This is a genomic window from Acidovorax sp. DMC1 (genome assembly GCF_056314325.1).
In genome coordinates this window covers 785,770-898,305 of record NZ_JBQUYO010000001.1, presented here as the reverse complement: position 1 = coordinate 898,305, position 112,536 = coordinate 785,770, and the positions used below count along the sequence as shown (strand labels likewise).

106 protein-coding genes (2 of these 106 cut by a window edge) are annotated in these 112,536 nt (G+C 65.8%); 54 read left to right on the top strand and 52 right to left on the bottom strand.

What is annotated here, in order from left to right; translation table 11 throughout:
• The 5 genes from mnmE to rpmH all read right to left on the bottom strand — a co-directional run.
• Positions 1–362, bottom strand: partial view of a tRNA uridine-5-carboxymethylaminomethyl(34) synthesis GTPase MnmE gene (mnmE, locus tag ACT531_RS04195; protein ID WP_476016569.1) — the beginning only. 1,060 nt of this gene lie to the left of the window's left edge; the window shows 362 of its 1,422 coding nt (coding positions 1–362); it begins with the start codon at positions 360–362; its stop codon lies off the left edge, out of view.
• A gap of 89 nt (positions 363–451) precedes the next feature.
• A complete protein-coding gene (gene yidC / locus ACT531_RS04190; protein WP_476016568.1) occupies positions 452–2,164 on the bottom strand; it encodes a membrane protein insertase YidC in 1,713 nt (570 codons plus the stop codon).
• On the bottom strand, positions 2,161–2,454 hold the full coding sequence (yidD, locus tag ACT531_RS04185) for a membrane protein insertion efficiency factor YidD (protein ID WP_476016567.1): 294 nt from the start codon (positions 2,452–2,454) through the stop codon (positions 2,161–2,163). The genes yidC and yidD overlap by 4 nt, the downstream gene beginning before the upstream one ends.
• A complete protein-coding gene (locus ACT531_RS04180; protein ID WP_291441724.1) occupies positions 2,451–2,966 on the bottom strand; it encodes a ribonuclease P protein component in 516 nt (171 codons plus the stop codon). Before ACT531_RS04180 ends, yidD begins: the two co-directional genes overlap by 4 nt.
• A 73-nt stretch (positions 2,967–3,039) precedes the next feature.
• Positions 3,040–3,174: a 50S ribosomal protein L34 gene (rpmH, locus tag ACT531_RS04175; RefSeq protein WP_005798102.1), complete on the bottom strand. Its 135-nt coding sequence runs from the start codon at positions 3,172–3,174 to the stop codon at positions 3,040–3,042.
• Positions 3,175–3,560: 386 nt separating this feature from the next.
• On the opposite strand from rpmH, the gene dnaA reads away from it, so the two are divergent.
• From dnaA to ACT531_RS04150, 5 genes are all read left to right on the top strand, one after another.
• Positions 3,561–4,985 (top strand): chromosomal replication initiator protein DnaA, encoded by a 1,425-nt coding sequence (dnaA, locus tag ACT531_RS04170; protein WP_476016566.1) that lies wholly within the window; start codon positions 3,561–3,563, stop codon positions 4,983–4,985.
• A gap of 167 nt (positions 4,986–5,152) precedes the next feature.
• The gene (gene dnaN / locus ACT531_RS04165; RefSeq protein WP_015011829.1) at positions 5,153–6,271 is read left to right on the top strand and encodes a DNA polymerase III subunit beta; all 1,119 of its coding nucleotides are present in this window, start codon (positions 5,153–5,155) and stop codon (positions 6,269–6,271) included.
• A 155-nt stretch (positions 6,272–6,426) separates the two neighbouring features.
• On the top strand, positions 6,427–9,045 hold the full coding sequence (gene gyrB, locus ACT531_RS04160; protein ID WP_110960661.1) for a DNA topoisomerase (ATP-hydrolyzing) subunit B: 2,619 nt from the start codon (positions 6,427–6,429) through the stop codon (positions 9,043–9,045).
• A gap of 18 nt (positions 9,046–9,063) precedes the next feature.
• A complete protein-coding gene (locus ACT531_RS04155) occupies positions 9,064–9,921 on the top strand; it encodes a DUF3800 domain-containing protein (protein WP_476016565.1) in 858 nt (285 codons plus the stop codon).
• 208 nt (positions 9,922–10,129) lie between these two features.
• On the top strand, positions 10,130–10,543 hold the full coding sequence (locus ACT531_RS04150) for a YkgJ family cysteine cluster protein (RefSeq protein WP_015011832.1): 414 nt from the start codon (positions 10,130–10,132) through the stop codon (positions 10,541–10,543).
• 77 nt (positions 10,544–10,620) lie between these two features.
• Here ACT531_RS04150 and ACT531_RS04145 read toward each other — a convergent pair whose 3' ends face one another.
• The 5 genes from ACT531_RS04145 to ACT531_RS04125 form a co-directional block, all read right to left on the bottom strand.
• Positions 10,621–12,261, bottom strand: a complete 1,641-nt coding sequence (locus ACT531_RS04145; protein WP_476016564.1) for an AMP-binding protein — start codon at positions 12,259–12,261, stop codon at positions 10,621–10,623.
• A gap of 47 nt (positions 12,262–12,308) precedes the next feature.
• Complete coding sequence (locus tag ACT531_RS04140) at positions 12,309–13,631, bottom strand: serine hydrolase domain-containing protein (protein ID WP_476016563.1); 1,323 nt, start codon at positions 13,629–13,631, stop codon at positions 12,309–12,311.
• A gap of 69 nt (positions 13,632–13,700) precedes the next feature.
• Positions 13,701–14,273: a thioredoxin family protein gene (locus ACT531_RS04135; protein ID WP_476016562.1), complete on the bottom strand. Its 573-nt coding sequence runs from the start codon at positions 14,271–14,273 to the stop codon at positions 13,701–13,703.
• 37 nt (positions 14,274–14,310) lie between these two features.
• Positions 14,311–15,033 carry a cytochrome c biogenesis CcdA family protein gene (locus ACT531_RS04130; RefSeq protein ID WP_476016561.1) on the bottom strand — a complete coding sequence of 241 codons (723 nt, stop codon included), beginning with the start codon at positions 15,031–15,033 and terminating at the stop codon, positions 14,311–14,313.
• Entirely contained in the window at positions 15,030–15,542 is a 513-nt protein-coding gene (locus tag ACT531_RS04125) for a DUF2147 domain-containing protein (RefSeq protein WP_476016560.1), read from the bottom strand. The genes ACT531_RS04130 and ACT531_RS04125 overlap by 4 nt, the downstream gene beginning before the upstream one ends.
• A 179-nt stretch (positions 15,543–15,721) precedes the next feature.
• Between ACT531_RS04125 and ACT531_RS04120 the strand changes: the two genes are divergently transcribed.
• From ACT531_RS04120 to ACT531_RS04110, 3 genes are read left to right on the top strand one after another with little or no spacing between them, the layout of a single operon-like run.
• Positions 15,722–16,480: a response regulator gene (locus ACT531_RS04120; RefSeq protein WP_476016559.1), complete on the top strand. Its 759-nt coding sequence runs from the start codon at positions 15,722–15,724 to the stop codon at positions 16,478–16,480.
• Entirely contained in the window at positions 16,477–17,796 is a 1,320-nt protein-coding gene (locus ACT531_RS04115) for an ATP-binding protein (protein WP_476016558.1), read from the top strand. Before ACT531_RS04120 ends, ACT531_RS04115 begins: the two co-directional genes overlap by 4 nt.
• A gap of 60 nt (positions 17,797–17,856) precedes the next feature.
• Positions 17,857–18,669, top strand: a complete 813-nt coding sequence (locus ACT531_RS04110) for a DUF72 domain-containing protein (protein WP_476016557.1) — start codon at positions 17,857–17,859, stop codon at positions 18,667–18,669.
• Here ACT531_RS04110 and ACT531_RS04105 read toward each other — a convergent pair.
• Entirely contained in the window at positions 18,647–18,949 is a 303-nt protein-coding gene (locus tag ACT531_RS04105; protein ID WP_476016556.1) for an acylphosphatase, read from the bottom strand. The genes ACT531_RS04110 and ACT531_RS04105 overlap by 23 nt on opposite strands.
• A gap of 68 nt (positions 18,950–19,017) precedes the next feature.
• Here ACT531_RS04105 and ACT531_RS04100 point away from each other — a divergent pair, with 68 nt between their 5' ends.
• The 3 genes from ACT531_RS04100 (at position 19,018) to ACT531_RS04090 (ending at position 21,008) form a co-directional block, all read left to right on the top strand.
• Positions 19,018–19,263: an ATP-binding protein gene (locus ACT531_RS04100; protein ID WP_209816713.1), complete on the top strand. Its 246-nt coding sequence runs from the start codon at positions 19,018–19,020 to the stop codon at positions 19,261–19,263.
• A gap of 81 nt (positions 19,264–19,344) precedes the next feature.
• Positions 19,345–19,494, top strand: a complete 150-nt coding sequence (locus tag ACT531_RS04095) for a hypothetical protein (protein WP_343734062.1) — start codon at positions 19,345–19,347, stop codon at positions 19,492–19,494.
• Positions 19,495–19,616: 122 nt separating this feature from the next.
• A complete protein-coding gene (locus ACT531_RS04090; RefSeq protein ID WP_476016555.1) occupies positions 19,617–21,008 on the top strand; it encodes a homoserine dehydrogenase in 1,392 nt (463 codons plus the stop codon).
• 112 nt (positions 21,009–21,120) lie between these two features.
• On the opposite strand, the gene ACT531_RS04085 is transcribed toward ACT531_RS04090, so the two are convergent.
• Both ACT531_RS04085 and ACT531_RS04080 read right to left on the bottom strand, forming a co-directional pair.
• The gene (locus tag ACT531_RS04085) at positions 21,121–21,756 is read right to left on the bottom strand and encodes an FMN-binding negative transcriptional regulator (protein WP_476016554.1); all 636 of its coding nucleotides are present in this window, start codon (positions 21,754–21,756) and stop codon (positions 21,121–21,123) included.
• A 1-nt stretch (position 21,757) separates the two neighbouring features.
• Positions 21,758–22,237 (bottom strand): OsmC family protein, encoded by a 480-nt coding sequence (locus ACT531_RS04080; RefSeq protein ID WP_476016553.1) that lies wholly within the window; start codon positions 22,235–22,237, stop codon positions 21,758–21,760.
• A gap of 99 nt (positions 22,238–22,336) precedes the next feature.
• On the opposite strand from ACT531_RS04080, the gene pdxR reads away from it, so the two are divergent.
• The gene (gene pdxR / locus ACT531_RS04075) at positions 22,337–23,779 is read left to right on the top strand and encodes a MocR-like pyridoxine biosynthesis transcription factor PdxR (protein WP_476016552.1); all 1,443 of its coding nucleotides are present in this window, start codon (positions 22,337–22,339) and stop codon (positions 23,777–23,779) included.
• 16 nt (positions 23,780–23,795) lie between these two features.
• Here pdxR and ACT531_RS04070 read toward each other — a convergent pair whose 3' ends face one another.
• Positions 23,796–24,905, bottom strand: coding sequence for an MBL fold metallo-hydrolase (locus ACT531_RS04070; protein ID WP_476016551.1), 1,110 nt, complete (start codon positions 24,903–24,905; stop codon positions 23,796–23,798).
• Positions 24,906–25,057: 152 nt separating this feature from the next.
• On the opposite strand from ACT531_RS04070, the gene ACT531_RS04065 reads away from it, so the two are divergent.
• The 3 genes from ACT531_RS04065 (at position 25,058) to ACT531_RS04055 (ending at position 28,460) form a co-directional block, all read left to right on the top strand.
• Positions 25,058–25,795: a TetR/AcrR family transcriptional regulator gene (locus ACT531_RS04065; protein ID WP_343734067.1), complete on the top strand. Its 738-nt coding sequence runs from the start codon at positions 25,058–25,060 to the stop codon at positions 25,793–25,795.
• Positions 25,796–25,882: 87 nt separating this feature from the next.
• Entirely contained in the window at positions 25,883–26,461 is a 579-nt protein-coding gene (locus ACT531_RS04060; RefSeq protein WP_476016550.1) for a gamma carbonic anhydrase family protein, read from the top strand.
• 130 nt (positions 26,462–26,591) lie between these two features.
• Positions 26,592–28,460, top strand: a complete 1,869-nt coding sequence (locus ACT531_RS04055) for a B12-binding domain-containing radical SAM protein (RefSeq protein WP_476016625.1) — start codon at positions 26,592–26,594, stop codon at positions 28,458–28,460.
• Between the two features lie 101 nt (positions 28,461–28,561).
• Here the strand turns inward: ACT531_RS04055 and ACT531_RS04050 are convergent, their stop codons facing one another.
• Positions 28,562–28,861 carry a hypothetical protein gene (locus tag ACT531_RS04050; RefSeq protein WP_476016549.1) on the bottom strand — a complete coding sequence of 100 codons (300 nt, stop codon included), beginning with the start codon at positions 28,859–28,861 and terminating at the stop codon, positions 28,562–28,564.
• A 165-nt stretch (positions 28,862–29,026) separates the two neighbouring features.
• Between ACT531_RS04050 and dinG the strand changes: the two genes are divergently transcribed.
• The 3 genes from dinG to ACT531_RS04035 all read left to right on the top strand — a co-directional run bounded on the left by dinG (position 29,027) and on the right by ACT531_RS04035 (position 32,286).
• Entirely contained in the window at positions 29,027–31,189 is a 2,163-nt protein-coding gene (dinG, locus tag ACT531_RS04045; protein WP_476016548.1) for an ATP-dependent DNA helicase DinG, read from the top strand.
• A 62-nt stretch (positions 31,190–31,251) separates the two neighbouring features.
• Positions 31,252–31,620, top strand: a complete 369-nt coding sequence (locus ACT531_RS04040) for a zinc ribbon domain-containing protein YjdM (RefSeq protein WP_476016547.1) — start codon at positions 31,252–31,254, stop codon at positions 31,618–31,620.
• Between the two features lie 162 nt (positions 31,621–31,782).
• Complete coding sequence (locus tag ACT531_RS04035) at positions 31,783–32,286, top strand: pyridoxamine 5'-phosphate oxidase family protein (RefSeq protein ID WP_015011857.1); 504 nt, start codon at positions 31,783–31,785, stop codon at positions 32,284–32,286.
• 156 nt (positions 32,287–32,442) lie between these two features.
• Here ACT531_RS04035 and ACT531_RS04030 read toward each other — a convergent pair whose 3' ends face one another.
• A complete protein-coding gene (locus ACT531_RS04030) occupies positions 32,443–33,681 on the bottom strand; it encodes a serine hydrolase domain-containing protein (protein ID WP_476016546.1) in 1,239 nt (412 codons plus the stop codon).
• A gap of 255 nt (positions 33,682–33,936) precedes the next feature.
• Positions 33,937–34,119: a hypothetical protein gene (locus tag ACT531_RS04025; protein ID WP_476016545.1), complete on the bottom strand. Its 183-nt coding sequence runs from the start codon at positions 34,117–34,119 to the stop codon at positions 33,937–33,939.
• Between the two features lie 144 nt (positions 34,120–34,263).
• Between ACT531_RS04025 and ACT531_RS04020 the strand changes: the two genes are divergently transcribed.
• The 4 genes from ACT531_RS04020 (at position 34,264) to ACT531_RS04005 (ending at position 36,577) form a co-directional block, all read left to right on the top strand.
• On the top strand, positions 34,264–34,875 hold the full coding sequence (locus tag ACT531_RS04020) for a 3'-5' exonuclease (protein ID WP_060987377.1): 612 nt from the start codon (positions 34,264–34,266) through the stop codon (positions 34,873–34,875).
• 284 nt (positions 34,876–35,159) lie between these two features.
• A complete protein-coding gene (locus ACT531_RS04015; RefSeq protein ID WP_476016624.1) occupies positions 35,160–35,741 on the top strand; it encodes an NnrU family protein in 582 nt (193 codons plus the stop codon).
• A gap of 78 nt (positions 35,742–35,819) precedes the next feature.
• On the top strand, positions 35,820–36,083 hold the full coding sequence (locus ACT531_RS04010; protein WP_056742544.1) for a DUF3297 family protein: 264 nt from the start codon (positions 35,820–35,822) through the stop codon (positions 36,081–36,083).
• The gene (locus ACT531_RS04005; protein ID WP_476016544.1) at positions 36,080–36,577 is read left to right on the top strand and encodes a ribonuclease HI family protein; all 498 of its coding nucleotides are present in this window, start codon (positions 36,080–36,082) and stop codon (positions 36,575–36,577) included. Before ACT531_RS04010 ends, ACT531_RS04005 begins: the two co-directional genes overlap by 4 nt.
• Positions 36,578–36,598: 21 nt before the next feature.
• Here the strand turns inward: ACT531_RS04005 and ACT531_RS04000 are convergent, their stop codons facing one another.
• The 5 genes from ACT531_RS04000 to ACT531_RS03980 all read right to left on the bottom strand — a co-directional run bounded on the left by ACT531_RS04000 (position 36,599) and on the right by ACT531_RS03980 (position 39,933).
• Positions 36,599–37,126, bottom strand: coding sequence for a GFA family protein (locus ACT531_RS04000; protein WP_476016543.1), 528 nt, complete (start codon positions 37,124–37,126; stop codon positions 36,599–36,601).
• A 47-nt stretch (positions 37,127–37,173) separates the two neighbouring features.
• Positions 37,174–38,466, bottom strand: a complete 1,293-nt coding sequence (locus ACT531_RS03995) for an RNA polymerase sigma factor (protein ID WP_476016542.1) — start codon at positions 38,464–38,466, stop codon at positions 37,174–37,176.
• A gap of 6 nt (positions 38,467–38,472) precedes the next feature.
• Positions 38,473–38,880, bottom strand: a complete 408-nt coding sequence (locus tag ACT531_RS03990; RefSeq protein ID WP_015011867.1) for a VOC family protein — start codon at positions 38,878–38,880, stop codon at positions 38,473–38,475.
• Between the two features lie 76 nt (positions 38,881–38,956).
• Complete coding sequence (locus ACT531_RS03985; RefSeq protein WP_295940940.1) at positions 38,957–39,493, bottom strand: SRPBCC family protein; 537 nt, start codon at positions 39,491–39,493, stop codon at positions 38,957–38,959.
• A gap of 23 nt (positions 39,494–39,516) precedes the next feature.
• Positions 39,517–39,933: a YciI family protein gene (locus ACT531_RS03980; RefSeq protein ID WP_476016541.1), complete on the bottom strand. Its 417-nt coding sequence runs from the start codon at positions 39,931–39,933 to the stop codon at positions 39,517–39,519.
• Positions 39,934–40,342: 409 nt separating this feature from the next.
• On the opposite strand from ACT531_RS03980, the gene ACT531_RS03975 reads away from it, so the two are divergent.
• From ACT531_RS03975 to ACT531_RS03965, 3 genes are read left to right on the top strand one after another with little or no spacing between them, the layout of a single operon-like run.
• Entirely contained in the window at positions 40,343–42,295 is a 1,953-nt protein-coding gene (locus ACT531_RS03975; protein ID WP_476016540.1) for a TonB-dependent receptor plug domain-containing protein, read from the top strand.
• A 3-nt stretch (positions 42,296–42,298) separates the two neighbouring features.
• Positions 42,299–42,847, top strand: coding sequence for a YfiR family protein (locus tag ACT531_RS03970; protein ID WP_110960627.1), 549 nt, complete (start codon positions 42,299–42,301; stop codon positions 42,845–42,847).
• Positions 42,844–44,757 (top strand): putative bifunctional diguanylate cyclase/phosphodiesterase, encoded by a 1,914-nt coding sequence (locus ACT531_RS03965; RefSeq protein WP_476016539.1) that lies wholly within the window; start codon positions 42,844–42,846, stop codon positions 44,755–44,757. The genes ACT531_RS03970 and ACT531_RS03965 overlap by 4 nt, the downstream gene beginning before the upstream one ends.
• A 1-nt stretch (position 44,758) precedes the next feature.
• Here the strand turns inward: ACT531_RS03965 and ACT531_RS03960 are convergent, their stop codons facing one another.
• Positions 44,759–45,124, bottom strand: coding sequence for a YciI family protein (locus ACT531_RS03960; RefSeq protein WP_209816988.1), 366 nt, complete (start codon positions 45,122–45,124; stop codon positions 44,759–44,761).
• A 452-nt stretch (positions 45,125–45,576) separates the two neighbouring features.
• On the opposite strand from ACT531_RS03960, the gene leuA reads away from it, so the two are divergent.
• From leuA to ACT531_RS03945, 3 genes are all read left to right on the top strand, one after another.
• Positions 45,577–47,256: a 2-isopropylmalate synthase gene (leuA, locus tag ACT531_RS03955; RefSeq protein ID WP_476016538.1), complete on the top strand. Its 1,680-nt coding sequence runs from the start codon at positions 45,577–45,579 to the stop codon at positions 47,254–47,256.
• A 130-nt stretch (positions 47,257–47,386) separates the two neighbouring features.
• A complete protein-coding gene (locus ACT531_RS03950) occupies positions 47,387–47,902 on the top strand; it encodes a C40 family peptidase (protein WP_110960624.1) in 516 nt (171 codons plus the stop codon).
• Between the two features lie 189 nt (positions 47,903–48,091).
• A complete protein-coding gene (locus tag ACT531_RS03945; RefSeq protein ID WP_476016537.1) occupies positions 48,092–49,192 on the top strand; it encodes a 3-deoxy-7-phosphoheptulonate synthase in 1,101 nt (366 codons plus the stop codon).
• 18 nt (positions 49,193–49,210) lie between these two features.
• Here ACT531_RS03945 and ACT531_RS03940 read toward each other — a convergent pair whose 3' ends face one another.
• Positions 49,211–49,642, bottom strand: a complete 432-nt coding sequence (locus ACT531_RS03940; RefSeq protein ID WP_476016623.1) for a PaaI family thioesterase — start codon at positions 49,640–49,642, stop codon at positions 49,211–49,213.
• Positions 49,643–49,743: 101 nt separating this feature from the next.
• The gene (locus tag ACT531_RS03935; RefSeq protein WP_476016536.1) at positions 49,744–50,202 is read right to left on the bottom strand and encodes a MerR family DNA-binding transcriptional regulator; all 459 of its coding nucleotides are present in this window, start codon (positions 50,200–50,202) and stop codon (positions 49,744–49,746) included.
• Positions 50,203–50,511: 309 nt separating this feature from the next.
• Between ACT531_RS03935 and ACT531_RS03930 the strand changes: the two genes are divergently transcribed.
• Complete coding sequence (locus tag ACT531_RS03930) at positions 50,512–55,404, top strand: EAL domain-containing protein (protein ID WP_476016535.1); 4,893 nt, start codon at positions 50,512–50,514, stop codon at positions 55,402–55,404.
• Positions 55,405–56,717: 1,313 nt separating this feature from the next.
• Here ACT531_RS03930 and ACT531_RS03925 read toward each other — a convergent pair.
• The gene (locus tag ACT531_RS03925) at positions 56,718–57,299 is read right to left on the bottom strand and encodes a Spy/CpxP family protein refolding chaperone (RefSeq protein WP_476016534.1); all 582 of its coding nucleotides are present in this window, start codon (positions 57,297–57,299) and stop codon (positions 56,718–56,720) included.
• 334 nt (positions 57,300–57,633) lie between these two features.
• Between ACT531_RS03925 and ACT531_RS03920 the strand changes: the two genes are divergently transcribed.
• Complete coding sequence (locus ACT531_RS03920; protein ID WP_476016533.1) at positions 57,634–58,680, top strand: recombination-associated protein RdgC; 1,047 nt, start codon at positions 57,634–57,636, stop codon at positions 58,678–58,680.
• Between the two features lie 119 nt (positions 58,681–58,799).
• Here the strand turns inward: ACT531_RS03920 and ACT531_RS03915 are convergent, their stop codons facing one another.
• From ACT531_RS03915 to ACT531_RS03870, 10 genes are all read right to left on the bottom strand, one after another.
• Positions 58,800–60,668, bottom strand: coding sequence for a beta-galactosidase (locus ACT531_RS03915; protein WP_476016532.1), 1,869 nt, complete (start codon positions 60,666–60,668; stop codon positions 58,800–58,802).
• A 343-nt stretch (positions 60,669–61,011) separates the two neighbouring features.
• Positions 61,012–61,758, bottom strand: a complete 747-nt coding sequence (locus ACT531_RS03910; protein WP_476016531.1) for a pirin family protein — start codon at positions 61,756–61,758, stop codon at positions 61,012–61,014.
• Positions 61,759–61,881: 123 nt separating this feature from the next.
• On the bottom strand, positions 61,882–62,289 hold the full coding sequence (locus tag ACT531_RS03905) for a hypothetical protein (protein ID WP_476016530.1): 408 nt from the start codon (positions 62,287–62,289) through the stop codon (positions 61,882–61,884).
• Between the two features lie 83 nt (positions 62,290–62,372).
• A complete protein-coding gene (locus tag ACT531_RS03900; RefSeq protein WP_476016529.1) occupies positions 62,373–63,206 on the bottom strand; it encodes an enoyl-CoA hydratase/isomerase family protein in 834 nt (277 codons plus the stop codon).
• Between the two features lie 86 nt (positions 63,207–63,292).
• Positions 63,293–65,095, bottom strand: a complete 1,803-nt coding sequence (locus tag ACT531_RS03895) for an AMP-dependent synthetase/ligase (RefSeq protein WP_476016528.1) — start codon at positions 65,093–65,095, stop codon at positions 63,293–63,295.
• A gap of 171 nt (positions 65,096–65,266) precedes the next feature.
• The gene (locus ACT531_RS03890) at positions 65,267–66,085 is read right to left on the bottom strand and encodes an ABC transporter ATP-binding protein (protein WP_476016527.1); all 819 of its coding nucleotides are present in this window, start codon (positions 66,083–66,085) and stop codon (positions 65,267–65,269) included.
• 13 nt (positions 66,086–66,098) lie between these two features.
• Positions 66,099–67,280, bottom strand: a complete 1,182-nt coding sequence (locus tag ACT531_RS03885) for an ABC transporter substrate-binding protein (RefSeq protein ID WP_209816683.1) — start codon at positions 67,278–67,280, stop codon at positions 66,099–66,101.
• 17 nt (positions 67,281–67,297) lie between these two features.
• The gene (locus ACT531_RS03880; protein ID WP_476016526.1) at positions 67,298–68,335 is read right to left on the bottom strand and encodes a branched-chain amino acid ABC transporter permease; all 1,038 of its coding nucleotides are present in this window, start codon (positions 68,333–68,335) and stop codon (positions 67,298–67,300) included.
• Complete coding sequence (locus ACT531_RS03875) at positions 68,335–69,225, bottom strand: branched-chain amino acid ABC transporter permease (RefSeq protein ID WP_476016525.1); 891 nt, start codon at positions 69,223–69,225, stop codon at positions 68,335–68,337. Before ACT531_RS03875 ends, ACT531_RS03880 begins: the two co-directional genes overlap by 1 nt.
• The gene (locus tag ACT531_RS03870; protein ID WP_476016524.1) at positions 69,222–70,064 is read right to left on the bottom strand and encodes an ABC transporter ATP-binding protein; all 843 of its coding nucleotides are present in this window, start codon (positions 70,062–70,064) and stop codon (positions 69,222–69,224) included. Before ACT531_RS03870 ends, ACT531_RS03875 begins: the two co-directional genes overlap by 4 nt.
• Before the next feature lie 155 nt (positions 70,065–70,219).
• Here ACT531_RS03870 and ACT531_RS03865 point away from each other — a divergent pair, with 155 nt between their 5' ends.
• On the top strand, positions 70,220–71,065 hold the full coding sequence (locus ACT531_RS03865; RefSeq protein ID WP_476016523.1) for a TetR/AcrR family transcriptional regulator: 846 nt from the start codon (positions 70,220–70,222) through the stop codon (positions 71,063–71,065).
• Between the two features lie 108 nt (positions 71,066–71,173).
• Here the strand turns inward: ACT531_RS03865 and ACT531_RS03860 are convergent, their stop codons facing one another.
• Complete coding sequence (locus ACT531_RS03860; protein ID WP_476016522.1) at positions 71,174–74,653, bottom strand: DEAD/DEAH box helicase family protein; 3,480 nt, start codon at positions 74,651–74,653, stop codon at positions 71,174–71,176.
• Entirely contained in the window at positions 74,650–74,904 is a 255-nt protein-coding gene (locus ACT531_RS03855; RefSeq protein ID WP_476016521.1) for a helix-turn-helix domain-containing protein, read from the bottom strand. Before ACT531_RS03855 ends, ACT531_RS03860 begins: the two co-directional genes overlap by 4 nt.
• A gap of 204 nt (positions 74,905–75,108) precedes the next feature.
• On the opposite strand from ACT531_RS03855, the gene ACT531_RS03850 reads away from it, so the two are divergent.
• Entirely contained in the window at positions 75,109–76,611 is a 1,503-nt protein-coding gene (locus tag ACT531_RS03850) for an ATP-binding protein (protein WP_476016520.1), read from the top strand.
• Positions 76,612–76,894: 283 nt separating this feature from the next.
• Here ACT531_RS03850 and ACT531_RS03845 read toward each other — a convergent pair whose 3' ends face one another.
• The 4 genes from ACT531_RS03845 to ACT531_RS03830 all read right to left on the bottom strand — a co-directional run bounded on the left by ACT531_RS03845 (position 76,895) and on the right by ACT531_RS03830 (position 80,500).
• On the bottom strand, positions 76,895–78,031 hold the full coding sequence (locus tag ACT531_RS03845; protein WP_476016519.1) for a restriction endonuclease subunit S: 1,137 nt from the start codon (positions 78,029–78,031) through the stop codon (positions 76,895–76,897).
• Positions 78,028–79,590, bottom strand: coding sequence for a type I restriction-modification system subunit M (locus ACT531_RS03840; RefSeq protein ID WP_476016518.1), 1,563 nt, complete (start codon positions 79,588–79,590; stop codon positions 78,028–78,030). Before ACT531_RS03840 ends, ACT531_RS03845 begins: the two co-directional genes overlap by 4 nt.
• 122 nt (positions 79,591–79,712) lie before the next feature.
• Positions 79,713–80,231: a Cu(I)-responsive transcriptional regulator gene (gene cueR, locus ACT531_RS03835; protein ID WP_476016517.1), complete on the bottom strand. Its 519-nt coding sequence runs from the start codon at positions 80,229–80,231 to the stop codon at positions 79,713–79,715.
• A gap of 62 nt (positions 80,232–80,293) precedes the next feature.
• A complete protein-coding gene (locus ACT531_RS03830; protein ID WP_015011905.1) occupies positions 80,294–80,500 on the bottom strand; it encodes a heavy-metal-associated domain-containing protein in 207 nt (68 codons plus the stop codon).
• Positions 80,501–80,667: 167 nt separating this feature from the next.
• Between ACT531_RS03830 and ACT531_RS03825 the strand changes: the two genes are divergently transcribed.
• From ACT531_RS03825 to ACT531_RS03815, 3 genes are all read left to right on the top strand, one after another.
• The gene (locus ACT531_RS03825; RefSeq protein ID WP_476016516.1) at positions 80,668–83,010 is read left to right on the top strand and encodes a heavy metal translocating P-type ATPase; all 2,343 of its coding nucleotides are present in this window, start codon (positions 80,668–80,670) and stop codon (positions 83,008–83,010) included.
• Positions 83,011–83,128: 118 nt separating this feature from the next.
• On the top strand, positions 83,129–84,796 hold the full coding sequence (locus ACT531_RS03820) for a methyl-accepting chemotaxis protein (protein WP_110960609.1): 1,668 nt from the start codon (positions 83,129–83,131) through the stop codon (positions 84,794–84,796).
• 154 nt (positions 84,797–84,950) lie between these two features.
• Entirely contained in the window at positions 84,951–85,538 is a 588-nt protein-coding gene (locus ACT531_RS03815) for a hemerythrin domain-containing protein (RefSeq protein WP_146870404.1), read from the top strand.
• 24 nt (positions 85,539–85,562) lie between these two features.
• On the opposite strand, the gene ACT531_RS03810 is transcribed toward ACT531_RS03815, so the two are convergent.
• Complete coding sequence (locus ACT531_RS03810; RefSeq protein ID WP_110960607.1) at positions 85,563–86,666, bottom strand: alkene reductase; 1,104 nt, start codon at positions 86,664–86,666, stop codon at positions 85,563–85,565.
• A gap of 172 nt (positions 86,667–86,838) precedes the next feature.
• Here ACT531_RS03810 and ACT531_RS03805 point away from each other — a divergent pair, with 172 nt between their 5' ends.
• A complete protein-coding gene (locus ACT531_RS03805) occupies positions 86,839–88,065 on the top strand; it encodes a YbfB/YjiJ family MFS transporter (protein ID WP_476016515.1) in 1,227 nt (408 codons plus the stop codon).
• Between the two features lie 8 nt (positions 88,066–88,073).
• Here ACT531_RS03805 and gstA read toward each other — a convergent pair whose 3' ends face one another.
• From gstA to ACT531_RS03775, 6 genes are all read right to left on the bottom strand, one after another.
• Positions 88,074–88,682, bottom strand: a complete 609-nt coding sequence (gstA, locus tag ACT531_RS03800; RefSeq protein ID WP_015011911.1) for a glutathione transferase GstA — start codon at positions 88,680–88,682, stop codon at positions 88,074–88,076.
• Positions 88,683–88,798: 116 nt separating this feature from the next.
• Positions 88,799–89,572: a class II aldolase/adducin family protein gene (locus ACT531_RS03795; RefSeq protein ID WP_056742476.1), complete on the bottom strand. Its 774-nt coding sequence runs from the start codon at positions 89,570–89,572 to the stop codon at positions 88,799–88,801.
• A gap of 248 nt (positions 89,573–89,820) precedes the next feature.
• On the bottom strand, positions 89,821–90,276 hold the full coding sequence (locus ACT531_RS03790; RefSeq protein ID WP_056057668.1) for a carboxymuconolactone decarboxylase family protein: 456 nt from the start codon (positions 90,274–90,276) through the stop codon (positions 89,821–89,823).
• Positions 90,277–90,505: 229 nt separating this feature from the next.
• The gene (locus ACT531_RS03785) at positions 90,506–91,381 is read right to left on the bottom strand and encodes an RNA polymerase sigma-70 factor (protein ID WP_015011914.1); all 876 of its coding nucleotides are present in this window, start codon (positions 91,379–91,381) and stop codon (positions 90,506–90,508) included.
• 176 nt (positions 91,382–91,557) lie between these two features.
• Positions 91,558–91,824, bottom strand: a complete 267-nt coding sequence (locus ACT531_RS03780) for a YkgJ family cysteine cluster protein (RefSeq protein WP_476016514.1) — start codon at positions 91,822–91,824, stop codon at positions 91,558–91,560.
• A 12-nt stretch (positions 91,825–91,836) separates the two neighbouring features.
• Positions 91,837–92,433 (bottom strand): NADPH-dependent FMN reductase, encoded by a 597-nt coding sequence (locus tag ACT531_RS03775; RefSeq protein ID WP_015011916.1) that lies wholly within the window; start codon positions 92,431–92,433, stop codon positions 91,837–91,839.
• 329 nt (positions 92,434–92,762) lie between these two features.
• Between ACT531_RS03775 and mnmG the strand changes: the two genes are divergently transcribed.
• The 15 genes from mnmG (at position 92,763) to ACT531_RS03700 (ending at position 106,856) form a co-directional block, all read left to right on the top strand.
• Positions 92,763–94,748: a tRNA uridine-5-carboxymethylaminomethyl(34) synthesis enzyme MnmG gene (gene mnmG / locus ACT531_RS03770; RefSeq protein WP_060984347.1), complete on the top strand. Its 1,986-nt coding sequence runs from the start codon at positions 92,763–92,765 to the stop codon at positions 94,746–94,748.
• The gene (gene rsmG / locus ACT531_RS03765) at positions 94,745–95,431 is read left to right on the top strand and encodes a 16S rRNA (guanine(527)-N(7))-methyltransferase RsmG (RefSeq protein ID WP_296335357.1); all 687 of its coding nucleotides are present in this window, start codon (positions 94,745–94,747) and stop codon (positions 95,429–95,431) included. Before mnmG ends, rsmG begins: the two co-directional genes overlap by 4 nt.
• A 117-nt stretch (positions 95,432–95,548) precedes the next feature.
• A complete protein-coding gene (locus ACT531_RS03760; protein WP_343734108.1) occupies positions 95,549–96,163 on the top strand; it encodes a LysE family transporter in 615 nt (204 codons plus the stop codon).
• Between the two features lie 24 nt (positions 96,164–96,187).
• The gene (locus ACT531_RS03755) at positions 96,188–97,000 is read left to right on the top strand and encodes a ParA family protein (RefSeq protein WP_015011919.1); all 813 of its coding nucleotides are present in this window, start codon (positions 96,188–96,190) and stop codon (positions 96,998–97,000) included.
• 34 nt (positions 97,001–97,034) lie between these two features.
• Positions 97,035–97,577, top strand: a complete 543-nt coding sequence (locus ACT531_RS03750; RefSeq protein ID WP_343734109.1) for an RBBP9/YdeN family alpha/beta hydrolase — start codon at positions 97,035–97,037, stop codon at positions 97,575–97,577.
• Positions 97,574–97,843, top strand: a complete 270-nt coding sequence (locus tag ACT531_RS03745) for a hypothetical protein (RefSeq protein WP_110960595.1) — start codon at positions 97,574–97,576, stop codon at positions 97,841–97,843. Before ACT531_RS03750 ends, ACT531_RS03745 begins: the two co-directional genes overlap by 4 nt.
• Positions 97,844–97,868: 25 nt before the next feature.
• Positions 97,869–98,165, top strand: a complete 297-nt coding sequence (locus tag ACT531_RS03740) for a cupin domain-containing protein (protein ID WP_116748482.1) — start codon at positions 97,869–97,871, stop codon at positions 98,163–98,165.
• Positions 98,166–98,205: 40 nt separating this feature from the next.
• On the top strand, positions 98,206–99,123 hold the full coding sequence (locus tag ACT531_RS03735) for a ParB/RepB/Spo0J family partition protein (RefSeq protein WP_110960593.1): 918 nt from the start codon (positions 98,206–98,208) through the stop codon (positions 99,121–99,123).
• 237 nt (positions 99,124–99,360) lie between these two features.
• Complete coding sequence (locus tag ACT531_RS03730; RefSeq protein ID WP_476016513.1) at positions 99,361–100,716, top strand: hypothetical protein; 1,356 nt, start codon at positions 99,361–99,363, stop codon at positions 100,714–100,716.
• A 12-nt stretch (positions 100,717–100,728) separates the two neighbouring features.
• Complete coding sequence (locus ACT531_RS03725) at positions 100,729–101,472, top strand: class I SAM-dependent methyltransferase (protein ID WP_476016512.1); 744 nt, start codon at positions 100,729–100,731, stop codon at positions 101,470–101,472.
• A 333-nt stretch (positions 101,473–101,805) separates the two neighbouring features.
• A complete protein-coding gene (locus tag ACT531_RS03720; protein WP_060984338.1) occupies positions 101,806–103,347 on the top strand; it encodes a COG3014 family protein in 1,542 nt (513 codons plus the stop codon).
• 35 nt (positions 103,348–103,382) lie between these two features.
• Positions 103,383–103,790, top strand: coding sequence for a YcfL family putative periplasmic lipoprotein (locus ACT531_RS03715; RefSeq protein WP_015011927.1), 408 nt, complete (start codon positions 103,383–103,385; stop codon positions 103,788–103,790).
• 180 nt (positions 103,791–103,970) lie between these two features.
• On the top strand, positions 103,971–104,585 hold the full coding sequence (lpoB, locus tag ACT531_RS03710; RefSeq protein ID WP_476016511.1) for a penicillin-binding protein activator LpoB: 615 nt from the start codon (positions 103,971–103,973) through the stop codon (positions 104,583–104,585).
• A 192-nt stretch (positions 104,586–104,777) separates the two neighbouring features.
• On the top strand, positions 104,778–105,740 hold the full coding sequence (locus tag ACT531_RS03705; protein ID WP_056056992.1) for a hypothetical protein: 963 nt from the start codon (positions 104,778–104,780) through the stop codon (positions 105,738–105,740).
• A gap of 6 nt (positions 105,741–105,746) precedes the next feature.
• Positions 105,747–106,856, top strand: a complete 1,110-nt coding sequence (locus ACT531_RS03700) for an alpha/beta hydrolase (protein ID WP_476016510.1) — start codon at positions 105,747–105,749, stop codon at positions 106,854–106,856.
• On the opposite strand, the gene ACT531_RS03695 is transcribed toward ACT531_RS03700, so the two are convergent.
• The 3 genes from ACT531_RS03695 to ACT531_RS03685 all read right to left on the bottom strand — a co-directional run bounded on the left by ACT531_RS03695 (position 106,834) and on the right by ACT531_RS03685 (position 110,197).
• Positions 106,834–107,469: a flavin reductase family protein gene (locus ACT531_RS03695; RefSeq protein WP_476016509.1), complete on the bottom strand. Its 636-nt coding sequence runs from the start codon at positions 107,467–107,469 to the stop codon at positions 106,834–106,836. The two genes, ACT531_RS03700 and ACT531_RS03695, sit on opposite strands and share 23 nt — an antisense overlap.
• 157 nt (positions 107,470–107,626) lie before the next feature.
• Positions 107,627–109,171 carry a hypothetical protein gene (locus ACT531_RS03690; protein WP_476016508.1) on the bottom strand — a complete coding sequence of 515 codons (1,545 nt, stop codon included), beginning with the start codon at positions 109,169–109,171 and terminating at the stop codon, positions 107,627–107,629.
• 84 nt (positions 109,172–109,255) lie between these two features.
• Positions 109,256–110,197 carry an AraC family transcriptional regulator gene (locus tag ACT531_RS03685; RefSeq protein WP_476016507.1) on the bottom strand — a complete coding sequence of 314 codons (942 nt, stop codon included), beginning with the start codon at positions 110,195–110,197 and terminating at the stop codon, positions 109,256–109,258.
• Positions 110,198–110,262: 65 nt separating this feature from the next.
• Here ACT531_RS03685 and ACT531_RS03680 point away from each other — a divergent pair, with 65 nt between their 5' ends.
• The 3 genes from ACT531_RS03680 to ACT531_RS03670 all read left to right on the top strand — a co-directional run.
• The gene (locus ACT531_RS03680) at positions 110,263–111,540 is read left to right on the top strand and encodes an MFS transporter (RefSeq protein ID WP_476016506.1); all 1,278 of its coding nucleotides are present in this window, start codon (positions 110,263–110,265) and stop codon (positions 111,538–111,540) included.
• Positions 111,541–111,684: 144 nt separating this feature from the next.
• A complete protein-coding gene (locus tag ACT531_RS03675) occupies positions 111,685–112,197 on the top strand; it encodes a DUF1993 domain-containing protein (RefSeq protein ID WP_476016505.1) in 513 nt (170 codons plus the stop codon).
• Between the two features lie 177 nt (positions 112,198–112,374).
• A protein-coding gene (locus ACT531_RS03670) for a hypothetical protein (protein WP_476016504.1) crosses the window boundary here: on the top strand, positions 112,375–112,536 show its 5' portion. The gene runs 1,230 nt beyond the window's last position; the window shows 162 of its 1,392 coding nt (coding positions 1–162); its start codon is at positions 112,375–112,377; the stop codon falls past the right edge of the window.

Sequence of the window (112,536 nt, the reverse complement as noted above, 5' to 3'; positions counted from 1 at the left end):
GCCACGCGCAGGCCCGGCAGACAGGGCTGGCCGGTCGCCGGTTGGGTGGCAGCCCCCGCCTCCAGACAGCGAGCCAGCAGCAGCTGCAGCACCACCGGGCCCCCATGCGCCTGCAGCTCCAGCACGTCTTCGCCGGTGTAGCTGTGCGGACCGGGGAAGTACAGCGCGAGCCCCTGGTCGATGGCCTGGCCCTGTGCATCCCGAAAGGGCAGGTACGTCGCCTCGCGGGGCTTGAGGGTGCGGCCGCACAGCGCCTGCACCAGGGCCTCCAGCCCTTTGCCCGACACCCGTACGATGCCGACGGCCCCGCGCCCGGGGGCAGTGGCGATGGCAACGATGGGGTCGTGGTGGCGTGCAAGCATGGGCAGGGACTTTACAAGGTGACAGAAAAAAGGCCGCTTGCGCGGCCTTTGGGGGTCAGTTCGTGGATGTCAGCGTTGCCGCTGCCGCATCACTTGAACTTGGGCAGATTGAACTGCGGTGGCACGCCCATGCGGGTGTTGATGATCCACTGCTGCGCAATCGACAGGATGTTGTTTGTCAGCCAGTACAGCACGAGGCCGGCTGGGAAGAAGAAGAACATCACGCTGAAGATCAGCGGCATGAACCACATCATCTTGGCCTGCATCGGGTCTGGTGGCGCGGGGTTCAGGGCGGTCTGCAGCAGCGAGCTGGCCGTCATCAGCAAGGGCAGGATGAAGAATGGGTCAGGCGCGGAGAGGTCGTGGATCCAGCCGATCCAGGGCGCATTGCGCATCTCGACGCTGGACAGCAGCACCCAGTACAGCGCAATGAACACAGGGATCTGGATCATGATGGGGAAGCAGCCGCCCATCGGGTTGACCTTTTCCTCGCGGTAGATGCGCATCATCTCCTGCTGCATCTGCTGCGGCTTGTCCTTCAGGCGTTCGCGCATCTCCATGATCTTGGGATTGATGGCCTTCATCTTGGCCATGCTGGCGTAGGCCTTGGCATTGAGCCAGTAGAACGCGATCTTGAGCAGCAGCACCAGCGCAACGATGGACCAGCCCCAGTTGTTCAGGAGCTTGTGCAGGTTGTCGAGCAGCCAGTACAGCGGCTTGGACAGGATGGTCAGCCAGCCGTAGTCCTTGACCAGTTCCAGGCCGGGGTACAGCTTTTCCATCATGGTCTCGACCTGCGGGCCGGCGAAAAGGCGCGCGTCGATGGTCTTGGTGGCGCCCGGCTCGATGGTGCCGAGGGAGGTCAGCATGCCCACGGAGTACAGGTTGGTGTCCACCTTGCGGGTGAAGGGCTCGCGCTGCACGCCGTCGGCCAGCAGCCATGCAGTGGCGAAATAGTGCTGCACCATGGCGACGTAGCCATTGGCCGAGTCCTTGGGAATGTCGACTTTGCCGCTTTCGATGTCCTTGAACTCGATCTTCTGGTACTTCTTGGCTTCGGTGAAAACCGCCGGACCGGTGAAGGTGGAGTAGAACGACGACTCGCCTGGCGGCTTGTTGCCGTCGCGCACCAGTTGCAGGTACAGCTGGGGCGATACAGCGGCGCTGCCCGTGTTGACGATGTCGTGCTTGACGGCGATGTCATAAGCACCGCGTTTGATGGTCCAGGTCTTGACCAGCTTCACGCCGCCCTGGTCGGGCGACTCGAAGCGGATGCTCATGGAGTCTTCACCGTCCTTGAGTTCGCGCGGGCCGGGAACGGCCGTCATCACCGTCTTGTGCGTGGGGAAAGTGCCGCCCACCAGGCCGGTCTGCGCCACGTAGACGCGCTGCGCGCTTTCATCCAGCAACAGGAAGTTGCGGGCCTTGTCGGTCATGTCGGCGTGCTTGAGCAGCTCGGCCTGCGTGAGCGAGCCGCCTTCGCTGTCGAACACCAGGCGATACAGGTCGGTCTTGACCTCAATGCGTTCGCGTTTGGCAAGCGCAGCCGCTGCAGCAGGCTGCCCGGGCACGGCTGCCGCGCCTTGCGCGGCCGTTGTGGCTGCGGGCACGCTGGTGGCGGGCACGCTGGCAGCCCCGGTCGCGCCGGAGGCCGCGCCTGTGGCAGCAGCAGGGGCTGTCACTGCGGGCGTGGTCGGAAAAAAGGTGGCCTTGTTGCCATTGTGCAGCTGCCACTTGTCCCACAGCAGAACCATGGAAAAGCCAAAAATCACCCACAGGATGGTGCGGCGAATGTCGTTCATGAAGACTTCTTTGGTGAGGATGGGGGAGTGGTGGAAGGGGTGAGCCTGGAGAAAAGCCGCAGGCTGCGCGGCAGATCTTGCGGGACCGGATCATGGCCCCCCTCGCACCAGGGGTGGCAGCGTACCAGCCTGCGCACCGTCAGATAACTGCCTGCTGCGGCGCCGTGCTGCTCCAGCGCCTGCAGCGAATAGACCGAGCAGGTCGGCTCAAAGCGGCAGGTCGAGCCCAGCCAGGGGCTGAGGAACAGCCGGTAGCCTGTGACCACGCCGATCAGCAGGCGCTGCATCATGGGGCGGTCACCGGCTCTGCCACCGGAGGTGCAGGTACAGACACAGGTGCTGCAACTGCGGCGCCCGCATGCCGGGTGGCGTACCCGAACAGCTGCAGCAGCTCCGCGCGCACCGCCTGCTTGAGCTGGTCGGACGTTGCGCTCACAAACTGCTTGCGATCAAACGCCGAGCGCAGGCGCACCACATGGGCGGCCTGCGGCAAACGCGCCTCGAACGTGGCGCCCACGGTGTAGATCTGCCGCTTGATGGCGTTGCGCGTCACGGCACGGCGCGCCCAGCGCTTGGGCACCATGGCACCCAGCCAGACGCCAGGAACGACAAACAGGGCCTGCGGCCCTTGCGCGTGCGGCAAGGAGCCGGGCCCTGTGGGTGCAACAGTAGCTGCCTGGCTGGCCATTGCGGTGCTGCTGGCATCCAGTGCCAAACGGTGCAACGCGAAATGTGCTGTGCGGGAGACAGTGCCTCCCGCCATGGCAGCCTGGAACTGCGGCCGGGTTTTTAGCCTGTGCATGCAAGCGCCCCGTTTGGAACCTGGCGGTACAAACCGGGAACAGGCAGGGAGCAGGCCGTAGACCGTAACGGCCTTAGACGGCCAGGCGCTTGCGGCCCTTGGCGCGGCGTGCGTTGATAACGGCACGGCCGCCGCGGGTCTTCATGCGGACGAGGAAACCGTGGGTGCGCGCGCGGCGCGTCTTGGAGGGCTGGTAAGTACGTTTCATGGTGCTATTCCTTGAGGTTCAGTTCCGGACTGCTGCTCTTGAACCCCCTACAGTCTGCACACCACGCTGTGTATGAAACACCGCCTGGAGACAGACCCACGGGGCAGAAATAACGGCGCGCCGGGTCAAATCACCCTGAACACATTCAGGGAAACCCAAAATTATCGCAGGCTTGTGGCCGACTGGCAATGCCTTTCGGCAGGCAGGCCTTTATTGGCGCGCCGCAGAGGCTGCAGCGCCCCGCCGTTTCAGGCCCCATCGGCCGCCCCTGACAACCCCGGATTCCCCCGGATGACAGCCGCCGTCAAATTGTGGATAACTCCTTGACAAGCTACAATCCGCCGCCTCAGACCGTTCCTCCTATCCACAATAAGAATTCCCCCGCAATGATCGAGGAACCCACCCGCAGCTCCCCCCATTCGCCCGGCGCAGATGCCGGTCAGGGCCTGTGGCAAGCCTGCGTAGAGCAACTGGCACAAGACCTGCCAGAACAACAATTCAACACCTGGATCAAGCCCCTGGTGGCCCAAGTGGCCGAAGACTTCTCCAAAGTCACGCTGCTCGTGGGCAACCGCTTCAAGCTCGACTGGATCCGTGCCCAATACGCGGGCCGCATTGCCGCGCTGCTCGAAGGCCTGTACGGCCAGCCGGTCACGCTGGAGTTAGCGCTCGCTCAGCGCGAATCCGTTGCCCGTACTTATGTGCGGCCCACTGCGCAAGAACCCGCCAGCCCCGCAGCACCGGCCGAAGCCCTGTCCAGCAGCAGTGACGACGCCACGGCGGGCGCGTTCCGCAATCGGCTGAACGCCGCCCTCACGTTCGAGACCCTGGTGGAAGGCACGGCCAACCGCATGGCGCGCTCGGCCGCCATGCACGTGGCGGGCATGCCCGGCCACCTGTACAACCCGCTGTTCATCTACGGCGGCGTGGGCCTGGGCAAGACCCACTTGGTGCACGCTGTGGGCAACCGCCTGCTGCAGGACAAGCCCGACGCCAAAGTTCTCTACATCCACGCCGAACAGTTCGTGTCGGATGTGGTTAAGGCCTACCAGCGCCGCACCTTCGACGAGTTCAAGGAGCGCTACCACTCGCTCGATCTGCTGCTGATCGACGATGTGCAGTTCTTCGCCAACAAGGACCGCACGCAGGAAGAATTCTTCAACGCGTTCGAGGCCCTGCTGGCCAAGAAGTCGCACATCGTGATGACGTCGGACACGTATCCGAAGGGTCTGGCCAACATCCACGAGCGGCTGGTGTCGCGCTTTGATTCGGGCCTGACGGTGGCGATTGAGCCGCCCGAGCTGGAAATGCGCGTGGCCATCCTGATCAACAAGGCGCGCGTCGAAGGCACCGAGATGCCCGAGGAAGTGGCCTTCTTCGTGGCCAAGAACGTGCGCTCCAACGTGCGCGAGTTGGAAGGCGCGCTGCGCAAGATCCTGGCGTACTCGCGCTTCAACCAGAAAGAGATTTCGATCCAGCTGGCACGCGAAGCCCTCAGAGATCTGCTGTCCATCCAGAACCGGCAGATTTCTGTGGAAAACATCCAGAAGACGGTGGCCGACTATTACAAGATCAAGGTCGCCGACATGTACAGCAAGAAGCGCCCGGCCAGCATTGCCCGCCCGCGCCAGATTGCGATGTACCTGGCCAAGGAGCTGACGCAAAAGAGCCTTCCCGAGATCGGAGAATTGTTCGGCGGGCGCGACCACACCACCGTTTTGCATGCCGTGCGCAAGATTGCGGGCGAGCGCCAGCAGCTGACCGAGCTGAACCAGCAGCTGCACGTGCTGGAGCAGACGCTGAAAGGCTGATGCCCCATGCGCTCCCTGAGGCTGGTGTCTGTAAGAACTTGTTCATTGCGCACCCAAGAAGGTGAACAGCCGCTTACAGGGCAAAATGACGGATTGGGCAGCAGGGGGGGCACCACCCGTGCCGCTGCCGACGCACCGGTTTAGAAAATCCACAAGAGGTTGATGACATGATCGTCCTGAAGGCAACACAAGACAAGGTTCTCGCGGTTCTGCAGTCCGTGGCTGGCATCGTCGAGCGCCGCCACACGCTGCCCATCCTGGCCAATGTGCTGATCCGCAAGACGGGCAATGCCCTGCAGCTGACGACCAGCGACCTCGAAATCCAGATCCGCACCACCGCCGAACTGGGCGGCGACACCGGCGACTTCACCACCACCGTGGGCGCGCGCAAGCTCATCGACATCCTGCGCACCATGCCCGGTGACCAGACCGTGAGCCTCGAATCGGCCCAGTCCAAGCTCATCCTCAAGGGTGGTAAGAGCCGCTTCACGCTGCAAAGCCTGCCGGCAGAAGACTTCCCACTGGTGCAGGAATCCGCCGCTTTCGGCCCCGTTTTCGCCGTGCCGCAAAAGACCCTCAAGGACTTGCTGGGCCAAGTGTCGTTTGCGATGGCGGTGCAGGACATCCGCTACTACCTGAACGGCATCCTGTTCGTGGCCGAGGGCAAGACCCTGAGCCTCGTCGCCACCGATGGCCACCGCCTGGCATTTGCCAGCGCCACGCTGGATGTGGAAGTGCCCAAGCAGGAAGTCATCCTGCCGCGCAAGACCGTGATCGAGCTGCAGCGCCTGCTGAGTGACGCGGGTGGCGAGAACCAGCCGCACATCGAAATGCAGTTCGCCAACAACCAGGCGAAGTTCACGTTTGGCGGCATGGAGTTCGTCACCAAGCTGGTCGAGGGCAAGTTCCCCGACTACAACCGCGTGATCCCCAAGAACCACAAGAACAGCGTCACCCTGGGCCGCGCCCCGCTGCTGGCCAGCCTGCAGCGCACGGCCATTATGACCAGCGACAAGTTCAAGGGCGTGCGCCTGAACCTGGAGCCAGGCACCCTGCGCGTGGCGTCCAACAACGCCGAGCAGGAAGAAGCCGTGGACGAGCTCGATATCGACTACGGTGGCGACACCATCGAGATCGGCTTCAACGTGACCTACCTCATCGACGCCCTGGCCAACATGGGCCAGGACATGGTGAAGGTGGAGCTTTCGGATGGCAACAGCTCTGCGCTGCTGACCATCCCCGACAACGACAGCTTCAAGTACGTCGTGATGCCCATGCGCATCTGAGGCGGCGTGACACCCGCCCCGCTTCACAGTTGCATCGTCACACCGCAACCGCTACTGTATTGATAGCTGCAAGCGCATATTCAATATGCGCTTGCGCCCAATTTGACCATTGAACTTATTGGAAACCCCGGTTTCCACGGATCCCAAGGCCCACCATGACCGTTGACAACAACATTCCCTCCGAGCCCGAATCCTCCGGCGTCTCCGGCCATGTGGAGCCCACCGTCAACAAGATCGACACCAACCAGGCCGGCGCCAGCGAAAGCTACGGCGAAGGCGCCATCACCATCCTCGAAGGCCTGGAGGCCGTGCGCAAACGCCCTGGCATGTACATCGGCGACACGAGCGACGGCACCGGCCTGCACCACCTGGTGTTCGAGGTGGTCGACAACTCCATCGACGAAGCACTGGCCGGCCACTGCGACGACATCGTCGTCACCATCCACACCGACAACTCCATCAGCGTCACTGACAACGGCCGTGGCATCCCCACCGGCGTGAAGATGGACGACAAGCACGAGCCCAAGCGCTCGGCGGCAGAAATTGCCCTGACCGAACTGCACGCGGGCGGCAAGTTCAACCAGAACAGCTACAAGGTCTCGGGCGGCCTGCACGGCGTGGGCGTGAGCTGCGTGAACGCGCTGTCCAAATGGCTGCGCCTGACCGTGCGCCGCGAAGGCAAGGTGCACCAGATCGAATTTGCACGCGGCTTTGTGCAAGACCGCCTGCTGGCCACCGTGGACGGCTTTGAAGTCAGCCCCATGAAGGTGACCGGCGAAACCGAAAAGCGCGGCACCGAAGTGCACTTTTTGCCAGACACCGAGATCTTCAAAGAGAACAACGACTTCCACTACGAGATCCTGGCCAAGCGCCTGCGCGAACTCTCGTTCCTGAACAACGGCGTGCGCATCCGCCTGAAGGACGAGCGCAGCGGCAAGGAAGACGACTTCTCCGGCGCCGGTGGCGTGCGCGGCTTTGTCGAGTTCATCAACAAGGGCAAGACCGTTCTGCACCCCACCTCGTTCTACGCCGCAGGTGAGCGCCCGGCAGAGAGCTACGGCGGCATCCCCGGCACGCACATCGGCGTGGAAGTGGCCATGCAGTGGAACAGCGCGTACACCGAGCAGGTGCTGTGCTTTACCAACAACATCCCCCAGCGTGATGGCGGCACCCACCTCACCGGCCTGCGCGCCGCGATGACCCGTGTCATCAACAAGTACATCGAAGAAAACGAGCTGGCCAAAAAGGCCAAGGTCGAAGTCACCGGCGACGATATGCGCGAAGGCCTGTGCTGCGTCTTGAGCGTGAAGGTGCCCGAGCCCAAGTTCAGCAGCCAGACCAAGGACAAGCTGGTGTCGAGCGAAGTGCGCGCGCCGGTGGAAGACATCGTGGGCAAGCTGCTGACGGACTACCTGCAAGAAAAGCCCAACGACGCCAAGATCATCTGCGGCAAGATCGTCGAGGCCGCCAAGGCCCGCGAAGCCGCCCGCAAGGCCCGCGAAATGACGCGCCGCAAGGGCGTGCTCGACGGCATGGGCCTGCCTGGCAAACTGGCCGACTGCCAGGAAAAAGACCCCGCCCTGTGCGAGATCTACATCGTCGAGGGCGACTCCGCCGGCGGCTCTGCCAAGCAGGGCCGCGACCGCAAGTTCCAGGCCATCCTGCCCCTGCGCGGCAAGATCCTGAACGTGGAAAAAGCCCGCTACGAAAAGCTGCTCACCAGCAACGAAATCCTCACGCTGATCACCGCCCTGGGCACCGGCATCGGCAAGGCTGGGGGCACCACAGGTGGCGACGACTTTGATGTGGCCAAACTGCGCTACCACCGCATCATCATCATGACCGACGCCGACGTGGACGGCGCCCACATCCGCACCCTGCTGCTCACCTTCTTCTACCGCCAGATGCCCGAGCTGGTGGAGCGCGGCCACATCTACATCGCCCAGCCACCGCTGTACAAGGTCAAGGCCGGCAAGGAAGAGCTGTACCTGAAGGACGCCCCCGCGCTCGACGGCTTCTTGCTGCGCATTGCGCTGAACCACGCCAGCGTGACCACCGGCGGTGCCAACCCACAAACCCTGACCGGCGACACCCTGGCCGAACTGGCGCGCAAGCACCAGATCGCTGAAAGCGTCATCGCCCGCCTGGGCAACTTCATGGACGCTGAAGCCCTGCGCGCCATTGCCGACGGCGTGAGCCTCAAGCTCGACACCGTGGCCGATGCCGAGGCCAGCGCCGTGGCCCTGCAAGCCAAGCTGCGCGAGTTGAACACCACCGGCGCGCCCGCCGAAGTGGCCGGTGAATTCGACGCCCGCACCGACAAGCCCCTGCTGCGCATCAGCCGCCGCCACCACGGCAACATCAAGAGCAGCGTCATCACGCAAGACTTCGTGCACGGCGCCGACTACGCCGCCCTGGCCGAAGCCGCCGAAACCTTCCGTGGGCTGCTCAGCGAGGGCGCCAAGGCCATGCGTGGTGAAGGCGACAAGCAGAAGGAAGAAAAGGTCAGCGACTTCCGCCAGGCCATGAAGTGGCTGATTGCCGAAGCCGAACGCACCACCAGCCGCCAGCGCTACAAGGGCCTGGGCGAAATGAACCCAGAGCAGCTGTGGGAAACGACGATGGACCCCAACGTGCGCCGCCTGCTGCGGGTGCAGATTGATGACGCGATCGAAGCGGATCGCGTATTCACGATGCTGATGGGCGATGAGGTTGAGCCACGCCGGGATTTCATCGAAACGAATGCTTTGCGCGCGGGGAATATTGACGTTTGAGCATCAAGCTCAGCCTCCATGTCTCGTGAACTAATTCTTTATTGCGACGAGTCAGATTCTTCTGGAAGACATTTCGCCAATTTTTACGGCGGAGCTTTGGTTGAATCTGCTCACTTGGCCGAAGTCGTACAGCGCCTAGCTGCACGTAAAAACGCATTAAATCTGCTTGGTGAAGTCAAGTGGCAAAAAATCACGGAACCGTACGCGCAAAAGTACATGGACCTTGCCACCGAGATCTTTACTCTTGTGCGGGAGGGGAAGCTCAAGCTGCGGATCATGTTCACTCAGAACTATTTTTCTGCACATCGGCTAACTACTGCGCAACGAGAAAACGGTTTCTTCCTTTTGTACTATCAGTTCATCAAGCACGCTTTCGGACTGAAGTTTGCAGGGCTACCAGAGCTACCGCGAGCCGGAATCAGGGTGTACTTTGACAAGCTACCAGACACCGCAGAAAAGTGTTTAGCTTTTAAGGGTTTTGTCTCGGGGCTTAATCAAAATAGAGAATGGCGCCGCGCAGGAGTTTTCATCCGGCAAGATCAACTCGCAGAGATCGACTCCAAAGAGCACGACATTCTGCAGGCCTTGGACTTGGTGCTTGGAGCGATGCAGTTCCGCCTGAATGACAAGCACAAGGAAAAGCCTGAAGGTAGCTTACGTAGAGGAAAGCGGACAATTGCCAAAGAGCGCGTCTACAAGCACATCTTGGCTGAAATTCGCGAAACTTACGATGGCAAGGCCTTCAATATCGGAACGAACACCGGTAGACCTTCTGGCATGCATCATTTGTGGACAGACCCTTACAGGCATTGGCTGTTTAAGCCAGCAGATGGGGTCGTAAGGCCAGAGTTCGCCAAAAAACGAAGCCAAAAATAAAAAGGCCCCGCGTTCACTACATAGCGTCCCAAGTGGAACTTGGGCGTTCGTGAAACGAAGGGCCACCAGTATGTTAGCACAAGCTAACAAAATAAGTCGAGTGAGCGGTCATTGAACGCTGCCTGATCTATTGACGCCAACGACATTTCAGTCAAGCACTCGATGTGACGTCGAGTAGTGACACCAAGACTAAGTCTCAATTCTTCCCATGCGCTCCCCCATCGCCATCGTTGACGTAGACCGCCTCGACACCTGGACCCGCTACCGCGCTGGCCTGTGCGACACCTGCGCGGCCAACTGCTGCACCATGCCGCTGGAAGTGCAGCTCTCCGACCTGGTGCGGCTTGAACTGGTGGACCCGTTCGAGGCCGAGCATGAAGAAATCCGCCACATTGCCAAGCGGCTGCAAAAGGCGCGGCTGATCGACCACTTCAACCACAAGAACGCGATCTTCACGATGGCGCGGCGGGCGAGTGGGGACTGCAACTTTCTTGACCCCAAGACGCGGCTGTGCACGGTGTATGACAAGCGGCCCGAGACCTGCCGCCTGCACCCGCAGAAGAAGAGCCCCAAGCCGGGTTACTGCGCCTATGGGGCGCGGGATTTGCAGCGGCGGGGCTGATGACAGACAAGCGCTGAGGTGGCTCGCATCTCTCATCTGCGCAAGCCCGCCGTCTCAGAAACCGCCGCTCCCTGCGCTCACTCCATGTCGCGCAGTTCGCGGCGCAGGATCTTGCCAACGCTGGACTTGGGCAGGGCCTCCACAAACACGATCTGCCGGGGCACCTTGTAGGCGGTGAGCGCTGCGCGGCAATGGGCTGCGATGTGGTCTGCATCCACCGGTGGCGCAGTGCCCGCCGCGCGCACCACATACAGCCGCAGCGCCTCGCCCGTTTTCTCGTCCGGCACGCCGATGCAGGCGCATTCCAGCACGCCGGGGCAGGCGGTGGCCACGGCTTCGACTTCGTTGGGAAAGACGTTGAAGCCTGAGACGATGACAATGTCCTTTTTGCGGTCCACGATCTTGAGGAAGCCGCGCTCGTCGAGCTGGCCGATGTCGCCAGTGCGGAAGTAGCGGTCGGGCGTGAAGGCGGCGGCGTTGGCCTCGGGCTGTTGCCAGTAGCCGCTCATGACCTGGGGGCCTTTCACGCAGACCTCGCCGGGCTGGCCCAGGGGCACGGGGTGGCCCTGGTCGTCCAGCAGCAGCACGTCGGTGGACGGCAGGGGCAGGCCGGTGCTGCCGCTGAACGCGATGACCGACGCGGGGTTGAAGGTCACCACGGGGCTGGTCTCGCTCAGGCCGTAGCCTTCGCGGATGAACTGACCGGTGATGGCCTGCCAGCGGGCGGAGACCGAGGGCAGGATGGCGGCACCGCCGCCACCCGCCAGCCGCAGGTTGGAGAAGTCCACGCCCTGCGTGCCGGGGTGCGCCGCCAGCCCCGCGTACAGCGTGTTGACGCCCATGAACACGCTGGGGCGCGCAGCCTTCAACACATCGATCAACCCCTCCAGGTCACGTGGGTTGGGCACCAGCCAGTTGCGTGCGCCCACCGCAAAGTAGCTGATCAAGTTCACCATCAGCGCGAAGATGTGATACAGCGGAATGGCGGTAACGATGACCTCCTGCGCAGGGCGCAGGGCATCGGGTACGAAGGCCTTGAACTGCTCCACATTGGCCACCAGGTTGCGATGCGTGAGCATGGCGCCCTTGGACAGGCCGGTGGTGCCCCCGGTGTACTGCAGGAACAGCAGGTCGCTCCCCTCCAGCACGGGCGGCGCAAAGGGCAGGGTGGCGCCCTCGGCCAGGGCGCGCGCGAACGAGGTGGTGGTGTGCAGGTGGGCATCCACCGGGGGCCCGGGCAGGTCGGCTGCGGTGCCGTCGCCAGGCGCCACGGTGATGACGCTGTGCAGTTCCACCCGGTCCTGGATGGCGGCCAGGGTGGCGGTAGAACCGGCATAGATCACCATCACCCGGGCGCCTGCATCCAGCAGCTGGTGCTCCAGCTCGCGCGGGGTATAGAGCGGATTGACGTTGACCTGGACGCAGCCTGCGCGCGCAATGCCGAGCATGGCGATAGGGAACGCCATCAGGTTCGGGCACATCACCGCGATGCGGTCGCCCTTGCGCACGCGCAGCACGTTCTGCAGGTAGGCCGCAAACGCGCGGGATTGCTGGTCTACATGCGCATAGGTCAGCGTCTGGCCCAGGCAGGTGAATGCGGGCCGGTGCGCATAACGCTGCATGGCGGCACACAGCAGGTGCACGATGCTGGGATGGCTGTCGGGATCGATGTGGGCAGGGATGGCGCCATAGCTGGCCAGCCAGGGTTGGGGGGACATGGTGAAACGGTCCTCAATGAGGGTGGAGCAACAATGTGCAGGCAGGCTCAGCGCACGGCCTTGGCCAGTGCGGCGAAGGCTTGCCGGTCCAGCGCGTGGGTGAAGGCGGTGTTGGGCACGGGGTGTGTGGAGAACTTCACCACCACCAGCTCGGCTGCCGGGTTGATGTGGATGTGCTGGCCCATCAGGCCCTTGGCTTCAAAGGTGCCATCGGCATCGTGGGGTATCCACCACTGGTTGTGGTACGAGTAGCCCGCGCGCATGGCCGTGCCCGGGGCCTTGCTGAACTGAGCGGGGTCGGCCCCTTTGCGCAGCTCGGCAATGGTGGCGGGCGAGACGATCTGCTGACCGTTGAAGCGGCCGTTGGATCGCAGCATCTCGCCCAGGCGGCCCAGGTCGCGCAGGGTGGCGTTCACGCCCACGCTGGTAGCTTGGCCGCCGTTGGCGTCGGCAAACACATAGGCGTCCTCTTGCGTGCCCAGCTTGGACCAGATGCGCTCGGACAGCAGCGTGGCGTAGCTCTTGCCGGCGACGCGCTGCAGCAGCCAGCCAAGCACTTCCGTGTCCACCGACTTGTAGGCAAATGCGGTGCCGTGCTCGCCGTCCTTTTGCACAGTGGGCAGGTGCTCGGCCATGCTCTTGGCCCCATTGCTGCCGGGGCGCGCAGGCTGCAGGCCCGCAGCGGCCAGGTACTGAAAGACACCGGAGGTGGGGTCCGCAAAGTCTTCGGCGTATTTGACGCTGGTGGTCATGTCCAGGGTCTGCTGCACGGTGGCGTCGGCCCAGGCGCTGTTGGCCAGCTCGGGCAGGTAACGCACGATGCGCGCACCGGCGTCGATGGCGCCTTCCTGGATGAGCTCCGTCACCAACAGCCCCACCAGCGATTTGCTCATGGACCACAGCACATGCGGTTGCTGCGGCTGCATGCCGATGTGATAGCGCTCGTACACCACACGGCCCCGGTGCAACACCAGCAGGGCGTCGGTGTACGTGGCCTTCTGCCAGTCGGCCAGCGTGGTGGTGGCTCCCTTGTCGTCGGCAAACGCCAGGGTATCGGGCAAGGCGCGCGGCGCGGCGGGCAGTGCGCTGGGCGCTGCTGCACCCCGCCAGATGGTGGCCGTGGGCCCCAGTTCGCGCAGGTGCTGCGCGGCCCAGCGCACGTTGGGGTACTTGAGGATGTTGGCCAGCCGCACGATTTTGTCGGGCGCCGGGGGGAAGCCCTGCATCAGCTGCAGGGTCACGGGGTTGGTGGCGTCTGGCGGTGGCAGCTGCGGCGCTTGGGCCTGGCTGGCAGGTGCAGTTCCCAGCAGGGTGCAAGCCAGGGCAACAGCGGTGAGGGAGGAGGTGAGGTGGCGATGAAAAGAGCGCATGGTGAGAAGGCCTCGGTATAGAAACGTGGGGTTGGGAAGAACAAAAGGAAATGGATTCGGCCGGGCCGATCAGCCCCGCGCCGCCAGCAGCGTGCGGATCACGCCTTCGGTGCGCTCGTATTCGCCTTCGCCAAAGTGCTTGTAGCGAATGCGGCCTTGCGCATCGATGAGGTAGGTGGCGGGCCAGTACTGGTTGCTGTAGGCCTTCCAGGTGCCGTAGCGGTTGTCCTGTGCCACGGGGTGCTTGACGCCGTGGCGGCGCATGGCAGCTTCCACGTTGGCGGTCGGGCGCTCGAACGGAAACTCTGGCGTGTGCACACCCACCACGGTGAGCCCCTGGGGCGTGTATTGCTTGGCCCAGCGGTTCACATGGGGCAGGGTGCGGATGCAGTTGATGCAGGCGTACGTCCAGAAGTCCACCAGCACCACGCGGCCGCGCAACTGCGCCAGGCTCAGCGGTTCGGAATTGAGCCAGCGCTCGATGCCGGTGAACTCGGGCGCAGCGCCCAGGTCGGGCAACGCTGCGGCGGGGCTGGCGGGGCCCGCTGCATACGCCAAGCCAGGGGCCGCCACTGCAGCGGCGATCGACGCCAAAAAGGCGCGGCGCTCGGAAAAGCGCAGGGAAGAGGGGTGCAATGTCATGGTGAAAGCTCCTTGCAATCGGGTGGGGTGTCGCCCCTTACAGGCCGCCCCAGCCCGAGGGATAAAACTGCGTGAGCCAGGCGGTGATCTGCCCATCCACCTCCCACAGCATGGCCAGCGCGACAGCAATGACCACCACGCCAAACACCTGCTGCACCCGGTGCGCGTGGCGCGCAACGCGGCGCACATGGGTGGCAGCAGCCTGGCCGCCGTAGGCAATCGCCAGCATGGGCAGCGCGGCGCCGGTGGAATACGCGAGCAGCAGCACGGCGGTACCCACGCCCGCAGGCTCCGTGGCGATGAGGGTGAGGATGGAGGCGAGCACGGGCCCGGCGCAGGGTGTCCAGACCGCACCCAGGCTCAGGCCCAGCAGCAGCCCGCCCCAGTTGCCGCCCCCGCTGCCCATGCCCAGGCTGGCCAAGCGGTTGAGCACGCCGCCCGCATGTTGGCTGAGCCATTGGAACGGCCGGGGCCACACGGTGAGCACGCCAAACACCAGCAGCATCACGGCGGCAAAGCGGCGCAGGCCTTCTTGCGACACACCCAGCACCTGCGTGAAGCTGCTGAACAGCAGTGCCACGGCCGCGAACGACAGTGCAAAGCCCAGGGCAATGAACAGCGGGCGTGTGCGCTGCGCTGAGTCGGCACCGCTCACTGAGGCCCCCAGCACCACGGGCAGCATGGGCAACACGCAGGGCGCGCCCACCGTGAGCATGCCGGCGGCCACGGCCAGCCAGGGCGAGGTGGTGGCCATGGTCATTGCCCGCTCCCCTGCCCGGCCGCCGGGCGGCGCCACACCTGGGTCTTGCCGAACAGCGGAATGCCCACATACGCGTGCACCAGCAGTTGCTCCGGCTCGGCTGGCGTCAGGTTGACGCGGTAGGTCTTGGCGTTCTCGCGGTTATAGATTTCGCCCTGGTACTCGCTGCTGCCGCCCTCCGCCGGGCGCAGGCCCGACAGCAGCGTCATGCCCAGTGCAGGCCGCGCGTCGGCTGCCGCCATGTCAGCGCCCGGAGCGCTCATGGAACGGTTGGCCAGCACGCGCACCACCTTGCCGCACAGGGCGTTGCCACCGGCGGCGTTGCAGGGTGCGATGTTCACTTCCAGATTGCCGCTCTCGGTGATCCAGCGGCCCAAGGGGGCTTTGGGGTGGTTTGCACCCGGTGCAGGCGCCACAGCGGCTGGCGGCGCTGCCGCAGCCTCTTGCGCGCTGGCCGCCTGCGCCAGGCCCAGGGTCAGCAGGGCGGTCACGGCGATGAATGGTTTCATGGCAAGGTCCTCGTGAAGTTCAGGAAGACCGCATTGAAGCCAGCGCAGGTATCGGCGATTTGTCTCGCCAAGGGCTTTTGGTATGCGCGCTTGTCGGTGCACCGGGCAGACAAGTTCAGATACATACGGGCCCGAAGTCGCCCCACCGCACGCACGCCAAAGCCCGGACAATGACTGCCATGACGACGCCACCGCCCGACCACATCCTGATCGTCGATGACGACGCCGGCATACGCGAACTGGCCGCCGAATACCTGCAGCGCCAGGGCCTGCAAGTGAGCGTGGCCGCCGACGGGCGGCAGATGCGCGAGGTGCTGGCCACCCAGCGCATCGACCTGCTGGTGCTGGACCTGATGCTGCCGGGTACCGACGGCATCACCCTGTGCCGCGAGCTGCGCAGCCCCGGCGCGCCACCGCTGCCCATCATCATGCTCACCGCGCGCAGCGACGAGGCGGACCGCATCCTGGGCCTGGAGCTGGGTGCAGACGACTACCTGACCAAACCCTTTGCCGCGCGCGAGCTGCTGGCGCGCATCCACGCGGTGCTGCGGCGCACGCGCATGCTGCCGCCCAACCTGGCCGTGGCCGAGCCCGCGCGCCACCTTGCGTTTGGCGACTGGCGGCTGGACACCACGGCACGCCACCTGCTCGATGCCACGGGCGCGGTGGTGGCACTGTCGGGCGCCGAATACCGGCTGCTGCGCGTGCTGCTGGACCACCCGCAGCGCATCCTCACGCGCGACCAGCTGCTGCAGCTCACGCAGGGGCGCGATACCGATGTGTTCGACCGCTCCATCGACCTGCTGGTGAGCCGCGTCCGCCAGCGGCTGGGCGATGGCGCACGCGGCTCGCGCTACATCAAGACGGTGCGCAACGAGGGCTATGTGTTCTGCGCCGATGTGCAAGCTGTGGCAGCACCCGCAGGAGCTGCGCCATGACGCTGCGCTGGTGGCCGCGCTCTTTGTTTGGGCGCATCTTGCTGGTGATGGCACTGGGCCTGGCGCTGGCACATGCGCTGACGTTTGTGCTGGCGTTCACCGAACGCAGCATGACCATGCGGCGGGCCATGGTGTCGTATTTCGCCAGTGACGTGGCCAGCTCGGTTGCCATGCTGGAGCGCCTGCCCGCCACCGAGCGCGCGCAGTGGGTGGACCGGCTGGCGCGCCGTAACTACCGCTTTGCGCTGGTCGAACCGCTGGACGCCCCCGCAGACCCGTCCCAACTCGCACGCCTGGTCGCCAGCGCTATGGCAGCCACACTGCCTGCCGACCGGGCCGTGCAGGTGATCGACCCCCATGTGCCGGGCACCGAGCTGCGGCTGCAGCTGCGCCTGGCCGACGGTACGCCCCTGGCCGTGGACATGGACGAGCCCCGGCTGCAGATCTCGCCCTGGGTGCTGGGTGCACTGGCGCTGCAGCTGGCGCTGCTGGTGGGCCTGTGCGCCTGGGCCGTGCGCGCGGCCACGCGGCCCCTGCGCACGCTGGCCGATGCGGCCGATGCGCTGGGGGCCGACCGCCCCGCCGTGCCCTTGGCTGAAGACGGCCCGCGCGAGGTGCAACGCGCCGCCGTTGCCTTCAACCACATGCAGCAGCGCATCCAGACGCACCTGCAGGAGCGCATGCAGATCCTGGCCGCCGTCTCGCACGACCTGCAAACACCCATCACCCGGCTGCGCCTGCGCGCCGACCTGCTGGACGACACCACGCTGCGCGACAAGCTGCACGCCGACCTGGCCGAGATGCAGTCGCTGGTGGAAGAGGGCATTGCCTACGCACGCTCATCGCAGGCGGTGCGCGAGCCCCCGCAGCGCGTGGACCTGCGCGCGCTGGTGGAAAGCATTGCGCGCGACTACGCCGATGCCGGCCTGCCGGTACATGTGCTGCAGGCAGTGGATGTGACCTGCGACACCCGCCCCCAGGCCCTGCGCCGCCTGCTGTGCAACCTGGTGGACAACGCGCTCAAGTTTGCGGGTGCTGCCGAGCTGACGCTGGAGGTGGAGAGGCCGGGCCAGTGGCTGGTACGCGTGCTGGATCGCGGGCCCGGCATCCCTCCAGCAGACCTTGCCGCAGTGGTGCAGCCCTATGTGCGGCTGGAAGATTCGCGCAACCGGGGCACCGGTGGCACCGGCCTGGGCCTGGCCATTGCCAGCGAACTGGCCAAGGCCCTGGGCGGGCGGCTGGTGCTGGGGCCACGTGCAGATGGCGCGCAGGGGCTGGAGGCGCGGGTGGAACTGCCAGGGGCCCTCCCAGCATAGGCATGCGCACCAGCGCCGCTGCTACAGTGACCGCTCCGTGGACTCTCCAAGGGCAACGCCGTGGACACACCTGTCAGCACCCCGCAGAGCGAGATCAGCGCCAGCAAACCAGACGTCCGCGTCGGCATCGGCGGCTGGACCTTCGAGCCTTGGCGCGGCAGCTTCTACCCTGCGGGTCTGGCGCACAGCAAGGAGCTGCAGTACGCCAGCCGACAGCTGACCGCTATCGAGGTCAACGGCACCTACTACAGCACCTTCAAACCACCCACCTTTGCCAAATGGCGTGATGAAACGCCCGAAGGCTTCACTTTCTCGCTCAAGGCCAACCGCTTTGCGACCCACCGCCGTGTGCTGGCAGACGCTGGCGATTCCATCGCGCGGTTTGTCGACAGTGGCATCTCGGAACTAAAGGACAAGCTCGGGCCCATCGTGTGGCAGTTCATGCCGACCAAGGCGTTTGATCCGGGCGACTTCGAGGCCTTTCTGGCGCTGCTGCCGCAGCAGGTGGACGGCCGGCGGCTGCGCCACGCGCTGGATGTGCGCCACCCGAGTTTTGCGACGCCAGCGTTTGTGGCGCTGGCGCGCCGGTATGGCTGCGTGCCTGTGTACACCGACACCGATCAATTTCCGGCCATCGCAGATGCTGAAGCCGACTTTGCCTACCTGCGGCTGATGCGCAGCCAGGCCGACGTGCCCACGGGCTACACGCCCGAGGCGATTGCCCAGTGGGCGCAGGGAGTGCGCACCTGGACCAGCGGCGAGCGGCCGCGCGATGTGTTTATGTACTTCATCAACGGCGCCAAGGAGCGGGCGCCTGCCGGTGCAATGGAGTTGCTGCGGCAGCTAGGCGCTACACCGTCTCGCGCTGTATGAAACCCTGCGGCGCCTCGCCACCATCGGGCACATTGCCCACCACCACGCGCTCGACCCGCGCATGCTCCGGCCCCTGGTGCGCCCAGTCGATGAGGGCCAACACGGCGGGTTCCGGGCCCCAGGCGCAGGCCTCCACGCGGCCATCCTGGCGGTTGCGCACCCAGCCCGTCGCGCCCAGGCGCTCAGCGGCCTGCACCATGGACCAGCGATAGCCCACACCCTGCACATGGCCGGTGATCAACAGATGGCGGGTAACGGTGGGGTGAGGTTCTGCGTTCATGGGGACACTGTAGCGCGCGCCTTGTGGGGAGCCCGCTCCAGGGGCACACTGCCAGCACCCGACACCCCATGACCACCACAACCCCCAAGGCCTTGCCCACCATCGACCCCCAGCGCTGCACCGGCTGCGGCTGGTGTGTGGCGGTGTGCCCGCCGCATGTGCTGTCGCTGCAGGTGTTGGGCACCGGGCCCTGGGGCCCCAAGTGCTCCACCCTGCACGACGTGCCGGGCTGCACCGGGTGTGCGCTGTGCGCGGTGCGCTGCCCGTTCGATGCGATCCGCATGGTGCGCGTGGCGGCCACCCAGGCGCAGTGAGGCCGTTGCGCCACAGGCCAACAAAGGTGCGTACATGCGGGTTGACAGGCCCTGGCCCGCATCCGGTACACTGCGCCCTTCATGTCGTTCACCTCCCTCCCCATCACCGCCGCACGCGCCACTGCCTTCCAAGGCATGGGCATGATGCCGCCCGCCTCCACGCGGGCCAATGGTGAACAGCGGGCACTGGGTGCACGAATGATTACCACCATTACCACCGCGGCCACCTGAGCACGCGCAGGTGGCCGTTTCGGCAGCCACCTGGTGATCGCTCTCTTCTCCCCCAAGACGAATGCACGAAACCCAGCTCTGGCAGCTGGGTTTTTTTGTTTGTTCGTTAGCCGGAGAAGTCCATGTACCGCGATCCCGTCCAGTCCCTCGAAGCCCCATTGTTGCCGTCGTCTGCCACGGCCATGCGCCCCCTGCGCGTGGGCATGATTGGCATTGGTACCGTGGGCGCAGGCACCTTCCGCGTGCTGGCGCGCAACCAGGCGCTGATTGCCGCCCGCGCGGGCCGGGGCATCAAGCTGGTGGTGGTCTGCGCCCGCAGCCTGGCCCGCGCCATGAGTGTGGTGGGCAAGGACGTGGCGCTGACCAACGACCCGATGCAGGTCGCCACGCACCCCGACGTGGATGTGCTGGTGGAGGCCGCCGGCGGCACCGGCCCCGCGCGCGACTGGGTGCTGGCCGCCATCCGCGCGGGCAAGCATGTGGTCACCGCCAACAAGGCGCTGCTGGCCGAGCATGGCAACGAGATTTTTGCCACCGCGCGCCAGCACGGCGTGGCCGTGGCATACGAAGGCGCGGTAGCGGTGAGCATCCCCATCGTGAAGGCGCTGCGCGAGGGCCTCACGGCCAACCGTATCGAGTGGGTGGCGGGCATCATCAACGGCACCACCAACTTCATCCTGAGCAAGATGCGCGACGAGGGCGTGGGCTTTGCCGAAGCATTGGCCCAGGCCCAGGCACTGGGCTATGCCGAGGCCGACCCCACGTTTGACATCGAGGGCCTGGACGCGGCGCACAAAATCTCGCTGCTGGCAGCCAATGCGTTTGGCATGCCGGTGCGCTTTGCCGATGCGCAGGTGGAGGGCATCACCACGCTGCAAGGCCTGGATGTGGCCTGCGCCGAGCAACTGGGCTACCGCATCAAGCTGCTGGGCGTGGCCAAGCGTCGCAAGGAGGGTGACACCGAAGGGGTGGAGCTGCGCGTGCAGCCCGCGCTGGTGCCCGCCGCGCATTTGCTTGCGCATGTGAACGGGTCCATGAACGCGGTGATGGTCAAGGGCGATGCGTCGGGCGTGACGATGTATTACGGCGCGGGTGCGGGGTCGGAACAGACCGCGTCGGCCGTGATTGCCGACCTGGTGGATGTGGCGCGGCTCGATGGCACCCACGCGGCGCAGCGCGTGCCACACCTGGGCTTCCACCCCCACGCCGTGGACGAGCAACTGGCGGTGCTGCCGCGTGCAGCCGTGCACACACGCCACTACCTGCGCGTGCCGGTGCACAGCGCGCAGCAGATCGAGGCCGTGGGCGCCTGGCTGGCTGCGCAGCAGGTGCCGGTGCTGCAGGTGGCACTGGCGCATGACAAGGCCTTGCCGCTCGGCAGCGGCCCCCAGGTGCTGGTGCTGACCGATGCCGTCGCGCAAGCCACGGTAGATCTGGCAGTACACGCACTGGCCGCGCACCCGGCGGTGGCCGGCCCGGTGGTCACGCTGCGGGTGGAGACGCTGGAGGGGTGAGCACCGCCCGAAAACGCGTTGGTGCGATTTTTTTGGGCCAAATCGGGCGGTAGCGCTAGTGCATCATGCCTGAGTTGCTATTTATTTTGACAGCCCCTGCCGATGGCATCCCTCACCCCATCAACCGGCCCAGCACCAGCGCCGCCATGTCCTCGGCCGCACTGGTGCCCTCTGCCATCAGGCCCTGCACGACGCCGGCGCGGTCGGTGTCGGTGCGGTTCTGACTGACCTTCCAGATGCCTTCCCAGCGCTCCACCGCCAGCTCGATGCCCACGATGGCGCGCAGCAGCTTGTCGATGTAGTCGGGCGGTGCGTCGTCGATGCGCCAGGGGTCGGCGCGGTGGGCCTCGTGCTGCTCGCTCAGGGTGTGCAGGATGGCGCGCAGGCGTGCGGGGTCGTCGAACGCACTCAAAGCACCGTGGGCGTGCACGGTGGCGTAGTTCCACGTGGGCACCTGCTTGCCGTTCAGGGCCTTGGACGGATACCACGAGGGCGACACATAGGCCTGCGGGCCGTGGAACACCGCCACCGCCTGCTGGGGCAACAGCGGCCACAGCGCGTTGGCGCGCGCCACATGGCCGATGAGCGTGCCCTGCGGGCCGCGCGTTGGGTCCAGGTACAGCGGGATGTGATTGACGTGCAACGCGCCTTCTTGCGCGATGACCAGCGTGGCCAACGGCTGGGCCCGCACCAGGGCTTGCTGGGCAGCGGCATCGGCCACCTGAAACTGCCGGTTGGGGTTGGCCATGTCAGCCCCCTTCCACTTCCAGCACGGGGGCGCAGTCGATCTGTGTCTTGACCGAGTTGGCCAGAAAACACGATGTATGGGCGCGGTGGTGCAGGTCGTCCAGCTGCGCAGCGCTGGGCGCGTGCGCCGCATCAAAGCGCGTGACGGGTCTCAGCTGCACATGGGTGACCACCAGCTGGCCCTCTGCGTTCTTGGCCATGGTGCCCACGGCCGCGTCGGTGTAGTGGTTGAGCCGGTAGCCCGCGCGGCTGGCAAAGTCCATGAACCACAGCATGTGACAGCTCGACAGCGCGGCGACATAGGCTTCTTCCGGGTCCACCGCCGCCGCGTCGGAGTACGGCAGCGGCACCACGTGGGGCGACGACGACGCGGCCACGGTGGTGCCGCCGTCAAACTGCCAAGTGTGGGCACGGTGGTAGCGCTTGTCCAGAAAGTCGTCGTTGCCACGGGACCAGGTGATGGTGGCGGTGTGCTCGGCCATGGGGTGCTTTCAACAAGAGCAGGCCGGCAAGCTGCGGCCCGGGTTTTTACAATGGTTCTTCAGTTTATGAGTGCAACGCCCCATTGAAAGGGCCAATTCGTGCCCAGCCCCGGAGCCAATCGAACCACCGCCACCCTGCGCCAGCAGGTGTACGCACAACTGCGCCGCGCCATCGAGCAGGGGAGCCTGCGCGCGGGCACGCGCCTGCCGCCCTCGCGCGAACATGCGGCCAGCCTGGGCGTGTCGCGCAACACCGTGCTGTGGGCCGTGCAGCGCCTGCAGGCCGAGGGCTATGTGGAAGCCCGGGTGGGCGACGGCACCTATGTGTCGCAGGCCGTGGCCGCCACACTGCCCGCTGCGCAAGGCCTAGTGGCCCCGCCCCGGGGCCTGTCGCGCCGGGGGCAATTGATCGCCGACACGGCAGCGCGCTGGCGCCCGCCCCTGGCGGCCGCCAAGGCGTTTCGCATTGGCGCGCCCGAGGTCGCCACCTTTCCGTTTGCGCTGTGGGACCGCCTGACACGGCAGGCCAGCACCAGCCAGCGCAGCCACCGCGCGCAGTACCTGGACCCGGCCGGCGACCCCGACCTGCGCCAGGCCGTGGCGCAGTGGCTGTGGGCGTCGCGCGGCATCCGCTGCGATGCGGCGCAGGTGGTGGTGTGCTCGGGCTCGCAGCAGGGCATTGACCTGATTGCGCGGCTGCTGCTGGACGTGGGCGACGAGGTGCTGGTGGAAGACCCCGGCTACCCTGGCATCCGCGCCAGCCTGCTGGGCCACGGCGCGCTGGCGCGGCCGGTGGACATGGATGGAGACGGCCTGCGCATCGACACCGCTGCGGCGCAATGGCCAGACGCGCGCATGGCCGTCGTCACGCCCACGCACCAGTTCCCCACCGGCGTGTGCATGGGGCTGGCGCGGCGGCAGGCGCTGCTGCAGTGGTCGCGCACGCACGACGCCTGGGTGGTCGAAGACGACTACGACGGCGAGTTCCAGTACGGCGGTGCTGCGCAGCGGGTCCCCGCGCTGTGCAGCCTGCCGGGCTCGGAGCGCGTGTTGTACGTAGGCACCTTCAGCAAGACGCTGCACCCCGGCCTGCGGCTGGGCTTTGTGGTGGTGCCACCCGCACTGGTGGAGGCCTTTGCCATGGCCCGCGCCATCACCGACCGGCATGCACCGGGCGACGCGCAAGCGGTGCTGGCACGTTTCATTGCCGAAGGCCACTTGCTGCGCCACCTGCGGCAGATGCGCGAGCTGTACCTGCAGCGGCAGCACACGCTGCGCACCGCACTGGCCGAGGCCAGCAACGGCGCCTGGCAGGTGGCCGCCAGTGATCGCGGCATGCACCTGCTGCATGAGGTGGCACCCGGCACCGACGACGAAACCCTGAGCCGCCAGGCGCTGGCGGCGGGCGTAATGCTGGCGCCGCTGTCGCGCTATGCGATGCAGTCGGCGCGCCGAGGCTGGCTGCTGGGGTATGCGGGGTTTGACGATGCGGAGATCCGCGCGGCGGCCCGCGTGGTGGGGGGCCTCGTGCGTCAGCGGTGATGCAGACGCTGGTGCGTCACCACGCGCCAGGCTGCGGGGCCAGGGCCGCGCCAAGGCCCTCCGTCTGAACCACTGCCTGCGGCTCCACCTTGCGCCACCAGTGCGTGGACAGCGCGGGCGCGCGGATGTCCAGCCGCTCGCCCATGATGGGCGCCACCAGCGGCACCTGCGCTGCCGCCGCCAGCGCAGTGATGCGTTCGAACGGCTCCACCCAAGGGTGCAGCGACAGGTCGAAGGTGCCGTTGTGGATGGGGAACAGATGGCGCCCCTGCACATCCAGATGGGCCTGCAGGCTCTCCTCGGGGTGCATGTGGATGTCGGGCCAGTCGGCGTTGTAGGCGCCCGTTTCGATCAGCGTCAGATCGAACGGGCCGAACCGCTCGCCAATGGCCTTGAAGCCGTCGAAGTAGCCCGTGTCACCACTGAAGAAGATACGCACCTGGTCAGCGCCTTGGCCCGCGATCAGCACCCACGAGGCCCACAGCGTGCTATTGCCGTCCGACAGGCCCCGGCCCGAGAAATGCTGCGCAGGCGTGGCCACCAGCTGCAGCCCACCAATGGTAGTGCCCTGCCACCAGTCGAACTGCTGCACCTTGGCCGCAGGCACGCCCCAGGCCATGAGCCGGTCGCCCACGCCCAGGGGCGTGATGAAGTGCTCCACCTTGGGTGCGAGCTTCTGGATGGCTGCGTAGTCCAGGTGGTCGTAATGGTCGTGCGACAGGATCACGCCGGTGATGGGCGGCAACTCGTCGATGGTGATGGGCGGCGCATGAAAGCGCTTGGGCCCCATGAACTGGAAGGGCGAGGCGCGCTCGGAAAACACGGGGTCCGTCAGCCAGAACTGGCCGTTGATCTTGAACAGCAGCGTGGAATGCCCCAGGCGCCACAGGCTCAGGTCGGGCGCGGCGAGCAAATCCGACCGCATCACGGCATACACCGGCACGGGCTCTCGCGGCACGGAGTCGTCAGGCTTGCCGGTGGCAAAGCGCCACATCACCTGCAGCGTCTTGAGGGCGCCCAGCGCATGGCGGGGTGCCGCGTTGCGAAACTTGCCACCCGCGAACTGCGGCGACTGTTCATAGGCGGCCACCGGCTGGGCGGCGCGGGAAAAGAGGCTGTAGGCCATGGCGATCAGTACAACGAGGGCGACACAAAATGCCGGGAGCAGACGGCGGCGATGGGCGAAAGGGAAGGACACCGGATCTGCGACATAGAAATTACACTGCACAGTGTAGTTCACTTTTTAGAAAAGTAAACTACCCGGTGTAAAATTTGCGCATGACCGCCCCCCAGCCCACCCCTCGCCTGACCGACCGCAAGCGCGATGCCATCGTGCAGGCCGCCATCGGCGAGTTCCGCGAACACGGCTTCAACGGCACCAGCATGGACCGCGTGGCGGCAGCGGCGGATGTGTCCAAGCGCACGGTCTACAACCACTTCCCCAGCAAGGAAGAGCTGTTCGAGGCCATCCTGCTGCTGATGTGGGAGCGCAGCCAGTCGCCGGACGAACTGGCCTACACGCCCGCGCGCCCGCTGCGCGACCAGCTGCTGGAGCTGCTGGCGCAAAAGATGCGCCTGCTCAACGACGCGAGTTTCATCGACCTGAGCCGCGTGGCCATGGCCGACATGATGCACACCCCCGAGCGAGCGCGCGGCATCACCGCCAAGCTCTCGGCCAAGGAGGAGGGCCTGCCGCGCTGGCTGCGCGCCGCCCAGCAGGACGGCCGCCTGCGCGCCGCCATGGACGTGCCCTATGCCGCGCAGCAATTGCAGGGCATGGTCAAGGCCTTTGCGTTCTGGCCCCAGCTGGCCATGGGCCAGCCCCCCCTCAGCGCAGCGCAGCAGCAGCAGGTGCTGGGCGATGCGGTGGACATGTTTCTGGGGTTCTACGCTGCGCCCACTCAAGAGGCACACCCCCCCGCAAAAAAGGCCAAGGCTGGTAGCACCGGCAAGGCAGCGGCAGCCCGGGGCGCAACACCTGCCAAGCCCACCGCGCGCCGCGCGCCCGCGCGCTGATCACCGCCACCACTCTGGCCAGATCGCCGGCACACGGGGCGATTTGCACTACGCTCGCCCGTTCTTTCCACGCAGCCTGACACCACGATGCCCATCGCCCCTTACCTCGACACCGCCCCGGTTCTGGACACCGGCGTTTTCATCCACGACTCTGCCCAGGTCATCGGTGACGTCACCCTGGGCCGTGACAGCTCGGTGTGGTGCAACGCCGTGCTGCGCGGCGACGTGAACCGCATCACCGTGGGCGTGTGCAGCAATGTGCAGGACCTGACGATGGGCCACGTATCGCACCGCAACGCCAGCAAGCCAGAGGGCTCGCCACTGGTGATTGGCGACTACGTCACGGTGGGCCACTCGGTGATCCTGCACGGCTGCCGTATCGGCAACGAATGCCTCATCGGCATGGGCTCCATCGTGATGGACGACGCAGTGATCGAAGACCGCGTGATGCTGGGCGCAGGCAGCCTGGTCTCGCCGGGCAAGGTGCTGGAAAGCGGCTACCTCTACATCGGCCGCCCCGCAGTGCGGCAGCGCACGCTGACGGAGGCGGAGATGGCCTACCTAAAGTACTCGGCCGAGCACTATGTGCGGGTGAAGAACAACTACCTGGCGGGCACGCCCCAAGCGGCTGCAGTACCACCTGCGCCCCCAGCCCACCAGGGATAAAGCAGGGCCGGGATAATCGGGGGTTCCACGACCCTTGCGGCGGCACCGCATCGCCCCATTGCCTGTTTCCACCATGTCTGCCGTCGCCCCCTCCTCCACTGCCCAGCGCGTGCTCTCCGTCATCCCCCCGATGACGCAGCTGAACACGCCGTACCCCTCCACCGCCTACCTCACGGGCTTTCTGCGCTCGCGCGGCATGACGGCGGTCCAGGAAGACCTGGCGCTGGCCCTGGTGCTGCGCTTGCTCTCGCCCGGAGGGCTGCGCGCCGTGGCCGCCAAGGTGGACGCACTGCCCGCCAAAAAGCAGAGCCCCGCCGTGCAAAGTTTTGCGGCGCAAAAGGACCGCTACCTCGCCACCATCGGCCCGGCCATTGCCTTCTTGCAGGGCCGCGACAGCACGCTGGCCCACCGCATCGTGGGCCGCAACTACCTGCCCGAAGGGCCGCGTTTTGCCACGCTGGATGTGTACGTGGATGACGAAGGCGGCGACCCGCTGGGCTGGGCCTTTGGCGCTTTGGGCCTGACCGACAAAGCCAAGCACCTGGCCACGCTGTACCTGAACGACCTGGCCGACGTGCTGCGCGACGCGGTGGACGAGCGCTTTGAGTTTGTGCGCTATGCCGAATCACTGGCGGGTAGCCAGCCCACGTTCGACCCATTGGCCAACGCACTCGCTGCGCCGCCCACGCTGGTCGATGAAATGCTGGAGCAGCTCACGCACGAGGCCATTGCCAAGCACCAACCCACCGTGGTGCTGCTGTCGGTACCCTTCCCTGGCTCGGTGTACGCCGCGTTTCGCATCGCCCAGGCCATCAAGGCGCGGCACCCGCACATTGCCACCGTGCTGGGCGGCGGCTTTGTGAACACCGAACTGCGCGAACTGGCCGACCCGCGTGTGTTCGACTTCTTTGACTACGTGACGCTGGACGCGGGCGAGCGCCCGCTGCTGGCGCTGCTGGAACACCTGCGCGGTGAACGCGGCCGCCAGCGGCTGGTGCGCACCTTTGTCCGAAGCGATGAGGGGCAGGTGCAGTACATCAACATGATGGAAGCCGACATCGCCTTCGCCGAGGTGGGCACCCCCACCTGGGACGGCCTGCCACTGGACCGCTACCTGTCGCTGCTGGACATGCTCAACCCCATGCACCGGCTGTGGAGCGACGGGCGCTGGAACAAGCTGACCGTGGCGCATGGCTGCTATTGGAAGAAGTGCAGCTTCTGCGACGTGAGCCTGGACTACATCAGCCGCTACGAAGGCGCGAGCGCTGCCGTGCTGGCCGACCGCATCGAAGCCATCGTGCGCGAGACGGGGCAGACCGGCTTTCACTTTGTAGACGAGGCCGCACCGCCCAAGGCGCTCAAGGCCCTGGCCACCGAACTGATTGCGCGCAACGCCGGCATCAGCTGGTGGGGCAACGTGCGGTTTGAAAAAACCTTCACCCCCGACCTGGCCGAGCAGCTGGCCGACAGCGGCTGCATCGCCATCTCGGGCGGGCTGGAAGTCGCGTCAGACCGGCTGCTCAACCTGATGAAAAAAGGTGTGTCGGTGGACCAGGTGGCCCGCGTGACCAAGGCCTTCACCGACGCCGGCATCCTGGTGCATGCGTACCTCATGTACGGCTTCCCGACCCAGACGGTGCAGGACACGGTGGACGCGCTCGAATACGTGCGCCAGCTGTTTGCCAATGGCTGCATCCAGAGTGGTTTCTTCCACCGCTTTGCCTGCACCGTGCATTCACCCGTGGGCCAAAACCCCGAGGAATACGGCGTGACGCTGGCGCCCCTGCCACCGGGCGACTTTGCCAAGAACGACGTGGCCTTCATCGACCCCACGGGCGTGGACCACGACGCGCTGGGCGCGGGCCTGAAGAAGGCCATCTACAACTACATGCACGGCATCGGGCTGGAAGAAGACGTGCGCATGTGGTTCCCGTTCAAGGTGCCCAAGACGACGGTGCGGCGGGACCGGATCGAGCGCGCACTGCGCGAGCGGGGATGAACACAACGGGCGATGCAGCGGCTGCTTTCAAGCAAAAATAGCCGGTAGCGCCGGTTAAATATGCGCCGTCAGCTATCAAAAGTGAAGCAGCCAGAATCCGATCAACGCTTTTGCTTCTGGTAAGCCTTGTCGGCCGGCGGCCCCCGGTCGGTGTCTTGCAACCCCCGCTGCACATCGCGGTAGGCCTGCTCGATTTGAGCGTCGGGTTTGCCATGGGTCATGTCCACCGACTCGTCACGCTCATGGGGCAGCTTGGGCTTTTCTTCCTTGGCGGCCACAGGGCCCGCTTTCAACGGCCCCTGCGTGTGGGGGCCGGGGGCCTGGCGCTTGGTGGTGTCGACCGAAGGTTCGGGTCCGGTAGGGGCCGAAGTGGGCTCGTCGGGGTTTGTGTTGCGGGGCATGGAGGTCTCCTTGGGTTGGGACCACAGCGGGTCACATTCCGTGGATCGTAAAAACGGCCCCGTCACCGTCTTGTAGGCCCACAGGCCATCTACCCGACGGGCGATGGAGATTGCGTGCACAAGCCCTTGACGCGATGGGCCCTCCAAGCCATGCGACACTACTGTATGTCTCAACAGGTGTGGGCCGCGCAGGCCCTTGAATCTTTCGATGCGGTGGTGCAGGCCACCGAGGGGTTTCGCAGCCGCGCAGGCCAGCGGCTGATGGCGCAGCAGGTGGCGCGCACGTTCAGCAGTGCCACGCTGGGAAAGGTGGATGAGGAAAGCGGTGAGGCCGCGCCCACGCGCTCCATCGCTGTCATTCAGGCGGGTACAGGCGTGGGCAAGTCGCTGGCGTATTGCGCACCCGCCATTGCACTGGCGCTGTCGCGCGGCACGCGGGTGCTGATCTCCACCGCCACGGTGGCATTGCAGGAGCAGCTGGTCAACAAAGACCTGCCCGCGCTGGCCGCGCTGATGCCCCAGCCCTTCAAATTTGCGCTGGCCAAAGGGCGTGGGCGCTATGTGTGCAAGCTCAAGCTCGACCGCCTGGCGGGCACGGGTGAGGCCGAGGAAGAGGCCGACGACGACCTGTTTGCCGAAGAAGAAGCCGCCGCCCGCGCCAAGCGCCCCCGGCATGAGACCGAGGCGCGCATCCAGTTCTATTCCACGATGGCGCAGACGCTGTCGAAAGGCGCGTGGGATGGCGACCGCGACAGCCTGGACACGCCGCCCGAGCCCGAGGTGTGGAGCCCCGTGGCGGCCGAGGGCGCGTCGTGCACCGGCAAGCACTGCCCGGCGTTCAGCCAGTGCACCTACTACGACAAGCGCAAGGAGCTGGTGGGTGCGCAGGTGATCGTGGCCAACCACGATCTGCTGCTGTCGTCCCTGGGCGCGCGCGTGCTGCCCGAGCTGGACAACTGCCTGCTGGTGCTGGACGAAGCCCACCACCTGCCATCAACCGCTCTGGATCAATTCGCGTGCAGCATGGACCTGTCGCGCATCACCTGGATCGAGCGCCTTGCCAGCCGGGGTCTGCGCATTGGTGCGCTGCTGGAGGTGGAAGAGATTGCCGACATCCCCAAGCACTCGGCCCAGCTGCGGCAAACGCTGCAGGACCTGGCGCGCATCGTGATGGACGTGTACGGCGCCCAACTCAAGAGCCAGCCCAGCGCCTGGGGCCCGGCGCGCGTTCGCGTGCCCCGGGGCGAATTGCCCGAGCCGCTGATTGCGCCGCTGGGCCTGCTGGCCGCCAGTGCCGAAGGCTTCCTCGACGCGCTGCGCGCCATCAGCAAAGCCCTGCGTGCCGAGATGCGCGACAAGCCCGATGAGGCCAAGCGCCTGTCCACGCTGTACGCGCAGATCGGCATGCTGGCCCCGCGCCTGGAAGAGCTGCACGCCACGGCCCAGTTGCTGCTGCAAGACGCGCCTGAGGGCGCCGTGCCGGCTGCCAAATGGTTCACGCTGGAGGTGGATGGTGACTTCATCGTGGTCAAGGCGCACGCCAGCCCCATCCTGCCCGGCACCACGCTGCGCAACCACCTGTGGAGCGCGGTGCGCGGCGCGGTGCTCACATCGGCCACGCTCACCAGCTGCGGGCACTTTGATTTCTTCTTGCGCGAGGCGGGCCTGCATGGCGACGAGGCCACCACCACGCTGGAAGTGCCCAGCCCCTTCAACTACGCCGCACAGGGCACGCTGATTGCCGCCGAGACGCGCGCCGACCCCAAGAACGCCGCGCAGTTCACGACCGAAATGGTCGAAGCGCTGCTGCACGACATTGCCCGCGTGGAATACGGCGCGCTGGTGTTGTTCACCTCGCGCGAGCAGATGCGCCAGGCCGTGGACGCGCTGCCCACCGCCATGCGCAGCGTGGTGCTGGTGCAGAACGCGCTGCCGCGCACGCAGCTGCTCAAGCGCCACCGCGAGCGGGTGGAGAACGGCGAGCCCTCGGTCATCTTCGGCATGCAGTCGTTTGGCGAGGGGCTGGATTTGCCAGGGCGGCTGTGCGAATCGGTCTTCATCACCAAGCTACCCTTTGCCCCGCCCGACGACCCCGTGGGCGAGGCCCGCGCCGAATGGCTGCGCGCCGTGGGGCGCGACCCCTTCAGCGAACTGGTGGTGCCCGCCACCGCCATCCGCCTCGCGCAATGGGTGGGCCGCGCGATCCGCACCGAGGAAGACATGGCGCATGTGTACTGCTACGACAAGCGCCTGACGCGCACCAGCTACGGGCAGCGCCTGCTCAAAGGGCTGCCGCCGTTTGCGCTGGAGCAACGTGCGCCGCTGTGAAGCGGTGATACTTTGCCCCCTTCGATTCCATAACCACTACAACAACCCCAGGGAGGACCCCCATGCCCCACACCGTACCTGCCTGCCCCCAATGTGGCCTGGAGAACACCTACCCCGATGGCAGCAACTACGTGTGCCCCGACTGCGCGTTTGAATGGCCGCAAGTGGCCGATGCAGCAGAAGCCGACGCCGATGCAGGCGACGGCATCGTGCGCGATGCCGTACGTGATGCGAATGGCAATCCGCTGGCCGATGGCGATGCGGTGATTTTGGTGAAAGACCTCAAGGTCAAGGGCTCGTCGTCCACCCTCAAAAAGGGCACCAAGATCAAGAGCATTCGCCTGGTCGATGGCGCCGACGGCCACAACGTGGACTGCAAGACGGACCTGGGCAGCATGCTGCTCAAGTCAGAGTTTCTCAAGAAGGCCTGATCGGCGCGGGGCGCAGCACCCCGTGTCAGACAAGCACCCACAGGCATCGGCGCTGCACGCCGACGCCAGGGTGCAGCGAGGGTGCCTAGAGTGCATGGATGGCCGCGCGAACACCCAAATGGCGCGGACCCTTTCGACTCCCCACCCCCTGCTGGAGGCCCCATGCACACTGAATCCCCCGCCCACGAGACCCTGTGGAAGCTCATCAAGGACATCCGCTTTGGCATGCTCACGCACCGCACGTCCACAGGCATGCTGCACGCGCACCCGCTGACCACCCAGAACCGGCAGCTGGATGAGCAGGCCGAGCTGTACTTCTTCATCTCGCAGTCGGGCGAGCTGTACGAGCGCCTGTTGACCGACGGCGAAGTGAACGTGTCGTACGCCGACCCGGACGAAGACAGCTATGTGTCCGTGTCCGGCCAGGCGCGGTTTGTGGAGGACCGCGCGCTGAAGGAAGCCCTGTGGTCGCCCATGGCCAAGGCCTGGTTTCCGGGCGGTGTGTCCGACCCGGACCTGGCGCTGCTCGCAGTGCGCATCCGCCATGCCGAGTACTGGAATGTGGACGAAAGCAAGATGGTGCAACTGTTCCAGATGGCCAAGGCCGCGATCACCGGGGAGCCCCCGCGCCACCTGGGCGAGCACAAGGAACTGACCTTGTCCTGAGCGGCGCAGAGCGACAGTGTGGGACCTGGTACGCCGGGCCCCCGCACCGGTTCCCGCACAGGATTTATCAGCCAAATCGGCCCGTAGCGCTAGTGCATCATGCCCTTGCAGCTACACAATCAGTAGCAACCCATTGACCAAAAGGCGCAATCAGCGTCATCGCGGCGCATCGCGCGCCTTGCGATAGCGCCGGGTGGCCTCGGCCAGCATCGCGTCCTTGGGCAACAGCTGGGTGCCGCCCACCCACAGCTCGGTCGGCGTGCCGCTGGCATCGCGCACGCGGCGCGCCGGCTGGCCCGGGCTGGCGTAGGCCGAGGCTTTGTGCACCACACCGGTGTCGCGCCCGGTGACGACCAGCTCGGTGGTGGCCGCGTTGAAGGGCACGAACATGGCGGGCGCCACCTGGCACACCACCTTGCCCATGGGCACCAGGTCGCTCGCGCCCCACAGGCTCCACCAGCGCCCCGCCCAGGCGGCTTCCTTTTTGCCCGGCGCACCATGCTGCTGGAACGCAAACAGGATGCTGGCAATGCCCTCCACCCACTCTGTGGACAGGCCGTCCTGCGCGTTGGTGAGCACCGTCACCGTCAGATCCAGTGCGGGGTAGCGCGCGGTGCGTGACAGGAACCCTTGCAAGCTGCCGGTATGGCCCATCCATTCACGCGGGCCCGGCGCGCTGAGCATGGTGCCCAGGCCGTAGTGGGACTCGAACAGGTTGCAGGGGTCGCGCCAGCGGCGCTGCGCCATCTCGCGGCGGCTGGCGGGCGACAGGATGCTGCGCTGGCTGTCGGGCGCCAGCTGCGAAAAGAAGCGGGCCACATCCGACGCGGTGGACACAAACCCGGCCGCCGGGGCCATGGCATCGCACGGGTTGTCGCTCGGCACGATCAGCCGCTGGCCGAACGGAAACTCGCTGCTGTGGCCCACGGCCAGGGGCGCGCGCCGGGGCAGATGGGGCATGTCGGGCGCGGTCTCTTGCAGGCCTGCGGCGGCGATTACGTGGCGCTGCATCCAGCGGGCGTAGTCCGTGCCCGTGACCTGCTCCATCATCAGCCCCAGCAGGCCATAGCCGTGGTTGGAATACTTGAGCTGTACCCCTGCCTCCAGCGGCGGCTTGGCGCGCAAGTCCGCCAGCAGCTCGGCGCGGGAGAGATATGGCCGCCGGTCCAGAAACTGACCGGCATCAGGGCCGTCGCGCGTCACGCCCGCGCTGTGCGAGAGCAGCTCGCCAATGCGGGCGCGGGCCAGGTCCTTGTGCAGGCCATCGACATAGCGGCCGATGGGGTCCTCCAGCCCGACTTGGCCCTGCTCGCGCAGCAGCATGACGCCCGCTGCCGTAAAGCTCTTGGAGTGCGATGCAATGCGCAGGCGGTGCCGGGGCAAGAACCTGTTCAAGGTCTTTTTGGAGATTGCATTGAAGTGCAATCGGGATGAGTGGATGCTTCGGATGCGCCGCATGGGCTCGTGCCCATGCAAGCAGCCGGGGCGTCCGATCGCCCGATTTCACTCCAACCCTGCGGGCAAGTGCCTTGCCGGGCGGTCTGCGGCGTTGCGGCGCTTGCCAATAGCCAAGCTATTGGCTGCGCACCGCGCCTGGCATCCCATCCCGGCAAGGTACTTGTGCAACTCCAAAATGACCTTGAACAGGTTCTAGTGTTTGTGGGTGCGCATGTCGGCCACCCCCAGCGCCAGCTCCGCCACCGTTTCGCCGCCGCGCGCAAGGGCCACGGAACACCCGGGCTGGCGGTAGCGCTCCAGTTGCAGGTCCAGCCATTGCGGCAGGTAGTCCAACGCGGCGCAGAGCCAGGCGGGTTGGGTGGCGTTTTTCTTCATGGTGTGCTCGGCTACATGCATCCAGAAAAGGAGTGGGGCAGTGTAGGCCACGCACTGGATAGGCACGGTGACACACAGACACCCTGGGCGCACAACATGGCCTGCGGGGCGGCGGCACAATCCTTCCTTTTCGCACGCAAGCCCATGTCCCCCATCGCCGTCATCGACTTTGAAACCACCGGCGTCTCGCCCGGCCAGGGCGCGCGTGCGACCGAGGTGGCCATCGTGCTGCTGGAGCGGGGCCAGGTGGTGGACCGGTTCCAGAGTCTGATGAAGACTGGGGTGTGGATTCCGTCCTTCATCACCCAGCTCACCGGCATCACCAACGCAATGGTCAACGCCGCACCCGACGCGGCACAGGTGATGCAGGACGCCGCGCGTTTTGTGGGCGATGCGCCCATGGTGGCGCACAACGCGTCGTTCGACAGCAAGTTCTGGCAGGCCGAACTGGCCCTGGCTGGGCTGCCCGCACCGCAGCCGTTTGCGTGCACGGTGCTGCTGTCGCGGCGCCTGTACCCCGAGGCGCCCAGCCACCAACTGGGCACGCTGGTGGACTACCACGGCCTGCCGCGCACGGGCCAGGCCCACCGGGCGCTGGCCGACGCCGAGATGGCGGCCGCGCTGCTGGCGCGCATGCAGCACGACCTGCGTACCCGCTGGCGGGTGGCTGAGCCCAGCTACACGCTGCTGCAAACGCTGCAGCGCTGCGCCAAGCCCAAGGTGGGGGCGCTGCTGGCGCAGCATGCGGGCGCCTGATCCGACCTGCCCGCTGGGAATGCCACCGCAATTTACTATTGAATTGATAGCTGCCAGCGCATAATTCACTGGCGCTTGCGGCACTTTCGACTTGAATCCAGGGCTGACGACCGTTCTCCAGAGCATGCGTCTGCAGGGGCCGCGCAAGTCCCTCCGCAACGGGTGCAATCGCCTGCTCTGCCGATAATCGATCAGGACTTGCACGACGGAGCTTTGCCACCGATGGCGCAGACCCGCCTTCGTCCTCATAACCTGTTCACGACGACAACATGAAAGGCTTGGCCATGGGGTATCTGGTACTGGGACTGGTGCTGTTTCTGGGCGTGCACTCGGTGCGCATCGTGGCCGATGGCTGGCGCAAGCAAACGCTGGCACGCATGGGGGAGATGCCGTGGAAAGGGCTGTATTCGCTGGTGTCGGCCGTGGGCCTGGCGCTCATCGTCTGGGGCTATGGCCTGGCGCGGCAGCAGCCCGTGGTGCTGTGGGTGCCGCCCATCGGCATGCGGCACGCGGCGGCGCTGCTGACGCTGATCGCCTTTGTGCTGCTGGCCGCCACCTATGTGCCGCGCAATGCGATCAAGGCCCGGCTGCACCACCCCATGGTGCTGGGCGTGAAGGTGTGGGCGCTGGCGCATTTGCTATCCAACGGCAACCTGGCCGATGTGCTGCTGTTTGGCAGCTTTTTGCTGTGGGCCGTGCTGAGCTTTCGCGCCGCGCGCCAGCGCGACCGGGCGCAGGGCACCGTGTACGCGGCGGGCAGCGCTGCGGGCACGGCAGCGGCAGTGGTGGTGGGCGCCGTGGCCTGGGTGGGCTTTGCCTTCTGGGGCCATGCGTGGCTGATCGGCGTGGCGCCGCTGGGGCGATGATCGAACGCTAGGGAGACCCGCACCGCAAATGCCGGAGAATCCGCGCTTTGCGTTTTTTCCTTTCTCGCTGAGACCTCTATGACCGAAGCCACCACCCCCAACACCCCCGCCCAGCCGCCCCTGCCCGATCACCTGTCGGTCAACCCCCGCAGCCCGCACCACGTGGCCGCCGTGTTCGAGCACGACATCGGCATCCGCCTGAACGGCAAGGAGCGTTTTGATGTGGAGGAATACTGCATCAGCGAAGGCTGGGTGAAGGTGCCCGCCGGCAAGACGGTGGACCGCAAGGGCCAGCCGCTGCTCATCAAGATCAAGGGCACGGTCGAAGCGTTCTACAAGTGACCGCTGCAAGGGCGGCCGCGCCGCTTGCCCCTGGTGCCTGGGTGATTCACTGCGATGGCAGTGCCTGGCCCAACCCCGGGCGCATGGGCCTGGGGGCGGTGCTGACGGGCCCCGACAGCACCGTGCAGCACCAGATCTCTGACGCCACCACCTTCACCGGCTGCAACAACGAGGCCGAGTTGCGCGCGCTGATGTTGGCGCTGCAGTGGCTGGCGCAGCAGGACATCGCCGCATCGAGCCCGGTGCACGTGTTCAGCGACAACAGTGTGCTGGTGGAGCAGCTGGGCAACCACCCCAAGGCACCCATCGCGCGGCTGGCAACGCTGTTTGACGAAGCACGCCAGGCACTGCAGCAGTTCCCACAAGCCCAGGTCCTGTGGATTCCCCGCCACCGCAATGGCGCGGCCGATACGCTGGCGCGTGCCGCGTTGGGGCTGGCACCCAAGGCCCCCACTCCGCAGGGGCAGACATTCAAAAAACGCCGCAGGCGGTGAGCCCCCGCTCTGCACACGCCATCAGGCCGGGTCGAGCCCCGCCGCCGCACGGTAGGCCTGGATGCGCGGCAACACCGCCTGGCGACGGGCGATGCTTTGCGCGGGCCACAACCCCTCGCGTTCGTAGTATTCCGCCACGGCGGGTGTCCCCGGCGGCAGCACCACCCAGGGCTGTTTGGAGGCCGTGAAGATGTGGATGTCGGGCGGCAGGTGGTCCGGCACATCCAGCGTGCCCACGCGCAAAAAGGCCATCACCGGGCCCGCACCTGCGTAGTGGCTCCAGACCGCCACCTGGCAGTGCGGGCAACGCGCAATCTTTTGGCCCAGGCCACTTTCTGACGGGGTGTGCACCATCGCCAGCGCACCAGCGAGCAACTCCACGCGGTCGGCCTCGATCATCGCGTTCAGCGCAAAGGCTGCGCCGCTTTCGCGCTGGCACCAGCGGCAGTGGCAGCAGTGCACAAACAGCGGAGGCGTGAGCAGGCGGTAGCGCACCTGGCGGCAGGTGCAGCCGCCGTCCAGCGGGTATTCAGGGGCAGCGTGCAGCATGGGGAGGTGTCCTTGAAACGTGGGGAGGGTGGGCGCAACACCGGCCTTCAGCCGCAGGCACGGGCCAGCAGCAGCGCCTTTTCCTGCGCGTTGCGGGTGAGGCTGGCCGCGCGCTCGAACTCGGCACGCGCCTCGGCCCCCCGGTCCAGCTTGGCCAGCAGGTCGCCGCGCACGCTGGGCAGCCAGTGGTAGTGGCGCAGCAGGGGGTCGCCCGCCAGCGCATCGACCAGCGCCAGCGCGGCTGCGGGCCCTTCGGCCATGCCCACGGCCACGGCGCGGTTGAGCGCTACGACGGGCGAGGGCGCCACCTGCAGCAGTGCGTCGTACAACGCCACGATGTGGGGCCAGTCCGTGTCTTGCGCCTGCCTGGCGCGTGCGTGGCAGGCGGCGATGGCGCCCTGCAGCGCATACGGCCCCCAGGGCTTACCGGCGCGCGCCAGCTGCTCGGCCTTGTCCAGCGCCGCCAGGCCCCGGCGTACCAGCAGGTGGTCCCAGCGTGCGCGGTCCTGGTCCATGAGCAGCACGGGCTGGCCTTGTGCATCGGTGCGCGCGGGCAGGCGCGATGCCTGGATTTCGAGCAGCGCCACCAGGCCTTGCACTTCGGGCTCGTCGGGCGCCAGGCTGGCCAGCACCCGCACCAGACGCTGGGCCTCGCCGCACAGCGCGGGGCGCATCCAGTCGTCGCCTGCGGTGGCGGCATAGCCTTCGTTAAAGATGAGGTAGATCACCTCCAGCACCGAGGCCAGGCGCGGCGCGCGCTCGGCCGCGCCGGGCACTTCAAACGGCACCTGCGCGGCCGTGAGGCTGCGCTTGGCGCGCACGATGCGCTGGGCCACGGTGGGCTCAGGCACCAGAAAGGCGCGCGCGATCTCGGCCGTGGTGAGGCCGCCCAGCAGCCGCAAGGTGAGGGCCACGCGCGCCTCAGTGGGCAGCACGGGGTGGCACGCGGTGAAGATGAGGCGCAGCAGGTCGTCGCCGATGTCGTCCTGCTCGGCATGCATCAGGGTGTCCACCACATCGGGCGCGTACTGCGCCTCGAGCGCTTCGAGGTCGTGGCCCAGGGCCTCGTGCTCGCGCTGGTGCAGGGCCTGCTGGCGCAGGTGGTCGATGGCGCGGCGCTTGGCGGTGGTCATGAGCCAGGCGGCCGGGTTGGCGGGCAGGCCGTCTTGGGGCCAATGCTCCAGCGCGGCCACCAGGGCGTCTTGCGCCAGCTCCTCAGCCCGGCCCACGTCGCGGGTCATGCGCGCCACGCTGGCAATGATGCGTGCAGCCTCGATGCGCCACACCGAGTCAATGCTGCGGTGCAGGGCATCGCGGTCGGGCAGGGCGGGCGCGCTCACCGGCCGTCAGCCCAGGGCTTGGCTGGCGTCCACCATGTGCACAAACTCCCAGGTGTGGCCGTCCAGGTCGTCAAAGCTGCGCGAGTACATGAAGCCCAGGTCCTGCGCCGGGCGCGGCGTGGTGGCGCCTGCGGCCACGGCCTTGTCCACCAGGGCATCAACCTCTTCCCGGCTGCTGCACGAGAAGCACACCAGCACCTCCGACGTGGTGCGTGCGTCGGCAATCGTTTTGTCGGTGAAGGTTTGGTAGAAGCTCTTGACGAGCAGCATCACGAAGAGGTTCTCGCCCACCACCAGGCAGGCGCCCTGGTCGTTGGTGAACTGGGGGTTGAACTCGTAGCCCAGCGCGCGAAAGAACGCCTGCGAGCGGGCCATGTTGTCGATGGGCAGGTTCACGAAAATCTGTGCATGCATGACGACTCTCCAGAAGGGTGATGACGGTAAAGGGAAACGACGGGTTTGGCAAAGGTGAAGCAGCGGTGGCACGCGTTCATGGGGCGGGCTTCTGCGCCACGGCCTGCAGGTTGGCCAGGCCCTCCTCAAAGTCCTGCCCCACCATGCGGTCCATGTTGAACACGAGGTGGGAGATCTTGGCCAGGTAGGGCACAGGGCCCTGCATGGCCCAGGTCACGCGCGTGGCCCCTGCACCTTCGGGCTGCAGGGTGAATTCCACCTGGTTGTGGGCTTCAAAGGGCTTCACAAAGTCGAGCTTCATGCCCACGCGGCGGGGCGCTGTGGCCTCGACGATCTCCATGCTGCCCACGCCCACCTTGTCGCTCTGCCAAGCGTAGCGTGCGCCAGGGCCGCGGGTGGCGGCGCTGTACTGGCCCTGGATGGCCGGGTCCTTGCGTTCGTAGGGGTTCCAGGTGTTGAACTGGCGCAGGTCGTGGATGAGGCCGAATACGCGCTCGGGCGGGGCCGAAATGACGCGGCTGCGTTCCACGCGGAAGGTGTCGGGGCGGGTGGCTGCAAACGCCAGCAGCAGCGCCAGGGCCGCCAGCAACACAAGGGCGATGGTTTTGACCATGGGGATGTCCTTCACGCCGCGCATCAGCCGCGCAGGGTTTCGAGGTCGCGGAACTGCTCGACGCCATCCACGCCGGCAAAGTCTTCCATTTCGTAGAGTTGTCGCACCTCGATCTCGGCCTCCAGGCCCTCGCCGCGCGGATTGGGAAAGCGGCGGGTCCATTCCAGCGCCTCGTCACGGCTGCGCACCTGGATGAGTGTGTAGCCCGCGATCAGCTCCTTGGTCTCGGTGAACGGGCCGTCGGTGACGGTGCGGGTGCCCCTGGCGCTGTAGCCCACGCGCCAGCCTTTGGCGGACGGCTGCAGGCCGCTGGCGTCCAGCAGGACGCCGGCGCGTGCCAGTTCTTCGTGGTAGCGGGCCATCGCGGTCATCAGGGCTGCGGTCGGCATGCAGCCTTGTTCGGATTCGGTGGTGGCCTGGATGATGATCATGAAGCGCATGCGGTTCTCCTCGGGGTAGTTAAAAATTCGGAAGCGCCGACGGTCCTTGCCAGGTGCTTCACAGTGACGACGAATGGGAGCGCCGGAAATCGACATCCGGATGTGCAAGCCCGGGCGAAACGAGGGTTAACACCTATCCCGACCGGTTGGCGCGCGGGGTGGGCGAGGGGCCGCCATAGGGAGACTACTGAGCGCCCGCACTGGGTTTTGCAACCCCTGGTCGATACAATTTGTAAAGACTGATTCATCGATCCCGGGACTTCGCCCCGCATCCTTCCGCCCGCCCGCCAGCGAGGTCCCCACGGGGGGACCACCGCCAGCCACACGCAGTGCCTTTGCCATGAAACGAGGATCGACCTATCGACAGCGGCCATACCGCCCATGGGTGGTATTGGGGCTGTGCGCTGGCATGGCGGCAGCCCACGCGCAGTCCGACATCGCCGCCATGGCCGACCTGCCGCTGGAGCAGCTCATGCAGATGCAGGTCACCACGGCCAGCCGGTATGCACAGACGGCCCTGGAGGCCCCGGCGGCCGTGAGCGTGGTGACCGCCGATGACATCCAGCTGTTTGGCTACCGCACGCTGGCCGATGTGCTGGCCAGCATGCGCGGGCTGTACGTGTCCTACGACCGCAGCTACCACTATCTGGGCACACGGGGTTTTGCCACGCCGGGCGACTACAACACGCGGGTGCTGCTGCTGGTCAATGGCGTGCGCTTCAACGACAACCTCTACGACCAGGCGAGCATCGGCACGGACTTTCCCATCGACCTGGACCTGGTGGAACGGGTGGAATTTGTGCCTGGCCCCGGGTCGGCGGTGTATGGGGCCAATGCGTTTTTTGGCGTGGTCAATGTCATCACCCGCGACGGTCGCCAGCTGGGCGGGCCCCAGGTGAGCACCGAGGCCGGCAGCCATGGCTACGCCAAGCTGCGGTTTTCCGTAGGCGCCGTCGATGCGCAGGGAGGCGACTGGCTGATCGCGGCCACGCGCTCCACCGCACGCGGGGCCGACCAGTACTACCCCGCGTTCGATGCGCCCGCCAGCCACCAGGGCGTGGCGCACGGGCTGGACTATGACCGCAGCACCCAGCTGTTCGCCCGCATGCGACGCGATGGGCTGACGCTGACCCTTGCCCACGGCGAGCGCACCAAGGGCATCCCGACCGCAGCGTTTTCGCAGGTTTTCAACGACCCGCGCTCGCGGTACATCGACACCAGCACGCGCGTGGCCGCCGAATACACCGCGCAATGGCAGCCGACGCTGGCCTTCACGGCACGCCTGCACGCAGGGCGCTACCAATACGTGGGCGACTACGTGTACGACTACCCGCCCGTGACGGTGAACCGCGACGTCGGCACCGGCCAGTGGTGGGGCACCGAGTGGCAGTGGGTGAGCACGGCCCTCGCGCAGCACAAGCTGTCCTGGGGGCTGGACTACCGGCGCGATACCCGCATTGCACAGCGCAATGACGACCTGGACCCACCGGCGCAGTACCTCGACACACGCCGCAACGGCAATGTGCTGGGGGTCTATCTGCAGGATGAGTTTGCGCTGCGCCCCAACCTCACGCTGCACACCGGCCTGCGCTGGGGACAGCAGTCGGGCAGCGCAGGCGCCTTGCACCCCCGCCTGGGACTGGTGTACTGGTGGGACGCTGCCACCGCCGTCAAGCTGCTGCACGGCACCGCCTACCGCCCGGCCAATGCCTACGAGCGCGACTACCGCGTGAACCTGCCCGGCGGTGTGGTGGACACCACCAGCATCCGGTCCGAGCGTGTGCGCACCACCGAACTGGCCGTGGAGCATGCACCGACCGGGGCCACGCGCCTGCTGCTGACGGCGTTCCGGTCGGGGGTGAGCGACCTGATCTCGCTGGACAGCCTGGGCCACTCAGACCGCCTCACTTTCAACAACACCCGCACCGTCAAAGTGCACGGCCTGGAGGCCGAGGCCGAACAACGCTGGGCGGGCGGGCGGCGCCTGCGTGTGGCCTACGGATGGCAAAAGGCACGGGACCCGTCAATGGACGCAGCGCTGACCAACTCGCCCCGGCACCTGCTCAAGCTGCAATGGTCCGACGTGCTGCACGCGCCTGCGGGCTGGGGCTGGAACCCGGGCCGCTACGCCTTCGAGGCCATCGGCATCGGCCCGCGCAACACCGTGCTCAACGCCCGCCTGCCCGGGTATGTACTGACCCATGTGACCTATTCCACGCGGATCGCGGACGTGGATGTATCGCTGGGGGTGTACAACTTGTTCAACCGCCGATATTCCGACCCCGCTTCGTTTGAGGTGCGGGAAGACGCGCTCCGGCAGGACGGGCGCACGTATCGCGTCAAGCTGACCTACGCGTTCTGAGCCATGGCCAACACCCAGCGATGGCATGCACTGCTGGCGATCTGCCTGTGGTGGGTGTGCGGGTTGGGCACCAGTGCAGCGCATGCCAATGAGCCCGTGGCCGACCTGGACCTCAAGGCCGCCTATATCTTCAACTTCATCCAGTTCATCGACTGGCCCGATAGCGATGGTGCGCCCGGCAATGACGTCACGGTGTGTGTGTCTGCGTTCAGCCCGCTCAAGCGCGCCTTGACCGCCCTTGATGGCAAACAGGCCACCAAGGGCCGCACCGTCCGCGTGCGCTTGCTGGATCTGCCGGCGATTCGTGGCTGCCGCGTGCTCATCGTCCACAACGCGGAAGTGGAACCTGTTCTGCGGCTGCTGCGGACCCTGCCTCCATCCCACGGCATCCTCACGGTGTCGGACGAAATCACCTTTGTGAATCCCGAAATCGTCATCGCCCTGGCCCAGCAGGAAGGACGTGTGGTGTTCGGCATCAGCCCCGACGCCGCCAACAAGGCCGGCCTCATCATCAGCTCACGGCTGCTGCGGCTGGCCAGGGGAGGCCGGTGAAAACACGCCCCTCTGAAGCCGGCACCGCAGCGCCCGCAAGCCCGGCGACACATCGCCTGCTGTCATCGCGCCTGGTAGTCACCGGCATCCTGGCCGCAGGCATGGCGCTACTGACCGTGGTGCTGGCGCTCACCGGCGTGGACTACTGGAGCACCCGCGCGTCCATGCTGCAAGACAGCCGGGTGGAAGCCGCCATCGTGGCCGACAACATCTCGGCGGCCGTGGTGTTCCGCGACACCAGCACCGCCAACGAAATGCTGGGTGCGCTGCGGTCATCGTCCATGGTGATCAGCGCCACGGTGTACGACAAGGATGGCGTGCTGTTCGCCCACTACGCGCGCGACCGCGACCCGGACTTTCCCACCACGCTGCGTGCCACGGGCTTGGACGGCGCCGCAGAGCGCGCAGGCTGGCACATGCTGGAGATCGCCAGGCCCATCGAGGCGTCTGGCAACACCTGGGGCACGCTGTACATCCGAAAGTCGATGGCGGCCTTGTACATGCGCCTGGGCATCCGGTTTGGCACTGCCTTGCTGATCGCCATCTGCGTGATGGCCATGGCCACCGCCATGGTGCTGCGCAGCCGCGCCGCAGTGCGCGATGCCGAAAACCGCCTGCATGAGCTGGCCCACACCGACGCGGTCACCGGCATGGGCAACCGGCATGCATTCAACGAGAAACTGGCCGCCGAGCTGCAGGGCGCACGTGGCGCAGGCTACCGGGTGGCGCTGGTGTACATCGACCTGGACAACTTCAAAACAGTCAACGACACCTTCGGCCATGCGGCGGGAGACGGGCTGCTGCGCCAGGTGGCCAAGCGCCTGCAATCTGTGGTGCGCAGCACCGACACCATCTCGCGCCTGGGCGGGGACGAATTTGCGCTCATCCTGCGGCTGGACATGGATGATGCAGCGCTGGAGAAATACGCACAACGCATCGTCAGCGTTTTCCAGGCCGCTTACACCGAGGTCGGCCAGCAGGTGAATGTGACCTGCAGCGCAGGCATTGCCACGTTTCCGGACGATGCGATGGACATGGACGCGCTGGTGAGCAATGCCGACACCGCCATGTACCGCGCCAAGGAGATGGGCAAGAACCGCTGCGTACGGTTTGATGCGTCGATGAACCTGGCCGTGGTGCGGCGCCAGGCCATTGAACAGGCGCTGCGTGCCGAGCTGGAGCAGGGCACCGGTTTGGCGCTGCACTACCAGCCCCTGTTTGCCGCCAGCGACCGGGCCCTGGTCGGCGCCGAGGCCTTGCTGCGGTGGACGCACGCGGAGCTGGGCTCCGTGTCGCCGCTCGAGGCCGTGTCGGTGGCCGAAGACTGCGGCCTCATTGCCCCGCTGGGCTACTGGGTGATGCGCACCGCCTGCCGCGACGCCGCGCAGTGGAAGGGCGGCAAGTCTCTGCGCGTGGCCGTGAACATCTCGGCACGGCAGCTGGGCGACCCGCAGTTTCTGGAACGCGTGATGGACATCCTGCGTGAAGAAGGCCTGCCCGCGCACCTGCTGGAGATCGAGCTGACCGAAACCGTGCTGATGGAAAACATGGAGGCCGGCGCCCACACGCTGCACCGGTTGAGCCAGCTGGGTATTCACCTGGCCATCGATGACTTCGGCACCGGCTACTCGTCACTGGCGTACCTGCGCCAGTTGCCCATGCGGCGCTTGAAGATCGACCGCAGCTTTGTCAAAGATTTGCCAGGGCAGGAGCACAGCCGCGCCATCGTCACAGCCATCGTCGCACTGGCACACAGCCTGGGTCTGCAGGTGACCGCCGAGGGCGTGGAAACGCAGGAGCAGGCCGACTACCTGGTGCGGCAAGGCTGCGATGTGCTGCAGGGCTATGTGTTTGCACGCCCCATGCCTGCGCCGCAGTTTCTGGCGCTGCAGGCGAGTGCATCGGCTTGATTCAGTCCACAGCGCCGTGGTAGCAGGGCGCCAGCTCGCGCACCTCTACCGTAGCCCACTCGGCGGCTGGGCATTCGCGGGCGATGGCAACGGCTTCTTCGCGCGTGGCGCAGTCGATGAGAAAGAAGCCGCCCACCATTTCCTTGGTCTCGGCAAACGGCCCGTCGGTCAGGCGGGTCTGCCCATCGCGCACCTGCAGCCTCACGGCCTGTTCGGTCGAGGCCAGTGACTCGCTGGCGCGCAACAGGCCACGGGCCTGCAATCCTGCCCCAAAACGCTGCATGCGGGCATAGGCCTCCTGACCACCGGCCAGGCCCCGCTCGGCACGCTGGCCGTGGGGTTCCATGATGAGCAACAGGTAAGGCATGGGGTCTCCTGAATCGGGGCCGGTCGTGCCCACCCGCACGGACTACGCCATCGGTGGGGACTGCAAGGGCGCCATGCTAACAGCCCTGTTTGCTATGTTTTCAATAGCTAATAGGGCATGTTCGACCAGCGCCATCGGCAGATTTCATGCAAAGGGTTGCGCGCGGCGGCAGCGCTGTGCTATCTTCGACCCCCTATGCAACGCAGCATGCTTCTATCCACCCTATCGCTAGGTCTAGTGCCTGGCCGGGGTCTGCCTGCGTTCGCCTCCCTCGTTGCCTGATTCGCTCAGCGCAACACCTGATCTCCCCCTGACCCCGGCCCGCGAACCAGCCTTTGCATACGCAAAGGGCTGCAGGGGATGTCATTCGTTTTGATTTCTTTCGATTCCGATTGACCCGTGCACCGTGCTGCTTGTTTTGCACACCGCACACACCGTTCGTGGAGCCTCTCATGATTGCCAAGCCCGCCACCAAGTACCAGCCCATCGCCCCCATTGCGCTCGCCGACCGCCAATGGCCCACCCGCAGCATCACCCGCGCCCCCGTGTGGCTCTCCACCGACCTGCGCGACGGCAACCAGGCCTTGTTCGAGCCCATGAACGGCGAGCGCAAGATGAAGCTCTTTCACGAGCTGGTGCGCATCGGCTTCAAGGAGATCGAGGTCGGCTTTCCGGCCGCTTCGCAAATCGACTTTGACTTTGTGCGCCGCCTCATCGACGAGAACCTGATCCCCGACGACGTGACCATCATGGTCATGACCCAGTCGCGCGAGGACCTGATTGCCCGCACGGTAGAAGCCGTGAAGGGCGCACCCCGCGCCATCGTGCACCTGTACAACGCCACCGCGCCCGCCTGGCGGCGCATCGTGTTCGGCATGAACGTGACGCAGGTGATGCAGCTCATCAGCCACCACGTGGGCTACCTCAAGCAGCTCACCGACGCGCAGCCCGAAACGCAGTGGACCTTGCAGTACTCGCCCGAGACCTTCAGCGCCACCGAGCTCAGCGTGTCGCTCAAGGCCTGCCAGACCGCCATCGCCACCTGGGGTGCAGGCCCCGGCCGCCCCATCATCATCAACCTGCCCACCACGGTGGAGAACGCCACGCCCAACGTGTTTGCCGACCAGATCGAGTGGATGGACCGGCACCTCAGCCCCCGCGAGCACATCGTGCTGTCGGTGCACCCGCACAACGACCGGGGCACGGGCGTGGCGGCGGCAGAACTCGCGATGATGGCCGGTGCCGACCGCGTGGAAGGCTGCCTCTTCGGCAACGGCGAGCGCTGCGGCAATGTGGACATCGTGACGCTGGCGCTCAACATGTACACGCAGGGCGTACACCCGGGCCTCGACTTCTCGGACATCACCTCGGTCGCGCGCATTGCCGAGGAATGCACGGCCTTGCCCGTGCACCCTCGCCACCCCTACGCAGGCGACCTGGTGTTCACCGCGTTCTCAGGCTCGCACCAGGACGCGATCAAGAAAGGCTTTGCGGCGCAAGACCCGAACGCCTTATGGGAAGTGCCGTACCTGCCCATCGACCCCGCCGACCTCGGCCGCACCTACGACAGCGTGATCCGCGTGAACAGCCAGTCCGGCAAGGGCGGCATCGCCTTCTTGCTCGAACGCGAACACGGCGTGGTGATGCCGCGCCGCATGCAGGTGGAGTTCAGCGCCGTGGTGCAGCGCCAGACCGACGCGAGCGAAGGCGAGATGACGGGCGATGCGCTGTGGGCACTTTTCCAGGGCACTTATCTGCAGGCCCCAGCACAGGCCGCCATCACCTGCCACAGCCACCGCATCGATGAAGACGGCCAGGGTATCGAGCTGGACGTGACCATCGACGGCACGCGCCAGACCCTGCGCGGCCAGGGCAACGGGCCGATTGCCGCGACGGTGGACGCCCTCGGCCTGCCACTGCGCGTAGACCACTACGAAGAACGCGCCACCGGAACGGGCGCCAATGCCCAGGCGCTGGCGATTGTGGAAGCGGCCATGGACGGCGTGGCGGGCTCCACCTTTGGCGCAGGCGCCAGCCACAACATCGTGACCGCCTCGGTGAACGCCATCGTGAGCGTGGCCAACCGGCTGATGGCACGGCGCATGGCGGCCCAAGCCGTGGCGATGGCATAAGCGGCTGCGGTATCAAAACGATAGCTGCTGGCGCTTGAAGGACAAGCGCTGGCGGCACTTTGGGCCAATATCCCCTGGCGGCCGGTGGGGTAGGGTGCTGCGCGCCGCCCTATCCGTTACCCTTCGGCCCATGCGCTCTTTTCACCCCCTGGGCCTTGCCGCCGTCTGCACTGCCGCCCTGCTGGTGCTGGCCGGTTGCGGCACATCGCGGCCTCCGTCACCTTCTTTCCCTCCATCGGCCTCGGCCCCTTCCCGCACCACGCCACCGCTCACCCCCGAGCAGGCGCACGACATCGCCATCCACGCGCTGGGCCTGGTGGGCACGCCGTACCGCTACGGCGGCAATACGCCGGATTCGGGTTTTGATTGCAGCGGGTTGATCGGCTACGTGTACCGCAACCAGGTGGGCACACCACCGCCGCGCACGGTAGCCCAGCTCAACACCTGGGGCTATCCCATCGACGGCAGCGAGCTGCGCGCGGGCGACCTGGTGGTGTTTGGCACCGGCCGCCAGCCCAGCCATGCGGGCATCTATGTGGGCGAAGGACGGTTTGTGCATGCGCCGTCTACGGGCGGCACGGTGCGCATGGACCACCTGCAGTCGCGCCATTGGGCGCGGCAGAATGCGGCGTTCCGCAGACCTTGAATTCGGACACTCCCCCTGAGCGGCTACGCCGCTTCCCCCCGCTCTCCCACCGCTGCGCGCTGCGGGCAGGGGGACGACGCACTCGCTGCGGGGCGGCCCTTACTCTGCGTCTCTGGCCTGGGCCGCGCCGGTATCTGGCAGGTGGCCCAATTCGGCCTGTGACCGGGCTCCGCGACAATCGGGGCCACCATGACCCACGCACACCGCTCCGCTACCCCCATCTCCACCCACGACACGACGCGCATCGATGACACGCGCATCAAGGCCGTGCGCCCGCTGATCACGCCTGCGCTGCTGCAGGAATGGCTGCCCACGCCCGATGCGGCGCAGAACCTGGTCGAGACCAGCCGCGTCGCCATTTCGCGCATCCTGCACGGGCAGGACGACCGGCTGATCGTGGTGGTGGGGCCTTGCTCCATCCACGACCATGGCCAGGCCATGGACTACGCGCGCCAGCTCAAGCAGCAGGCGGACGCGCTGCAGAACGACCTGCTCATCGTGATGCGCGTGTACTTCGAAAAGCCGCGCACCACGGTGGGCTGGAAGGGCTACATCAACGATCCGCACCTCGATGGCAGCTTTGCGATCAACGAAGGGCTGGAGATGGCGCGTGCGCTGCTGCTGGATGTGCTGGCGCTGGGGCTGCCGGTGGGCACCGAATTTCTGGACCTGCTCTCGCCGCAGTTCATCAGCGACCTGGTGAGCTGGGGCGCGATTGGCGCGCGCACCACCGAGAGCCAGAGCCACCGGCAGCTCGCCAGCGGGTTGAGCTGCCCCGTGGGGTTCAAGAACGGCACCGATGGCGGCGTGAAGGTGGCGAGCGACGCCATCCTGGCGGCCAGCGCCGCGCACGCGTTCATGGGCATGACCAAAATGGGCCAGGCCGCGATTTTTGAAACGCGCGGCAACCAGGACTGCCACGTGATCCTGCGCGGTGGCAAGCAGCCCAACTACAGCGCCGCCGATGTGGATGCGACCTGCGCCGTGCTCAAGGCCGCGGGCCTGCGCGAGCAGGTGATGATCGACGTGAGCCACGCCAACAGCAGCAAGCAGCACCAGCGCCAGATCACCGTGGCGGCAGAAGTGGCGCAGCAGATTGCCGCAGGCGACACACGCATCACCGGCCTGATGATCGAGAGCCACCTGCAGGAAGGCCGCCAGGACATCGTGCCCGGCCAGCCGCTGGCGCAAGGCGTGTCAGTGACCGATGCCTGCATCAGCATGGCGCAGACCGTGCCAGTGCTCGAAGGGCTGGCGGCGGCCGTGCGGGCACGGCGCCAGAAAGCCTGACGGGCACCGCAGCAGCGGTCAGCCCCGGGGCGGGCGAGGGGCGCCGGTGTCGATGTTGCGCGCTGTGGCGAGCAGCGTGGCGCACAGCCGCTCCTGCCCAGCGGCATCCACCGCCCACACATCGGCAGCACAGACGGTGAGCAGGCGCCCCGCATCCACCACACGGCCGCGCGCACGCAGGCATTCGCCCTGCGCGGGGGCCACAATTTTCAGGGTGGTGTCCACGGTGGCATTGGTCCAGCCGGGCGGCAACACACTGCCTGCCGCGGCCACCGCCGCAAAGTCGGCCACCGCAAACACGGCCGTCGCCTGCAACTGACCGGGGCGAAAGCTGAAGGCCTCGCTCACCGGTATCTCCACCTCCACCCGCCCGAGCTCGGCATGCACAAAGCCCAGCCCCAGCGTGCGGGCCATGGGCATGGCCAGCACCATGCCTTTCAAGGCTTCCATCGTGGCTTGGGGTGGGTGGGACTCGGTATCGCTGGACTGGGGTGTCGGTGGAACAGTCATGGTGGTTGTCTCCTGGTGAGGGGGTTGTGCGGTCCCGAGGGCTAGGGCTTGCGGGCTGCCGGGCCACGCACACGCGGCCAGGGTCTGGCGGGCGTGGTGGCTGTGCCCGGGCGGGTTTGCCGTGCCGCAGATGGCGACCGCTGCGGCTGCTGGCGCAACGGGTTGCGCAACCAGGCCTGGTGCGCCTGCACCGTGGATTTTTGGAACTGCAGCGCAGCGATCTGCTGGTCAATGGCCTCCACACGCTCCTGCAAGGCCTGCACCATGTCATCAATGCCCAGGGTGCCGGCGCGGTATTCGTCCAGGCGCAGCGCTATCTGCGGCAGGCTGAAGCCCAACTGCCGCGACATGGCAATGAACACCACCTCGCGCCGCATGCGGGCCGGGTAGTCGCGATAGCCGTTGGCCCGGCGGTCCGGGCGGATGAGGCCCAGCCGTTCGTAGTGGCGCAACGCGTGGACGGACACCGAGGCCTGTTGAGCGAGTTCGGAAATCTGCATGGGGCCACGTTAGCAAGCCTCGCGCTGCGCGAAGGTTGCCTGGGTGACTGCGCAAGGTCAGAACACTGTGTTTTTTGGGGCAAACCCCCATGGGCGCAGGTCGCCAGCAAGGGCGGTGCGGTGTAGCATTCACACTCTTTGCCACAGTGCCTGTGGCGCTGTGAACCTGAGCGCGCGGTGCAGCCGCATTGCACGCTCCCTCTACTGCCCGATTGCCTTGCCGACGCTACTCCGCCCCACCACCCATGACCTGGTCGCACTGACCAGGCTGGGCAGCTGCGTGCGTAGCGGCGCCACGGTGGACTGACCATGCCACCAGCGCAAGCCACCGCAGAGGCCGCACGGCTCCAGGCGCTGCAGTCTTACGCGATCCTCGACACCCCAACGGAAGACAGCTTTGACCAGCTGGCCACACTGGCCGCGCGCGTGTGCCAGTGCCCCATGGCGGTAGTCAACTTCGTGGACAGCGACCGGCAGTGGTTCAAAGCCGCAGTCGGTGTGCCGTTCAGGGAGACCGAGCGCGCGATAGCGTTCTGCGCACATGCGCTGAGCGGCAGTCGCGAGCCGATGGTGGTCAACGACACGCACAAGCACCCGGTTTTTGCCCACAACCCGCTGGTCACGCAGGACCCCCATGTACGCTTTTACGCCTGCGTGCCGCTGGTCACGCCCGAAGGGCAGGCGCTGGGCACGCTGGCGGTGCTGGACTCCATCCCCCGGCACATCGAGGCCGAGCAACTAGAGGGCCTGCGCATCCTGGCCGAGCAGGCGATGGTGCAGCTGGAACTGCGCCGCCAAAAGCAGGTGCTGGCCGACCTGGTGCAGCAACGCGACAAGATGCACGCCGAGCTGCTGGCCCAGAGCGAAACCCTGCGCGTGGCCGGGCAGATGGCCCGTATTGGCGGCTGGATCGTGGAGCTGCCCAGCCTGCAGCTGAACTGGTCGCAGGAGATTGCCGCTGCCTTCGGCATTGCGGGGCGTGTGGGATCAGTGGAACAGGTTCTGGCGCTGTACCCGCCCCCCTACCGGAAGGCCATGCAGACAGCGTTTGAGAGCTGCATCCACCACGGCACACCGTTTGACCTGGAAGCCGAACTCGTCACACCGGCAGGGCGGCATTTCTGGGTGCGCACTACCGGGCAGGCGGTGCGCGATGCCGAAGGCCGCATCGTGCGGGTTCAGGGGGCGTTTCAGGACATCTCGGCCCAGCACCAGGCCCGGCAGGCCCGCCGTGAAAGCGAAGAGCGCTTTCACCTGGTCTCACGCGCCACGGCCGACGCGGTGTGGGACTGGAACCTGCACACCGATGCCATGTGGTGGAACGAGGGCATGCAAACCCTGTTCGGCGTCCCGCTCGACCAGTTGCCGCCGGACAGCACCTCGTGGACCTTGCGGCTGCACCCCGATGACAGCGGAGAAGTGCTCGAAGGCATTCATGCCGTCATCGACGGCACGGCCAACCACTGGTCGGACGAGTACCGCTTTCGCCGCCAGGATGGCAGCTATGCCTGGGTGCTGGACCGGGGCTTCCTGATCCGTGACTTGCAGGGTAAGGCCGTGCGCATGGTGGGCGGTATGACCGACATCAGCGCGCAAAAGCTGGCCGACCTGGCCGCCCAGCGCGATGCACAGAACCATGCCGAGCTGCTGCAGGTGCAGCAACGCATCTCGTCGCTGGACATGCCGCTGCCTGAGGTGCTGCAGTTGGTGGCCAGCACCGTGCTGCGCCAGACCGAAGCGCGCGGCGCCATGGTGGAGCTGCTGCAAGGCCGCCAGCTGGTGGCGCAGGCGTCGGCCGGTGACCACGTGCGCCCGGTGGGCAACCTGCTGGCGGTGGACCAGAGCCTGCTCTGGCCCGCGCTCAGCAGGGGCCAGACCGTGGTGTGCAACGACACCGAAGCCGAGGGCTGGGACATGGCGTCGATGCCCCACCGCCACGGCGTGCGGTCGGTGATGGCAGTGCCGCTGCGCAGTGGCGACGCCATCGTCGGGTCGCTCAAGGTCACATCGGACAAGGTCAATGCGTTTTCACGCCGCGATGTGGCGCACCTGGAAATCCTGACCGAGTCGCTGGGTGCCATGGTGCAGTTGCGGCATGTGGCGGGGCAACTGCATGCGTCCGAGCAGCAATACCGCATGCTGTTTGACGAGCACCCGCACCCCATGTGGGTGTACGACCGCGAAACCCTGCAGCTGCAGGCCGTGAACCGATCGATGGAGCGCCACTACGGCTACACCGAGTCCGAACTGCTGACCATGTCGATGCTGGACCTGTGGCCCGCCGACCGGCGCCCCAACGTCGAGGCCAACATCCGCGCCGTTCCGATGGACCAGCGCAACAAGCCCGTCATCAGCCGCCACATCAAGAAGGACGGCAGCTTCATGGATGTGGAGATCACGGCGGGCAGCATCAGCTTCAACGGGCGCCCGGCCCGCCAGGTGCTGGCCACCGACGTGACCGAACGCCTGCGCACCGAGCGCGAGCTGGCGCGCATGGGCCGTGCCCAGCGCCTGCTGAGCGCATGCAATGAAACCCTGGTGCGCGCCACGTCCGAGACCGCACTGCTGCAGGCCATCTGCCAGATTGCGGTGGACATCGGTGGCTACCGCATGGGCTGGGTGGGGTTTGCCATGGACGACGAGCGCAAGTCCATCCGCCCGGTGGCCCATGCGGGCTACAACCAGAACTACCTGGAAAACCTGCACCTGAGCTGGTCGGCCGACGATCCCTATGGCCGGGGCCCGGCGGGCATTGCGGTGCGCACCGGCCAGCCGGTGATCGTGCAGGACATCCGCACCGAAGGGGACTTTGCCGACTGGACCGAGCGCATGCTGGAGCATGGCTTTCACGGGGTGATCTGCCTGCCGCTGCGCGAGCATGCGCGGGACCATGCACAAGAGCGCAGCTTTGGCCTGTTGTACCTGTACGCTCCCGACGTGCTACAGATCAGCCCCGAAGAGGCCGCGCTGCTGCAGGAGCTGTCCAACGACCTCGCCATCGGCATCACCAGCCTGCGCGCGCACAAGGCGCAGCAGCGGCTGCAGGCCTCAGTGCTCAAGGTGGCGGCCGCCGTGTCGGCCAGCACGGGCACCGAATTTTTTGTGCAGCTGGTGCGCAACATGGCCGATGCGCTGGATGCGCAAGGCGGCTGCGTGGTGCGGCTGCTGCCGCAGTCCCAGGGCCAGGCGCCCCGGGTGGTCACGCTGGCCGCCGTGCTCGACGGCCAGATGCTGCCCAACGACGAATACAGCCTGGACGGCACACCGAGCCTGTTGCTGATGTCGCAACGCACCCATGTGGTGACCGACAAGGTGCAGCAGCTGTACCCCGAAGCCCCCGTGCTGCGCGCGGTGGGTGCCCAGGCCTATGTGGGCCAGCAGCTGTGCAATGCCGACGGCGAGGTAGTGGGCATCGTCTTCGTGCTGTTCCGCCACGCGATTGCGGACACGGACTTCATCACCTCCACGCTGCAAATCTTTGCCTCGCGTGCGTCGGCCGAGATCGAGCGGCAGCTGGCCGACATCCGCATCCGCCACCAGGCCTCGCTGCTGGACAAGGCGCAGGACGCCATCCTGGTGCGCGACCTGGACCACCGCATCATCTTCTGGAACAAGAGCGCGGAGCGCCTGTACGGCTGGTCGCAGCTGCAGGCGCTGGGGCAGTCCATCGAGACGCTGCTGTACGAAGACCCCACGCACTTCCGGCACGCCACGCAGACGGTGCTGGAGCAGGGCGAGTGGACGGGCGAGATCGTGCAGCGCCACCGCGATGGCAGCACCATCGAGGTGGAAGGCCGCTGGACGCTGGTGCGGGGCGACGACGGCCAGCCTCAGTCCATCCTGGCCATCAACACCGATATCCGCCAGCGCAAAGCCAGCGAGCGCGAGATCCAGCGCCTGGCGTTCTACGACGCGCTCACCGGCCTGCCCAACCGCATGCTGCTCATGGACCGCATGCACCAGGCCCTGGCCACCGCGCAGCGGCGCCAGCAGGGCGGGGCGCTGCTGTTCATCGACCTCGACAACTTCAAGACCCTGAACGACACCCTGGGCCACGACCAGGGCGACCTGCTGCTGCAACAGGTAGCGCAGCGCCTGAACACCTGCGTGCGCAGCGTGGACACGGTGGCCCGGCTGGGGGGCGACGAGTTTGTGGTCATGTTGGAAGAACTCAGCCCCAAACCGCACGAGTTGGCGCTGCACGCCCGGGGCGTGGGTGAAAAGATCCTGGCCATGCTGGCCGTGCCCTATGCGCTGCAGGGCTACCAGTACCGCAGCACGCCCAGCATCGGCATTGCGCCCTTCACCGGTGAGCACACCACGGTGGGCGAGCTGCTCAAGCAGGCGGACCTGGCCATGTACCAGGCCAAGACGGCGGGCCGCAACACGCTGCGCTTTTTTGACCCCGACATGCAGGCCGTGGTCACGGCGCGCGCGGGGCTGGAAACCGACCTGCGCTCGGCGCTGATGCAGGAAGAGTTTTTGCTGCACTTCCAGCCGCAGATCCACCAGTCGGGCCGCTGCGTGGGGGTGGAGGCACTGGTGCGCTGGGCCCACCCGCAGCGCGGCATGGTGTCGCCCGCACAGTTCATCCCGCTGGCCGAAGAAACGGGTCTGATCCTGCCACTGGGCCGCTGGGTGCTGCACACCGCGTGCAAGCTGCTGGCCAGCTGGCAGAGCGACCCGGCCCTGTCGCACCTGACCATGGCCGTCAATGTGAGTTCGCGCCAGTTCCGCCATGCCAGCTTTGTGGACGACGTGGCCCGCGTGCTGGCCATCACCGGCGCACCCTCGGCCCAGCTCAAGCTGGAGCTGACCGAAAGCCTGCTGGTGGAAGACATGGAAACCACCATCGCCACCATGACCGCGCTGCGGTCGTACGGGGTGGGCTTCTCGCTGGACGACTTTGGCACGGGTTACTCCAGCCTGAGCTACCTCAAGCGCATGCCGCTCGACCAGCTCAAGATCGACCAAAGCTTTGTGCGTGACCTCCTGACCGACCCCAACGACGCCGCCATTGTGGACACCATCATCGGCCTGTCGCGCAGCCTGGGGCTGGAAGTGATCGCCGAAGGCGTGGAAACGCCCGAGCAATGCGCGCTGCTGGCCCGCGCAGGATGCCAGCTCTACCAGGGCTACCTGTTCAGCAAGGCGCTGTCGGTGGACGTTCTGGACAGCTTCCTGCGCACCTCGCAGGCATAAGCGGCACCCGCCGGGTGTTCCCGGCGCTTGTCCACCCCTTAATCCCTCCCACCCTAACTCCCTTCTGAGGGCCCCAGAACGTCCGTGAAGGGCCTGGGGATCCTTTTAGGCCCCCCGGTCCTGCTTCTGCGTCCAAGGCCTTCCACGGCGTTCTGAGGGCCTCCAGATCCCATCGTTCATCCCGGGTGGGTTGGGTACGCCCGGCATGTAGGTGCCGCGTTCATCCATTCACACCCGCTGTGGGTGTGGCTCCAGTTGTCCTCTGTCTTCTTCTTATGTCTTTTATAAATACATAGTCGTAGTAGTAGAGGGCGGCCTGGCGTGCGGACAACTGCATTTTTGCCAGCGCTGGCGCGCACTTAGCCCGCTGCCAACCCTGTGCACTCCGCCCTGCTCCCGTTGTCTCCCGAGCGGGGACAAAAGCGGTGCCACGCAGTTTTCTGTGGATAAGCACCCGGTTGTGCCAAAACTATCCCCAGTTTTACGCACCGAGCGCATCGGCGGCAGTAAATGGGCCCAAAACGAAGGGGAGCGCTACAGCTTCATGCCCTAATTGCTCATTAATTGATAGCAAATAAGTGGAAACCATGCTCCTTCTCCTTGGCTGCAAGGATTCGGGCGAAGCCGGTGGGGCAGAGCCATTCCCTCTGGCTGAAGCTGGATGGGGTGCCCTAGGTGGCGGAAGCATTGCATCCGCTGGTGCGGCGTGAAAGGCATCGGACCCCCCAGCCACTTCTTTTGCAGCCTCTCAAGGGTGTGAGCGATCCACCGGACAGGACCGCCGTGCCGAGCCGGTACTTCCCCATTCCGGCATCAATCGCCTGTCTGTCAGGTTGTCCAGTCGGTCGATGGACCCGTCACCGGCGGTGGATAGGTGCCCGGATTGGGGGTTCTGGTTATTCTTTAAAGGCTTTATATATAAATAGCAGTAGTAGTAGAGAACGCCTGTTTGTGTGGACAAGCGCTTTTTCTTCAACGTTGACGCGCACTTGCGTCGCTGTAAAGTATGTGGGGCGGCGCGCGCAAAGTGCGGGGCTCGCCGACAACAACTTTCGGGCGGCGGCGTTTTGTGTGGATAACTGCCCGGTTGTGCCAAAAATGTGCCCAGGGTTATCCACAGCGGCGTAGAGTTGCGTTCCCTGGCTCGTCTCATGGCCTTGTACGGCACCCTCCGGGGCGTGACCGTCCAAGAAAAAACCCGGCGTTCTTTGTAGAACGCCGGGTTGGCAGGGTGGGGAATTGCGGAAGGGCTTGAAACAGTCCCTTTGTGACGACAGGCTTCAGCGCCTGTCGCCCCAGTTCATAGCAACGCCTTACTTGGCGGGCGCAGGCGTGGGGGCAGGGCCCGGACGGCCTTCACCCCCGCGCATGCCGCCATGGTGGTCGCCATGCCCGTGGCGGCCCTCACCACCCCGCATGCCACCCATGGGGCGGCCGCGGTGGGCCTGGGCATCAAAGGTCTTTTGCTGCTCGGGCGTCAGCGTGGCATAGAAGGCCTTGGTGGCCTCGCCGCGGCGGTCGGCTTCGGCGGCATGCTGGGCGCGCATTGCGCGCATGCGGTCGATGCGTTCCGGCGTGGTCAGCTTGTCCATGTCCTGGCGGTCCAGGCGGGCGGGGCGTTCGCCTGGCTGCATGGCCGAGGTGAAGGTGGTCCAGGCCGATTCCTGGGCAGGGGTCAGCTTGAGCTGGGCTTTCAGGTCTGCCAGGCGCTTGGCGTGGCGCTGCGCCATGTCGCCGTGGTGGCGTTCATGGCGGCCTTCGGCGGCCTTGGCGGGCGCGGTGGGTGCTGCAGGCGCTGCAGGGGGTTGCTGGGCCAGCACAGGCAAGGCCATGGCGGCGAGCAGGGCAGTGGCGGCAATACGGTGAGAGATGGGGTGAGAGAAACGGGAGGCCATGGTGGAAGTCCTTTCGCGGTGGTGAGCTCGCTGCAACGACCGTTTCAGCGATTGGAGTCCAGTGTCTGCCGCCCACGTATCGCCACCGTGCGCGTTGGGTGAGGCTGTGTAAAGTTGCGGCGAACGCTTGCAAAGCAGCCTCCAGGCTCATTTTGAGCAAATAGCGGGCGATGTGCTGGTGCCATATGCCCTGATTGCTATTGATTGTGTAGCGTTTTCAGTCCTCCAAGTGCTGTCCGTGTCCCGGTGGCCCGGCGCCAGGGTGGCGACCGCCGACAATGGCGGGTTCCGTGTCCGTGTCGTTGTTCGCAGCGACCCCAACCAAAGGTTTTCCGTGTTCAAGAACATGATCGTGTACCGCATTGCTCCGCAATGGCAGGTCGAGTTGACGCAAGTGGAAGAAGCGCTGGCCAAGGCCCCTTTCCAGGAATGTGGCGCCACGCAGGAGAAGTCGCTGGGCTGGGTGCCCCCCCGGGGTGAATTGCATGGCCCCCTGGTCGAATCGGTGGGCGGGCAGTGGATCCTGCGCTTCATGGTCGAGACCAAGGTGCTGCCCGGCAGCGTGCTGGCGCGCAAGGTCAAGGAGAAGGCCGAACGCATCGAAAAGGAAACCGGCCGCAAGCCCGGCAAGAAGGAAAGCAAGGAGCTCAAAGACGAGGCCAAGCTGGACCTGCTGCCCATGGCCTTCACCAAGCAAGGCTCGATGTGGATCTGGATCGACACGGCCTCGCGCCTCTTGGTGCTGGACACGTCCAGCCAGGGCCGCGCCGATGAAGTGGTGACCCTGCTGGTCGAATCGCTGCCCGGCCTGTCGGTGTCGCTGCTCGACACCCAGACCAGCCCCCAGGCCGCCATGGCCCACTGGCTCAAGGAGCAGGAGCCGCCCGTGGGCTTCACGGTGGACCGTGAGTGCGAATTGAAAAGCGCCAACGAAGAAAAAGCCGTGGTGCGCTACGCCCGCCACCCGCTCGACATCGAAGAGGTGCAGGCCCACATCGACGCGGGCAAGCTGCCCACTAAGCTGGCACTCACCTGGGACGACCGCGTGAGCTTCATGCTCACCGAAGGCCTGCAGATCAAGAAAGTGTCGTTTCTCGACACCGTGTTTGAAGGCACCAAGGCGGACGACGGCGGGTTTGACACCGACGTGGCGATCGCCACCGGCGAACTGGTCAAGCTGATTCCGGACCTGATCGAGGCGCTGGGAGGGGAGTCGGAGAGTGGGGTGGCGAGTGCGGCCGATGCGGTGACTACTGCAAGCGTTGCACTCGCAGCCACCGCACCGGCACCCTCCACGCCCTCACGCAAGACGGCCGGTGGTGTGGTAACGGGGCCCAAGGAGGCGCCGGTGGACACGGACCCGGAAGCGGCGCCGTTTTGAGCTGATCAAGCCCCTGGGGAATCACCCTCCATGAGCCAGCCACCGCAGGGTGCTATGGCGCTTTGTCTGGTTGACAAAGACTGTGGCCTGCCTAGGGGGCGGACGGTAAGTTCGACATTTCATCGACACATGTTAGCGGACTGGCGCTTGCTGTTTTGCGCGACGTTCCTGATTTCCTGCACGAAAATTTTTCTCCAGAAAGACTGTGTCTGGTCTTCGACCAACTGCGGCATCAGGCCAAAGGCCAGTGTGCGTTCGCCCCGCACCATGATTCCGCTGTCGCGCTGCACGATGTCGGTGGCCAATAGGCGGTAGCCAGCGCGTGGAGTGAGGGATGCATAGCTCGTGTAGAGGCGGCGTGACGGCTTGAGACGATAAACCTCGTTGCCCATCAGGAAAATACCGCCCCGCTTCCTCCAGCTGATTTTCTCGATACCAAATACTTCGTGCATCCAGTCGAAGGTGGGTTTTCCATTCTCATCAAATTCTCCCAACCGCATATCCTGGATCAGTGCCCCACCATTTTTCCAGTAGGTGGCGAGTTTGGATTTGACACTCGCAGGCAATGCGATCTGGTGCGGTACAAGGATGGCATCAAAACTGCTGATGATCGGGTCGTCGTCTAGCAGGTTCTTTTCCCCGATGAGGCGAACATCCATGTCGGTCTGGTTGTTCAGGATTTTGAAGGATTCAAAAAGGGCATCGCGATGGATGTTTCTGCCAGCGCTTCGGTCTCCATGCCAGACATAGAAGTTGGTGGCAGAACCCAGGATTCCAATTTTGAATTTCTTTTCTTTTTGGGTTGGCTGCGGTCTGGATACTTTGGAGACGATCGCATCCAGATTTTTGGTTTCAATCGCTGCTGACTGATTTTTTGCAGCTTGCTGCTGGAGTCCACCAATCTCGAAACCAATCACATGGCTCTGCGCGAGTGATTCTTTGATGGTCTGCTTGATCACGGGGACCAAGTCCAGTGTTTTTCCTTTTCTTTCCCAGATTTCTGCATAGGCACCCACCAGAACCTGTTTGTAGCCCAGGGAGCCCATGTAGTTTGCGAGCGTTGGCAATACGCTTGCATCGGGGACAAGCTGGTAGCCGTCGTAAAAGTTGTAGTCAATGACGGCGATGTCAATGCAAGAGGCAAGCTTCTCAACAATGCCTGTGGCATAGATTCCGTCGTGGGACGTGAACGTTTCTGCAAAATACCCCATGGCCAAGGCACCTTGTGCCCGGATGGCTTTTGCGTAATAGCATGTGGCTTCTTTGAGTCGATTCTCTCTGTATTCTTTGTAGGTATACAGCATGGGCTCGATATTGGCCATGCCATTTTTTACTTCATTGTTGTAGTTAATTACAGGTTGCTTGCTTCCGTACCGGCTTTTAAAATCAATCTCTGTACGGTCGTTATGGTCACGCCATTGGTAACCTGTCTGACCATACTTGATTTCGTGCTCTTCCTGAAGGCCAATTGCGAAACCGAGAATTTTTCCTGGGTAGCGTTTAGAGAAATGAGCGACTGTTTGCGAGATGAAGTCTGCAGAGTATTTTCTGATCGGGCTTTCTGAGAAGTCAGCCTGTTTTTGGTAATTTCCAGAAAAATTCTTCATCAAGTGGTCTGGGTAATTTTCATAGACCCATGCAGGCATAGTGTATTCATCTTTGATGACCTTACCGCTTTCGTCAAGGTACTGACGCCCCCCCATGTCCAATACCAGGATAAGTGACATTCCGCTATTGACGATGTTATCAAGATAGTCATGATAGTGAGAGAATATGTATTGGGATTTTTCTTTTTCAATATCATTCCAATTGAGATAAAAGGTAATGTGAGTAAATCCCTTTTTTTTCAAATCCCCAGGAAGATTGTTATTGTTTGAAATGTCCCATGGCATCAAAATGATGCTTGAAACAGCGCTCTGTGCGGGGGGAATGCTGGCGAAGGCGACAGAGGAGAACAGAAAAGCTGCGATACAAAATAGCTTTTTCATTGGACGGGCGGAGTATTGAAACTAGGGCGTTAATTCAATCGTCTGGCAGCATGCAAAGTGGCCCGAGTGGGTGAGTACCGCAGGTGACAGATGGAACTTTTTTGCCATCATTGTTTCATGGACTTACAGTAAGCAACCCCCTGAGCGCGTGGGCCCTTTGACAATCCATCAGGGTAAGGGGGTTCAGATCGGTCGGTAGACCGCTGTCGCCTCAGGCGCAGAGCCTGTTCTTGCTCGGCCTAGACCTGCGCAAACACTAGCGCTGGCACGGGGTGCAATGCGCTTTATGCTGTGACTGTTTATGCATGGCGCCGGTGCTGCTCCGAGAAGCATGGGCGGGTTTTTACCTGTGGGCCAGATCGAACACCAGTACCTCGGCGTCTGCGCCATGGGCCAGGGTTAGTTGTTGTTCGTTTTCCAGCAAGGCTCCATCGCCAGCGGCCAATGGCACGCCGTTGACTTGCACGGTGCCCCGCGCCAGGTGCACATACGCTAGGCGTTGGGTGTCGAGCGGCTGGGTGGCGCTCTCTGCGTCGCCGTCGAACAGGCCTGCCCACAGGGAGGCGTCGGCATTCATGCTGACCGAGCCCTCCAGCCCCTTGCGCGAGGCCATGCGCACCAGGCGGCCCCGGCGGTCTGCGGCTGGGAAGTGTTTTTGTTCGTAGCTGGGGCGGATGCCTGTGAACAGGGGCTTGAACCAGATCTGCAGGAAGCGGGTGTCCTGGTCCTGCAGCGCGTTGAACTCGCTGTGCTGCACGCCCCAACCCGCACTCATCCGCTGCACATCGCCGGGGCGCAGGATGCCGGTTGGTGCGGGCGGAGGGGTGGCGCTGTCTGTGTGGCTGCGTTGCGCCACGTTGTCTTGGTGGGCCAGCGCGCCGCTGAGCACGTAGCTCACGATCTCCATGTCGCGGTGCCCGTGGCTGCCAAAGCCCTGGCCGGGGGCCACGGTGTCGTCATTGAGCACCAGCAGGTTGCCGTGGCCCTGGTGGCGCAGGTCGAAGTAGCTGCCAAACGAAAAACTGTGGGCGCTGTGCAGCCAGCCGGTGGAGGAGCGGCCCCGTTCGGAGGCGGCGCGGACGGTTATCATGGCCCGAACTCTAGATGACGGCTTCCCGGCCATCAATGGCTGGCCGTCGAACTCACTGTCCTGAGTCCCAGACCAATGTCCGGTGCCTTTGCACTGGCCCGCCGATGTAATCCGGTCTGGTGGTCAGAGAAGAAGGAGCGCGGCCAGGGCCAATACACCGCCCACCAGCACCAATGTCCAGGACGAGGTCTGCTTCACGAACACGAAGTTGCTCGGGTCGTTCGGCAGGTAGGCGATTTCCACGGGGCGGTTGGCCTTGAATTCGGCCAGCACCTCTTCAGGGAAGCTGTGTTTGACGACCATCTGCTGTCCGCTCTCCGTCTTGAAATGGAACTCGGCGGTGTAGGTGGAAGAGCCACTTTTCTTGAACTCGGTGTACTGCGTGATGGGCTCCACCACGGCGTGTTTGCCGATCTTCAGTGTTCGGGACAGCTCGGACCGTTCCTGCATTCCAAAAGCGATGAACACGATCCCGGCGAGGACGCCCAGGATTTTGAACAGCAGTTTGCCTTGTTGACGCGATGGCTTCATGCGCTCTCTCCCTCCGTTTTGGCTGGAGTGTACGGGCGTGGAATCATCGGCGCTATGGAAGCGGGCAGCTCACCCGCAGGCATTTACCTGCCCGTAAACGATGGACTCTGGCGCTGGTGAAACGCCTCCACCCCTGCGCGGAAGTCTTCGGTGCCCGCGCAGTGGACAAAGGCGTCTTTTTCAGCGGCCAGTTGTTCGGGCAGCGTGTGGTCCATCGACGCGCGCATCAGGCGCTTCATGGCGCCGTAGGCCAGCGTGGGGCCGTTGGCCAGGCGCTGGGCGAGGGCGGCGGTGGCGCTGTCCAGCTCGGCGCTGGGCACCACGCGGTTGACAAGGCCCAGGCGTAGCGCGTCGTCGGCCGTGAAGGCCTCGCCCAGCAGCGCAATCTCCAGCGCCTGGCGCACCCCAACGATGCGTGGCAGCGCCCACGATGCGCCGACGTCGCAGCTGGTGCCCAGGTTGATGTAGGCCAGGTTGAAGCGCGTGCCTTCGGCAGCGATCACGTAGTCGGCCATCAGCACCAGGCTCAGGCCGGCACCGGCAGCGGCGCCATGCACCTGGGCAATGACCGGCGCGTTCATCTGCGCGAGCAACTGCAGCGCGGCATTGAGTGGCGTGAGGATGTCGATGGCGCCCTGCACCGGGTCGGCGCGCAGCGTGGCCAGGTCGCCCCCGGCCATGAAGCCCCGTCCGTTGCCACACAGCACCACGGCGCGCACACCGGGGTCGGCAGCGAGGGACTGTACGGCGGTGAGGAAGGCGTTGGCCATGGGCACGTCGATGGCGTTGAGCGCGTCGGGCCGGTTGAAGCGCAGCGTGGCGATGGCGCCGTTGCGCTCCAGCAGCAGGGGCTGCTGTGGGGCGGGCGCGGACGGTGCATTGGAGGATGCTGCAGGGTCTGTGGCGGTATTCTTCATGTCCAATCCGCTTCAAGCGCTTGTGGATATTGCGCTATCAGCTCCTGTTTTGATAGTGAATAGGTCCCCATGCGCTGAGCCCTGGGCTATTGGTACAGCGCCTCGATCTCGGCCGCGTAGGTCTTGTAGATGCTTGCGCGGCGCACCTTCATGGTGGCGGTCACTTCGCCGTCGTCGTGGTCCAGCTCCTTGGTGAGCAGGTGGAACTTGCGGATCTGCGAGACTTGCGCGAGGCGCTGGTTGCCCTGGTTGATTTCGGCGTCAATGAGGCCACGCACCTCGGGGTGCTCCACCAGCGAGCGAAAGTGCGTGAACGGAATGCGCCGCGCCTCAGCCCACTTGCCCACGGTCTCGTAGTCGATCATCACCAGCGCGCCGACAAACTTGCGCGCCTCGGCCACGATGATGCATTCCTTGATGAAGGGGCTGCCCTTCATGGTGTTCTCGATTTCGGACGGCGTGAGGTTTTTGCCGCCGGCCGTGATCATGATGTCCTTGAGGCGGTCCACGATCTTGATCTGGCCTTGCTCTTCGCGCACCACGTCGCCCGTGTGCAACCAGCCGTCCACGATGCTGCTGGCCGTGGCTTCGGGGTTCTTGTAGTAGCCCGCAAACACCATGTCGCCTTTGAGTTGCAGCTCACCGTTGTCGGCAATGCGGTGCTCCACGCCCAGTGTGGGCACGCCCACGGTGCCCACCACCACGTGGTCAAACCGGTGGCCCGTGACCATGCCAGTCGATTCGGTCAGGCCATACACCTCGATGAGCGGCACGCCCAGCACGCGGAAAAAGCGCACCACGTCGGGCGGAATCGGCGCCGCGCCGGTGAGTGCCACATGGGCATTGCGCAGGCCAATGAAGTTTTGCAGCGCACGGAACACCAGCCAGTAGCTCGCGGCAAAGGTGAGCTTGTCGGCAGCGTTCCAGGCGCTGCGCGGCTTTTCGGCCAGGGGCCTGCAGGCGTTGTAGGCCTTGTGGAACAGCGCGCGGCGCAGGCCACCGGTTTCTTGCAGCTTGATGTGGATGGCGGCGTGCAGCTTTTCCCAGATGCGCGGCACGCCCAGGAACATGCTGGGCGCGACTTCGCGCAGGTCTTCTTGCACGGTGCGGATGGATTCGCCAAAGTTCACCTGCGAGCCGATGTACACGGGCACAAAGCTGGTCAGCATCTGCTCGGCCACATGGCACAGCGGCAGGTACGACAGGTGGGTGGTCTCGCGCGACAGCTCCAGCCGGTCCACGATGCCAGGCACCACGCCCCGTATGTTGCGGTACGAAATCATCGCGCCCTTGGGCTTGCCGGTGGAGCCCGAGGTGTAGATCATCAGGCCCACGTCATCCAGCCGCTGGCGTGCCAGGGCATCGTCGATGATGGCCTGGTGGCCCGACGCCGCGCCCAGCTGCTCCACTTCGTCAAACGTGGTGATGAACTGCCGCACCTCGGGCGCAAAGCTGCGCAGGCCCTTGGTCTCCATGACCACGATCTTTTTCAGGCGCGGCAACTCGGGCAGCGCGGCCAGCAGCTTGTCGGTCTGCTCCTGGTCTTCGCAGACCATGATCTCGATGTCGGCATGGCCCACCACATAGGCCACCTCGTTGGTGGGGCTGGTGGGGTACACGCCGACCGTCACGGCGCCCACCAGGCCCGCGCCCATCTGGGCCAGCACCCACTCGATGCGGTTCTCGGAGATCACGCCCACATGCCCGCCTGCAGGCAGGCCTAGCGCCCGCAGGCCCAGGCCGAAGTGGCTGGCGCGCTGGTGGTACTGCGCCCAGGTGAAGGGCTTCCAGATGCCGAAGTCCTTTTGCCGGATGGCGACGCGCTGCGCGTCGGTGCGCGCGCGCTCGCGCAGCATTTGCGGCAGGGTGAGTTCGGGGAGTTTCATCATGTCAACGGTCCGATGCGCGTTACGTCAACAGTGGCTTGTGATACTGGCGCGGCGCAGGCCAGGGCAGCCGTGCAAGGGCCGCCCCGCCGCACTGGCTGCGTCCACCTTCCCGAATGGCGCAGCCATTCGAGAGAAGGGGGAAGGCGCGAAGCGCCTCAGGGGGATGTACTCTTATGACAGCCATCTTTTGCGGCGCTTGTAGTGCTTGATCTCTTTGAAGCTCTTGGCCTCGCCACCACCACCCATGCCCAGGTAGAACTCGCGCACATCGGGGTCGTTGGCCAGGTGCTCGGCCGTGCCGTCGATCACGATCTTGCCGTTCTCCATGATGTAGCCCCGGTGCGCTACGGCCAGGGCTACGGTGGCGTTCTGCTCCACCAGCAGCATGCTGGTGCCACGCTCGGCGTTGATGCGCGCGATGATGGTGAAGATGTCTTCGACCAGCTTTGGCGACAGGCCCAGCGAGGGCTCGTCGAGCAGGATGAGCTGGGGCTGCGCGATGAGCGCGCGGCCAATGGCCAGCATCTGCTGCTCGCCGCCCGACAGATAACCGGCCAAGCCCTTGCGTCGCTCGTGCAGGCGCGGGAAGTAGCTGTAGACCAGATCAAAGTCCGGCGTCGCATCCTTGCGCCCCGTGAGCGCATAGGTCGCTGCCACCAGGTTCTCTTCGACCGTGAGGTCTTCGAACACGCGGCGGCCTTCCATCACATGGCTCAGGCCGTTGCGCACCAGCTGCTGCGGGGCCACGGCGGCCGTGGGCTGGCCGTTGAAGTGGATGCTGCCGCTTTCGACCACACCATCCTCCAGCGCCAACAGGCCCGAGATGGCCTTGAGCGTGGTGCTCTTGCCCGCCCCGTTGCTGCCTAGCAGTGCCACGATCTGCCCCCGTGGCACGGCCAGCGACAGGCCGCGCAGGGCCTGCACCACCTTGTTGTAGATGACCTCGATGTTATTGACTTCGAGGACGTGGGCCGGGGTTGGCTGGGTCATGGCAACAGCACGGTCAGAGCTTGATCCAGTCGGAGGCGGCGACCATCTTCTGGGCCTTCATATCGGCGCGGTACACGCGGCCCACGGGGATGGAGTTGCCGCTGATGGTGATCGGCACACCAATCAGGCCACCCGTGTCGAAGTCCTTGATGGAGTTGAGCGCAGCCTTGAGGTTGGTACCGGTGAGCGGCTTGCCCGCATCCAGGCAGCGCTTGGCCGATTCGGTGAACAGCATGGCCGCCAGGAAGCCCTGGATGTAGGCCGTGCTCTGGTACTCGGGGCGCATGGCACGGATCTTCTCCAGCATGGGCGCCTTCTCGGTGTCGTAGTAGTAGCGGTAGGGCATCACGCCCATGAAGCCGTCGGCGGCCTCGCCCATCTTCATGACGGTGGAGCTGTCCATGGTCCAGAAGGTGCCCATCCATTTGCTGGTCATGCCCTGTTGCTTGCCCTGGGTGATGAACTCGGGGATGGGGGCGAGGATGTAGCCGTGGAAGATGGTGTAGTCGGGCGCTGCGCGGCGCAGCTTGATGACCTCGCCCGACACGTCCACGCTGCCGGCGGGCGTCATGATCTTGATCGGTACCGACAGCCCGAGCTTCTTGGCCTCGGCCTCGCTTTTCTCGATGGGGTCTCGGCCGAATTCCGAATCGGAATAGACGAACGCCACCTTGGCGCCAGGCTTTTCCTTGGCAATGTGCTTGAGCAGGATGCCGAACATCTCGGTGTAGTCGGGGCCCACGAGGAACTGGTTGGGGTACTTTTTGGGGTCGTTGAGTTCGGTGGCAAACGATGCGCCCGCCATCAGGATGTTGCCGTTGCGGTCCAGCTCGGGGTTGATGGTCTTGGAGAAGCCCGTGGAGTCGCCGTAGTACAGGTTCACCTTGTTCTGGCTGGTGATCTTCTTGAACGCCGCCACCGACACATCGACCTTGTAGCCCGTGTCTTCGGGCACGTACTTGACCTTGCGGCCCTTGATGCCGCCCGCGTCGTTGAGCATCTTCACGTAGTCGCCCATGCCCGCGTTGATGCCGACCCCCGCAAACGCGAACACGCCGGTGAGCGGGATGGAGCCGCCGATCACGATCTCTTCAGCGCCTTGGGCCAGCACCGACAGCGGGCTAGTGAGGGCTGCGGCGCCTGCGGCTCCGAGCAAGAGTTGGCGGCGCTGGATGGAAGTGCGTAGTGTGTCCATAGTTGTCTCCATTTGATTTAGTTGCGGAAGGGCCAGAGATGGAAGAAACGGCGGACGCGCCGCCACACTTCGGCCAGGCCATGGGGCTCGAAGACGAGAAAACCGATGATGAGCAGACCAAAGATGACCGTGCGCACGGGCGAGAGGAATACCGTGAGTTCGCTGCCGCCGGGCATCAGGTCCACCACGAGCTTGAGCAGCTCGGGCACCATGGTCATGAACACGGCGCCCAGGATGCCGCCCAGGATGGAGCCCATGCCGCCGACGATGATGGCCGCGAGGAAAAAGATGGACATCAGCAGCGGAAAGCTCTCGGGCGTGACCACGCGAAAGAAGTACGCCCACAGCCCGCCCGCCACGCCTGCGTAGAACGACGACAGGCCAAATGACAGCAGCTTGTAGCGCAGCAGCGGAATGCCCAGCACCTCGGCCGAGATGTCGCGGTCGCGGATGGCGATGAAGGCACGGCCCACGCGGGTGCGGAACAGGTTGGCCGCGCCCAGCAGCATGAGGAGGGTGACCGGCACGATGAGCCAGTACAGGCGGAATGAGGTGTCGAGCGCCATGCCGAACATCTTGGCGGGCGGCACGCTCAGGCCACCTGTGCCGCCAGTGAACTTCCAGTTGGCAAAGATGAAGTGCGCGATGAACGATGCGGCAATGGTGGCAATCGCCAGGTACAGCCCCTTCACGCGCAGCGAAGGGATGCCCACCACGATGCCACCCAGCATCGCGACAAAGCCACCGGCCAGCAGGTTGAGCACAAAGGGCGTGCCCACCTTGGTTTCCAGCACGGCCACGGTGTAGGCGCCCAGGCCCATGAAGGCCGCCTGCCCCAGGCTGACCAGCCCCGTGTAGCCCGTGAGGATGTTGAGCCCCGTGGCGCTGGCCACGTTGATGCTGACCAGGCAGGCCAGGTACAGCCAGTAGTCGCTGGCCATGAACGGGAACAGCGCCAGCAGCCCGGCGCCCACGGCCAGCCACACTTTTTGCGTGCGCGAGTCGAACAGCGCCGCATCGGCGATGTAGGTTTCCTTGAGGGTTCCGATGCGCATCAGAGTCTCTCTATCTCGTGGGTGCCGAACAGGCCATAGGGCCGCACCAGCAACACGGCGACCAGCACGATGAAGGTGGCCAGCAGCTTGTATTCGCCGCCCAGGTAGGCCCCGGCCAGCGCTTCGATCAAACCGATGAGCACGCCCCCGATGAGTGCGCCCAGCACGCTGTCGAGTCCGCCCACGATGACCACCACCAGCACCGACAGCCCGAACACGCCCATGCTGGACGAGATGCCGCCGATGGAGCCGACGATGATCCCGGAGATGGCAGCCAGCATGGCCGAGGCCACCCAGGCCAGCGAGAACACGCGGGGCACGTTGATGCCCACCGAGTACGCCGCGGCCTGGTCGCTGGCCGTGGCGCGCAGGGCCACGCCGCCGCGCCAGAAGCGGAACACCACCAGCACCGCTGCAATGAACACGATGGCAATCACGGCACCCCAGAACACTTTGGGCGCGAGGAAGGCATCACCCACCATGATGGGCTGCGTGGGCATGAAGTCGGGCAGACGGCGTTGGTCGGCAGTCCAGATCATTTCCACCAAGCCCACCAGCACCGAGGCCAGGCCCACGGTGACCATGAAGACGGAAATCGGCGGCTCGCCCAGCAGCGGGCGGATCATGGTGCGCTCGATCACTGCGCCCAGCAAGCCTGTGCCCAGCACCGCAGCCGGGATGGCGAGCCACAGCGGCAGTGCGAACATCGATGCAAAGGTGAAGAACAGGTAGGCCCCCACCATCAGCAACTCGCCAATGGCGATGTTGACCACGCGCGTGGCCTTGTAGACCATCACAAAGGCCAGCGCCGCCAGCGCATACAGCCCGCCCCCGGCAACGCCCGTGAGGCTGATCTCAAACAGGTAGGCCCAGTCGAAGTTGCCGGTCATGCGGTGGTCACCCCCTGCAGCTTGGCGCGCAGGTCGCCCACGTCGCCTGCGCCCAGGTAGGCGCGGATAACCTCGGGGTTGGCTTGCACGGCGGCGGGCGTGCCCTGTGCGATGACCTGGCCGAAGTTGAGCACCACCACGTGGTCCGACAAGTCCATCACCATGCCCATGTCGTGTTCGACCATCAGCACCGTCACGCCCCACTCCTCGCGCACGTCAAGGATGAAGCGCGCCATGTCTTCGGTCTCTTCGCGGTTCATGCCGGCCACGGGCTCGTCCAGCATCAGGATCTGCGGCTGCATGGCGAGCGCGCGGGCCATCTCCACGCGCTTTTGCAGGCCGTAGGGCAGGGCCGACACGGGTGCGTGGCGAATGTGGTCGATTTCGAGAAAGTCGATGATGCGCTCCTCGATGTCGCGACGCAGTTCGGCCTCTTCGCGTCGGGCGCGGCCAAAGTACAGCAGCGCGTCGAGCACATTGGTCTTGAGGTGCGCATGGCGGCCGAGCTTGATGTTGTCGAGCACTGTCATGCCGCGAAACAGCGCAATGTTCTGAAAGCTGCGGCCCAGGCCCAGCTTGGCGCGCTGCGGCGCGGGCACGCGGGTGATGTCCTGCCCCTGAAAGCGGATGGAGCCCTGGCTGGGCCGGTAAAAGCCCGAGATGGTGTTGAACAGCGAGGTCTTGCCCGCACCGTTGGGGCCGATGACGGCGGTGATGGAGCCGGGCTGCACATCAAACCCCACGCCGGTCAGCGCCTTCACGCCACCGAACGCAAGGGTCACGCCCTGCACCTGCAGCAGGGGCGTGGCAGCAGCGGGGCCGGAAGGGGTTGTCTCCATTGGCTTTCTAATACGGGTTGACTGCAGCTTTTGACAGAAATTTCGATGGAACCCAGCGCAAATTTCCTACTTGTGCGTAAACTGTTTACTCGCAAGTAGATTCTGGAAGCCGCGACCCTCATCAGCATCCGTACTTTCCCGAGGAACTGCCATCCATGCCCCACGCCAAAGTGGCAACCCGCCGCCGCAGCGCCACCGCCACCGCCGCAGCCCCGTCTTCGCCACCCGCCGCCAAGCGAGTCACGCCGGTCAAAGCGGCCAAGCAGGCCAAGGCCACGCCCGCCCAGGCCGCAGCCACTTCTCCCTGGCCCCCGGTGTCGCACCGCGAGCGCCAGCGCGAGGCCAAGCGCAATGCCGTGCTGCAGGCAGCGGCCCAGTTGTTCAACGAACGCGGCTTTCACGCCACCTCGCTCGACGACATCGCCGCGCGCCTGAACGTGACCAAGCCCACGCTGTACTACTACGTGAAGAACAAGGACGAGATCCTGCTGCAGTGTGTGAGCAAGGGCCTCACGATGATGCTGGAGGGGATTGATGCCTCGCGCGCTGCGGGCGGCAAGGCCATTGACCAGCTCATGACCTGCATGCAGGTGTATGCGCGCATCGTCACCATGGACTTCGGCATGTGCCTGATCCGCGTGGGCGACGAGCAACTGCCCCCTGAAAGCCGCAAGGAGCTGCGCCGCCTGAAATCCGCCATCGACCAGGAGTTCCGCCGCCTCGTGGCCGAGGGCGTGGCCGAAGGATCGCTGCAGCCCTGCGATCCGAAGATGACGGCCTTTGTGATTGCCGGAGCGCTCAGCTGGATCGGCCGCTGGTACCAGCCCGATGGCGAATACACGCCCGAGCAGGTGGCGCAGCAGTGCATTGCGACGCTGTGCGATGGGGTGTTGCGGCGGCCTGCGGACAGCACTGCGCTGGATGCCGCTGCCGTGCCCGCCCCCAAGCCCAGGGCGGCGAGAGGCACAGCCAAGGCCGCCGTCCGGCCTGCGGGGGGCTGATATTTCGCCCCGGGCGTGAACTGGAGTGAAACGGGCTGCTAGCGCAAATTGAGTAAGCGCTAGCAGCTATTGATTTGATAGTGATTTATGGCAGGTGGTTCGCTGCTCTTACGCCGCAGCCTGCTGCAGTTCCAGACCCTGCAGAGCCTGGAACAGTTGCTCTATCTTGTTGCCATCAAACACGCCATCCGGCCCTTGGGCATGGATATCGGTGAACGGAGACTCATACAGCCGCGCAGCGGGCATGGCGCCGTGCTCGGTCAGGTGCTGCACGATTTCTTCGATGAACTGCAACTGGCTGGCGCTGGCCTGGCCCGCGCCAATCAGAGTCGAGAACGCGGCCATGGCCGCCTCGCGGTCCAGCCCGACCAGCGAGCGCACAAACACCGGCAGGCTGGTGTGCAGCGTGCGCGCACGCTCGATGTCGCCGTCGGTGCCGCCCGCCTCGTGCAGCAGGGCTTCCAGCTCTTGCAGGTCAGCCGCCGTCAGGGGCTGGTTGCGGCGCAGCTTGTGCAGCGCCAGCCGGTCTTCGTGGGCGCGCAAAAAGACCTTGGCCTTCGCGCGAAAGCGGTCAAAGTCCACCGCGCTGGCCACCAGGGGCAAATCTACTTCGCCGGTCTCGCCAATGGCATCTTCAAAGTCGGTGTAGACCACTTTGCGGCTGCTTTTCTCGATGAGCTTGATGAGGCTGCGCAGCTTGCGCCGTGCCTGCTCCAGCATGGGCAAGGTCACGTCCTGCCACCACTCATCGCCCGCCACGGCCTCGATCAGCAGCAGGTGTTCGCGCACGCTGGGCACGTTAGCCAGTTCCAGCAAGCCATTGGTTACCTGCTGCACCTTGATTTGCAACCGCGCCAGGGCCGGTTCGCTGCGCAGCAGGGCCAACTGGGTGTTCAGCAGCAGGGCGTCGAAGCGCTTGGCGTCTTCGTCGTCATCACGCACTGCGGTGGGCAGGCCCGACAGGTGGGCTGCCACCTCGGCCAGTTGCTCTGGCGTGGGGCGCTTCCATGCATCCGGCTGCGCCCAGGCCTCTACCCAGCGGCGCTCCGGGCGCACCACAAAGTTATCCAGCGACATGCCCGCCACCATGCTGTGCAGCAGACCAGCGGTGTCGCGGCGAATGGCGGCCTCGGTCAGCACGGGCGATTGCTGTGCCTCATCGGCCGCGCCGTTGCTGCTCAAACGTTTGTCCAGCACTTCAATCAACTCCAACCGCGCGTTGAACAGCCGCTGTGACAGTGGCTGAGCCACCGCGCCTTCACTACCCTCCAGCTCCTGGCTGAAAAACTCCAGGTTCTGGCAGAAGTCGAAGATGAAAAAGTCTTTCTTGTCCTGCCCCGGCCCGTACAGCTCAGGGCACAACCGCGTGCCGCGTCCCACCATCTGCCAGAACTTGGCCTTGGAACGCACGATCTTGAAGAACACCAGATTCACCACCTCGGGTACGTCAATGCCGGTGTCCAGCATGTCCACCGAGATGGCGATGTGCGGGGCATCGTTCTTTTTGGAGAAGTCATCGATGAGCGACTGCACGTACTCCGTCTTGAAGGTGATGGTGCGCGCGAACAGGCCTTTGTATTCGGGGTAGTTCGCGTCAAAGCGCTGCTGGATGAACTCGGCGTGCCGCTGGTTCTTGGCAAAGATGATGGTCTTGCCCAGCCGGTCGCCGCCCGCCACCTTGTGGCCGCGTTCCATCAGCAGGGCCAGCATCTTGTCCACCGTGTCGGTATTGAACAGCCACTGGTTCACCGCCTCGGCGCTCACCTCGTCGGGGGCTTCACCGCCTTCTTCGTCCCACTCCAGCGCGTCCCATTGGTCTTTTTCGTCGTCACTCAGCTCGTCGTAGCGAATGCCTTGGCGTTGGAATTTCAGCGGTACTGACACTGCGCGTGGCGGGGCCAGGAAGCCCTCTGCAATCGCGTCATCCAGGCCGTAGGCATCGGTGGGCACACCGCTTTCCAGGCCAAACAGGCTGTAGGTGTTGCGGTCGATCTCGTCCTTGGGTGTGGCTGTCAGGCCCACCAGCAGCGCGTCAAAGTAGCTGAAGATGGCGCGGTACTTTTGGTAGATGGAGCGGTGCGCCTCGTCCACCACGATCAGGTCAAAGTGCCCCACTCCAAAGCGGCGCTGGCCGCCGGTACCTGCATTGGCGCTTTCGTTGATGAGCCCCATCATCGTGGGGTAGGTCGATACATACACACGCCCTTCGGTGGCGCGGTCGGTCACCAGGTTCACCGGTGCCGCATCGGGCAAGTGGGCCTTGAAGGCGTTGACGGCCTGGTTCACCAGTGCCACGCGGTCGGCCAGAAACAGCACGCGCTTGGCCCAGCCCGCGCGCATGAGCAAGTCCACCAGCGCAATCACCGTGCGGGTTTTGCCCGCGCCTGTGGCCATCACCACCAGGGCCTTGCGGTGCTGGTCGCGCTCAAAGGTTTCGGCAATGCGGCGGATGGCGCGGTGCTGGTAATGACGCTCCACAATGCCCGCCGCAATCGGCAAGTCGGCCAGCGGCTTGCGCGTGGTGCGGCGCTGGGCCATCAGCTCCAACTCGTCTTTGGTGTGGAAGCCTTGTACCGGGCGCGGCGGGCTGGTGGTGTCGTCCCACATCCAGTGCTCGTAGCCATTGGTGCCGTAGATCACGGGGCGGTGGCCGGTGCTCTTTTCCAGGCAGTCGGCATACAGGCGAGCCTGCTGTTGGCCCTCTTGGGCGCTGCGGCGGCTGCGCTTGGCTTCGACGATGGCCAGGGGGATTTCTCCGCTCCACAGCACGTAATCGACAAAGCCCTGGCCTTGGCCGTTGGGCATGCCCTGCACTTCAAACTCGCGGTCACGTGACTGGTCCAGCGCCCAGCCGGCTTCTTTGAGCAGCAGGTCGATGAACAGGTCGCGCGTGGCGGCCTCGTTGTAGTCGTGTGCGGTGGCGGGCTGCGCGGCGTTGGCGGCCTTGGCGGCGGCAATCTCGGCGCGGTAGCGGGCCAGTTCCGCATCCAGTTCTGCATTGCGGGCAGCGGCCTCGCGCAGGGCTGCGTCGCGCTCTGCCAGGGCTTGGGCTTGTTTGGCGAGTGCCCCTTGCGCGGCGGCCTGGGCGGCGCGGCTGGCCGCTTGTTCTTGTGCAGAGTCGATAGCGGCAGGCCGGGGCAAAAGGTCCACGCGAAACTGCAGCCCCGCCGCAGGCCGGTCGCCCACGCGGCGCGCATAGTGCTGCGCCAGCCAGAAGGCCACATGGAACAGCTCGCGCAGGGCGCTCTGCGCATCCTGCGCAGCCACCGGGCGTACATCGTGCACCGCCTTGTTGCCCAGTCGGCGAATCACATCCATCTTGGCGTGCACCGCCGTGCCTACCAGTTGCTGAAAGCTGGGCTCAAACAAAAACGCCGACAAGTCCGCCTTGTACGGCATGCGCAGGCACCCACCCCGGCCCCCCTCGGCCTGGTACAGCCAGGCCACGGCCAGCTCCAGCGTGCGGCGGGCGTAAAAGCAGACGGTGCGCGGGTCGGCATGGGCGGCGGCTTCGGCACGGCGGGCTTCGGCCAGCAGGTCGGGCCAGTCGGGTTGCAGGAAGGCAAAGTTGGATGGCACTGTGCTCATGCACTCTCTCCCTGTTCGTTGTTTGCGGGTGGTTTAGACCAACCCTCGATGTTCAGCGTCAACCCCAGCCCGCACACCAGCAAAACCAATTTTTGCAGCGAACAACTTTCTGGGTGGCTCTCTGCATCACGAATGAACGACGGGCTGACATTGCACACGGCGGCTGTTTGTGAACGTGTCATGCCTTGGCACTTGCGTTCAGTGGCAAGGGCTTGGGCCAGTTGGGCGGAGTTGGTAGGCGTGAGGTTCATTTTTGTTCCTATGAGAGCAATCTCAACACCGAATCAGTTTTTTTGGTCGCTTTTGCTCTTATGAGGACACTTTAAGTGATGGGCTTGCTTCACAGGCCATGGGTAGTTTTTTTGTTGCGAAGGCTCACCCGGTGACAAAGCTCAGTGCTTGTGTCGGTTTCATGAAGGCTGCTGCCATACTGCGCTGTGGTCCTATCTCAAGAATTGGCGACCGAATATGCAATCTGGAAACTGTGGAGAGAGATGAACTTGCGAGACCAAAATTACTTGCGCAGTTTGGTACTTGAGTTTGCGGCCATGCCATCTGAAACGGGCTGGCTGGAGTTCAAGGAAAACAAGGCCGAACCGCAAGACATTGGCGAGTACATCTCTGCACTGGCCAACAGTGCTGCTTTAGAAGGCAGGGCCCATGCTTACATGCTTTGGGGCGTTGCCGACGAGGGGCATGCCATCGTGGGTACGAGCTTTAATCCACAGACTGTTCGGCAAGGTAACGAAGAGCTGGAAAGCTGGTTGTTGCGGCTGTTGAGTCCGCGCATCGGCTTTCATTTCCATCGCATTGAGATCGATGGGCGTTCGGTCGTTTTGCTGGAGATTGATTCTGCGTTTCGGCACCCGGTGAAGTTTCAAGGGGTGGAGTACATCCGGGTTGCCTCTTACAAGAAGCCACTCAAAGACTTTCCTGAAAAGGAGCGCACGCTATGGCGGATGTTGGACGCCACGCCGTTCGAAATGTTGGCTGCCGCCGAGAAGCTCAGCGCTGATGAAGTTTTGAAACTCATCGACTACCCGGCGTTTTTTGAGCTGCTAGACAAACCGGTTCCCAATCACCGCGACGGCATGCTGGCTGGTTTGCAAGCCCATCGCTTGGTGGAACCCATGGGTGGGGGCCATTGGCGCATCTTCAACTTGGGGGCACTGCTATTTGCCAAGCGCTTGGCTGACTTTCCGCGCCTGCAACGCAAGGCCGTGCGCGTGGTGGTTTACGAAGGGACCGGGCGCGTCAAAACCCTGCGTGAGCAAGAAGGCATGCGCGGCTACGCGGCGGGCTTTGAAGGGTTGGTGGGATTTGTGAACAACCTGCTGCCCATCAACGAGGTGATTGGGCAGGCATTGCGCAAGTCGGTGCGTATGTACCCCGAATTGGCCATTCGTGAACTGGTTGCCAACGCACTGATCCATCAAGACCTGAGCGTGACAGGCAGCGGCCCCATGGTCGAAATCTTCGATGACCGGATGGAAATCACCAACCCGGGCAAGCCGCTCATGGAGCCCCTGCGCATGCTGGATCACCCGCCCCGGTCGCGCAATGAGAGCCTGGCCTCCATCATGCGATTAGTGGGCATTTGTGAGGAGCGCGGCAGTGGTGTGGACAAGGTGGTGTCTGAGGCCGAGCTGTACCAACTCCCTGCCCCTGCGTTTGACGTGGTGGGCGAATCCACTCGCGCCACCCTGTTTGCTCCCCGCCCCCTGGCGGGCATGGACAGGGAGGACCGGGTGCGTGCTGTGTATCTGCACGCTTGCCTGCGCTATGTGCAGCGTGAATACATGACCAACACCACGCTGCGCCAGCGCTTTGGTATCGACCCCAAAAACAGCGCCATCGCCTCCCGTTTGCTCAAGGATGCGCTGGCGGCTGGTGTGATCCGCCTGGAGGATGAAGCTGCGGCGCCCAAGCTGCGCCGCTATGTGCCGCACTGGGCCTGATTTGTTTGATGGGTATTTGATGAAAGGGCGTCACCGAAGCGCTTTTTTCAAAAATTCCCTTTATTGACAACAAGTTAGCAAATTCTGCTTATTTGACGGGTACTTGATGGAGGTGCCGATTGCTCGTCCGGAGCGCTGGACGTGTTTCGCCTGCTGCTGTCCCCGCCCAACACTAAAAAGGCCAAGCTTTGATGCCCTCACGGATGAGGGCACCATCGGCTAAGTCATTGAATTCATTGGGAAGTTCAGGGATTTCCCCTTTCCCCCAGGTCGTGGTCGTTCTTCACAACTGCCCCGCAAACGCCCGCTGCTGCAGCGAGGCAAACAGTGCATCGAGCGCGGCCAGGGCGCGGCGGTGGGTGGCTTTGAGGGCTTCGATGGAGGCGATGCGGGTGGCGAAGGTTTGTTGGAGGGGGAGGGGGGGCACAATGACGCTGACTTTAGAAAAATTGGACTTGTTCAAGATGGGTAAAGTAGTAGCGGACGAGAGAGCAAGCATTTGAGGTCGCGCAAATTTAAGTACCTCCAGACCAAATGTGTCATCCACTACGTCATTCCACTCGACCGCATTTATTTGCTGATTAAAGGCCGTTGGCGCGCGCGCCTTTCCTACTTTCCCAATATTTCCAATGCAACTAACGAGCGAGCTGCCTGCCCTGACCAGAGTGCAGTAGCTTGCCCCTGAGTCAGAAAGGCACCGCTCTGTCGAAGTTAGGTCACTGTCCAGATCGCCAGGAGTAACAAACGGGATTACGCCCGCGAAGTTCGCTGTGATTTGTGATGGGGGAGTTTTGCCAGTGTGAATCTCACCAAGTTCACGAAGCGGAAGCGATGGCCACCCTTTCGGATTCGCCACCGGGTCCCCAAACATATCGAGAAAGAGGGACTGGGTGAGGCTGTCGAGCAGGGCCAGGGCGGTGCGGCGTTGGGTTCGGAGGGTTTCGGCTTGGTCGAGGATGGCGGCGATGCGGCGTTGTTCTTCCAGTGGGGGGACGGAAATCTTTAGTTCGGAGAATCGCGATTTGTTGACTATCGGTACGGTCGTTGCTGGAGCCATTGATTCAAGTTGGGGCTTCAGAAGCCTGCAAGCAAAGAAACCGTAGCGAGGATCAATTCTGGTGTCATCAAAAACGACGGCATTGATTTGTTGATTGGTGACGAGGGGCCTGCCCGCGAAGCCAATTTTCCCCAATGACCCAATACAGCAGACGAGCACAGAGCCCGCGGGCAATAACGTGCCCGTTTCTGCGCCCTCTTCCGTGAGCGACCTCGTGGCAGTGTGGATTGGAGTTATCTCGCCGAGGTCGCTTGGCGTGACAAAAGGGATGTCTCCACCAAAAAGGGACTCATCGTTTGTTTTCGGAGTCGATCCTGTGTGAATCGTCCCTAGGTCTCGGAGCATCTGTGTTGGGTAGCTCACTTCAACATCCCCTCCAACACCCCCATCCCCCGCGCAATCTCATCCTCCAGCGCCCGCAGCTCCGCCAAGATTTCCCCCGGCGCGCGGTGCTGCACCACCTCATGCACCACTTCCTTGTAGCGGTTGATGCTCAGGTCATAGCCATTGGCCTCGATGTCGGCCTTGGGCACGCAAAAGCTTTGCGCGGTGCGGGGGCGCTCGCGTTCGCTGCCGTTGCGCTGCGCCCAGCGGGTCAGCACATCGGGCAGGTTGTTTTTGGCGTGCTCTGCTTCTGATAGCTGCTCGCGCTTGTCCAGCAAGGGCTGGAGGCCTAAAAGGCTTGTATCCAGCAGGGGCTGGCGTTTGTCGTCCAGGCTCCAGCCGTCGGCCTGCATGTCATAGAACCACACATGGTCGGTGCCGCCGCTCATGGTTTTGGTGAACAGCAAGATAGCCGTGCTCACGCCCGCATAGGGCTTGAACACGCCACCGGGCAGGCTGATGACGGCGTCCAACTTTTGCTCTTCCACCAGCTTGCGGCGCAGTTCTTTGTGCGCCTTGCTGGAGCCAAACAGCACGCCGTCGGGCACGATGACGGCGGCGCGCCCGCCGGTCTTGAGCAGGCGCAGGAACAGGGCGAGGAAGAGCAGCTCGGTCTTTTTGGTTTTGACGGTTTGCTGCAAATCCTTGGCGGTGTTTTCGTAGTCCAGGCTGCCCGCAAAGGGCGGGTTGGCCAGGATGAGGCTGTAGGCCTCGGCATCGCCCGCCGCGCCTTCGGCGAGCGAGTCGCGGTATTCGATGGCGGGGTGCTCTACGCCGTGCAGCACCATGTTCATGCTGCCAATGCGCAGCATGGTGTTGTCAAAGTCATACCCGTGGAACATGCCGTTGTGGAAGTGCTTGTTTTGCGCGGGCACGCGCAGCATGTCGGGGTAGGTGCGGCGCAGGTATTCGCCTGCGGCGACCAAAAAGCCGCAGGTGCCTGATGCCGGGTCGCAAATGGTGTCTTGCGGTGTGGGGGCGGTCAGGGCCACCATCAAATCGATGATGTGGCGGGGCGTTCTGAATTGCCCGTTCTGCCCGGCAGAGGCAATCTTGCCGAGCATGTATTCGTACAGGTCGCCCTTGGTGTCGCGGTCGTCCAGCGGAATGGTGTCGAGCAAGTCCACCACCTTGGCCAGCAAGCCGGGCGTGGGGATGGTGAAGCGGGCACCCGCCATGTGGTGTGCAAAGGCACTTTCAGCCGCCGGGCCGCCCGAGGCTTGCAGGCCGCGCAGAAAGGGGAAGACCTGGTTGCTGAGCACGTCGAACATCTCAGCTGGGGCCATGTTCTTGAAGCGGGACCAGCGCATGTTGTCGTGCGGGCGCTCCAGTGCGTCCATGCCTGCCGGGATGAGGCGCACGGGCTGGGTTTTGAGGCGCAGGGCCTTGTTGTCTTCGCGGGTCTGGTCGCTGTCGAGCGCGCGCAGAAAGAGCAGGTAGGTGATCTGCTCGATGACTTCAATGGGGTTGGCGATGCCGCCTGACCAGAAGGCGTTCCAGACTTGATCGACTTTGTTGCGCAGGTCACCGGTGAGCATGGGGCAGTCTGTAGGGGGCTGTGGGAAAGCCTGTGAGTCTGCCATGCGGAGCCTTCCATGGCTTGGCCGGCGCAGTTTGGGGCATTTTTTGCCCCAAGCGCTAGTCGAACATGCGCGAGTAGCTATTGATTTGGTAGCGTCTTGCGCGGAATCCTGGGCGTGTGGTGTTCTGCCTGCCCCGCCGCCAGGTCATCCAGGATGGGGCAGTCCGGCCGGTCGTTGCCCTGGCAGCAGGACACCAGGGTTTGCAGGCTGCGCTGCATGGCCTGCATCTGGGCGATGCGTTCGCTCAGGTCGTCGATGTGCTGCTGGGCGATGCGCTTGACCTGGCTGCTGGCGCGGCTGCGGTCGTGCCACAGGCCCAGCAGCTCGGCGATTTCTTCCATCGAGAAGCCGAGGTCGCGGCTGCGGCGGATGAAGTGCAGGGCGTGCACATCGGCCTCGGTGTACTGGCGGTAGCCGCTGTCGGTGCGGGCCACGCCGCTGATGAGGCCCAGCGATTCGTAGTGCCGCACCATGCGCGCCGAGATGCCGGCGCGCCGGGCGGCGACGCCGATGGGCACGGGCCAGGCGATGGCGCGGGGCGCTGCGGCCTTGGTGCGCGCGGTCGGCGCGGTATTGACGGACTGGGGCGTGGTCATGGTGTGGCCCTCGTTGGGGTGTGTGGTGGCGCGGCGCTCAGAGGCAAAAGACTCTCGGCCTCTCAAGCCGCGACGGTGTAGCCTTCTTCGGCAATGGCGGCGGCCAGGGCTTCGCGGGGGGCGGTGCTGTCCACGTCCACCTTGCCGCTGGCGCGGTCGATGCGCACCTGGGCGTTAGGGTCTACCTGCTGCACGGCCTGGGTGACGGCGCGCTCGCAGTGGCCGCAGGTCATGCCCTGTACCTGGAAGGTGGTGGTGTTGGTTGCCATGGTGTGTCCTTGTTGGGTTTGGAAATGTGGCCGTGGATGCGACCGAAGCGAATGTTGAAGCTTGACATCGTGGCAGAGTCAAGCGCTGCGCAAGACACTCATGATGTGAGGGTTGATCAAGATCAATGCTTGACCTTGCCATCACGTCAAGGATCAGCATCCCTGCCATGAACACCATTACCACCCCCCCCAATACCGCGCCCGGGTCTGTGCACTCGCTGGACCTGGGCATTTCTGGCATGACCTGCGCAAGCTGCGTGGGCCGTGTGGAGCGCGCTCTGCGCAAGGTGCCGGGCGTGCAGGAGGCCTCGGTCAACCTGGCGACCGAGTCTGCGCGCATTGCCTTTGTCCCGCAGGTGGGCGCTGACGCTGCCGCCATGGAGGCGGTGCTGCGCCGCGCGGTGCGCAATGCGGGCTACGAGCCGCGTGCGGCGGGGCAGGACGAGGCGGTGGAAGACCTGTCGCCCTGGGCGGGGTTCCTGCCCGTGGGCATTGGCCTGCTGATGTCGGCGCCGTTGGTGTTGCCGATGTTCGGCGACCTGTTTGGCCAGCACTGGATGCTGCCCGCCTGGATGCAGTTTGCACTGGCCACGCCGGTGCAGTTCATCCTGGGGGCGCGGTTTTACAAGGCGGGCTGGCATGCGGCCAAGGCGCTGAGCGGCAACATGGATTTGCTGGTGGCGCTGGGCACCAGTGCGGGCTGGGGCCTGTCGATGTGGCTGTGGCTCACAGCGCCCACGGACCACCCGGGGCATGTGCCGCACCTGTACTTCGAGGCGTCGGCCGTGGTGGTCACGCTGGTGCTGCTGGGCAAGTGGCTGGAGGCGCGCGCCAAGCGCCAGACCACGGCGGCCATCCGCGCGCTGCATGCGCTGCGGCCGGATGTGGTGCATTTGCTCACCAAGCAGGGCGAGGTGGATGTGCCGGTGTCGGAAGTGCTGGTGGGCGACCAGCTGGTGGTGCGGCCGGGCGAGCGCATCCCTGTGGACGGCACGGTGCACGAGGGCCACACGCAGGTGGATGAATCGATGCTGACCGGCGAACCCCTGCCGGTGGCGCGCGACGTGGGCGCGGCGCTGACGGGCGGCTCGATCAACGGCGATGGCCGCATCGTGATGGCGGTGACGGCCGTGGGCGCCGAGACGGTGCTGGCCCAGATTATCCGGCTGGTGGAAGACGCCCAGGCGGCCAAGGCGCCCATCCAGCGGTTGGTGGACCAGGTGTCGGCCATTTTTGTGCCGGTGGTGCTGGTGGTGGCGCTGGTGACCCTGGCGGGCTGGCTGGCCATGGGCGCTGGGCTGGAGGCGGCGCTGATCCACGCCGTGGCCGTGATGGTGATTGCCTGCCCCTGTGCGCTGGGGCTGGCCACGCCGGCTGCCATCATGGCGGGCACGGGCGTGGCGGCCAAACACGGCATCCTGATCAAGGACGTGCAGGCGCTGGAGCTGGCCCACAAGGTTGACACGGTGGCCTTTGACAAGACCGGCACGCTGACCGTGGGCCAGCCCCGGCTCACGGCGTTTGAGGTGGTGCCGGGTCTTCATGAGGCGGCAGTGATGGCGGCCGTGGCGGCGGTGCAAAGCGGCAGCGAACACCCGCTGGCGCGCGCGGTGGTGGCGGCTGCGGGCGAGCGGCAGATTAACGTGGCCACCGCGCAGGACGTGCGCGCCGTGCCCGGGCGCGGCACCGAGGGCGAGGTGGACGGCCAGAGCTACCTGGTGGGCAGCCTGCGCTGGATGCAGGAGCTGGGGGTGGGCCTGGGCCCGTTGTCAGACCGCGCGGAAGCGTTGCAACGCGAAGGCGCCACGGTGTCCGCCGTGGCCCAACGGGTCACGGAAGGGTTGGCGCTGCGGGCATTGATGGCCTTTGGCGACGAACCCAAGCCGGGTGCGCGCGAAGCGCTGGCGGCGCTCAAGGCGCGTGGCATCCGCACGGTGATGGTGTCGGGCGACAACCGGGGCGCGGCCGAGGCCATGGCCCGGCGCCTGGGGCTGGACCCGGCGGCGGGCGAGGTGATGGCCGAGGTGCTGCCGGGCGACAAGGCCGCCAAGGTGGCGGCGCTGCAACAGGGCAGCGATGGCAAGCACCATGAGCGCCGCCGGGCCGCCCCAAGGCGCGAAAGCCCCCTCGGGGGGCAGCGACCCAGCGCAGCGGCGGAGCGTGGGGGCCATATTGTGGCGATGGTGGGCGACGGCGTTAACGATGCCCCGGCATTGGCTGCGGCCGATGTGGGTATGGCGATGGGTAACGGGACGGACGTGGCCATGCACGCAGCGGGCATCACGCTGATGCGCGGCGACCCGATGCTGGTGGCAGCGGCGCTGGATATTTCGCACCGCACGGTGATGAAGATCCGCCAGAACCTGTTCTGGGCGTTTGCATACAACGTGGCGGGCATTCCGCTGGCGGCGCTGGGGTATCTGAACCCGGTGGTGGCGGGCGCGGCCATGGCGCTCAGCTCGGTCAGCGTGATGGCGAATGCCCTCTTACTCAAGCGGTGGCGCATGTGATAAATACGTACAGCACGGTCATCGATGTCTGGCAAACTGCAACGATTTGTTGCGAATCCGTGGCCTCGGGGGAGGTGCGGTCACCGCATCGGCATAGCTATATCAAGGACGACAGATCATGAATCTCTTCTCGCTCATGCGGCAGTTCACCATACGTTTGCGCATGCTGGGCGCCATTGGCGTGGTGCTGGGCCTGCTGGGGCTGCTGGGTGGCGCGGGCATGCTGGGCATGTTCCGCATCAACGACATGAGCCAGAACTTCATGGACCACTCGTTCGCCAAGGTGAGCAGCATGGCCGAGCTGCGGGGCGAGATGGGGGCCATCCGCCAGTACGAGAAGGACATGATCATTGGCTACGAAAAGCCCGAAGCCGTGAAGGCCGCCCATGCCAAGTGGGTGGAGAGCCAGGACAAGGCCAAGAAGATTGCCAACAAGTTCCTGGAAGGCGGGGAAGACTCTGACAACGCGGTGGTGCGCAACATCGTCAAGCGCCTGGACAGCTATCGCGAGCTGTTTGCGCACGTGGCGCGCCAGCTGGAGGCGGGCGGCTACGACACCGCCACCATTGCCAACCGCATGAGCGGCAAGGCCGTGGCCGAGTTTGCCGAGGCCGACAAGCTGATGGCCGAGCTGGACTCGGTGCTGCGCGCCGAGGTGTCCAAGTCGGTGGCGCAGCAGAGCGAGGTGTCCAACCAGACGAAGTGGCTGTTTGTGCTGGCGGTGCTGATCACCGTGGTGGTGGTGGTGCCCACCACGCTGATGAACATGAACTCCATCTGCAAGCCCCTGGAAGAAGCGCGCAAGATGGCCCAGGCGATCGCGGGCGGCGACCTGTCGCAGCACATTGCTGCCGAGGGCAAGGACGAAGTGGCCGACCTGCAGCGCGCGCTGCGCGACATGCAGCAAGGCCTGAGCGCGCTGGTGGCGCAGGTGCGGGATGCCAGCGGCAACATCGCCACGGCCAGCCAGGAAATTGCCACGGGCAACCAGGACCTGTCGCAACGCACCGAGCAGACGGCCAGTAACGCGCAAGAAGCTGTGTCTTCGCTGTCGCAGCTCACGTCCACGGTGCAACAGACGGCGTCGTCGTCGCAGATGGCGAACCAGCTGGCCGCGTCGGCCTCGCAGATGGCCACCCACGGTGGCGGCGTGGTGCAGCAGGCCGTGGCCAGCATGCACGAGATTTCGACATCGAGCCGCAAGATCGGCGACATCATCGGCCTGATCGACTCCATTGCCTTCCAGACCAATATCCTGGCGCTGAACGCGGCCGTGGAAGCGGCCCGCGCAGGCGAGCAGGGCCGGGGCTTTGCAGTGGTGGCCAGCGAGGTGCGCAGCCTGGCGCAGCGCAGTGCGGCGGCGGCCAGCGACATCAAGGGCCTGATCCAGAGCAGCGTGACGGCCGTGGACGGCGGCGTGCGCCACGTGGAAGAAGCCGGCACGGCCATGAAGGACATCGTGAGCAGCGTGCAGCGCGTGGGCGACATCATTGGCGAGATCACGGCCGCAGCGTCCGAGCAATCGGCCGGCATTGGCCAGGTGAACAGCTCGGTGGGCGAGATCGACCGTATGACGCAGCAGAACGCGGCGCTGGTGGAAGAGTCCGCCGCCGCCGCCGAGTCGCTGCGCGAGCAGGCCGCGCGCCTGTCGCACGTGGTGCAGCAGTTCCGTCTGGCCGAATCGGCCGGTGGCTATGGCCACGGCGGCGCAGTGGCTGCCCCCTATGCAGACCAGGCGCCCCAGGCGCTGGCTGCAGGCCCTGCGCAGGCACGCCTGACGCACTGACCGCACCAGGCCTTTTGTTTCGACGAGCCCCGCAGGCCTGGTCTGCGGGGCTTTTTTGTGGGCGGTGCTGCCCGGCGGTTTATTGACCTGCGTCATGGGCGCACCGGGGAGCGCGTGGCACCCTTGGGGCCTTGTTGAACCTGGGGAGTGCGCCATGCCGTCGATCAGTCTGCGAACCATTCGCGAGGAGCATGCGTCGCTCGCAGCGGTGCTGCACTCGCTGCGCCTGATGCTGGACCAGGGCCCGGGTGACGAGCCCGCTGCGTTCTTTGACGTGATGCGGGCCATGCTGTTCTACATCGATGAGTTTCCCGAGCGGCAGCACCACCCCAAGGAGTCGCAGTGGCTGTTCCCCAAGGTGGCCGAGCGCTCACCCCAGGCGGCCGAGGCCATCGCCCAGCTGGAGCGAGACCACGAGGGTGGCGAGGCCGCCGTGCGCGAACTGCAGCACCTGCTGCTGGGCTGGGAGCTGATGGGCGATGCGCGCCGCGAGGCGTTTGCGCTGGCGCTGGAGCGCTACATCCGCTTTTACCTGGAGCACATGCGCCTGGAAGAAACCGTGGTGCTGCCCGCCGCGCAGGAGGCCCTGCAGCCGGGCGACTGGACCGCCATCGACGCGGCCTTTGCCAGCAACACCAACCCGCTGGCCCCCGGCAAGCCGCGCGATGCGGCGTATGACCGGCTGTTCACCCGCATCGTGATGCGGGCGCCGAGCCCGATCGGGCTCGGTTCACCCTCCTGAGCGGCAGCGCCGCTCGGTGGGGACTCAGGCGCTGAGCGCCGGGTAGTCCGTGTACCCCTCGGCCCCGCCGCCGTACAGCGTGGCGCGGTTCACCTCGTTGAGCGGGGCGTTGGCCTTCAGGCGCGCCACCAGGTCGGGGTTGGCGATGAAGGGGCGGCCAAAGGCCACGATGTCGGCACCGTTGGCCAGGGCGGCATCGGCCAGTTCGCGCGTGTAGGCGTTGTTGACCATCCATGCACCCTTGCCACCCGCTGCGCGGTAGGCGGCCTTGAGGGCGGCGTAGTCGAACGGGCGACCTTCTACCTCGCGCGGGCCGCCGGTGGCGCCTTCGATCACGTGGATGTAGGCAAGGCCCAGGGGCGCCAGCTGGCGCACCACGTGGTCGAACAGCGGCTGCGGATCGGCGTCCACGATGTCGTTGGCGGGGGTGACGGGCGACAGGCGGATGCCGGTGCGGCCGCCGCCGATTTCCTCGACGATGGCGCGGGTCACTTCCAGCAGCAGGCGCGCGCGGTTGGCGATGCTGCCGCCGTAGTCGTCGGTGCGCTGGTTGGCGCCGGTCTTGAGGAACTGGTCGATCAGGTAGCCGTTGGCTGCGTGGATTTCGACACCGTCAAAGCCCGACGCAATGGCGTTGCGTGCGGCGTGGCGGTAGTCCTGCACGATGCCGGGGATCTCTTCGGCATCAAGCGCGCGGGGCATCGAGGTGGGGGTGAATGTGGGCACGCCGTCCTTGATGAGCACGGTCTTGGTGTTGGCCTGCACGGCCGAAGGTGCGACGGGGGCGGCGTTGCCCGGCTGCAGGTCGGTGTGCGAGACACGGCCCACATGCCACAGCTGCACCACGATCTTGCCACCGGCATCGTGCACGGCGCGGGTCACCTTCTTCCAGCCGTCCAGCTGTTCGGTGCCATAGAGGCCCGGCACATCGGCATAGCCCTGGGCTTGCGGGCTGATGGCCGTGGCCTCGGAAATGATGAGACCGGCGCTGGCGCGCTGTGCGTAGTAGGTGGCGACCAGGTCGGTGGGGATGGCCTCGGGCGAGCGGTTGCGCGTGAGCGGCGCCATGGCAATGCGGTTGGCCAGCTGGAGGTCGCCCGCGCGGGTGGGTTCAAACAAAGAGGTCATGGTGAGAAGTCCTGGAGAAAGGCGATGTGCCAAAAAAGCAGGCCTGCAGCTTAATGCTGCAGCGCAAAACGTGCAGCACACTGGCGTCAACAAGGGCTCCGGTTTTGTGTTAACCCCGTGCTGTCCCGGCGGCGCAAGCGGCGCGGGTGCGGTTGCATGAGAATGGACCGCCATGCCCTCGCCACCGCCCTCCGCACCGCTCTCCATCTCCCCGTTGCGCAGCCTGTGGCTCGCCGTGGCCCTGTCGATGGGTGCCGCCATTTCGCTGGGCATCACGCGGTTTGCCTATGCCTTGTTGCTGCCGCCCATGCGTGAAGACCTGGGCTGGTCTTACACGCTGGCAGGGGGCATGAACACGGCGAATGCGCTGGGCTACTTGCTGGGTGCTTTGGCCACACCCTGGCTGTTGCGGCGCGCGGCCCCTGGCGCAGTGCTGTTGGTGGGCGCCGCGATGGCCACGGTGTTCATGGGTCTGAGCGGATTTTTCACGCAGGCAACGCCCTTGCTGGCGCAGCGCCTGCTGGCTGGTGGGGCCAGTGCGCTGGTGTTCATTGCCGGGGGCTTGCTCGCGGCGCGGCTGGGTGCGCAGGTGCCGGGGCGCAGCGGATTGCTGCTGGGCCTGTACTACGGCGGCACGGGTTGGGGCATCAGCCTGTCGGCGCTGCTGGTGCCCGCGGTGCTGGGCGTGGCGCCTGCGCCGCACAGCTGGACCTGGGCCTGGTGGGCGCTGGCGCTGGCCTGTGTGGCGGCCACGTTGGCGCTGCTGTGGCCAGCGCGGGTGTTGAGCGGGCTGGCTGCACCTGTGGCGGCGGCATCCGGGACCCCACCGGCGGCTGCAGTGCCCGACCGCGTGCGCTGGCGGGCCTTGGCCCCTGCGCTGCTGGGTTACGGCCTGTTTGGCGTGGGCTACATCGGCTACATGACCTTTGTGGTGGCACTGCTGCGCGAGCAGGGCCGGGGTGCGGGCGAGGTGACGCTGTTCTACGCCCTGCTGGGGCTGGCCGTGGTGCTGTCGTCGCGCATCTGGGCCGGGCTGCTGGACCGCAGCCGGGGCGGTGAGGCGCTGGCACGCCTGAATGCGCTGCTGGGCGTGGCCACCATCCTGCCCTCCATCACGGGCGCGTGGCCGGTGGTGCTGGCCTCGGGGCTGCTGTTTGGCGGGGTGTTTTTGTCGGTGGTGGCATCGACCACGGCGCTGGTGCGGCACAACCTGCCGCAGGCGCTGTGGGCCAGCGGCATCAGCGCGTTCACCATCGTGTTTGCGGCCGGGCAGATCGTGGGGCCCACGGTGGTGGGCTGGATCGCCGACGGGCCCGGGGGCCTGGCGCGCGGGCTGGTGTTCTCGGCCTGCGCGCTGTGGGTGGGGGCGCTGGTGGCGTGGCGGCAGCGCCCCTTGTAGCCCCAGCGTTACTTCAGCAAGCCCTCGGCCTTCATGGCCGCCTGCACTGCGGGGCGGGCGCCCACGCGTTCGCGGTAGGCCGCCAGGTTGGCCAGGCCGGAGATGTCGAGCTTGGTGGGCTGGGTCCAGTTGGTTACGGTGAACAGGTAGCCGTCGGCCACGGTGAACTGGTCGCCCATCAGGTACTGCTTGCCGGCGAGCTGGCTGTCCACCCACTGCAGGCGCTGCAGCAGGCGTTCGCGCACCATGGGCTTGTACTCCTCGGGGGTGGCGGGGTTGAACAGGGGGCTGAAGCCCTTGTGCAGCTCGGTGCCGATGAAGGTCAGCCACTCTTGCAGGCGGTAGCGCGCCAGGGTGCCGTTGGCGGGGGCGAGCTGTTTGTCAGGCACCTGGTCGGCAATGTATTGCACGATGGCCGGGCCTTCGCGCAGGCGCTCGCCGTTGTCCAGCTCCAGCACGGGCACATAACCCAGCGCATTGATGGTGTAGTAGTCGGTGCCGTCTTGCAGCTTGTGGCTCTTGGTGCTGGCCAGCACGGGGGTGTAGGCCAGGCCGGCCTCTTGCAGGGCGATGTGGGGGGACAGGGAGCAGGCGCCGGGGGAGTAGTAAAGCTTCATGGATCGGTCCTTGAAAACGGTCGGAAACCGCCGATCCTATGCGCTGTGCTGGATTCTTGCAGGCGTCGGTGCGCAACCCCGGCGCCCGCTGCGTGGTGCAGCGGGGACGGGTTGCGTCAGCTGTCGTATCCAGGCAGGTCGCGCTGCACCTTGCGCAGCAGCGCGGGCCAGGCAAAGGCGCCGCCCAGGCCGCCGGTCTGCACGCGCATGGCCTGGGCCACGCCGCTCACGATCTGCGGGTTCACCTGCGTCAGTTCGCCGCCGGCCTGCGCGTCGATCTGGATGCGGCAGGTGTTCTCGAAGGTGTACATGGACAGGAAGGCGTCGGCAATGGTCTTGCCCACGGTGAGCAGCCCGTGGTTGCGCAGCATGAGGAAGTTGGCTTCGCCCAGGTCGGCCTGCAGGCGCGGCTTTTCTTCGTCGCGGAAGGCCACGCCTTCGTACTCGTGGTACGCCAGCGAGCCCAGCACAAAGGTGCTTTGCTGGCTGATGGGCAGCACGCCGCCCTTTTGCGCGCTCACGGCCACGCCAGCGCGCGTGTGGGTGTGCAGCACGCAGCCCGCCTCGGGCCGGGCCTCGTGCACGGCGCTGTGGATCACGAACCCGGCAGGGTTCACGGGGAAGGGCGAGTCGTGCAGCTTGTTGCACAACATGTCCACCTTGATCAGGCTCGACGCCGTGATCTCGTCGAACATGAGGCCATAGGGGTTGATGAGGAAATGGTGCTCGCCCGGGCCTGACACCGACTCGGGCAGCTTGGCGCTGATGTGGGTGAAGACCAGGTCGCTCCAGCCGTACAGCGCGACGAGCCGGTAGCACGCGGCCAGGTCGCAGCGCAGCTGCCATTCTTCAGGGCTGACGCTGCCTTGCAGCGAGGGGATGTTGAGCATGGGTGGGTGTCTCCGGTGTTGTGGGTGGGAAGACACCACTGTAGGGCGGGGCGGTGGCTGGGTCTGTCAGGCAGGCTACACCCGCGGCCATGTGTCGGGCGCCTTGTGCTTCATTATTGATAGCAAAAGAGGCATGACTCACTAGCGCTATCGGCCATTTCGACGCGAATTTCTGGTGCACGGCGCCCGCTGCGGGCCCCACGTGCCGATGTCCCCTTCACCGGCCCGTACCCCTCATCGGCCAGCGTTCAGCCGGCCTGTGGGATCGGTGCGCGCATGCCCGCGTTCAGCAGGTTCCAGGCGTTGATGATGGCGATGGCAAAGCCCAGGTCGGAGATTTCGGCGTCGGAGAACAGGGCCTTCAGCTTGGCGTACTCGTCATCGCTCGCGTCGCTGTGGGGTGTGGCGGTGATGATCTCTGCCCAGCGGAAGGCGGCGCGTTCGCGTTCGCTGAAGAACGGTGCCTCGCGCCAGCCAGCCACGGCGTTGAGGTGGCGTGGGTCGGCGCCGTCCTTGACGAGCGCGCTCCAGTGCATGTCCATGCAGTAGGCGCAGCCGTTGATCTGCGAAACACGCAGGAACACCAGCTCGGCCAGCCGGGTGCCCAGCGGGCCTTTCTTGATGGTTTCAGAGACGTTGACCAGGCCCATGAAGGCCTTGGACGACAGTTGGTGGTAGGGCAGGCGGGCGCTGTGTTGCGACATGGAAATCTCCTGGGTGATGGCAAAGGGTTGTTGATGACGGTCGTGAAAGACGGCGCTGGTGCGGGGCCTTGTGGCGATGTCGCCATGTGGCTGCATTGCCGTCTTCCATACCCATCAAGACGCTGCGCCGTGCCGGGTTGTGACAGGAGGCCTGCTCTTTTTCTGCCCTGGCGCGCTTGCCGGGGCCGCCTGCGCAGCGGTTCGCACGAACAGCGCTGTCTCCGTGTCTTTACAGCGGTAGCGTGGCCGGGATGCCTGCCAGCTTGTCCGGGTTGCGCACGGCGTAGATGGCCATGATGCGCTCGCCATCGGTCACAAACGCCTGGGCCGACTCGATGCGCCCGTCCACATAGCGCAGCAGGCCCGGCTCGCCGTTGATGAGCGCCATGCGGTAGACCACCTGTGCGCCCAGGCGCCGGAACAGCGCCCAGTACAGGTTGGTGATGCGAAACGGCCCCACCAGCGGCTTGGGGAACGATGGCACCACACCGCCGCCGTCGCCGATGAGCTGGGCGTCTTCGCTCAGCAGCGCCTCGATGGCGTGGCGGTCACCGCTCTGGGCGGCTTTCATGAAGCGTTGCAGCAACTGGTGGTGCACCGCCTGCGGCACCTCGAAGCGGGTGCGCGCCTGCTGCACACGCTCGCTGGCGCGGTGCACCATCTGGCGGCAGCTGGCCTCGGTCTTGCCCAGCTGGGCGGCGATCTCGGGGTAGTCGTAGTCGAACACCTGGCGCAGCAAAAAGGCCGCGCGCTCCTCCGGCCCCAGCCGCTCCAGCACGTACAGAAAGGCCACCGACAGCTCGCCCGCCAGCTCGGCGGCCGACTCGGGCGTGTGGGCGTCCAGCTCCACCAGCGGCTCGGGCAGCCACCAGCCCACATAGGCCTCGCGCTCGGCCTTGAGCGCGCGCAGCCGGTCAATGGACAGCCGCGTGACGATGGTCACCAGCCAGGCCTCGGCCGACTGCAGGGTGCTGGCGTCGGTGCGGCTCCAGCGCAGCCAGGCGTCCTGCAGCACATCCTCGGCATCGGCCCGCACGCCCAGCATGCGGTAAGCAATGCCAAAGAGGCGAGGGCGCAGGGTGGTGAACGGGTCGGTGGTGGTCATGGCAATGGCGGCGGTGGAGTGCTTCAGTGAAGCACAGACGGCGCACACCGGTGGTTTGTGACAGCCTCGCTTGCAAACTACTATTTTGATAGCTGTTGGCGCATGTGGCACTAGCGCTTGGGGTCACTTTGGGGCTTGAAATACCTGCAATGCTTCTCGGGGCCCCGCAAGACCGGCTATGGGCGCGGGGCCGGTTGCGTGAGCGATTCCAGCCGCGACAGGTAATGCAGAGCCTGCGCCTGGCTGCTGCCGCACATCTCGGCAGAGGGCATCAGCCCCGCGCACACTGCTGGGCGCTCGGGCTGGTCAAAGATGCGGCAGCGCGCATCGTCCCCCAGCTGAATGCACCGCACCCCCGCCGGCTTACCCAGCGGCATGCCGGGGATGGGCGAGCTGATGGAAGGAGCGGTGCAGCAGGCGCCGCAGCCTGGGCGGCAGTCCACGGGCGGGCCGCCTTATTGACCGCCAGCAGGCTGCAGGCGGCTGGCACCCCACAGCACTTGGTCCACCACGGCACGCACGCGGTCGCGGTGGGCTGGCTGGATGAGGTTGCCGCTGTCGTCAAACGCGCTGCCTGCGGAGCCCAGGGCAAACGCCTTGGGTGCGAGCCAGCATTCAGCATTGATCAGCAGGGGCGCCAGATGGCTCTGCGAGCGCAGGCCGCCCAGTGCGCCGGGCGAGGCGCTCAGCATGCCCACGACCTTGCCGCGAAAGCTCTTGCCGCCGTCTTGCCAGTCCGGGTTGCCCTTGACGGGGCTGGAGGCCCAGTCGATGGTGTTCTTGAGCAGGGCGGTGTAGCTGCCGTTGTACTCGGGCGAGCAGATGATCCAGGCCGGGTGTTGCCAGAGGATTTCCTTGAGGCGGATCACATCGGCGGGCGTGCCCTGGGCTTCAAGGTCGGCGTTGTACAGCGGGATGTTGAAGTCCGACAGCTCCATCAGCGTGACGCTGGCCCCCGCATCGCGCGCGATGGCGGCAGTGGCGTGGGCCAGTTTGCGGTTAAAGGACTGTTGGCGGGTGCTGCCCGCGAAGATGAGAAGTTGGGTGGTCATGCGAGCCATTGGAGCACAAAGCCGGGGCAGGAATACTGCAAGCTGCCGCTCTCCGACGCGTGGGGGTGGGTGCTTGTTTCACGTGGAACATCTGCCCCAGGCAGCGGTGGCCATCCGCACTGTGGACGGTTGGTGCAGCCGCTGTGCCCAGGGCTTTGCACAAAAAGCATGCAAAGGTGGGAAAATCGCGGGTTTCCCCTTGCACCCTTGCTGCCCCGATGGGCTGGCGGTGGCGCAGCCCGCCGCCGTGCGACCCGCTCTTGTGGGGCCGTCGCAGGACGGCAGACGGTTTTGAATGTCGGGCCCACCGTGGCCCCGGAGTGTTCCCCATGTTGTACCCCCAGGAATTTGATGTGATCGTTGTCGGCGGTGGCCATGCTGGCACCGAGGCCGCGCTGGCCGCCGCGCGCATGGGCAGCAAAACGCTGCTGCTGACCCACAACATCGAGACGCTGGGGCAGATGAGCTGCAACCCCAGCATCGGCGGCATCGGCAAGGGCCACCTGGTGAAGGAAGTGGATGCGCTGGGCGGCGCCATGGCGCTGGCCACGGACGAGGGCGGCATCCAGTTCCGCATTCTCAACAGCAGCAAGGGCCCGGCTGTGCGGGCCACGCGGGCGCAGGCGGACCGGATTCTGTACAAGGCCGCCATCCGCCGCATGCTGGAGAACCAGCCCAACCTCTGGCTGTTCCAGCAGGCGGTGGACGACCTGATGGTGGAAGGTGACCGGGTGGTGGGCGCGGTGACGCAGGTGGGCATCCGCTTCCGCTCGCGCACCGTGGTGCTGACAGCGGGCACCTTCCTGGACGGCAAAATCCATGTTGGCCTGAACAACTACGCTGCGGGCCGGGCAGGGGACCCGCCTGCCGTGTCGCTGTCGGCACGCCTCAAAGAGCTGAAGCTGCCCCAAGGGCGGCTCAAGACTGGTACGCCGCCGCGCATTGACGGGCGCAGCATCGACTTTTCCAAGTGCACCGAGCAACCCGGCGACGGCATGCCCGGCGGCGTGAACGAGGGCACGGTGCCTGTGTTCAGCTTCATGGGCAATGCGCAGATGCACCCCCGGCAGGTGCCCTGCTGGATCACCCACACTAATGAGCGCACACACGAGATCATCCGCAGCGGCTTTGACCGCAGCCCCATGTTCACCGGCAAGATCGAAGGCGTGGGCCCGCGCTACTGCCCGAGTGTGGAAGACAAGATCAACCGCTTTGCCGACAAGGACAGTCACCAGATTTTTCTGGAGCCCGAAGGCCTGACCACACACGAGTATTACCCCAACGGCATCAGCACCAGCCTGCCGTTCGACATTCAGTACGACCTGGTGCGCAGCATGCCCGGGCTGGAAAATGCGCACATCCTGCGCCCAGGCTACGCCATCGAATACGACTACTTCGACCCGCGCTCGCTCAAGAGCAGCTTCGAGACGCGGCAGATCCAAGGCCTGTTCTTTGCCGGGCAGATCAACGGCACCACCGGCTACGAAGAGGCTGCGGCCCAGGGCCTGTTCGCGGGCATCAACGCCGCGCTGCAGTGCCGGGGCGATGCGCCCTGGCTGCCCGGCCGGGACGAGGCCTACCTGGGCGTGCTGGTGGATGACCTGATCACCAAGGGCGTGACCGAGCCCTACCGCATGTTCACCAGCCGCGCCGAGTTCCGCCTGCAGCTGCGCGAGGACAATGCGGACATGCGCCTGACGGAAGTGGGGCGCCAGATGGGCCTGGTGGATGACGCGCGCTGGGATGCTTTCAGCCGCAAGCGCGATGCGGTTTCACGTGAAACAGAACGCCTGAAGGCCACCTGGGTGAACCCGCGCAACCTGCCCGCGGCCGAATCCGAGCGCGTGCTCGGCAAGAGCATCGAGCACGAATACAACCTGTTTGAACTGCTACGTCGCCCCGATGTGAGTTATGCCAACCTGATGTCCATGGACGGTGGCAAGTACGCATCGGCGGATGTTTCACGTGAAACCCTGGGCGACCTGAGCGCCCCGGTGCTGGAGCAGGTGGAGATTGCCGCCAAGTACGCAGGCTACATCGACCGCCAGAAGGGCGAGGTGGAGCGTGCCGCGCATTTCGAGAAACTGCGCTTGCCGCCCGACCTGGACTACATGCAGGTCACAGCCCTGAGCATCGAGGCGCGCCAGGTACTCAACCGCCACCGGCCCGAGACCCTGGGCCATGCCTCGCGCATCACCGGCATCACACCCGCGTCGATCTCGCTGCTGATGGTGCACTTGAAGAAGGGCGGGTTCAAGGAGTTCGCCGTGACCCCGGCAGCGCCCGCCAAGGCAGAAGGCGAAGTGGCGGCATGACGATGGTGGTGAACAGCAACAACGACAGCCTGCGTCAGCAACTGCAAGCCGGGGCGGATGCGCTGGCGCTGGGCCTGAGCGATGCGCAGGTCGGGCTGTTGATGGACTTCCTGGCACTGCTGCAGAAGTGGAACAAGGTCTACAACCTGACCGCCGTGCGCGACCCGCAAGAGATGATGACGCACCACCTGCTGGACAGCCTGGCCGCCGTGGCGCCGCTGCGCAGGCATGTGGCGGGCCTGCAGCAGGGTGGGGCGGTGGCAGCGGTGAAGCTACTGGATGTCGGGTCGGGCGGCGGCCTACCCGGCGTGGTGTTTGCCATCTGCTGCCCGGATGTGGATGTGAGCTGCGTGGACACCGTGGGCAAGAAGGCCGCGTTCATCCAGCAGGCGGCGGTGGCGCTCAAGCTGCGCAACCTGCACGGCGTGCATGCGCGGGTCGAGACGCTGACCACGCCGTTCGACCTCATCAGCTGCCGTGCGTTTGCCTCGTTGCCGGACTTCGTCAGCTGGTCGCGCAGTGCACTGGCCGCGCCCCACGGCGTGTGGCTGGCCATGAAGGGCAAACACCCGGAGGACGAAATCGCCGCACTGCCTGCGGATGTAGCGGTGTTTCACGTGGAACAGCTCACCGTGCCCGGCCTGGATGCCGAGCGCTGCATCGTCTGGATGAAGCCGGTCTGATGGCCTCGGCGCTGCCGCGCCGACTTTTCGACAGCCAGGGCAGGGGGCTCGCGTAAACTCGGCTGCTCACCCGGGTGCATATTCCCATCGCACCCTCCCCGCGCACCAGGAGAAACCATGTTCGGCATCGCAGACTACGGCGCCTTTGTCGCTGCCATTGTGTTGTTTCTGCTCATCCCAGGTCCGGGCAATCTGGCGCTCATCACCTCTACCAGCAAGGGCGGCATCCGGGGCGGTTTGGCCGCCACCCTGGGCGTGATCGCGGGTGACCAGGTGCTGATGTGGGCGGCGGTGGCTGGGGTGGCCACGCTGCTCGCCACGTACCCGGCGGCCTTCAACGCCGTGCAGTGGCTGGGCGCGGCCTACCTCGCGTGGCTGGGTTTCAAGATGGTCACGGCCAAGCCGGGCGCCCAGCCCATCCTGAACATCGAGCCGCGCCACTACTTCAAGCAGGCCGGGCTCATCACCTTGCTCAACCCCAAGGCCATCGTGTTCTATATGGCGTTCTTCCCGCTGTTTGTCGATCCTGCGCGCCACCAGGGCATGCTGACCTTTGGCGTGATGGCGGCCACCGTGGCGGCACTGACGTTTCTCTATGGCCTGATCGCCGTGCTGCTCACGCACCACCTGGCCGAGCGCATGCGCGCCAACCCGCGCATCGGCCGCGCGCTGGAAAAGATCGCGGGCGTCTTCCTGATCGGCTTTGGCATCAAGCTGGCCATCTCCAAATAACACCACACGAACTGCAGCACCCACATGGCCAAGATTTTTTGCGTTGCCAACCAAAAGGGTGGGGTGGGCAAGACCACCACCACCGTCAACCTTGCCGCCGGCCTGGCCAAGATCGGTCAGCGCGTGCTGATGGTGGACCTGGACCCGCAGGGCAACGCCACCATGGGCTCGGGCGTGGACAAGCGCAGCCTCGACCTCACGGTGTACGACGTGCTGCTCGAATCCGCCTCGGTCAAAGAGGCGGCCGTGCTGTCGGACAAATGTGGCTACTGGGTGCTGGGCGCCAACCGCGAACTGGCGGGCGCCGAGGTGGAGCTGGTGGCGCTGGAGCACCGCGAAAGGCGCCTCAAGGCCGCGCTGGCCGAGGCCGATGGCGACTACGACTTTGTGCTCATCGACTGTCCGCCGTCACTCTCCATGCTCACGCTCAACGGACTGTGCAGCGCCCACGGCGTGATCGTGCCCATGCAGTGCGAATACTTCGCGCTCGAAGGGCTCACAGACCTGGTCAACACCATCAAGCAGGTGCATGCCAACCTCAATGCCGACCTGCAGATCATCGGCCTGCTGCGCGTGATGTTCGACCCGCGCATCACGCTGCAGCAGCAGGTGAGCGACCAGCTCAAGGGCCACTTTGGCGACAAGGTGTTCAACAGCGTGATCCCGCGCAACGTGCGCCTGGCCGAGGCGCCCAGCTACGGGCTGCCCGGTGTGGTGTTCGACCCGGCCGCCAAGGGCAGCCAGGCCTTTGTGGAGTTTGCCGAGGAGATGGTTGCGCGTGTGAAAACCATGCCCCCAGCCGCAGCCTCCATGGCCAAAATGGCCGCAGGCGCTTGAATGATATGCGCTGCTAGCTATTAAATTGATAGTAATGAAAGCCTCCAACATCCTGCTGCTGCCCGGCTGGCAGAACTCTGGCCCCGACCACTGGCAAAGCCGCTGGGAGGCTGCGCATGGCTACCAGCGCGTGGAGCAGCACGACTGGATGCGCCCGCTGCGCGGCGACTGGTCTGCGCGCCTGGAAGAGACCGTGGCCGATGCCGACGGCCCGGTGGTATTGGCGGCGCACAGCCTGGGCTGCATCCTGACGGCCTGGTGGGCGGCACACACCCGCCATGCGGCCAAGGTGCGCGGCGCGCTGCTGGTGGCGCCGGGCGATGTGGAGCGGCCGGACCTGGCCGCGCAGATCCACGGCTGGGCGCCCATTGCGCGCCAGCCGCTGCCGTTCCCGGCCGTGCTGGTGGGCAGCCGCAACGACCCGTACTGCAGCTTCGAGCGTGCCGAGGGGCTGGCGCAGGCCTGGGGTGCGCGGTTTGTGGACTATGGCGAGCGCGGGCACATCAATGCCGAATCCGGGCTGGGCGACTGGGAAGAGGGGCGGGGCTGGCTGATGCAGCTCGCCACTCCGGCATGAGCCGCTGGGTTTTTTGGCGCAAGCGCCCGCCGGTGATGGCGGACGGCGCTGTCCCTCCACCTCGGCGGGTCACGGCTGACTTCTACTGGCTTGGCGACGCCTTGCAGGTGGTGCTTGCCTGGCTGCTGCCCAGCAGCGCGGTGGTGGTGGGCGCGCTGGGGCAGTTCATGCTGGCCCTCGTGCTGCTCGCGGTGGCCTTCGGTGTGTGGTTGCGCCTGTGGCGCAGTCGCAAGCGGCGCCGCGTGGCGAGCCGCTCCGCACTGTGACGTTTTGAACCCTGGCCAACGACCCATGACCAAGATCAGCCTGTCTGCCCTTGCCGACCAACTGCCCCGCGCCTGGAACTCCACGGTGGTGGGCCGCGCTGCGGGTGCCAACCTCAAGGTGCTGCGCATGGATGACGCGGCCTACCCCGACGAGTCGCACGACTTTGACGAAGCCCTGCTGGTGCTGGACGGCTGCATGCGCCTGGACCTGCAAGGGCAGGTCACCGAGGTGAACGCGGGCGAGGTGTTCATCGTGCCCGCAGGCGTGCCCCACGCCGTGGCGCCCGGCAGCCGCGGCACGCTGGTCATCATCGACCGCTGATTCTTCCCCCTTTCCTTTTTCCTTTCGCGAGACGCATTTCATGGTCACCAAAAAACCCAAGGGCCTCGGCCGAGGCCTGGAAGCCCTGCTGGGCCCCAAGGTCGAAGACAAAGTGGAGCAGGCCCAGGCCGCCGAAGCGGGTCTGCCCAGCAGCCTGCCGCTGTCCGAACTGGTGCCGGGGGTGTACCAGCCGCGCACGCGCATGGACGAGGGCGCGCTGTACGAGCTGGCCGAGTCCATCAAGGCCCAGGGCATCATGCAGCCCATCCTGGTGCGGCGCCTCACGGGCGGGGAGCACGCGGGCAAGTACGAAATCATTGCGGGCGAGCGGCGCTTTCGGGCCTCGCGCCTGGCAGGCTTGGCCGAGGTGCCGGTGCTGGTGCGCGATGTGCCGGACGAGTCGGCCGCCGCCATGGCGCTCATCGAAAACATCCAGCGCGAAGACCTCAACCCCCTGGAAGAAGCCCAGGGCCTGCAGCGCCTGGTCAAGGAGTTTGGCCTCACGCACGAGCTGGCCGCACAGGCCGTGGGCCGCTCGCGCAGCGCGGCCAGCAACCTGCTGCGCCTGTTGAACCTGGCCGAGCCGGTGCAGACCATGCTGATGGCGGGCGACATCGACATGGGCCATGCGCGTGCACTGCTGTCGCTGGACCGCGCCGCACAGATCACGGCGGGCAACCAGATCGCGGCCAAGAAACTGTCGGTGCGCGAGGCCGAGGCGCTGGTCAAGAAGATCGGCGCCGAGTTCAGTCTGGTGCCACAAAAGCCCCAGAAGGAAAAGTCGCGCGACTTGAAGCGTGTGGAAGAAGAGCTGTCGGACCTGCTCATGGCCGAGGTCGAGGTGCGTGTGAAAAAACGCGTCAAGCGCAACGGCCGGGTGGAGGACATGGGCGAGCTGGCGATCCAGTTCGGGTCGCTGGAGGCGCTCAACGGGCTGATCGACCGCCTGCGCGGCTGACCCGCTCATCGCTCCGGGGCGCGGCGTTGTCGCCGCGCAAGATGGCGTGAAATAGCGCACAGAAACGGTTTCCACAAGTAATTTGCACGGGCAAAATGCGTCCTTGCGAGGCCTACACTGCGCTGCGTTCAACACACCCGGGTTGACCGCAAGGCCTCTTCACAGGGCGGCGACAAAGCCGCTTTGCGGCCCACGATGGTTTGCCGGGTGATCCCTGTATCTCCTGGAGCAGACCCGATGACAACCCCTTTGCGCTATCTGACCCCCGTCTGCCTGGCCGCCGGCCTGTGCATTGCCAGCCTGGGCGCCCAGGCCCAAAACACCAAGGCCCCCAAGGTGCAGCTGTGGATGGACCTGTCCACCGGCACCATGGCCGGCATGCCCGAGATGGACAGCCTGCCCGGTGGCGGCGGCATGCTCGGCGGCCTCATGGGGGGCATGGGCGGCGGCGCAGCGCCGGGCATGGGGGGCGGCAGCAACACGTCATACGGCAACGCCCGTGCCATGTCCATCATGCCGCCGCGGGTCATCGACATCGCCTTGCACAACAGCCTGCGCCCCGGCGTAGAAGCCAGCCAGTCCATCCCGCCCGGCATGCGCATGGGCGAGTCCCTACCTCTGATCCCCCCGCGCGCCCAGCCCACCCAGACCGAGCCGGGCGAAGTGCCCCGTGAGTACCAGCAACAGCAGCCCAAGGGCCGCATCCTGCTGTACTGGGGCTGCGGTAGCGCGGTGCGTGCGGGCCAGCCCCGCGTCATCGATCTGGCGCGTGCCAAGCCCTCCGACTACGCCCAGGCCTTTGCAGGCCGCGCTGTGCCCGACCGGGGCCCGCGCGTGGGCCCGGCCTATGCGCTGTACCCCAACGAACGCAACCAGGTCAGCCTGTCGCGGGAAAGCTCGGTGGTGGGCGAGCACCAGGTGCGGGGCGACGGCGTGCCTGCCTCGATGAAGTTCACGCTGGGCGCGGCGCAGGACCTGATGCCCGCCATCGACCTGCGCACTACTGGCAAGCCGCAGGACAGCATGGGCACCAGCTGGCAGCCGGTGCGCAATGCGCGCGCCTACTACCTGCACGCCATGTCGCAAAGCGGGGACGACCTCATCATGTGGTCCAGCGCCGAGACGCCCGACACCGGCATGGGTCTGTTCGACTACCTCTCGCCCGCCACCATCGACCGCTGGCTTAAAGAGCGAGTGCTGCTGCAGCCTGAGACCACGCAGTGCGCGATCCCCCAGGGCATCTTTGCGGGCGGTGGGCGCGATGCCACGCCCATGCTGCGCATGATGGCCTACGGTGGCGAGAGCCACATCGTGTACCCACCCCGCCCGGCCGACCCCAAGGCCGCGTGGGAGCCTGAATGGTCGGTGCGCGTGCGTGTGAAGTCGCACACCATGGCCATGCTGGGCGAGGAGATGCAGGGGCGCCGTGGCGGCATGGGCGCAGCACCCACTGCACCGTCGGGCGGCACAGGCGCTTATTCCAGCGGCATGGGTGGTGCGCCCGCAGGCCAGCCGCCCGCAGGCGACGGCGGCACGGAGGCAGGCAACGTGGTCAACCCCGTCAATCTGCTGCGCGGCATTTTTGGCCGCTGAGAACGGAGAACCATGCTCGCCCTGCGCATGCCCTGGCCCCTGCCCGCACTGGCGGCGTGGGCTTGCGCGTGGCTGATCTTTGTGGCGCTGCAGCGCGCGGTTCCACCGGTGGCCGCCTTTCTGGTGGCCTGCCTGCTGGGTACGGCTGCCAGTGTGCTGGGCGACAGCTGGTGGCGGCGCGGGCTGATTGCCGCCGGGTTCCCTCTGTCGCTGGCGCTGCTGGGGGCGGCCAGCCTGCCCACGTGGGCGTGGCTGGTGCCGCTGTCGTTGTTGTTGCTGGTCTACCCGCTCAATGCGTGGCGCGATGCGCCCCTGTTTCCCACACCGCGCCACGCGCTGCAGTCTCTGGCCGTGCAGGCACCGCTGCCGCTGGGCGCGCGCGTGCTCGATGCAGGCTGTGGCCTGGGCGATGGCCTCAAGGCCCTGCGCCATGCCTACCCGGCCGCCCAGCTGGACGGACTGGAGTGGAGCTGGCCGCTGCGCCTGCTGTGTGCCTTGCGCTGCCCTTGGGCCCGGGTGCAGCGTGCCGACATGTGGAAGGCCGACTGGAGCGCCTACCAGATGGTGTACCTGTTCCAGCGGCCCGAAAGCATGGCCCGCGCGGCCGCCAAGGCCCAGGCCGAGCTGGTGCCTGGCGCCTGGCTGGTGAGCCTGGAGTTTGCGGTGCCCGGCTGGCTGCCCAGTGCCCAGCTGCGTGCACCCGGTGGGCGGGTGGTGTGGCTGTACCGCATGCCGCGCCAGCCGCAGGAGGGATGACATGCACGCCAAGCAATCCATGCGCCCGCACCTGTGTCCGCCTGTGTCGCCGGCCCCACACGGTTACAGAAAAGATACAAGCTTTTGCTACATTGCGCGGCTGGCTACAACCCCATACACAAGAACCAAGAAACTCACAGCCAGAGGGGGGCGCACGCAGCACGTAACCGCGCCGGGAGGGGGCGCACGGGCTGCCAGCACCCGCCTTGACCGGACTTCCACCACGCACGCCGCATTCGCCGCACCCTCCTCTGGGTGGGGCTGCTGCGCGGCTGCGCGTGGGAAGCGCGGGGTGTTTCTGGTGAGCAACCGACCGATCTGCAAGGAGCATCCATGACCGCCCACCCATCCCGTTTCCGTCCGCGCCTGCTGTGGGTGCTGGCGCTGAGCGCTGCCCTCACCGGCTGCGCCACCATGCAGAGCCACGACAAAACGGCCACCGACATGCAGACCGCCGGGCGCAGTGGCGGCATCCCCGCCGCGCTGGCCAGCCTGGAGAGCACGGCCAAGACCGAAGAAGAAAAAACGGCGCTGCTCTTCAACATGGAGCGCGGTGAGCTGCTGCGCATGGACCGCCGCTACCCCGACAGTACCAACGCCTTCCTGCTGGCCGACAACAAGGTCAAGGAATGGGAAGAAACCGCCAAGACCAACCCCTCCAAGCTGATGGGCACCGTGGGCGCGGCCCTGGTGAGCGAGCGCCTGAAGGTCTACGAAGGCCAGGACTATGAAAAGGTGTGGCTGACCACGCGCCTGGCGCTCAACCGCATGGCCGTGGGCGATTTTGAAAACGCCCGTGTGGACATCAAGCGCACGCACGAGCGCGAAGCCATCATTGCCGAGTTCCGCGCCAAGGAAACCCTGGCGGCCGAAGAAGAGGCCAAGTCCAAGGGCGCCACATCGGGCGGCAAGGAGCTGAATGGCTACCCGGTCGAAACGCTCAACGACCCCGAAGTGCTGGCCCTCAAGAACGGCTACTCCAACGCGCTGTCCCACTACCTGGCTGGCTTCCTGTACGAAATGCTCAACGAGCCTGGCCTGGCTGCGCCCGGCTACCGCAAGGCCATCGAGCTCAAGCCCGACACCCCCGTGCTGGAAGAAGGCCTGCGCGGCCTGGACAACCGCACCGGTTTCACCTGGAAGCGCCGCCAGCGCATGACCGACGTGCTCTTTATCGTCGAGGCCGGTGACGCGCCTGCACGCAAGCCCAAGGCCTTCACCATCCCCGTGCCCACCGGCCGGGGCATGGTCACCGCCAGCATTTCGTACCCCGTGATCGAGCCCTCCAAGGACGCCCCCCTGACGGTGGTGTCGGCCGCCGGCACCGACCTCAAGCTCGAAAAAGTGGTGGACGTGAACGTGATGGCCCGCCGTGCGCTCAAGGACGAAATGCCCGGCATGGTGCTGCGCGGCTTCACCCGCGCTGTGGCCAAGGGCGTGCTGCAGAACGAGCTGCAAAAGCGTGGCGGCCTCATCGGCGGCCTGATTGGCGCCGCAGCCTCGGTGGCCACCGAGCAGGCCGACGACCGCATGTGGCGCATGCTGCCCGGTCGCGTGTATGTGGCCCGTGGCTACCTGCCCCCTGGCGAGCACACTGTCTCCATCAACGGCCGCCAGTTGCCCCAGCCGATCAAGATCGACGGCCAGTACGCCCTGGTGCCCCTGCGCATGTATGACAACAGCGTGCTGATCGGCGACGTGGCCATGCTGGGCCAGCTGCCCACGGTGGCGGCGGCACCCCAGCCGGCCCCTGCAGCCGCTGCTGCGGCGCCCGCCGCTCCGGTGCGCACCACCAATAACAACCGCGCCCGCACCGTCCCGTCGTCCACCGTCAAGCCCACGGCCGCCCAGCCCGCTGCAGCCGCCAAGAACTGACCCCTGTTTCTGATCCCATTCAAGGAGCCTCTGGCATGAGAACCCGTTTTGTCCCCGCCGCGATCCCTGCCGTGCTGTGTGCGGCCCTGATGACCCTGGCTGGCAGCGCCAGCGCCCAACTGCATGACCCTGCCACACCGCTGGCCGTGGCCGCCAAGGTGGCCCTGCGCGGTGAGGCCAACAGCATCGCTGTGCGCGAGATGCGCATCGTGCGCAAGAACGACATCCTGGTGGTGCAGGCCGATATGGCCAACATGGGCCGCACCGACCGCACCGTGTTCTACCGCTTCAAGTGGCTGGACAACGTGGGCAACCAGGTGGGCGATGGCGAATCGTGGAAGCAGATGACGGTGCTGGGCCTGGGGCAGCAGACCGTCAAGAGCGTGGCGCCGACGTCTGCAGCCGTCGACCTGCGCCTGGAAATGAACGTAGAACCGCGCTAAGGACATGAAGCATCCCCTGAGTCGCTTCGCGCCTTCCCCCTCTCTCACGCTTCGCGTGGGAGGGGGACGCAGCCAGCGCGGCGGGGCGGCCCTTGCGCGGCTGCCCGCGCACGGGGAGCGCCAGTTTCAAGCGCAATAGGCCACGCGAAGCGCCTTCGATAAGACCATAGGAAACACACCATGAACCACCATCGCATCCAGCGCACTGCGCTCATCCTGGCCTTTGCCGCCAGCACCCTGGCCCTCTCGGCCTGCCAGAACCTGTCGTCGCCCACCGTGCGTTTTGACCGCCAGGTCAATTACGGTGATGCCAAGGCCGTCGAGCTGGTGACCAACGAATTCGGCTCCACCGACCTGCAGATGATTGCCGAGAAGATGACCGGCGGCTTGCTCGAAACCGGCATCTTCCAGGGCCGCCCCACGGTGACCATTTCCACCGTCAAGAACAAGACCAGCGAGTACATCGACACCACCAACGTGATGAACTCGATCCAGACCGCGCTGGTCAAGTCGGGCAAGGTGCGCTTTGTGCGCTCCATCAACGAGATGCAGGCCGGTGTGGACGAGCTGCAGCGCCAGAACCAGAGCGGCCTGTACAAGCAGGGCACCACCGCCAAGGTCGGCCAGATGACCGCCGCCAAGTACAGCATGGAAGGCGAGCTGACCAGCATCGTCAAGCAGAACAACACGACCAAGGACGTGTACTACAAGTTCACGCTGAAGCTGTTTGATGTGCAGGAAGGCACGATCGAATGGCAGGACGAAAAGGAAATCCGCAAGACAAGTAAGCGGTGACATCCCCCTGAGGCGCTGTGCGCCTTCCCCCTTCTCTCGGCTTCGCCGGGAAGGGGGACGCCGCCAGTGCGGCGGGGCGGCCCTTGCACGGCGGCCGCTGGCCTGGGCCGCGCCAGTTTCGAAGGATGTCGGTGCTGAAGCCACATCGCTCGATGAATTCATGACTTTCCGTTAGCTCACAAGGAGCACACCATGCAACGCAGAATCACCCTCCACACGGCCCTGGCCGTGATCGCGGCCACCACGCTGGCCTGGGGCACGGGCGCGCAGGCGCAGCAGCCCGGCGCCGCGCCCAAGATCGCCGTGACCGACCTGGCCTACGCCCAGCGCGTGTCCGAATACTTCATGGCCGGCACCTACCAGCGCAGCAGCCAGATGAGCGCGCAGGGCAGCCAGGGCGGCAGCCACAGCCACGGCATGTACGGCGGCGGGGGCTCATACTCCGGCCAGCAGTCCATGCAAGCGTCTGAGCAGGCCAGCGGCACCTATGTGGCCGGGCGCTACAGCTACATCGAGCAGCGTGAACTGGGCGGCTACACCAACGACATCAAGGGCGCCATCCTGCAGGGCACGTACTTCCGCCTGGTGCAGGGCAAGGGCTTTGACGCTGGCAAGCCCCAGCCCAGCAAGGCCGAGCAGGTGCTCAACCAGGTGCAGGGCGGCAAGATGGCCACGCCCCAGGCACAGCCCCAGGTCAACGACGTGATCACCCGCATCAAGAAGGGCGAGTTCAACGGCGCCGACTACGTGCTGTTTGGCGTGGTGTCCAGCATCGAGTTCACCGACGCGCTCTCGCCCCTGCAGGGCACCACCAGCGCCACGCGCCAGTACGGCCTGCAGCTGCTGGCCGACTTCTCGCTCATCAACACCAAGACCTACGAGATCAAGGCCGCGTTCTCCGCCCAGGGCGAAGGCAACGACACCAAGATCCTGTCGATCCGTGGCGACATTGCGCCCCCCAACCGGGCCAAGGTGATGCGTGAAACCTCGTTATCGCTGGCGCAGGACGTGTACCAGCAGCTCGCGGTGCAACTGGGCTACACCGACGCGAATCTGGCGCGCGGCGTGCGTCCACCGGTGGTGTACCAGCAGGGCGGCCAGCCCATGCCTGTGCCGCAACCGCAGCAGCCCGAGCAGGTGCTGATCCTCAAGTAAGCCGCCGTGCGCCCCACCGTGCACCCGCAGCCCTCGCGGGCCCCGGCCCGTGCGGTGCCTGCTCTCTCCAAGGCCAGCCCCGCGCTGGCCTTTTTTGCGTCTGCCGCCCTGGCCTTGACGCTGACGGGTTGCGTGGCCCCCCACGCACACGGGGGCGCGAGTGCTGCACAGCCGGCCCCTGTGATGCCCGCCATAGAACAGGGCCCGGCGCCGGACGCCGGGTTCATTCAGCGGGCCTTGCCGGGCGCGGGCGGCGCCGTGCTCCAGACCCTGCAGCGCGCGGAGCGCACCGCGCCGCTGCGCTACCGCGTGATCGTTATCCCCGGCTCGGGCTGCGCGGGCATGGGGCCCATCGCGGACCGCTACTTTGCGGGCCTGCTGCACGCGCAGGTGCTGGTGCTGCACAAGCCGGGCGTAGACCCCGGAGCCCGCACCGCCCCCGCCGACTGCCCGCACAGCTTTGTTTCGCTGGACCGGCATTCCACCTGGCTCGCACACGCCCGCGCGGCCTTGCGTGCCGATGCCCTGTTACGCCAGGGGCAGCCCGCGCTGCCGCAGCTGCTGGTGGGCATCTCTGAAGGGGCCGAGCTGCTTCCCGCGCTGGCCCCTGAGGTACCGCACCTGGCCGGATTGGTGCTCATTGGCGCCAGCGGGCTGGACCCGCAGGAGGCAGGGGCATTGCAGGCCCGCCGCCTGGGCGTGCAGGGCGACTGGGCAGCGCTGGGCCAGATCGTGGCGGGCGCTCCGCACGACAGCGTGGTGGTGCAGGGGCGCAGCCTGGGTTACTGGCGCGACCTGTGGAACTGGCCGCTGACCCTGCCCCTGCTGCAAGGTCCCTGGCCGCTGCTGCAGGTGTGGGGCAGCGACGATGCGCTGGTGCCCGCCGTGGCCTACACACGTTTTGCGGAGCTGGCCGCCTTGCGCACCGCGCCCTACTGTGCGCGGCGCATCGACGGTGCCGACCACGGCCTGCAGCGTGCCGCCGCAGGGATGGACGGCGTGCAGCAGGTGTGGGCCTGGACCGAGCAATGGGCCCGTCAACCGGCCGCCGGGCTGTGTGCGCCACTGCGACTGCTGCGAGAGCAGCAGGCTCCTAGCGCGGCCGGTACATCCTGAACAACTGCCCCGGCCCTACTGTGAAATAGTCCGCCGGGCCGCCGCCGCGCAGGATGTGCCCCGCATTGGCGGTGTCGTAAACACCGTCTTTCAGCAGCGCCTGATCGATGTGCACGGCCACCACCTCGCCCAGCACCAGCCAGGTGTCCACCGGGGCCCCGTCCACCCCCTGCAGCTGCAGGATCTGCGTGCTGCGGCATTCAAAGGTGACCGGGCTTTCGGCCACGCGTGGCGGGCGCACGCGGGTGGAGGGCAGGGGGGTGAGGCCGGTCAGGTCGAACTCGCTGACCTCGGGCGGCACGGCGGCGCAGCTCTGGTTCATCACCTCGGCCAGATCGCGGGTGGCCAGGTTCCACACGAACTCGCCCGTGGCGTGCACGTTGCGCACCGTGTCCTTGTAGCCAATGCTGGCAAAGCCCACGATGGGCGGCACGTAGTTGAACGCGTTGAAGAAGCTGTAGGGCGCCAGGTTGGTGGCGCCTGTGGCGCTTTGCGTGGAGATCCAGCCAATGGGGCGCGGCCCCACGATGGCGTTGAACGGGTCGTGCGGCAGGCCGTGGCCCTGGCGGGGTTCGTAGCTGTGGAAGGTGCGTGCGGGCGGTGGGGTGGTCATGGGGCTTTGCGGGCAGTGACAGACAGCCAGTACCTTAGCGGTAGACGCAGCACGCTGCGGTCACGGGGGTATCAATGCGCTCACCTTTTAATAGCTGTTAACGCTTGTTGGATGGGCGGAAAGGGCTTGTTGGAGTGCTGAAGCACCGACCCTTGGCTCAGCGGGTCGGGCTGGGCGCGGCGCAGATGCCGGGGGTGGCGCGCGGCGGAACGGTGCACACCATGCGCAGCTGTGCGGAGAACGTGCCCTGGCCGATGCCGGAGCTCGACGCCGTCAACCAGGAGACCTGCTGGCGCACGCGCTCCAGCGCCGCGCGGACCTCCGCCTCGCTGCCGCTTCCCTCCAGCTCGACCAGCTGGCCGCGCTTGCCGTCGCGCAGCACCAGCTTGGTCAGCGTTACCCCGTTGCCCAGCACCGGGCGCAGCGCGTCTTCCACCTGTTGTTGGGTGTAAGCGCTGCCCGTCGCTGGCAGGCACACGCTGCGGTCACCCGGCGCTGCGCACAGAAAGGTGACGAGCACGCGGTAGGCCACCTGGTCTGCCTCGCGCCGAACCCAAGCCACCTGCGAACTGCGCACCTCGCCCGAGCGCTCCAGCGCCTGTGCCCACTCGCGCACGGCCGCGTCATCGGGTGCGCGGCCTTCCAGCGCCGCACCGTCCTTCCACAGGTCGATCTTGCCCAGGGTCACGCCGCGTGGCAGCAGCGGCTGCAGCACATCGCTGACACGCTGGCGCGGCGAGACGGGCTCACCGCTGGCAGCCTGCGCGCCCGAGGGAGGCGGAGCGCCAGGGTCGGGCGTCGGCAGTACCGGCCGGGGGCCGGCAAGGCCCATCACCTCCTGTTGCAGAGCGTGGGTTTCATCCCGCAGGGCGCTGGTCAGGGGCATGGGGTTCACGCGGCCCGCAGGCACTTTGAGCGCGCTGACGGGGCCATCGATCCAGATCGGGTATTCCAGTGCGATCTTGCCCGGCGCGCTGGCCGGCTGGTAGTAGCCTGCTTCTGTGTCTGCGCCAATGCGGATGGAAAACCGTGCCCGGGTGGTGGTGGCTGACACCCCCACGTGGCGCGCATCCATGTCGTGGAACAGCAGCGCTGTGCTGCGTTGCGAGCTGGCCAGCTGCAGCCACTGGACCTGCCCTGTACCACCCGCCACCACCGATGCGTTGGAGCTCACGCTCAGCAGCCCCAGGCGCGCCTCATGGAACCACAGCTTCATGCCGTGGCTAGGGTTCAGGCTCATGCGCAATACCGGCAGGTCCACCCGGTCAAAAAGCACCTTCAGGTTGTCACCGCGTAACAGCAGTTCGTGGGCTGTGGCCAGCTGCAGCGTGAAGCACACTGCAGTGTTGTCAGCGCCCACGCGCGGAACGGCCGACGCGCCCTGCGCGGCGCTGATCGTCACGTCGTACGGCCTGGGGCGGCTGCTACCGTGGCGGTCCACACTGTAGGTGGTGTCGGCGATCTGGAACGTCCCTCGCCCGAGGAACAGCCGGTTCTCCGCACCCGACACCACGCGCACCGTGCAGTCGTTGGCGATGATGTGCACATGCCGCAAGTTTCCCAGCCGGCCCGTGGCCGGGTCCCAGGGGCGCTCGCGGGCGTCGCGCAGCAGGTTGGCGCGTTCGATCAGCGTGTCGGGTGTGACGTCCAGCGACGCGGCGTGGGCCAGTGCAAGGGGCGCGCACACCAGCGCGACCAACATCAGGGAACGAAGAGTGCGTGGAGTGCGAAGGGGTGTCATGTTGTTCCATGGTACCGATGCACTGGCACCCTGTACTCACCTCCCTCACTGCGGTACCGGCTGCTGCTGCCCCAGAAACCGCCCCGGCGGCTGCCCCACCGACTTGCGCACCATGGCGCTGAAGGCGCTGGGGCTGTAGCCCAGTTCGGCGGCGATCTGGCCCATGGGCATGCGGCCGGCGGCCAGCGACACGGCCTTGGCCAGGATGACTTGCTGGCGCCACTGGGTGAAGGTGCTGCCCAGCTCGGAGCGGAACAGCCGCGCCACGGTGCGGGGGCTGGCACCCGTGTCCTGCGCCCAGTCGGCCAGGGTGTCGTGGCGCGTGGGGTCGGCCAGCACGGCCTCGCACAGGTGGCGCAAGCGTTTGTCCTGGGGCAGGTCCACGCCCAGCTTCACGGCGGCGGCGCGGGCCAGTTCGCCCCTGACCAGGGCGCTCAGATGCTGTTCGCGCCGCAGGTCGGCGGTGCTGATCGTGGGGCCGCCGTCGGGCGTGGTGGGCATCTCGCGCACCAGGGCGCGCAGCAGGTCGGACACCTCCAGCACGCGGCACTGGCGCCAGGCGTCTTCCTGGTCGCGCGGCACGCCGGGGCCACAGCGGCCCCGGGGCTGGTGGAAGTAGAGCGTGCGCAGGTCGGCGTCTTCGACCATGGTCACGGCATGTTCCACGCCGGGCGGAATCCACAGCGCGCGCGATGGCGGCACGATGTAGGTGCCGTGGTTCACCGTGAGGCGGATCACGCCCGTGGTCGATATCGCCACCTGAGCCCACGGGTGGCTGTGGGGCATGACCTGCGTGTCGGCGGCCAGCCAGCGCAGCTTGGCGCGCACCGGGCGGGCGGCTGTGGGCACAAACAGCTCGGGCGTGAGCGAGTCCACGTACGACATGCCGCGCGGCTTGCCGGCGGGCGCGCGGGACACGGCCTGGGCCGCAAAGTGTTCCCCCCCCGGTTCGGCGGGCACGGCGAGTTCAGTGGGCGGGTTTGGCATGTTTGCGATAGAAGTTGTCTGCCTATCGTAAACCTGCCGAGGCCATGCTGCCTAAGATCGAGCCCATGACTGCTTCCACCTCCGGCGCTACCGCCACCATTGCCAACCCCGTCCCCCTGCGGCAGGACGCCCGCACCATCGGCCTCATCGGCCTGGCCCACGGCAGCTCGCACTTCTTTCACATGCTGCTGCCGCCGCTGTTTCCGTGGCTGATCGGGGAGTTCGGCTTCAGCTATTCCGAGCTGGGTCTGCTGGTGTCGGTGTTCTTCGTGATCTCGGGCGTGGGCCAGGCGCTGTCGGGCTTCCTGGTGGATCGCGTGGGTGCGCGGCCGGTGATGTTTTTTGCGCTGTCGAGCTTTGCCGCCGCAGGCCTGGCGGCGGGCACGGCGCAGGGCTACACGGGCCTGCTGCTGGCGGCGGCTTTGGCCGGGCTGGGCAATGCGCCGTTCCACCCGGTGGACTTCACGATTCTGAACAAGCGCGTGTCGCCACGGCGCCTGGGTCATGGTTTTTCGGTGCACGGCATCAGCGGCAACCTGGGCTGGGCGACGGCGCCGGTGTTCATGGCGGGCATTGCCACGGCCACGGGCTCGTGGCGCACGGCCTGCCTGTGCGGCGGCCTGCTGGCCCTCACGGTGCTGGCCATCATGGTGTGGAACCGCGATGCGATTGACGACCGCCAGGGCGCCTGGGCGCATCAGGCCAAGGGCGGTGCAGCGGCGGCGAAGCCCGAGCACCCCATGGCCTTCCTCAAGCTGCCCTCGGTGTGGCTGTGCTTCTCGTTCTTCTTCTGGAGCACCTGCGCACTCAGCGCCATCCAGAGCTTTGCCAGCCCGGCGCTGCAGTCCATGTACGGCCTGCCGCTGAGCGTGACGGCCATGGTGGTCACGGGCTACATGCTGTGCGGCGCGGCGGGCATGCTGGTGGGCGGCTTTCTGGTGGGCCGTGTGCAGCGGCTGGAGAAGATCATCTCCGTGTGCCTGCTGGGCTCGGCCGCTCTGCTGGTGGTGGTGGCCTCCGGGCTGCTGCCGGGCATGGTGGCGCTGGTGGTGGCCTCGGTGGCAGGGCTGGGCACAGGACTGGCCGGGCCTTCGCGTGACATGCTGATCAAACGCGCCGCGCCCCCCGGCGCCACGGGCCGCGTGTATGGCACGGTGTATTCGGGGCTGGACCTGGGCTTTTGCCTGGCGGCACCGGTGTTCGGCGCCATGCTGGACCACGGCATGACGGCGGGCATCTTCTACGGCTCGGCCGTGACCCTGGGCCTGAGCGTGGTGTCGGCGGCGCTGGTGGGGGTGGGCGTGGCCGCACGGGCTTCGCGGCCCGTGCCTGCGGCGGCCTGAAAGGCCGATGGGGGAGGGGATACGCACGGCGGCCAGCACGCCGCGCGGGCCTGTGTTGCAATCGCGGTCGGTGGCGCCGGGGCCCTGGTTGGCAGGGCCCAGAGCGGCGCCCTCTGTTTTCAACACACTTCCAGGACCTCGCCCATGACGAACCCCATGTACAACGCCAGCATCCCTGTCTTTCGCCAGATGCTGGGCTCGCTCCAGGACATCCTGGCCAAGACCGAGGCCCATGCCACGGCACGCAAGATCGAGCCGGACGCGCTGCTGCAGGCCCGCCTGTTCCCCGACATGTTCCCCATGGCCCGCCAGGTGCTGATCGCCTGCGACTTTGCCAAGGGCGTGGCCGCGCGCCTGGCCGGTGTGGAGGTGCCTTCGCTGCCCGACGCCGAGCGCTCCGGTTTTGCCGACCTGAACGAGCGCATCAGCACCGTGCTGGCGTTCATCGACAGCCTTCCGCAAGCCGCGTTTGCCGAGGCCGCCACGCGCCAGATCACCATCCAGCCCGGCACGCCGCGCGAGAAGCAGTTTGTGGGCGAACACTACCTGCTGCACTACGGCCTGCCCCAGTTCTTCTTCCACGTGAACGCAACCTACGCCATCGCACGCCACAACGGCGTGGAGCTGGGCAAGCGCGACTACATGGGCAAGTTCTGACCCTGGGCCCTGTCCCGGGGCGCCAAGGTGCCCCGGGTGCTGCCGTGTGGGGCCAGGCACGCAGATGTGGGCAAAAATGGCCCGTAGCGCTAGTGAAACATGCCTGAGGTGCTATCAAACTTGTAGTTTTAGACACGGCGCCCGGCGCGGACAAAAAAGACAACGGAGACCCGACCCATGCCCACCCCCTACGTCACACCACGCACCCTGCCAGCCCTGGCGCTGGCCGGCGTAACCTGCCTGCTTTCGGCCTGCGCGCCGGTGCCTGTACAACCACCAGCCTCGGCGCCGGTGAGTGCCGCTGCTGAGGCTGCGCCCACGGCCACCCCGTGCCCCAAG

Bases quoted from the DNA above. Each gene is read 5' to 3' on its own strand.
- ACT531_RS03970 (WP_110960627.1), top strand. From the start codon at position 42,299: ATGGCCAACACCCAGCGATGGCATGCACTGCTGGCGATCTGCCTGTGG.
- ACT531_RS04145 (WP_476016564.1), bottom strand. From the start codon at position 12,261: ATGTCCCCCCAACCCTGGCTGGCCAGCTATGGCGCCATCCCTGCCCAC.
- ACT531_RS03725 (WP_476016512.1), top strand. From the start codon at position 100,729: ATGCTCGCCCTGCGCATGCCCTGGCCCCTGCCCGCACTGGCGGCGTGG.
- ACT531_RS04050 (WP_476016549.1), bottom strand. From the start codon at position 28,861: ATGCCCCGCAACACAAACCCCGACGAGCCCACTTCGGCCCCTACCGGA.
- ACT531_RS04020 (WP_060987377.1), top strand. From the start codon at position 34,264: ATGTCCCCCATCGCCGTCATCGACTTTGAAACCACCGGCGTCTCGCCC.
- ACT531_RS03890 (WP_476016527.1), bottom strand. From the start codon at position 66,085: ATGACCCAGCCAACCCCGGCCCACGTCCTCGAAGTCAATAACATCGAG.
- ACT531_RS03865 (WP_476016523.1), top strand. From the start codon at position 70,220: ATGCCCCACGCCAAAGTGGCAACCCGCCGCCGCAGCGCCACCGCCACC.
- ACT531_RS03805 (WP_476016515.1), top strand. From the start codon at position 86,839: ATGCCCTCGCCACCGCCCTCCGCACCGCTCTCCATCTCCCCGTTGCGC.
- ACT531_RS04105 (WP_476016556.1), bottom strand. From the start codon at position 18,949: ATGAACGCAGAACCTCACCCCACCGTTACCCGCCATCTGTTGATCACC.
- ACT531_RS04010 (WP_056742544.1), top strand. From the start codon at position 35,820: ATGACCGAAGCCACCACCCCCAACACCCCCGCCCAGCCGCCCCTGCCC.
- ACT531_RS03675 (WP_476016505.1), top strand. From the start codon at position 111,685: ATGACGAACCCCATGTACAACGCCAGCATCCCTGTCTTTCGCCAGATG.
- lpoB (WP_476016511.1), top strand. From the start codon at position 103,971: ATGAACCACCATCGCATCCAGCGCACTGCGCTCATCCTGGCCTTTGCC.
- ACT531_RS03855 (WP_476016521.1), bottom strand. From the start codon at position 74,904: ATGAACCTCACGCCTACCAACTCCGCCCAACTGGCCCAAGCCCTTGCC.
- yidC (WP_476016568.1), bottom strand. From the start codon at position 2,164: ATGAACGACATTCGCCGCACCATCCTGTGGGTGATTTTTGGCTTTTCC.
- ACT531_RS03795 (WP_056742476.1), bottom strand. From the start codon at position 89,572: ATGCTCAACATCCCCTCGCTGCAAGGCAGCGTCAGCCCTGAAGAATGG.
- ACT531_RS03950 (WP_110960624.1), top strand. From the start codon at position 47,387: ATGCGCTCTTTTCACCCCCTGGGCCTTGCCGCCGTCTGCACTGCCGCC.
- ACT531_RS04140 (WP_476016563.1), bottom strand. From the start codon at position 13,631: ATGCGCTCTTTTCATCGCCACCTCACCTCCTCCCTCACCGCTGTTGCC.
- ACT531_RS03860 (WP_476016522.1), bottom strand. From the start codon at position 74,653: ATGAGCACAGTGCCATCCAACTTTGCCTTCCTGCAACCCGACTGGCCC.
- ACT531_RS04070 (WP_476016551.1), bottom strand. From the start codon at position 24,905: ATGGCCTACAGCCTCTTTTCCCGCGCCGCCCAGCCGGTGGCCGCCTAT.
- ACT531_RS04155 (WP_476016565.1), top strand. From the start codon at position 9,064: ATGTCTCGTGAACTAATTCTTTATTGCGACGAGTCAGATTCTTCTGGA.
- ACT531_RS04035 (WP_015011857.1), top strand. From the start codon at position 31,783: ATGCACACTGAATCCCCCGCCCACGAGACCCTGTGGAAGCTCATCAAG.
- ACT531_RS03745 (WP_110960595.1), top strand. From the start codon at position 97,574: ATGAGCCGCTGGGTTTTTTGGCGCAAGCGCCCGCCGGTGATGGCGGAC.
- ACT531_RS03990 (WP_015011867.1), bottom strand. From the start codon at position 38,880: ATGCATGCACAGATTTTCGTGAACCTGCCCATCGACAACATGGCCCGC.
- yidD (WP_476016567.1), bottom strand. From the start codon at position 2,454: ATGATGCAGCGCCTGCTGATCGGCGTGGTCACAGGCTACCGGCTGTTC.
- ACT531_RS03815 (WP_146870404.1), top strand. From the start codon at position 84,951: ATGCCGTCGATCAGTCTGCGAACCATTCGCGAGGAGCATGCGTCGCTC.
- ACT531_RS03900 (WP_476016529.1), bottom strand. From the start codon at position 63,206: ATGAAGAATACCGCCACAGACCCTGCAGCATCCTCCAATGCACCGTCC.
- ACT531_RS03880 (WP_476016526.1), bottom strand. From the start codon at position 68,335: ATGCGCATCGGAACCCTCAAGGAAACCTACATCGCCGATGCGGCGCTG.
- ACT531_RS03895 (WP_476016528.1), bottom strand. From the start codon at position 65,095: ATGATGAAACTCCCCGAACTCACCCTGCCGCAAATGCTGCGCGAGCGC.
- gstA (WP_015011911.1), bottom strand. From the start codon at position 88,682: ATGAAGCTTTACTACTCCCCCGGCGCCTGCTCCCTGTCCCCCCACATC.
- ACT531_RS03735 (WP_110960593.1), top strand. From the start codon at position 98,206: ATGGTCACCAAAAAACCCAAGGGCCTCGGCCGAGGCCTGGAAGCCCTG.
- ACT531_RS03905 (WP_476016530.1), bottom strand. From the start codon at position 62,289: ATGAAGCCATCGCGTCAACAAGGCAAACTGCTGTTCAAAATCCTGGGC.
- ACT531_RS03825 (WP_476016516.1), top strand. From the start codon at position 80,668: ATGAACACCATTACCACCCCCCCCAATACCGCGCCCGGGTCTGTGCAC.
- gyrB (WP_110960661.1), top strand. From the start codon at position 6,427: ATGACCGTTGACAACAACATTCCCTCCGAGCCCGAATCCTCCGGCGTC.
- ACT531_RS03915 (WP_476016532.1), bottom strand. From the start codon at position 60,668: ATGAAAAAGCTATTTTGTATCGCAGCTTTTCTGTTCTCCTCTGTCGCC.
- ACT531_RS03685 (WP_476016507.1), bottom strand. From the start codon at position 110,197: ATGCCAAACCCGCCCACTGAACTCGCCGTGCCCGCCGAACCGGGGGGG.
- ACT531_RS03705 (WP_056056992.1), top strand. From the start codon at position 104,778: ATGCAACGCAGAATCACCCTCCACACGGCCCTGGCCGTGATCGCGGCC.
- ACT531_RS04100 (WP_209816713.1), top strand. From the start codon at position 19,018: ATGACCACCACAACCCCCAAGGCCTTGCCCACCATCGACCCCCAGCGC.
- ACT531_RS03750 (WP_343734109.1), top strand. From the start codon at position 97,035: ATGAAAGCCTCCAACATCCTGCTGCTGCCCGGCTGGCAGAACTCTGGC.
- ACT531_RS03730 (WP_476016513.1), top strand. From the start codon at position 99,361: ATGACAACCCCTTTGCGCTATCTGACCCCCGTCTGCCTGGCCGCCGGC.
- ACT531_RS04125 (WP_476016560.1), bottom strand. From the start codon at position 15,542: ATGAAACCATTCATCGCCGTGACCGCCCTGCTGACCCTGGGCCTGGCG.
- leuA (WP_476016538.1), top strand. From the start codon at position 45,577: ATGATTGCCAAGCCCGCCACCAAGTACCAGCCCATCGCCCCCATTGCG.
- ACT531_RS03925 (WP_476016534.1), bottom strand. From the start codon at position 57,299: ATGGCCTCCCGTTTCTCTCACCCCATCTCTCACCGTATTGCCGCCACT.
- ACT531_RS04025 (WP_476016545.1), bottom strand. From the start codon at position 34,119: ATGAAGAAAAACGCCACCCAACCCGCCTGGCTCTGCGCCGCGTTGGAC.
- ACT531_RS03790 (WP_056057668.1), bottom strand. From the start codon at position 90,276: ATGTCGCAACACAGCGCCCGCCTGCCCTACCACCAACTGTCGTCCAAG.
- ACT531_RS04090 (WP_476016555.1), top strand. From the start codon at position 19,617: ATGTACCGCGATCCCGTCCAGTCCCTCGAAGCCCCATTGTTGCCGTCG.
- ACT531_RS03840 (WP_476016518.1), bottom strand. From the start codon at position 79,590: ATGCTCACCGGTGACCTGCGCAACAAAGTCGATCAAGTCTGGAACGCC.
- ACT531_RS03945 (WP_476016537.1), top strand. From the start codon at position 48,092: ATGACCCACGCACACCGCTCCGCTACCCCCATCTCCACCCACGACACG.
- ACT531_RS04085 (WP_476016554.1), bottom strand. From the start codon at position 21,756: ATGGCCAACCCCAACCGGCAGTTTCAGGTGGCCGATGCCGCTGCCCAG.
- ACT531_RS04055 (WP_476016625.1), top strand. From the start codon at position 26,592: ATGACGCAGCTGAACACGCCGTACCCCTCCACCGCCTACCTCACGGGC.
- ACT531_RS03960 (WP_209816988.1), bottom strand. From the start codon at position 45,124: ATGCCTTACCTGTTGCTCATCATGGAACCCCACGGCCAGCGTGCCGAG.
- ACT531_RS04060 (WP_476016550.1), top strand. From the start codon at position 25,883: ATGCCCATCGCCCCTTACCTCGACACCGCCCCGGTTCTGGACACCGGC.
- ACT531_RS04065 (WP_343734067.1), top strand. From the start codon at position 25,058: ATGACCGCCCCCCAGCCCACCCCTCGCCTGACCGACCGCAAGCGCGAT.
- ACT531_RS03810 (WP_110960607.1), bottom strand. From the start codon at position 86,666: ATGACCTCTTTGTTTGAACCCACCCGCGCGGGCGACCTCCAGCTGGCC.
- rsmG (WP_296335357.1), top strand. From the start codon at position 94,745: ATGACGATGGTGGTGAACAGCAACAACGACAGCCTGCGTCAGCAACTG.
- ACT531_RS04135 (WP_476016562.1), bottom strand. From the start codon at position 14,273: ATGACATTGCACCCCTCTTCCCTGCGCTTTTCCGAGCGCCGCGCCTTT.
- ACT531_RS03975 (WP_476016540.1), top strand. From the start codon at position 40,343: ATGGCGGCAGCCCACGCGCAGTCCGACATCGCCGCCATGGCCGACCTG.
- ACT531_RS03935 (WP_476016536.1), bottom strand. From the start codon at position 50,202: ATGCAGATTTCCGAACTCGCTCAACAGGCCTCGGTGTCCGTCCACGCG.
- ACT531_RS03695 (WP_476016509.1), bottom strand. From the start codon at position 107,469: ATGACCACCCCACCGCCCGCACGCACCTTCCACAGCTACGAACCCCGC.
- ACT531_RS03940 (WP_476016623.1), bottom strand. From the start codon at position 49,642: ATGGAAGCCTTGAAAGGCATGGTGCTGGCCATGCCCATGGCCCGCACG.
- ACT531_RS03985 (WP_295940940.1), bottom strand. From the start codon at position 39,493: ATGGTCAAAACCATCGCCCTTGTGTTGCTGGCGGCCCTGGCGCTGCTG.
- ACT531_RS03980 (WP_476016541.1), bottom strand. From the start codon at position 39,933: ATGCGCTTCATGATCATCATCCAGGCCACCACCGAATCCGAACAAGGC.
- ACT531_RS03875 (WP_476016525.1), bottom strand. From the start codon at position 69,225: ATGACCGGCAACTTCGACTGGGCCTACCTGTTTGAGATCAGCCTCACG.
- ACT531_RS03820 (WP_110960609.1), top strand. From the start codon at position 83,129: ATGAATCTCTTCTCGCTCATGCGGCAGTTCACCATACGTTTGCGCATG.
- ACT531_RS03690 (WP_476016508.1), bottom strand. From the start codon at position 109,171: ATGTTGGTCGCGCTGGTGTGCGCGCCCCTTGCACTGGCCCACGCCGCG.
- ACT531_RS03775 (WP_015011916.1), bottom strand. From the start codon at position 92,433: ATGACCACCCAACTTCTCATCTTCGCGGGCAGCACCCGCCAACAGTCC.
- ACT531_RS03885 (WP_209816683.1), bottom strand. From the start codon at position 67,280: ATGGACACACTACGCACTTCCATCCAGCGCCGCCAACTCTTGCTCGGA.
- rpmH (WP_005798102.1), bottom strand. From the start codon at position 3,174: ATGAAACGTACTTACCAGCCCTCCAAGACGCGCCGCGCGCGCACCCAC.
- ACT531_RS03785 (WP_015011914.1), bottom strand. From the start codon at position 91,381: ATGACCACCACCGACCCGTTCACCACCCTGCGCCCTCGCCTCTTTGGC.
- ACT531_RS03910 (WP_476016531.1), bottom strand. From the start codon at position 61,758: ATGATAACCGTCCGCGCCGCCTCCGAACGGGGCCGCTCCTCCACCGGC.
- cueR (WP_476016517.1), bottom strand. From the start codon at position 80,231: ATGACCACGCCCCAGTCCGTCAATACCGCGCCGACCGCGCGCACCAAG.
- ACT531_RS03755 (WP_015011919.1), top strand. From the start codon at position 96,188: ATGGCCAAGATTTTTTGCGTTGCCAACCAAAAGGGTGGGGTGGGCAAG.
- ACT531_RS04015 (WP_476016624.1), top strand. From the start codon at position 35,160: ATGGGGTATCTGGTACTGGGACTGGTGCTGTTTCTGGGCGTGCACTCG.
- ACT531_RS03930 (WP_476016535.1), top strand. From the start codon at position 50,512: ATGCCACCAGCGCAAGCCACCGCAGAGGCCGCACGGCTCCAGGCGCTG.
- ACT531_RS03870 (WP_476016524.1), bottom strand. From the start codon at position 70,064: ATGGAGACAACCCCTTCCGGCCCCGCTGCTGCCACGCCCCTGCTGCAG.
- ACT531_RS04120 (WP_476016559.1), top strand. From the start codon at position 15,722: ATGACGACGCCACCGCCCGACCACATCCTGATCGTCGATGACGACGCC.
- ACT531_RS03830 (WP_015011905.1), bottom strand. From the start codon at position 80,500: ATGGCAACCAACACCACCACCTTCCAGGTACAGGGCATGACCTGCGGC.
- ACT531_RS03715 (WP_015011927.1), top strand. From the start codon at position 103,383: ATGAGAACCCGTTTTGTCCCCGCCGCGATCCCTGCCGTGCTGTGTGCG.
- ACT531_RS04095 (WP_343734062.1), top strand. From the start codon at position 19,345: ATGTCGTTCACCTCCCTCCCCATCACCGCCGCACGCGCCACTGCCTTC.
- ACT531_RS04130 (WP_476016561.1), bottom strand. From the start codon at position 15,033: ATGACCATGGCCACCACCTCGCCCTGGCTGGCCGTGGCCGCCGGCATG.
- ACT531_RS04115 (WP_476016558.1), top strand. From the start codon at position 16,477: ATGACGCTGCGCTGGTGGCCGCGCTCTTTGTTTGGGCGCATCTTGCTG.
- ACT531_RS04000 (WP_476016543.1), bottom strand. From the start codon at position 37,126: ATGCTGCACGCTGCCCCTGAATACCCGCTGGACGGCGGCTGCACCTGC.
- ACT531_RS04150 (WP_015011832.1), top strand. From the start codon at position 10,130: ATGCGCTCCCCCATCGCCATCGTTGACGTAGACCGCCTCGACACCTGG.
- ACT531_RS03720 (WP_060984338.1), top strand. From the start codon at position 101,806: ATGACCGCCCACCCATCCCGTTTCCGTCCGCGCCTGCTGTGGGTGCTG.
- mnmG (WP_060984347.1), top strand. From the start codon at position 92,763: ATGTTGTACCCCCAGGAATTTGATGTGATCGTTGTCGGCGGTGGCCAT.
- dnaN (WP_015011829.1), top strand. From the start codon at position 5,153: ATGATCGTCCTGAAGGCAACACAAGACAAGGTTCTCGCGGTTCTGCAG.
- ACT531_RS04040 (WP_476016547.1), top strand. From the start codon at position 31,252: ATGCCCCACACCGTACCTGCCTGCCCCCAATGTGGCCTGGAGAACACC.
- ACT531_RS03760 (WP_343734108.1), top strand. From the start codon at position 95,549: ATGTTCGGCATCGCAGACTACGGCGCCTTTGTCGCTGCCATTGTGTTG.
- ACT531_RS04180 (WP_291441724.1), bottom strand. From the start codon at position 2,966: ATGCACAGGCTAAAAACCCGGCCGCAGTTCCAGGCTGCCATGGCGGGA.
- ACT531_RS03680 (WP_476016506.1), top strand. From the start codon at position 110,263: ATGACTGCTTCCACCTCCGGCGCTACCGCCACCATTGCCAACCCCGTC.
- dnaA (WP_476016566.1), top strand. From the start codon at position 3,561: ATGATCGAGGAACCCACCCGCAGCTCCCCCCATTCGCCCGGCGCAGAT.
- ACT531_RS04080 (WP_476016553.1), bottom strand. From the start codon at position 22,237: ATGGCCGAGCACACCGCCACCATCACCTGGTCCCGTGGCAACGACGAC.
- dinG (WP_476016548.1), top strand. From the start codon at position 29,027: ATGTCTCAACAGGTGTGGGCCGCGCAGGCCCTTGAATCTTTCGATGCG.
- ACT531_RS03740 (WP_116748482.1), top strand. From the start codon at position 97,869: ATGACCAAGATCAGCCTGTCTGCCCTTGCCGACCAACTGCCCCGCGCC.